This is a genomic window from Brevibacillus fluminis (assembly GCF_003710825.1).
GTDB lineage: Bacteria > Bacillota > Bacilli > Brevibacillales > Brevibacillaceae > Brevibacillus_D > Brevibacillus_D fluminis.
In genome coordinates this window covers 1-115,343 of the sequence record NZ_RHHQ01000013.1, presented here as the reverse complement: position 1 = coordinate 115,343, position 115,343 = coordinate 1, and the positions used below count along the sequence as shown (strand labels likewise).

Here is a 115,343-nt window from a genome sequence, read left to right as displayed (position 1 = left end):
CTGTTCCAGCCTTGGTCAAAAGAAGGTCCCTCTAATAGAAGTGCGACGCGAAATTGGGGATGAGGGGTTATTTTATTTAGCTGGCTCATGTTGTTGGAAAAACGCCAAGTGATGGATACCAGCAGGATGACGACCACGACGACAAACAGAAAAGGAAACCATTGCAGGTGCCTATTCATGACATTGGCTCCTTTCGTAAATAAAGAAAACACAAAAAGCCACTATTCGACAACGAGGGGCGTAATTCCTGCTGAAATCGGGCGAATATTTTTTCTTTCTGTTTAAAAACAACTATTCACATTTTCTCTCTGTTATAATACAATATGAGTAACAAAACAAAGAACAAGGGGAGAAACGACATGATTCCAGTGTCTGAATTTTACCGCAATTGCCACATCAAAATTTGTGCCGAGTGCGGCCACAAAATCGAGGAGCAGCATGAATCCTATCTGTACGAATGCGAACGGTGCATGAATGAAAAAGATGAATAAGAAAACGTAAAAGGTCAGCCAGATGACATTCTGGATGACCTTTTGTTTTTATTATGAAAGCCGCTTGGCCATGCACAAGACTTTGCCCAGAGCGGGCGTTTCCCGCCATTCATACGACTCGTAACCGCAGGATTGATAAAAAGGAACGACTCGCTGATTCTGTTCTAATACAGCGAGGTGAAGAGTGGTGTGTTCATTCTCGCGAAGCCAGTCGTGCAAGACGCTCAGAGCTTCCCGGGCAAAACCATGCTGCTGCTTTTCACGGTGAATCATCAGCAGGCCGAGCCAAGGGTTTTTGTCGCTTGGATTTTGCAAGGTGAAATGCATCAAGCCGACAAGCCGATCGCCAGCTTGCTCCCAGATTCCGATGCAATGGCTGAAGGGAAGCGAACGGGTTTCCAAGTCGTCTTTTTCCACTGTTTCGATGGTGACGGTGCGGGAGCCTTCCGACATTTCCATGAAGTCTGGGTTCGAGTTATAAATCTTCAGCAACGCAGGAAAATCAGATTCGTGAAGAGGGGAATATCGTAGACGTGCGCTTTGGGTAGGAAAAGGAGTGGACATAAGGGATACACCTCAATCAATAAATTTTATAATCATCTAATTAGATAATAATCAAATTTATTGTTCTGTCAAGAGAAGCTTGCGCTACAAGCCGAACAGGATGCAGGCGATGACGTAGAGCAGTGCGAGGATGAAACGCTCGATCCTTTGATCCATGACACATTCTCCTTTACCAAGGTGTTTGCGATCTCCAAAAAAGTTGCCCTTGGTAAAATATATGCTTTTCTGGAAGCTTTGCTTATGTGCAAATGAAAAAAAGCCGTCCTTTCGCCAAAGCAAAAAGTACGGCCAAACAATTGAGCGATTCCCACTATTCATGTAAAAAGCGGTGCAGGGGTATGATCGGTTACGAGTGGCGCTTTGATCCCGCCAGGATCGCGCCAGCCAAAAAAGCGGCACCAAGAATGAAGCCTACGATTTGCGCGGAGGAGAAGCTTTTTTGCAGCGCGGTCCCAAGCCCACTCGCCACAATGCTCAGCAAAATCAAAATTAGTACAAGCGTCTTGTTTTTCATTCCATTTTCAGTCCTTTTCCACATAAAGCTTGTCCTTCCTACGATACCAAATTATGAAAGGACTCGCCAGTTGAAACGAAAAGCCCATGTCCCACAAATGAAGGGGCATGGGCTGACGGATTTGGACTAAAACTTGTGGCCGCGCTGCATGGACGCTTGATTTTCATTCGCATGCGCCATATGGTTGGACAGATGTACATGCGGCGCTGCAGCGTTTTGATTGGAGTATTGGTTTTGGTATTGATTGATCGATTGCATGGATTGCGGAGACACGTTGCCATGGAAAACGAGCGCAGCCGGCGAAACTTGATTGTTATAGGCTGTCATCATCGGATTCGTGGTCGTGTATTGGCCTTCATCCATTCCTTGTGTGTGGCTCATCGCTTGGTGATGATGGAATTGAGCTTGTTGCTGATGGTAGTGCGCTTGTTGGTGAAGTGCATTCGCATGTGTCTGATGAGCGTGTGCCCATTCGTGGTGCTGCTGGATCAAATGCTGTCTGTTGTGCATGAAAACGCCTCCTGAGAAGTGATTGGTTTCGTGAAGCTGGCATTGCGATATGCCTCTTATCAGTATTCCCGAAAATGCATAGCTTACCACCTGCTGACAAATCCTATTTGCGAGGGGAAGCATTTCCCCATTTTCAATGATAAGGAGGTAGAATGGCTGATGGTATTGGAAAAGCAGGTGACAGAAGCACCGCAGGTGGATATTCCCGATGAGGTAACACATACCAACCAACCGGAGATCATCGAAACGACGCCACACCCACAAACTCCTGACCCGCAAGCGCGGGCTTTTTTTATTTAGGTACGATGAACCATCCATGGTCGACATCCTGTCGAATTTTCTGGTTTTTTTTTACTAGAGAAAAGGCTCTACATCAGCTAATATCGAATGTGCATACTGGTTTATAAAATAGAGTAACTAACGTTTTTATTAGTGCGAATTATTGGGGGAGTCATGTTGGCGCGCATATTAATTGTTGATGATGCGGCGTTCATGCGGCAGATGCTGGTGCAGATGCTGGAGGACAAATATGAGGTGTGCGGTGTAGCTTGCAACGGGGTAGAAGCGGTGCGCAAATATAGGGAGCTACAGCCAGACATCGTCACGATGGATGTGACGATGCCTGAGATGCAAGGAATTGATGCGGTGAAGGAGATCATAGGAATCGACCCTGAGGCGACGATCTTGATGTGCTCGGCGATGGGGCAGCGACAGCTTGTAATTGAGGCAATCAGGGCGGGCGCGAAAGATTTTATCGTGAAGCCGTTCCAGAAAGAAAAGCTGCTGGAGGCACTGTCACGCTGGGCGTAACATTCATACATAATCGACATGGGAAAAAACTGCGTGCGCGCAGTTTTTTTTGTATCTTTGAAAGCGTGATCAACCCCTTCATTTTGAATGAGATGAGGAAAGCAGTTTTGCTGCTTTCGCGTTATAATAAAAGAAGCGAAAGAGGCTCCGGAATGGATGGGAGCAGTGTTTTTCTTAAAAAGAAGGTGAGAAGATGGCGGAAAGCCCAGATTACTTCAATCAGTTTCAGCAGGCTGATATCGACGAATTGGCTGATGCGATCGCGGAACTGGTGCAGAACCCGATTACAATCGAAGACTCCGATCATAAGCTGATCGCCTACAGCTCGCACGGTGACAGTACCGACCAGGCACGCTGGTCCACTATTATGGGGCGGCGCGTACCGGAAAAAGTACTGACGCGCTTATGGAAGGATGGCGTTTTCGCCCAACTGCTCACGTGTGATGAACCTGTACATATTCCGGCCAAAGATGAAGTAGGCCTGGGGAACCGCGTAGCGATCGCGATTCGTAAGGGGACAGAGGTGTTGGGGTACATTTGGGCACAGGAAGTCGTGCGTCCGATTACACCTCACGACGATGAGATTTTGAAGCAGGCGGCTCGTGCTGCAGTACCCCGACTTGTTCAGCGCCAGGGAAAGCGCAAAGCGGAGGAGCAGCGGCGCAAGGAATTTTTCTGGGAGCTTCTGCTTGGAAACCACGTCAGCGAGTCGGCGATCCGGAAAAAGGCGGAATCGTTGACGCTTGTGCTGCCGTCTCCCTATTTAATCTGTATGATTGACGCGAGCGGCGTGCATCTGGAGCAATTTTTGTATCCGCTGTTGATGCGCGACAAGCTCTTGTGGGTATTGGATGGGACGCAGCTGATCCTGTTCATCGGCCTGCCGGCGGTTGCCTCGAAGGAAGGGACTACGATCACGCAATATGTCGAGCAATTTTTGCACGAAGCGCTGTCCCGGGTGGGAGAGCAGATGATCGCAGGCTATGGGCAGTCGTACCAAGGCTACACCGACATTGTGAAAAGCTATCGGGAAGCACAGCAGGTGCTGCAGGTGAAACGGATTTTTCCGCAAGAGACGAGCACCATTCAAGGCTTCCAGCAGTTGGGTATCTATCGATTTTTGCTCCAGTTGAAGAGATGGGGCGATGCCGAGGGGTATGTCAGCCAACGGTTGGCAAAGCTGAAGCGGTATGACCGCGAAAATCAGGCGAATCTGCTGGAAACGCTGGAGACGTTCCTGGATTTGGCCGGACGGGTGAATCTGACCTCCAAACGCCTTCACATCCACATCAATACGTTAAGCTACCGGTTGCGCCGGATCGAAGAGATTTTGGAGCTTGATCTCGATGACCAAAATCAGCGCACCTCCCTGTATTTGGATCTGAAAATGGATAAACTGGAAAAGGAGCGGTAGAGGGCGTCTGACGCCGTGTCGCGGACTGTGTTTGTGAAAATCCACAAACAGCTTGCTGGTAAGATCAAGAGAATCGCCAAAGAGAATCTGGGGAAAAGACTGTACAATGAAGATATGAGTTAGAACCGAACAATTAACGTTGCCATAAAGGGAGGCTTTTATCATGATTGTAGGTATTCCCAAAGAGATTAAAAACAACGAAAATCGCGTAGCGATTACTCCAGCAGGCGTTACCGCATTGGTGCAAAACGGACACAAAGTCTTGGTCGAAACTAATGCCGGACTGGGAAGCGGTTTCACAGACGAAAACTACGCAGCAGTTGGCGCTCAAATCGTAGCGACCGCAGCTGAAGCATGGTCCGCAGACATGGTAATGAAAGTAAAAGAACCTTTGGCGCCTGAGTATGAGTTTTTCCGCGAAGGCTTGATCCTGTTCACATATCTGCACCTGGCTCCAGAACCTGAATTGACTCGTGCTTTGATGGAGAAAAAAGTCGTGGCGATTGCTTACGAAACCATCCAGCTCGACAACGGTTCCTTGCCGCTGTTGACCCCAATGAGCGAAGTAGCGGGCCGCATGTCCGTACAAATCGGCGCGCAGTTCCTGGAAAAACCATATGGCGGCAAAGGCGTGCTGCTGGCTGGCGTACCAGGCGTACCAAAAGGTGAGGTCGTCATCGTGGGCGGCGGTATCGTTGGTACGAACGCAGCGAAAATGGCGCTTGGCCTCGGTGCGAACGTAACGATCCTCGACATCAGTGCAGACCGTCTGCGTCAGTTGGATGACATGTTCCAAGGTCAAGTACAAACCTTGATGTCCAACAGCTTCAACATTGCAAATGCTGTGAAAAAAGCAGACCTGCTCGTAGGCGCGGTATTGATTCCAGGCGCACGCGCTCCTCGCTTGGTAACAGAAGACATGGTGAAGGAAATGGCTCCTGGCTCCGTTATCGTTGACGTAGCGATCGACCAAGGCGGTTCCATCGAAACGGTTGACCGTATTTCCACACACGATAACCCAACATATGAGCGCTTTGGTGTTATCCACTATTCCGTAGCCAACATGCCTGGTGCAGTAGCACGCACATCCACACTGGCACTGACCAACGTGACAGTTCCATACGCGCTGCAAATCGCCAACAAAGGCTATGCGGAAGCGATCACCTCGAACAAAGCGCTGGCGCGCGGCGTGAACGTGATCGACGGCAAAATCACCTACAAAGGTGTAGCTGATGCGCACAACCTGCCACACCACTCAATCAATGAACTCGTTTTGGTGAAAAACTAAACATTGTCAATAAATGTTACAGGAGGAGGCGTAAAGCCTTCTCCTGTTTCGTTTAGAATGGAGGTGAGTCCGCTGACTCTGGACAAACCCGAACATTTTCGCCATGTGGCCACCGAAAAACCATGTATACCCGAATGATTTAGCAATGCGTTTTTGGAGTGGATGTGGTATGCTCTAAGGCAGACAAAATGAGCCGAGGAGTGGACAAGGTGTACCAACTGGTAAGACCCCTGCTATTTGCAATAGACCCCGAAACAACGCATGAACGAACGGTAGAAGCATTGCGCCTGGCCGAGCGTATGCCAGGCGGCAAATCGGTGCTGCGGGCCATGTATGATTTTCAGGATGAACGGCTGCAAGTGAAGCTGTGGGGACTCACATTTCCCAACCCAGTAGGCTTGGCGGCCGGGTTTGATAAAAATGCGGAGATTTATCGAGGGTTTGCTGCACTCGGCTTCGGCTGTGTAGAGGTCGGGACGATCACACCGCTCCCGCAAAGCGGCAACGACAAGCCGCGCTTGTTCCGGCTTCCGGAGCATCAAGCGATCATCAACCGGATGGGCTTCAATAACCACGGGATGGGGGCAGCAGCAGGTCATCTCCGCAGTTATCAAGAAGCGGGCATTCCGGTCGGGATCAATATCGGAAAAAACAAAGTGACACCGAATGAAGAGGCGGCGAGCGATTACCAAAAGTGTCTGGAAGCGCTGTACAGCTACGGTCATTATTTCGTCATCAACATCAGCTCGCCGAACACGCCGAACCTCCGTGATCTGCAGGAAACGGAAAGCCTGCGTCAATTGCTGCGCGCGATCAAAGCCAAAGCGCAGGAGCTGGAAGCAAACGGGGCTGCCGCAAAGCCGATTTTGCTCAAGGTAGCGCCGGATATGGCTTCCGAACAGATGCATGACGTGGTCAAAGCGGCAGTAGAGGAAGGGGCGGCTGGCATCATCGCCACCAACACGACCCTCTCCCGCGATCCGGTGAAAAACCATGAGCATGCGGGACAAGCAGGCGGCTTGAGCGGAAAGCCGCTGACGGAGCGGTCGACAGCCTGGGTAAAGGAAATTTACCAAACCGTGGGCAAGGAAGTACCGATCATCGGCGTGGGCGGGATATTCACGGGAGATGACGCGTATGCCAAAATTAGGGCGGGGGCCAGCCTGATCCAGGTGTATACCGGGATGGCATACCAAGGACCTGGCATCGCCAAACAGATTAATCAGCGCCTGCTTCAGCTGCTGGCACGCGATGGCTTCACCCACATCCAGCAAGCGGTGGGTGTCGACGCAAAGTAATGAGAAAGAGGAAAAGACCGAGGGCATTGCCATGTATGCCTCCTCGGTCTTTTTTTTACATCACGGGCTTAGCCGCGACCCGTCTTCATGCGATTTTGTAATTTTGCCATGCTATCATGAAACGAATGATAGGCAACCAGTGCCAAGAGAAGGGAACGTTGATGATGAAGGAAATCAAACAAGTAGCCGTTATCGGAGCAGGCATCATGGGGCACGGCATCGCTCAAATCTTCGCTGCTGCCGGATTTTCCGTTCGCCTGTACGACATTCATGAGCATATGCTGCAAAAGGCAAAGGAAGCCATTGAGGCAAGCCTTTCGCTGTTCGTCACCCACGGGATGATCAGCGCGGAACAAAAAGAGCAGGCATTGGGCAATATCCGCTTGACCATCTCGCTTGCAGAGGCGGTAGCGGACGCCGATTTTATCACTGAGGCGATTCCGGAAAAGGTTGAGCTGAAATGGGAGATTTACCGGCAGATCGAGGAGCTGGCACGTGAGGATACGGTTGTGGCGTCCAACACATCGACGATTCCGATTACACAGCTTGCCCGCTATGCGAAATACCCGGAGCGGATGATTATCACGCATTATTTCAATCCAGCGTATTTGGTGCCGCTGGTGGAAGTGGTCAAGCATGAAAAGACGGCGACTTCCGTCGTGGAGCTCACGCTCGAGACGATGAAGCGGATCGGCAAGGTACCGGTGCTGCTGCAGAAAGAGATTGCAGGATTCATCGCCAATCGGCTACAGGCGGCAGTCGTACGGGAAGCCTTTCACCTGCTTGAAGAGGGGGTGGCAGGCGCTGCCCAGATCGATGCGGCAATGAAAGCGGGTCCTGGGTTCCGCTGGGCATTCATCGGACCGTTTGAAACGCTCGATTTCGGCGGGTTGGATACGTGGCAAAGCGCGATGAACAATGTGGCGCCGGAGCTTTGCAATGCAACGCAAGCGCCAGCGATGATCAACCAACTGGTAGAGCGAGGAGAGCTAGGGGTGAAGACCGGCAGCGGGATTTACGCCCATACGCCGGAAACGGTGGCTGCGGCCATTGAGCTGCGCGACCAACGTTTCTTAAGCTTGCTGCATAGCAAGCAAAATGAAACGGCAGGACATTGATCGAGTAAAAGACAAAAGCCGCCTGCTTTCCTGGAAGAGAGGAAGAGAGGGCGGCGTTTTTATATGAAAATGTCGACAAGGCTAATCGAGAAAAGTCCGGTTTGCGCGCGTGAGCAGTTCACCGAATAGCTTGCGTTCTTCCTCAGTCCAATCCTTCAACCACAAGTCGTAACGCTCAACCCGAGCTTGCTTGGTTTCTTCCAATTGACGCTTTCCTTCTTCCGTCAACACAAACGAGCTGGCTCGTCCGTCTACAGGATCGGGAATGCGCTTGACCAGCCCTTTTGCCTCGAGCCCGGCTGTCTGCCTGCTTACAGTAGATATGTCGAGGCGGAACTCATCGGCCAATGCTTTCACGCCGACGGGGCCTGATTCATCCAACTGGCGCAATAAGAGATAGGCGGAACGCTCCAGATTGCCAATCCGTTTTTCAGAGTTACTGATCGAGATGGAGCGCCGCACTAGAAGGGACACCTCGTATTCGATCACGCCAATTGCATTTTTGTCTTCGCTCACTCCATATTCTCCCTTCGCATGCACATCCTCTATACTGTAATGTACCTCATTCCGGTAGCCGATTTCAAACGGATCCGGGCAAGGCGCAATACCGACAACAAGATATTTTTGCAGCGGTTTGCAACCTTTATGGCGAAGGCCCCGTCTGTAACGATGAACGGAACGAAACTACCCCCATTTTTTTGATAGCCATTCGCGAAAAGCGAATGGCTATTTGTTTGTTTTGCAGCAGGAAGCAGGATGAAAGTGTAAGACTTTTGTATGAAGCTTTGTACATATCTTTTGACTTATGAAGTGAACAAAACGGCCTGTGCAAAGCGTATGAGGGAATGGGAGGGCTTGGTTTTTTTGTATGAAAATGAATCGAAATAATTGGAAAACTTGCCTTTTGCTCTAATTTTGGTACGATTGACAAACGGGAAAACATCATTTATGCTAAATTATGACAAAATAATACAAAATTCTACATTTCATTGGAATTCGAAAATGGCAAACTTATCGAAAGGTAAGGACGCAAAGCTACGGGTCTAAGGTCGTGTACTATGATCGCCGGGCTGCCGAATCAGTATAAGTTTGATTCAAAAAGACTATTCGGGCTGCCAAATAGTTTTTTTATTGTTTTCATGACAGAAAGAACAGGAGGATATGAAGCAGTAAAGGATGGTCAACATGCAGCAACATTCGCTACATAGAGATAGCAGTGGGAGGACGAGATGGGCCTGAAGAGTTTAAAGATCAGAATGCTTCTCTTATTTGTCATCATTTTGGTATTCCAAATAGGGTTATCCGGTTTTGCTACTTTCTATACGAAAGGAAAAATTCAGCAAGAGGAAATCAACAAAACGAAGCGGCTGATCGACAGCAATATCGAGCTGGTGCAAGAGGAGTTTAACAAAATCGAATTGGTGAGCAAGCTCGCCAACGCGGCATATGAGAAGAAAATGGACGAACTGGCTACATACCCAGATGAAACAATCAACCAAATGTTCGACCAGAAGTATCTCATGGACAATGGTTTGTATTCCTTGGATCAATATGTGGAAAAAACCAAAGCGGATATCGGGAATGCGCGCATCGAGAAAGGTGCTCGCACGGTCGCGGAAAAACGGGCGATCATGGCGGCGGAAAGCTATGATGGGCTTTTTGCAACAATCAAAAAAACCATTCCAGAATCGCAATGGTACTACTTCACCTCAACGAATAAATTCCAGAAAATCTATCCTTTCGTAGCAAACAAGGAAGGGAAATATACAACGGAAAAATCGATGGGCGGCGAGTTTTTCACCATCGCCTCACCAGAGAAAAACCCGAATCGGGAGCTCGTGTGGACCAAGCCGTACAAGGATGACCTGGGAACAGGGATGATGGTTACAGTATCCAATCCAGTTTATGTTCATGACCAGTTCCAGGGCGTGTTTTCGATTGACGTAACGTTGCAGAGCGTGGAGGCGATCGCGAATTCGTTTGCCTCGGAAGACGGTACGCACGCGATGGTCGTCGACTCGTTCCAAAACGTGCTGACAGGCGCAGCTACCAAAAAGACTGAGGACAAAACCAAACCGGACACGATCGACACTGAGATTCCCGATGCAGACATCAAAGGCTGGATGCAAAATGTTGTCAGCACGAATAAAGATTCAGATGAACTGATCGCCAATGACAAAATCATCTTCGCGAGCCCGATCAAAATTACGGGTTGGTATCTGTTCCTGGAAATGCCGCTTAGCAGCGTGCAAAAAATCTCCAATCAGCAAATGATCCTTGTTAGCGCGCTTATTGCCGTTCTGATCGTCGGGATGATCGTCATCTTTGCCTACCTGTCCAAACGTCTGACCGCATTGACCGTCGTGCGTGACCGCCTGGTAGCGATCGCGTCCGGCGGAGGGGATTTGACCGGACGGATCAAGATATCCGGTTCCGATGAAATTCGCCAACTGGCCGATGCGTTTAACGAGTATTTGAACAAGCTGGAGAAGATGATAGGCGATATCAAAAAATCCGCGTTCTTTGTGGTCAACCATTCCAATCATTTGGAAAAGAACATGGAGATCAGCACGGATTACATCGAGGGCATCAATCAGAAGAGCGCCGAGCTGAGCAGCGAATCCACCAACATTTCGGCCGTGGCACAAGAGTTGAGCGCAGCGGTGGAAGAGATTGCAGCGACAACTCGCGACAACTTGTCTACATTGGGCAACTTGGTTACAGAAATCACCCAGATTAGCACCTTGTCGGCGAATTCCGAGACGGTTGCCAATCGGGCTCTACATGGCATGGAGAACATCGAGTTGGAAGTGAACAAGTCGGTGGGTATCGTCAAGCAGCTCGAAGAGAGCATGGGCCGCATCAGCGACATTGTGACCACCATGACAGGCATCAGCACGCAGACGAATTTGCTGGCGCTGAATGCTTCGATCGAAGCTGCACGAGCTGGGGAAGCTGGCAAAGGGTTCTCCGTCGTCGCAGAGGAAGTGCGCAAATTGGCAGAGGAATCCAAGCGGAGCTCTGACAACATTTACGGCATTATCGGCGAATTGCAAAACTCCCTGACGGAGACGATCAAAACGCTGAACAATCAAGGCGATATTATTTTGGTGGAAAAACAAAACGTCATGTCGTTGATCGAGCACATGTCGGAGATTAAATCTTCGATTGAAAGTTCGTCGGAACAGATCAAGACGTTTGAAATGAATGTTGATGCCCAAGCAGACGGAACAGACGCATCATCGCAAAATCTCGGCCAAGTATCCGAAAGTATCTCGGAAATGACCACGGCGCTCATCACGATCAATGAAAACCTGAAAAATCAAGCTGATATCCAGCTGGAAATCAATCAGATCGCGGTCGAAATGAAACAAACTTCCGAGAATCTGAATGGTTTGGTTGAGATGTTCGTAATCAGCGACGATGTACGCGTCGAGGAGGATGAAAAGCAATGATGATGATTTTGGACAAACCTTATGTATCGCAACTGCTGTCGCAGACGTTGATCAACCTGAATATCCCTGCGGTAAAATCCGGTGAGATTCGCATTCCGCTGGACAAATCGATCACGTTTCTGACGGAGCAAGAAGTGATTGAGCAATTGCGAGATCCGAATGTGGCTATCCTGTGCAACTCGGAATATTCGGTTGCGTCCATATATCCATACTTGAAAGAAACTTCGATTATCAAGCTGATCGACTTGTTTAAAAACAAGGTGAGATTTCGCCAGCAGCTGCAAAAGCTGTTCCCGTCATTTTTCTTCCGGGAGTGCACCTATGAAGAGATTTTCAGCCTGCCGGTCGAATCGCTGACTTTCCCGTTGGTAATCAAGCCTGCACGCGGTTTCCGCAGCGTAGGGGTGTATCTCGTCGAGGGACCAGCAGAATGGAAAACAATGCTGGCACAGCTGAAGCAGGACATGAGAGCGGCGAAGGAAATCTATCCGGAAGCGGTCGTGAGCGCCAACAGCTTCATTTTGGAAGAATGGATTCAAGGTGAAGAATATGCGATCGACGCGTATTACAACGAGGCGGGGGAGCCAGTCGTCCTCAATGTGTTCAAGCGGATGTTCGCACACGAAGCGGATACGTCGGACCGCATTTACTACACGGGGAAAAGCGTTTTGACAGAGGCGCTGGACAAAGTGGAAGCATTCATGCGGAGCATGGGGGAAGAGCTGCCGCTTAAAAACTTCCCGATGCACTTTGAAGTTCGCATCTCGAAAAACGGACAGCTGATCCCGATCGAAGTAAACCCGCTCCGGTTTGCGGGACTGTGCACGACTGATCTGGGGGCACATGCATGCGGGGTCAACGTGTACGAGTTTTTCTTCGAACAGAAAAAGCCTAACTGGCCAGCCATCATCAAATCGATGGATGACTCGATTTTCAGCTTTCTCTGCGCGGAATTGCCGCTCAGCATTGAAGGCAAATCGATCGAATCGGTTCATGACCGCAAGTTCGAGAAAAATTTCTCCAATCTGCTGGACTATCGCCTGATTCCGTATGAAGAGTATCCGACTTTCTCGGTCGTGTTTTACCAAAGCCCTTCGTTGAAAGAGAACGAACATTTACTGCAGCTTGACCTGGAACAATATTTGGTGATGAAGTGATGAGTGTGTGCTTAATGCGCTGAATGGAATCACAACAGAAGCATCCTGTTTTCACGTTCGCGCGTGGATACAGGATGCTTTTTGTTGTTCTGGCAATTGGTGATGCACAGCCTCACTCGATCAATCCCAGCGCTTCATAGACTTTGACAGAAACGACGCCATTGCGGGCCAAATGATGGTCGGCCTGATATTTTTTCAGGGCGGCGGTTGTGCCCGGGCCAAACTTTCCGTCACACGTCCCGTTAAAATAGCCGGCACTTTTTAACCGGGATTGAATCAGCTGTACATCGCCGCCGACATCACCTTGGGCTAAACTCCGTGGATGACGTCCCGGTTCTCCTAATACATGCCCATAAATCGTGACTTTCGTGCCGATCGGGATCATATCGAACAGTTCTTTGACATCCTTGTTTCGCATACGGATGCAGCCATGGCTCAAATGCTGCCCGATTGAATGTGGCTGATTCGTTCCGTGAATGCCGTATATTCCCCAAGGGACGTTTAAACCCAGCCATCTCGGGCCAAATGAAGGGCCCCAATTTTTCCCTTTATAGATAACTTTGTACTCTCCCACTGGCGTAGGGGTGGACGGGTTGCCGACAGCAATCGGATAAACCTTTATTCTCAACCCCTGCTTTCGCACGATCAGCTGGTGCTTCAAGGGGCGAACTTCGATGGAATAAAGACCCTGATCAGCAACAATCGGCAGCGATGGTTCCGCATGGGCAGCGGGGAACCCGATCGTAAAATACGCGAGGGAAACAAGCAGACCGATCACGAAGGCTCTCGGTAGTAGAGAATGGTTCGTACTCATCAAGTATCACTACTTTATCCAATAGTTTGTTCCGTAAAGGACCTCTTATATTGTTCCAGATGATTTCGGTTTTTATGAGGATAAAGCAGAAACTGGCGATCTCAAAACGAGTAGGATATTTTTTCGTTTCCTTCGGGTATGATTGGATTGAGGTGATCGTGATGTGCGGACGTTTTACATTGGTAACCGACCCATTGCAGGTGTTGGAAAGATTCGTGATCGATGAAATGAAAATTGACCTGCAGCCGCGATACAACGTGGCGCCGGGGCAGTTGATACCGGCTATTATTGCGACGGGCGGAAAGCGGAGAATCGGCCAACTGCGATGGGGGTTGGTGCCAGCTTGGGCGGAGGATGAAAAAGTCGGCTATAAGCTGATCAACGCCAGGGCTGAAACGGTGGGAGACAAGCCAGCGTTTCAAAGGCTACTGGAGCGGAAGCGCTGCATCATCCCGGCAGATGGATTTTATGAATGGCGGCAGCTTGAAGGGAAGAAAAAGCAGCCGATGCGGATCATGATGAAATCGCAAGCGCTGTTTGCGTTTGCCGGTCTATACGATACGTGGACAAGTCCGCGTGGCGAAAAGCTCCACAGCTGCACGATCATCACGACGAAGCCGAACGATGTGGTGCGCGATATCCATGAACGCATGCCGGTGATTTTGCGTCGGCAAGACGAGGCGATTTGGCTTGATCGGGAGCGGTGCGATGCCGAATTGCTCCGATCGCTGCTGGTGCCATATGATGCGGCTGAGATGCGTTCCTATCCAGTCCCGGTTATGGTGGGGAATGTCAGGAATGATTCGCCGGAATGTATTGAAGAGTTGGTGTGACTACTGAATGCAAACCACCAAAAAGAAAAACCCTTCTCGATTGAGAAGGGTTTTGTAGTTTCAAGCGCTTTATCTCTTACAGATCATAATAAAGCTCATACTCTTTCGGCGAAACCGTTCGTTCCACTTGTTGAATTTCACCGCGCTTCAGGCTGATCCAGTTTTCGATCATGTCTTTGGTGAAGACTCCGCCTTCAAGCAGGAATTCGTGATCGACAGCCAGAGCGTTCAAGGCATCGCCCAAAGAAGCAGGTGCGCTCTTAATCGATTCTTTCTCAGTGTCGGACAAGTCGTAAATGTTTTTGTCGTAAGGACCAAAGCCCATTACACGAGGGTCGAGCTTTCGCTTGATGCCGTCGAGACCAGCCATCAGCATGGCTGCAAACGCGAGGTACGGGTTTGCGGTGGAATCCGGCGTACGGAACTCGACGCGGGATGCTTTAGGCGTCATGGCAGCCACAGGGATGCGGATCGCAGCGGAGCGGTTTCCTTTCGAGAACACCAGGTTAACCGGCGCTTCGTAGCCTGGTACAAGGCGTTTGAACGAGTTGGTGCTCGGGTTGGTCAATGCGATCAGGGCAGGTGCATGGTGCAGCAAGCCGCCGATGTAATAAAGCGCCATTTCGCTCAGATGGGCATAGCCTTCTTTGTCAAAGAACAGCGGAGTGTCACCGTTGAACAAGCTTTGGTGTACGTGCATGCCGCTTCCGTTGTCGCCGACGATTGGCTTTGGCATGAAGGTTGCTGTTTTGCCGTGCTTGGCTGCGACATTGCGGACGATGTATTTGAACAACTGCAGATTGTCTGCTGTTTTGGTCAACGTATCGAAGCGGAAGTTGATTTCGCCTTGGCCGGCTGTCGCCACTTCATGGTGATGGCGCTCTACCTTGATTCCGGCTTCGCTCAGCAGAGTGCACATTTCATTGCGCAGGTCCACTTGGGTGTCAGTCGGCTGAACAGGCACGTAGCCGCCTTTGTTGCGCACTTTGTAGCCCAGGTTTTGGCCTTCTGCGCCCGTATTCCAGCAAGCTTCACTGGACTCGATATGATAAAAGGAACCGGACATGCCAGAAGCGTAACGCACATTGTCAAAAATAAAGAACTCGGATTCAGGTCCGAAATAAGCGGCTGTAGCCAAACCGATGTCTTGCAAATGCTTCTCCGCTTTTTTAGCCACGCTGCGCGGGTCGCGGTCATAGGGAGTGCCGTCCGGGTTATAAATGTCGCAAACGATATTGAGGGTAACCCTTTCTGTGAAAGGATCGATATAGGCGCTGGATGTATCCGGCATCATGACCATGTCGCTCTCTTCGATGCTTTTGTATCCGACCAGGCTGGAACTGTCAAATGCAACGCCGTTCTCAAATGTGCTCTCATCAACTGCATAGCCAGGAACGGTGATGTGATGCTCACGCCCGAGCATATCTACGATGCGGAAATCAACGTACTCCACATTCTTTTCTTGAATCAATGTCAAAATGTCGCTAACTCCCATGATGATCCCACTCTCCATCTTTCGTATTTTCACGGTTTCGATAATGGTATTATAGTAAGCGATGTCGAAATGTGTCAATAATATTTACGTGTAAATGTTAGAAAAGTTAACGTGAAAACGTAACCAATTTTCGACTTCACCCAAAAACGGCTGGATGTCTCTTACGCTTGGCGTCAGTCGGGTTTTCCACTACAATGAAGGAGCAGAATTCGTTCGTAACAAATAGTAAAGAGAGCGGGGGGAGTTCAATCCATGAAAGTGTTGGTACTGGGAGCGGGGGCGGTTGGCGGTTATTTCGGCGGACGGCTTGTGGAAAAAGGGGCAGATGTTACGTTTCTTGTCCGGGAGCGGCGGAAGCAACAGCTGGAAGAACACGGGCTAATCATCAAAAGCATTCATGGCGACTTTTCATTTGCGCCCAAGCTGTTGGTGGCTGGAGAAGCTTCAGAGCCGTTTGATTTGGTGATTTTGACAACGAAGGCGTATCATTTTGCCGATGGTGTGGAATCGATTCGCCCATACGTTGGAGAAGACACAATGGTTCTTCCGTTATTGAACGGAATGGCGCATGTGGCCGCTTTACAGGAAGCGTTCGGCAGAGAGCGGGTCATCGGCGGGCTGTGCTTCATCGAGTCTACGCTTAACGCGGAAGGCGATGTCATTCAAACGAGCCCGGTGCACGAAATGCTGTACGGCGAGTGGACCGGAGGAAGCTCGTCGCGAATGGAACAGCTTGCCCAGCTTTTTGCCGGGGCAAACGCTTCGTACCGTGCGAGCGATAACATCCAGCGTGAGATGTGGCACAAATATTTGTTCATCACGACGCTGTCCGGCATGACCACACTGATGAATTCGGCAGTGGGGCCGATCCGCGATGCAGCCGATGGCGTGGCCTTGACACAGCAGCTCTTTGGGGAAGTGGCGGATATCATGCGCAAGTCAGGCGCATCGCTTGCCGATGACATCGTGGAGCGTCATATGAAAGTATTTAACAAGCAAGGCTATGCGGTCAAATCCTCCATGCTGCGCGATATGGAAAAAGGCCAGCCGGTGGAAGCAGACCATTTACAAGGATATTTGCTGGATCTGGCCAAGCAAAACAACGTGGAAGCGCCGCTTTTGCGAACGATCTACAACAAGCTGAAGGTGTACGAAATCAATCGTTCCCTTTTATAAGGAAGAAGAGGTGGAAACCATGGAGGTCATTAAAATCTCCCCGCGCGGCTACTGCTACGGCGTCGTGGACGCGATGGTTCTTGCGCTGAAAACGGCGCAAAATTCTGATCTGCCCCGGCCGATTCACATTTTGGGCATGATCGTGCACAATGCACACGTGGTGGATTCTTTTGAACAGCAAGGAATCATTACGCTGGACGGAGAAGACAGGCTGGCACTGCTCGATAAAATCAATGAAGGTACAGTCATCTTCACCGCACACGGCGTTTCGCCAGAGGTGCGTAAAAAAGCGCGGGACAAAGGGTTGACGGTCGTCGACGCGACCTGCCCGGATGTTACGAAAACGCACGATCTGATCCGTGAAAAGAAAGAAGAAGGCTATCATGTAATCTACATCGGGAAAAAAGGTCACCCAGAGCCGGAGGGTGCAATTGGCATCGCGCCTGACCACGTGCATTTGGTGCAGACGCTTGCCGAGGTGGAAGCTCTCTCGCTGCCATCGGATAAGCTGATTGTGACCAATCAGACGACGATGAGCCAATGGGACGTGAAGCATCTGATGGACGCGATCATCAAAAAGTTCCCGACCGTAGAAGTGCACAACGAGATTTGCCTGGCAACACAGGTTCGTCAGGAGGCGGTTGCGGAGCAGGCGGGCGATGCGCAGCTGTGCATTGTCGTCGGCGATCCGCGCAGCAACAACAGCAACCGACTGGCACAGGTTGCCGAAGAAATCGCGGACGTTCCGTCTCACCGCATCTCCGACCTGTCTGAATTGGACATCGAATGGCTGAAAGGGAAGACCAAAGTGGCAGTGACCTCGGGAGCTTCGACTCCGACGCCATTGACGAAAGAAGTCATCGCATTCCTGGAGCAGTTTGATGAGCAAAATCCGGCCACATGGGAAAAGGCTCGGACGGTTAACATGAAGAAAATTTTGCCCACGGTAAAATAGCGGGAGGTAATTTTTTATGCCCAGTTTAGCAACGGGCGAGATACGTACGGAGGCTAAGCGATCGTACATGTCTATCATTGGCCTGTACCTGTTCATTTACTATGGAACAGGCTCATTTTTTCCGCTCATGGCTCAGTATTACCAATCGATTGGGCTAAGCGGCACGCAAATCGGGACGATCAGCTCGATCACGCCGATCATCTCGATTTTTGCGCAGCCGATTTGGGGGATGCTTTGCGACAAGCTACGCGTGCGAAGGCCGATTTTGATGCTGGCGTTGCTGGCATCCTCCGCTATTTCACTGCTGTTCACTCAGATCTCCACATTTGCTTGGGTCGTGGTGGTGTTTTCCCTCTTTTCCTTGTTTCAATGCGCGGTCATCCCGATCAACGACAGCATCGCTCTCAATTTCGCGAAACAGCAAAACATGCAATTCGGCAACCTGCGTCTGTGGGGATCGGTGGGCTATGCGATCGCTACGTTGATTACGGGGTACGCGATCCGCTCTTGGGGGCCGCACGCCATCTTTTTCTTTTTTGCGGCTGCGACCGTGCTAGCGATCGTATTTTTGCGCGGATTGAGCGATGAAGGCGACAATGTGAAGGTGAACGGCAACATTTTCAACGGAATCGGGGAATTGGTACGGATGCCTCGGTTCGTCTTGTTTTTGATGGGGGCCTTTTTCATTTTCGGGCCGATCAATGCGAACAATACATGGTTCTCGCTCTATTACGAGCACATCGGCGGAACGGTGGTCGGTATCGGCGTCGCTTTCCTGCTTTTTGCCGGAAGCGAGGCGCCTTTTATGAAAGTGGCAGGTTATTTTGCGAGACGCTGGGGATTGGAGACGACGATTTTGATCGCGGCTGTTGCGTCGGGTATTCGCTGGTTCTGGTACAGCACGGCGCCGACTACAACGATGGTGATCGCGATGTTTTTCATCCAGGGCTTGTCGGTCGGCTTCTATTTGGCGACTGCGGCACAGTTCGTCCGCGAAAACACGCCTTCCAGCTTGCAGGTGACAGCGCTTACGTTGTATAGCTCGATGGGGCTTGGATTGGGTTCGATGTTTTGTAATCTGGTCGGCGGCGTCATTAAAGATACTTACGGCATTCTTCACACATACACGTTTTTTGGGATTGCCACGATGATCGGACTGGTGCCGCTCCTGTTGATCAAGCTGAGGACAAAAGCCAAAATCACTGAAATGCAATGAATGAAGCCCAAGCCCCCTCCCATAGAATGAAACAGGGAGGTGCAGGCATGGAACCGGATTATCAAGATATTCAGGCGAACAAAGTAGTCGCGGCTTTGGCTTATGTGGTCTTTTTCATCCCGATGCTGGTCGCGCGTGAATCCAGATTTGCGATGTATCATGCCAACCAAGGACTTGTTTTATTTCTCGGCGCCCTCGTTGTTAATTTCGTCGGCACGCTGATCCCGATCATCGGGTGGTTTATCATTGTGCCGATCGGCAATCTACTGATATTAGTCCTCGCAATCATCGGCATTATCAATGCGATTCAGGGCTTGGCCAAACCGCTTCCTTTGATAGGCAGCATCCAGCTTTTTAATAAGTGGTAGGGCGGGGAAATTGCTGTTTGTTTTTTTCACGAAAGGGCTTGCAATTACGAATGGAACCAGCTAGAGTGAGAAATGGAAAAAACGATACGAAAGACAGGGGTGAGTGTATGAGCGGCAAAGCGAAGCAAATGGCGAAAAAACTCGTATACTCTTTCCTTCCAAAACACTGAAGCGTTCGCTGCTTCGGTGTTTCTTTTTTTGTTGAGGATGCCAAGTCAAGCTTGCAAGGGGGTTCGGAGGATGAACAGGTACAAGAGAGTGTTGATCAAACTAAGCGGCGGTGCCGTTGCGGGGCATAGTGAGTTTGGCTTTGAACCGGAGCGTCTCGAGCATATTGCCAAGGAAATCATGTCGGTCGCGGAGATGGGGATCGAGGTATGCGTCGTGATTGGCGGCGGCAATATTTTTCGCGGCAATATGGCGGAAAACTGGGGCATCGAGCGGGCTGAAGCCGATAATATTGGGACGTTGGCCACGGTCATCAACAGCCTGATGCTGCGCGGCGTTCTGAAGGCGAAAACAGAGCAGGAAGTCCGCGTCATGACGGCCATTCCGCTCGCATCGGTCGCGGAGCCGTACATCAGGCTGCGGGCGATCCATCATCTGGAAAAAGGATATATCGTCATTTTTGCCGGGGGAAATGGACAACCCTACGTGACGACCGATTATCCGTCTGTACAGCGTGCAATCGAGGTCGGCTGCCAGGCGCTGCTGGTCGCGAAGCAAGGTGTCGACGGGGTATTGAGCGCAGATCCGAAATACGATGCCGACGCGCGCAAATACAAATCGCTTCATTACAATGATGTCCTGCAGCATGATTTGAAAGTTATGGACCAGTCTGCGTTCATTTTGGCCCGCGATTACAGTTTGCCGATTCATGTCTTCAATTTTGACCAGCCAGGCTCGATGAAGGCGATTTGTGAAGGAGAAAATATCGGAACACTGATTAGCCAAGAATCGTGCCTGGAGCTGGCGTGAAAATATCGAAAGCAGCTAACGCACAGGTTAGCTGCTTTCTCTCATTCCGTAAGTGACGAGAGATCGAAGCGCAAAAATGCCCCATTTGGAATCGGGGCTATTTTGCATATGTGTGCTGGCTACCCGCGGTACGGGAATTGTGACGAGTACCCGTTAAATTGCTGATAGGCCTGCTGCAGCTTTTGCTGTTCAACTGCCTCGAGCTTGTACCAGCCTTTTTGGAACATGGTATTGTACAGCTCGCGAGCGCATTGCTGCGTTTCGTTTAGCATTTGAAGGTAATCGGCGTGTAGCTGCTGGTGGCTGGATTCCCATGCCGCGATGTTGAGCCCTTCTGCAAGGTATTTGCATGTTGAAAGGCCGTCGTTGATGAAGTCGCGGTCGTTCATCTCCGGTCCTTTTACTTGCGGCTCACCAGGAGGCTTTGGATTTTGAATGATGTTTTGGTTTTGCTGCTGCTGTTGCTGTCCGTTCGGATTGAGCAGTTGATTGATCATAGTTGGCGCCCTCCTTATTGCATCGTCTGCGGTTTTGGGATTTTGGCCATGGCGCTGTTGTTATCCACTTGCAGATGGGTGAGCAATTTTTGGTAGTGGCGCTGATGCATTTGCCCCGCTTTATCGAGCTGCTGCTTTACTTGCGGGTCTTTGACTTGCTTCGCATAATAAGCGAATTTTTTAAATGCCATCAGCTCCCAGGAGAGAGCATCCTTCAAATAGGCAAGATCTTTGCCCGTAATCACGCGCGGCGGTGTGGGAATCGGCACATTGGCTGCTTGCTGAACTGGGGGGATCAGTGTTGCTGGCATAATCATTCATCCTCCTTCACAGGCATAGATGGCGTACAAGGGATAGGGTCTGCAAAGGAGGAAGGATTATGCTCTCGCTACGGTGCCAACTCTAGGGAAACGATGTGGACATCGATGCTGGCAGGGGAGATATTAAGGCAATAGCTCGTTTCGTCGTACAGCGCTTGCTGCAACTGCTCAACGATCAACAGCAGATCTTCACCCAGCGTTGTGCCAAGCGAGAGCTGTACGGTGAGCCGCGGTAGATCGTGGAACGTGTAGGTTGTTTTATGAATGCGTTTCACTTGTTCAAAGCGTTGGCACGTGATTTGGACGATTTTGCGCAGCACCTGCTCGTGAATCTGAATGCGTCCTCCTGAGAAGGAAGGATGGACCACGGTCGTTTCGCCGAGCACCTCTTTCTTCGGCGAGAGGATTTGCTGGGCATGGGAAATGATTTTTTGGAAAAAATCTTTCTCGATCTCGACTCGGGGCACAGGGATGACATGTCTGCCTTGTGTCTCTCGCATATAGCGGGCCGCATCCATTTCGGCTGGCGTTTTCAAGTCTTCAATCGGAATGAACTCGATCGGGCCGGTCAGCTGCAGAGCTCGGGTGATCCGGTCGATCATCCGCTGCGAGGTGCCAAGTATAAGCAGCGTCTCATACGCATGGTCCTGCAGTGCTTTTCTGACCTCGTCCGCATGCTCCTGGTAGTAAAAAATCGCGCGTTTGACGGCCTGGATTTTTGTTTTCTCATACTTGGCGGATACGCCTGCCACTTTGCAGCCTTGGCTGATCAAAATGCCGTCATCGATGATGGCATCGACATTCAACTGATGGGCCAGCCGGAGGGCGATCGTGCTTTTGCCGGTGCCGCTTGTTCCGTACAATGCATACAGCTTCATGGCTTGCACCCTCCTTGAATTAAAATTGACTAGCCTCAGTATACTACAGGTTTAGTTGAATTGCGCGCCAAGCTCCCGTGAGCGTTCGGTTGCCCGGAGCACGGCGGAAACGACGGCTTCTTGGAACGAAAACGAATCCAGTACCTCGATGCCGGCTTGGGTTGTTCCGTTAGGACTGGTGATCTTTTTACGCAGCAGAGCAGGCTCTGCATTGGTGGTAAGAAGCATTTGGGCCGCACCGAGCACAGTTTCAACGGTCAGACGGCGGGCAATTTCCGGTTTCAGCCCGGCTTCTACGCCTGCCTTTTCCATTGCCTCGATCATGTAATAAATGTAGGCAGGGCCGCTGCCCGACAAGCCGGTGATGATGTCGAGCTCTTCCTCTGGCAGGGCATAAACGCTTCCGATCGCTTCGAACAGGTGCTTCGCTGTCGCGAGGTCCTCCTCATCCGCGAAACGGCCGCGGGACATACCCGTTGTCGAGAGCCCGATGGCGGAGGAGGTGTTTGGCATGGTGCGAATAATCGCGCACTCGACGCCGAGCCATTCGCGCAAAAAGTCGGTGGACACGCCGGCGATGACCGAGATGACCAATTGGTCTTTGCGCACCAAGCCGCGCAGGCTTTGGCACGCTTCAGCCACGTCTTTTGGCTTGATCGCCAAAACCAGGATGTCCGCTTTTTCGATCAGAGCTTTTTTGTCGCGTTCGATTTGAACGCCGAACGTATTCGAGAGTGTCTGGAGCCGTTCTTGATCGCTGCGATTGGTGATGTAGATTTGCGAGGCAGGGACGAGCTCGTTACGTAGTACGCCGCCGATGATTGCCTCTACGACCGAGCCTGCCCCGAGAAAGCTGATTGTTTTCGTATGGAACGCTTGCGCAAGCGAAAGCATTGTTTTTTTCGATTCCATAATAATCCCTCCTTTTGATGCGTATCGATCTTGGGTTAGCGGATTTGTCCGTTTCCGCGAATGACATATTTGGATGTGGTCAGCGCCGTCAGGCCCATCGGACCTCTTGCATGCAGCTTTTGCGTGCTGATGCCGATTTCGGCGCCAAATCCGAATTCTCCACCATCAGTAAAGCGGGTAGAAGCGTTATGGTAAACAGCCGCAGCATCGACTTCGCGGAGGAAGCGGGCTGCATTCGCTTGGTTTTCGGTCAGGATTGCCTCAGAGTGAGCGGTACCGTGCAGCGCGATATGTTCGATCGCTTCGCTGCAATCTTTGACAGTGCGGACCGCGATGATCAGATCGAGAAACTCTGCATCGAAATCGGCTTCATCTGCTGTTTTCAAAATGGAGGCCAGTTCCGGGTGCAGGCTGCGCGTCCGTTCACACGCGCGAAGCTCAACGCCAGCTTCATGAAACTCTTTGAGCAGCGACTGCTGGTGTGCATGCAGCCAGTTTTCATGGAGCAGCAGCGTCTCGGCGGAATTGCAGACTGCAGGGCGGCTCGTTTTTGCATTGATGGCGATCGCTTCCGCCATTGGATAGGCTGCGCTTTCGTCCACAAAAATATGGCAGTTGCCGACGCCCGTTTCCAATACCGCGACGGTGGAAGTCCGGATGACGCGCTTGATCAGCTCGGCACCCCCGCGCGGAATGATCACATCGATCAAGCCGTTCAACGTGCAGAGCGCATCTACCGATTCGTGGGCGGTGATCGCCAAATACTGGACGGCATCAGCAGGGAGATTCAGCGATTCGAGAGCCTGGCGGATGCTAGCGACAAGCGCCTGGTTGGAAGCGAGAGCGGTACGGCTACCTCGCAGCACGATGGCGTTGCCGGTTTTCAGTGCGATTGCTGCCGAGTCTACGGTAACGTTCGGGCGAGCTTCATACACCATGCCGATCACGCCGAGCGGTACGCGCACTTGCTCGATCTCGATGCCGTTTGGTCGCGTCCAGGCATCGATTGTCTCGCCGACCGGATCGGTCAATGCAACCATTTCCTCCAGGCTAGAGATCAGCCCATCAATCCGTTTATCATCGAGCCGCAGACGATCAAGGTAGCTGTCCGGCTGACCGGCAGCCCGCACTTGCTCCACGTCCTTCGCATTCGCTGCAAGAATCGTTTGGCGATCTTCATCAAGCTTGCGGGCGATCGCGAGCAGTGCAGCGTCCTTTTCCTCACGCGATAGCTGGGCGAGCCGTCGTGAAGCCTGTTTGGCCAAGCGTGCCTGTGCCTCTACCTGGTTTCGAATCTCACTCATTTCTCTCTTCTCCCTTCAATGCTCTTTTTTTGTCTAGTATGAAAAAACGGTCATGACCGCTTTGTTGCAGATATGGTATGGGCACAAGCCCATTGATCCCGATGGATGACGGTTCCGTTGCGACGCAATGTGCCCTCCGGCGAGAGCACCGAACGCAGCGCACTAGCGTCAAAGCGACTGATGCCGCGGCCGATGAGCGTTTCGTCCTCCGTAAAAACCTCTACGACATCCCCTTGCAAAAAGTCTCCGCCCACGTTTTTGATGCCGGCAATGAGCAAGCTGCGCTGGTTTTGCAAAATCGCATCTGCCGCTCCGGAATCGACGTAAATTTGGCCGCTGGTTGGGGAGTGAAGGGCGATCCATTGCTTGCGGGTTGGCAGAGCCGGCAATGACTCCATGTCCTCAAGATAGCCGATATACGTGCCGTTTCCTTCGCCAGCGACGATAGAGAGCAGATCGGTTTCATCCGTCATGCATCCGATAAAGCTCGGCAGGCCCAAGCTTTGCGCCGTCTTGGCAGCGATCAGTTTGGAGCGCATGCCACCGGTACCGAGGCTGCCAGCATCTCCGGCGAGTGCCTCAATGTCTGGCGTAATGCTATCGAGATACGGAATGCGGCTTGCATTCTCGTGCTTGCGCGGGTCTTTGTCGTACAATCCGTTCGTATCGGTCAGGATGATATACAAGTCTGCGTGGACCAAACCGGCGACTAATGCGCCCAGCATGTCATTATCGCCGAAGGTCAACTCTGCCACAGATACCGTATCGTTTTCGTTGATGATCGGGACGACTTTTTTGCTGAGCAAGAGCGAAAGCGTTTCGAATGCGTGCTGATACCGCTCGCGATCAGAAAAGTCGCCGCGCGTCAGCAAAATCTGCGCGATGGTGCAGTCGTGCTCTGCAAACAGGTCGGTGTATTTTTGCATCAGCATGCTTTGGCCGATTGCGGCTGCTGCCTGTTTGGCAACGAGAGTCCGCGGTCGCTGCTGATAGCCGAGCATCCGGTAGCCGCTCGCTACCGCGCCCGAGGAGACGAGGACGATCTCGTGTCCTTGCTTACGCAGTAGGGAAATGGCCGCTACAAGTCGGGACATTTTGACCGGATCGCAGCCACCTTGTGCTGCTGCCAATGAACTGCTGCCTACTTTAACGACGATACGCTGCTTTGCCTTCTTCATGACACATACCTCCATATTTCACCGCACAGATCAAATAAAAAAACCCTTCCGTCCTCATGTATAAGGACGAAAGGGTTTGACTTTCGCGGTACCACCTTACTTGACGGCATGCCAAATAAGCAGCCATCCAGCTTTTCGCTCCGTTGCAATCAAGAGCGCTTTCCTTGGTAACAGGGGAAAGAATCCTGTCTAGGTTATCCCTAGCCCTCAGGGATGGGTTCAAACCGGTTCGTGGGCGAAATCTCACAGCCGACGGATTTCACTTTCTGGACCAGAAGGACGGTTCTACTATTTCCCTTCAACGCGTTCAGTTATATTTAGTTAGTAATTATGCCGAAGGATGCATCTTTATGTCAAGGGATCATGAAACATTTATCATTCAAAAATTTCTTTTTTGTACACGCCCGACCGTTTGCTGATCTCGTATTTGTGCGTTTTTTTATCTTTTACGAGCCGGTACGTGACGGTCCGATCGCTTGCAAATTGCGGAAGTGTCGCATCGGTAACGACCGCGAGCACGTCCTTGCCTTCGTTTTTGATCGTCGTGTTTTTGCCGGAGATGACCATGGGGAAGTCAGGGTAGGGGATGGCGATGTAAACCTTGTCCTTCACCACGGTCGTGTGTAGATGATTGTATATTTTTTCGGCGAGCGGTTTGGACCAATAGCGGGAAATATGTTTGATGATAGCTTCCTTCGTTTCCAAATGCTTGGGCATCTGCCGATAGGTGACGCCATCCTCCTTGACCGTCTTGGCGTCAGGCAGGGAGGCGGCCGCGAAATGCAGGTCCTCCACAACCCGTTCCGCACGATTCAAAAACAACAGCATATCTTGCTTGTGATACGTCGGGTTATCAATGGCTGAAACCTTTTCCTTTTTCTTTTTCTCGTGCAGGTTTTTCGGATTCGTGATGCTTTTTATCTTGATTTCTCCGTGTTCACCCGTGCATCCCACGAGCAGAAGAAATGAGAGCAGCGCAATGACCCGTTTCATCAACAGACCTCCTCACACCGAATGGTAGTATTTCCTATGGTGTGAAAGAGTGGCGCAAACTAACCGAGTTAATCATTTCCTCTTATATAGACTTGTTTGTTGATAAAATGTCCTCTATCATGGAATAGGAAAGAATGAGAATCCTTAGTAGAGGTGGAAATCATGTTCGGATTGGGCAAAAAGGCCAAGAAATTGGATTCACACGACATGCTGATCATCAAGACGGAAGAAGGAAAGCGCCATTTCTACCAAGTGACGTTTCCTAGCGTGGTCGGCAACGATATCGTAAGCATGCTGGAAAAACTGCAAAAATCGAAGTACAACAAGCCGGAATTTCTTGGGGAAATCGGCGGATTCCATATCATTACCTATATTGAAGGCCTAATGTCCGTAGAGGTGAAGGACGAGAACGACCTTGAAGCGCACCCGCTGCAAATCCAAGACTTCGCGAACGTGCTCTTGCGTCGCCTGGAAGCGCTTGAGGAGAGCGGCAAGCTGGATGAATCCGATGACACGGCCTTTTTCATGGGCGAGCTGACGATGCTTCGCGACGGCAGCTTTGTGCCGCAGCAGTAGGGAAAAGACGATTGCAGCAGTATCTGTTTTGGTTTACAATATTTTTGTAAAGGTAAACTCAACGGGAAAAAAATCAAACATTCCACGAATTTCCGCAAAAGAATCTTTTTGAATGATCTCTTGGATAGTGAGTGGAATGTTTTTTTACCCAAAAATAATGAATGACTATTCATTCAGGATGCGAAAAGGGAGGGTATTACTCGATGGAACGCAAAATTCGCAAAGCTGCCGTAATCGGCTCCGGTGTGATGGGTGCAGGCATCGCCGCGCATCTGGCAAACGTGGGGATTCCAACGTATCTGCTGGACATCGTGCCGACAGAGCTGACTCCAGACGAAACCAAGATTGGCTTGACGCTGGCGAGTCCGGCCGTTCGCAACCGCATCGCCCAGACGGGTAAGGAGCGGTTGCTCAAGGAGAAGCCGGCCCCGCTTGCGGTTAAAGAAAACTTGCAGCTGATCACAGTGGGCAATCTGGAAGACCATCTATCATATTTGGGAGAAGCCGACTGGATCATTGAGGTTGTGGTTGAAAAGCTTGATGTGAAGAAGCATGTTTTTGCCTTGGTCGAGGCGCATCGCAAGCCAGGTTCCATCGTTTCCTCCAATACATCCGGGATATCCGTCAATGCGATGGTGGAGGGGCGTTCCGCGGAGTTCGCATCGCATTTTCTCGGGACGCACTTTTTTAATCCCCCTCGTTATCTGAAACTTCTGGAGATTATTCCAAGTGATGCGACATCGCCCGAGATTGTTTCCTTCATGATGCAATTCGGGGAAAACGTGCTGGGTAAAGGCACGGTGCTGTGTAAGGATACAGTCAACTTCATCGCCAACCGGATCGGTACATACGGCATGCAGGTCACGCTGCATGAAATGCTCCGGCTGGGGCTTACGGTGGATGAAGTAGATGCACTGACAGGCCCGGTGATCGGCCGCCCGAAAAGCGCGACGTTCCGTACGTTTGATGTGGTCGGCCTCGACACGTACGCACACGTGGCCACAAATGTCCGCCAAAACAGCAAGGAGCCCGAGGATCAGAAGATGTTCGAGCTGCCGGCGTTTCTGCAACAGCTGGTGGCAAACCGTTGGCTAGGACAAAAGACGGGACAAGGCTTTTACAAACAGGTGAAAACCGCGCAAGGCAAGGAAATCTTGACGCTTGATACAAATACACTAGAATATCGCCCACGCGAAAAGGCGTCGTTCCCGTCATTGGACGCTGCCAAAACCGCAAAAGGGCTTCCAGAAAAACTGAAAACGCTCGTGTACGGAAAAGACCGCGGCAGCGAGTTTTTGTGGAATTCGTTTAAAAAAGTGCTTCTCTACGCTGCGGCTCGTGTACCTGAAATCGCTGACGATATCGTCTCCGTCGACCGTGCGATCAAGTGGGGCTTTGGCTGGGAGCTTGGCCCGTTTGAAACATGGGATGCCATTGGGGTGGAGAAGTCGGTGGCCCGGATGCGCGAGGAAGGGGAAACCATTCCGCCGTTGGTGGAAAAGCTGCTTACAAGCGGCAAAACGTCGTTTTACGAAAAAGCGGCGGGAGATATCCACGCTTTCACTGTCGGCGGACGCTATGAAAAAGTGGAGGAATCAGACAAAAAGATCAATTTGGCAGCCCTGAAGGAACAGGGGAAGCTGATCAAAAAAAATGCGGGTGCCGCGCTGATCGATCTCGGCGATGGGGTCGCCTGCCTGGAATTCACCTCTCCCAATAACGCGCTCGGCATGGATATTTTGCAGCTGGCCAATTACGCGGCAGATGAAGTGGAGCGCAATTTTACCGGGCTTGTCATCGGTAATCAGGGCAAAAACTTTTGTGTCGGGATGAATTTGGCGATGGCGCTGCTTGAAGTGCAGGATGACAATCTCCTTGAGCTTGATCTGCTTGTTCGAAATTTTCATAAGCTTCAGGCCCGATATCGTTCGATGCATCGGCCAGTTGTCGCAGCGCCGTTCGGCATGACATTGGGTGGCGGAGTTGAGGTTTGCTATCTGGCGGATCGCATCCAGGCATCGCCAGAGACGTACATGGGCTTGGTCGAGGTCGGCGTCGGGCTGCTTCCGGCCGGCGGCGGTACGAAGGAGCTGTTGTTCCGCGCGATGGAGCATGTACCGGAGGGCGGAACGGTCCCGGTTGATCCATTCCCATTCGTCGCGCGCGCCTTTGAAAATATCGCGATGGCAAAAGTGTCGACAAGCGGCGAGGAGGCAAAACAGCTGGGTTACATGCGTGCAAACGACCAAGTCAGCGTCAACCCGGATCATCTGCTCTACGATGCGAAACAGCTGGTGCTGGCGATGGATCAGGAAGGCTACAAGCCTCAAGCCTCACGCAAAATCCGCGTGATCGGCGAGTCGGGTTATGCCAACCTGCGGGCCAGCATTCGCGGGATGAAGCTTTCCGGTTATATCAGCGATCATGACGAGCTGGTCGCGTCGAAAGTGGCGTACGTCATGTCAGGTGGCAGCGTACCGGCGGGCACTGAGGTGACGGAGAGCTACATTCTCGAGTTGGAGCGGAAAGCGTTCTTGGAGCTGCTGCAGCAGCCCAAATCACAGCAACGGATGCAGCACATGCTGGCAAAAGGCAAGCCATTGCGCAACTAAAGGAGGAGAGAGGATATGAGAGAGGCAGTCATTGTAGCCGGCGCGCGCACCGCTGTCGGCAAAGCGAAGCGGGGGAGCTTGAAAGATTCGCATCCGGTCGATTACGGGGCAGCTGTCATTCAGGAATTGCTCCGTCGCACTCCACAGCTGGACCCTTCACAGGTGGAAGATGTGATCATCGGCAACGCGGTGCCGGAAGCGGAGCAAGGGATGAATTTTGCCAGGCTGATTGCGATGCGCTCCGGGCTGCCGACTAGCGTGGCAGGCATTACGATCAATCGTTTCTGCTCGTCTGGCCTGCAGTCGATCGCGTACGCGGCGCATCAGATTTTGGCCGGCTCCTCCGACGTGGTCATCGCCGGCGGCGTGGAAAGCATGAGCTTGCTGCCGATGGCAGGACATAAGCTCGCATTTAATCCGACGCTAATGGAGACGATGCCGGATTTGTACAATAGCATGGGCCATACGGCGGAAGCGGTGGCGAATCGTTACGGGGTAACTCGGGAGGACCAGGACGCTTTTGCGGTCGAAAGCCATCGTAAGGCGGCGGCAGCGATTGCATCAGGTAAATTTAAAGACGAAATCGTGCCGTTTCCGGTCAAAAACGTGCAGGTGGATGAACAAGGAAATGTGCAGGTGAAGGAATACCTGTTTGATACAGATGAGGGTGTGCGGCCCGATACATCGATGGAAGGACTCGCCAAGCTGAAGCCGGCTTTCCATGTGAAAGGCTCGGTGACCGCAGGCAACTCCTCGCAAACGAGCGATGGCGGGGCTGGGGTGATCGTGATGGAGGCCAGCAGGGCGGCGGAGCTCGGAATCAAGCCGATTGCCAAATTCCGCTCCTTTGCAACAGGCGGCGTCGACCCCGATGTGATGGGGATCGGCCCTGTGGTGGCAATTCCGAAAGCGCTCAAGATCGCCGGTCTGACGCAGGATGATATCGATTTGATTGAGCTGAACGAAGCGTTCGCTTCCCAGGCCGTCGCTGTCATCCGCGAGCTGGGGCTCAATCAGGACATCGTCAACGTCAACGGCGGCGCGATCGCGCTTGGTCATCCGCTCGGCTGCTCGGGTGCCAAATTGACCGTGACGATGCTAGGCGAGCTGAAACGACGCGGCGGCAAATACGGTCTGGTGACGATGTGCGTTGGCGGCGGCATGGGAGCGGCAGGCGTTTTTGAAATGATCGATTAAGCTAGAAAGGGAGAGAAGAACGATGGCAGAGACAACCAAAAACGTAATTCGCGGCGGTAGCTTTTTGCTTGATTCCGGCACGTATGACGATGTATTTACCCCTGAGGAGTTTACGGAAGAGCACAGAATGTTTGCCAAGACGACGGAAGATTTCATCGTGAATGAAGTGGTGCCCCATTTGGAACAGATCGAACACCATCAGTTTGACATCACGGTTCGTCTCCTGAAAGAAGCGGGGGAGCTCGGCCTACTGGGCGTCGATGTTCCGGAAAAATACGATGGGCTGAACCTCGACAAGCTCAGCTCGGCATTGATTACGGAAAAATTCGCGCGCGGCCGTGGCTTTGCGATCAGCTTTGGCGCTCACGTGGGGATCGGGTCTCTGCCGATCGTTTATTTCGGCAATGAGGACCAGCGAAGCCGCTATCTGCCCGATCTGGCGACAGGACGCCGTCTGGCAGCTTATTGCTTGACGGAACCAGGCTCCGGCTCGGACGCATTGGGCGCAAAAACAACGGCAAAGCTGTCCGCTGACGGCAGGCACTACGTGCTGAACGGCGAGAAGCAATGGATCACCAATGCCGGATTTGCGGATGTGTTCGTGGTGTACGCCAAAATCGACGGGGAGCACTTCACCGCTTTCATCGTGGAGCGCGACTTCCCAGGCGTTTCCTTCGGTGCAGAAGAGAAAAAGATGGGGATCAAAGGATCGTCTACGCGCACGGTGATTTTGCAGGACGTACCGGTTCCGGTGGAGAACTTGCTGGGTGAACCGGGCAAGGGTCATCATATCGCGTTCAACATTTTAAATATCGGCCGTTACAAGCTGGCGGTGGGCGCGGTCGGTTCCGCCAAACGCGCGCTTGAGCTGGCGACCACCTATGCAAAGGGGCGCAAGCAGTTCAAAACGCCGATCTCCAACTTCTCGTTGATTCAAAACAAGCTGGCGAATATGGCGATCAAGGTTTATGCAGCGGAAAGCTCGGTTTACCGGACCGTGGGCATGTTCGAGACGGCGCTTTCGGCCTTGGGGGAAAAAGTGGAGGACGGGAAAGAGACGCTGAAAGCGATCGCGGATTATGCGATCGAATGCTCGATTAACAAAGTATTTTGCTCTGAAGTGCTTGATTATTGCGTCGACGAAGGTGTGCAAATTCACGGCGGCTACGGCTTCATGTCCGAGTACGAAATCGAGGGGCTGTACCGCGATTCGCGGATCAATCGAATTTTTGAGGGAACCAATGAGATCAACCGCTTGCTGATCCCCGACATGCTGGTGAAAAAGGCGATGAAGGGCGAATTACCATTGATGAAGGCCGCGATGGGGCTGCAGGAGGAGCTGATGAGCTACTATCCGTCCGAAATCGAAGATGCGCCATTGGCTTTGGAAAAGCATCTGATCGACATGACCAAAAAAATCATCCTGATGGTCGCGGGCTCTGCCATGATGAAATATCAGCAGGCGCTTTCCAATGAACAGGAGCTTTTAGCGTTGTCTGCCGACATGCTGTCAGAGCTGTACGCGATGGACAGCGTCGTGAAGCGGACAGAAAAGGCAATTGCCCAAAATGGTGTGACGGCTGCACAGGCGAAGCTGGATTTGACCGTCGCGTTTGTCAGCGATTCGTTCGATAAGGTCGAAGCGATGGCGAAGGAGGCGTTGGCTGCAATGGAAGAGGGCGACAACCTGCGCATGCGCCTCGGTATTTTGAAGAAGCTGACAAGGAGAAATCCCGTCAATACCATTCAGCTGAAACGCCAAATCGCTGCTCGCGTGATCGAAGCGGATGGGTATGTGCTGTAAAGGAGCGGAAGTTGTGGTATTGGTCACGACGTTCTGAAGGTAAAAAGAGACGTCCGTCGATAGCGGAACGTCTCTTTTTTGCTCATGCGTAATAGGCGCACGTAGCCAGCTTTCTGCCCATGGCTCAGTAATAGGGGGATGAATAATAGGGGCTTTCGTAATAATCCGGGTAGTCGTACGGATAGTATGGATAGAAGCCGCCAAAGAAAAAGGGGCTGTGGCGCTCAAAGAACGGTGATTCCCGGAATCCTCGGCGGAATCCGTCTCGAAACCCATCGCGAAAGCCCCGTCCGCTTTCGAATCCTCCATGAGAACCGCCGTGGAAATCACCGTGTCCGCCATGCCCGCCATGACGTACCTGCTGGATTTTTTTCGATGATGCATGTATGTTCGATTCGCGATGTGGCCTGCAATATGAGGAGCATTGATCATAGCATTTTCTCCGCTTTCTGGACAAATCGAATCCCTCCTTGCTACGTATACTGTAAGGATATGAGCGGAGGGGCATTTGTGACTGGACGAATTGCCTGGGTAAAAAGCGGAGTAACGTGCACATAACAAAAAGGCTGTCAACCTTTGCAGGTCACAGCCTTTTTATTGTTGGGGAAAAGGGATTAGTAGATAGCTTCCCAGCCTGCAGGAGTCACGAACAGGCGGATCGCTTTGATTTTGCGGTCATCCATCAATTTGAAGTAGTGACGATAGTAGGACGGTACGGAGATCAGGTCGCCCGGTTCCATTTCAACATCGAAATAACGATCGTCCTTGCCTTTGATGGCAAAAATACCGTGCCCGTCTACGCAGAAGCGGCACTCATCGTCCGTATGGTGATGTTCGCCTTTGAATTTTTCCAACAACGCGTCCAGGTTCGGGGTTTTGTCGGAAAGCACGATGATGTCAGCTGTTTTGTAATCGCGGCGTGCGCTGATGTCGGCGATCTCAGCTTTGAAGGCGTCGAGGATTTGTTGTTTTTCTACCTCAGTTGGGCTGTAGTTGTCGCGCAGGTTGTTGTCCAAACGGTCAACGCCCCAGTGTTCATAAATGACTTCCTGTGTCGCGAGGAAATCGACGACTGCTTGACCTGTCAAATACTCGTTGTTGTCATGAAAACGTACTTTTGCCATGGTTGAAGACCTCCTTTTATTTTACAGATAAGAATGTTTGAAAAATTCTTATCCGGGTTAAGCGTGACTGTGGCTGTGGCTCCGCCTTGGTGTGGCGGAACCAAGTCTTACTAAAATGTAGCCGGGACCGTCTGCTTTTGTACGGCCTGGCTGAGCTGCAGCCAGCGCAGGTGGTACTCAAACAGGAATTCAAAGGCTTCCAGATGGCGTTTCGCCTCGAAATCGTTGCCGCCCCACGTGTAAATCCCGTGATTGCGGATCAGAACACCAGGGATTTCAGGTGTAATCACTTTTTCAATTGCTTGGGCAAGCTTTGGAATGTCAGCGAAGTTTTCTACGATCGGAACCGTGATTTGCGCGTTTTCTTCCCAGATGCCGAGTCCTTTGATCAACTCTTGGCCTTGGATGCTGAAGGCGCGTTGACCAAAATACAGCTCGGAGACAAGGTTGTTACCCAAGGTATGAACGTGGAAGCAAGCTCCAGCATTGGGGATGTTTTTGTAGACGACCGCATGGATCAGTGTCTCGGCGGACGGCTTGAGCGTAGTTGCTTCAACCGGCTTGGCATCGCCGTCGACCAGAAGGTAGTCTTCAGGAGAAAGCTTGGTTTTGTCTTTGCCGCTGGCGGTAACCGCGAAGGTCAGGGGCGAATCGGACAGCTTGATGGACAAGTTGCCGCTCGTTCCAGGGAACCAGTCGCGCTTGGCGAAAGTCAGCTTGGCTTCATCAAGGCGTCTGAATGCATCGATTTTGCTTTCCAAAGTGATGGACATGTGTTCACACCTCTATTTCTTTAATTGAGTGATGTCTTGTAGTATTTGAATCACGTCGTGGAACGTGGTGAATGGACGGTAAGGCAGTCCCAGCTCTTCGCATTTTTTCTCCAGGAACGAGCGGGCAATGACGAAATCAGCGATTTTAGCTCCAGCCAAATCGGTGATGGAGTCGCCAATCACGACGCGGTAATAGTCATCGGCCGAATAGCGGCGGATGATCGTCGTTTTGCACATGCCGCATTCATTCGAGCAGTGTTCGTCGCAAGCGTGCGGCCACGTGATCGTGATGGTTTCACCGGAAAAATCGCTGCCATTGCAGTAGATCGGGTTTTTCAGCTGGAAAGGCGCCAAGATCGGATGAACGAAAAAGTCGATGCCGCCGCTGGTGATTAATAGCTCGATGCCAGCGTCCTCGCAAAAACGGACGAACTCGGCAAAGCCGGGGCGGATCTTGGCTTCCGCTACGATATAGTCGACGATTTCCTGGCGGAGCGAGGAAGGAAGCAGCGTAAATAGTTTGCCTACCCCCGCGCGAACGCTGATCTCCTGACCCAGGATGCGCTGTGTCAGCTCCTCCCATTCCGGCGGAGCAAAGCGGCGCATGATCGCCACGATATTATCTTTTTCGGTGATGGTGCCGTCAAAGTCACAAAACAGAACGAGTTTTTTGCTCATGGATTATTTCCCTCCCCATTTGGCCAATGCGAGGGAAAGCTCCTCGGAATCTTGTGCGGCTTCCGCCAGCGTGCGGCCTTGGACCGACGCGGCGATCGCGTCGACAAATGCTTTCGCGCCTGCTGTCGCACCGCCCGGGTGACCGTGGATTCCGCCCCCGGCATTCACCACCTGATCGACGCCGAAATCTGCAAAAAGCTGCGGTACCAGTCCCGGATGAATGCCTGCGGAAGGCACGGGGAACGGCCGCTTTAGCGTTACTGATGGATCGAGCAGATTTTGCGAGAGCTGCAGCGCTTCTGTTTTGTCTAACGCGACATTGCCATATGGCGACGGGAACAAGACGAGGTCAGCGCCAGCCAATCGCATCAGTTTACCCAAAAGCAACGGCGTCGCGATGCCGTAGTCGGGAGACGGGTAAAAAGCGCCAGCAAGCGCGGGATGCGCCATAATCGGCACGGTCACATCAGGATCGGCTGCCAAACGGTGCAGGACATCGAAGCCAAACGCCAGAACATTGAACAGCAGGCAATCGGCGCCTGCTTCAACGGCTTGCTTGGCGCGGTCGATCAGCTGGTGAACAGGGCCGGTCAAGTTCGCCGCATACAGCACTCTTTTGCCGGTGGACTGCTCCACGTCACGGGCGATCTCGCCAAAAGCCTGAATGCGCGTCAGGAAAGGCGCTTTATCATCGGCGAAAAAGATTTCGTCATCCTTCACCAGATCGAGTCCACCCAGCGCTTGAGCGCGGAATTGTGTTTTCAAGTCATCAAATGGCATGCCGAGGCACGATTTGAAAATGCTCATCAAGAGCGGTCGGTCATAGCCGCGCGTCGCTTCACGGATACCTTCAATCCCGTATTTCGGACCCGGAAAGAGAGAAGAGAAGCTGTCGGGGAACTGAATATCGACCAGTTTGATTTTGCCATCCATCGACAATTTCCCAAATATTCCGGTCAGTAAAGACGGAATATCGGGCGTAAAATTGCGCGTCGGATAGCTGATGGTCACGAAACCGCGAGTTTCGCCCGACTCCAGCATGGAAAGTGGAGTCACATCGACCGCCTCGCCCAAATACGGGCGAAGCTCCTCTTGCTTGGCAGCCGGAACATCTGTCCAGGAACCGACCGTCATTCCTACGGCGATCCCTTCAGCTTTTTTGCGCAGGTCTTTCGCTTGGGTCAAATATGTGACAAGGATGCGATCTTGATTCATCCAGGCAATCCTCCTTCAAAACGGAAAGTCAACTCGAGTATCATTTGCTTGGGTGAGCGGGAATAAGCGTTTTTGGCAGAAAAAAAACCTCCCGATGACAGAGGGGAGGCGACTTTTGTTCCGTCTACTCCTCTCATCACTCAGGGACGAAATACACATGTCTCTGCAGGAATTAGCACCGTTGCGCAGCCTGTTTGAAAAGGCATGCACATGGTTGCCGGGCGTCAAAGGGCCAGTCCCTCAGCCAGCTCACGATAAGAGTGTACAATATATCGCATAAAACAACCACTTTCAAACGTGTTTTATGCCAACCGAAAGCGGTCGAATTAGTGTCCAGAAAAAACGCTTTTTCGAAAAAAAGCATACTGATTCTCACATCATATGATGTGTAAGCGAGGGAGTCAATATACAATTTAGGGATTGACACCAATTTATGCACAGAGTATGATTCGACGTATATGCAAGCGTACAACCCAACTGAATAACAATGGATACCTTATCCAGAGGTGGTGGAGGGACTGGCCCGATGAAACCCAGCAACCGACATGACGGAGCGATCCGCATGCACGGTGCTAATTCCTGCAGAAATACGTTCATTCTGGAAGATAAGGGGGAGCATAATCATGGTTACCACTTCGACAAGCGACCTCTTTTCCTCGGAAAAGAGGTCTTTTTTGCAATCTTTATCCCGCGCATGGTGTGAGCAAGTATGGGCGGAGCATAAGTATTTGGTGATGGCGAAATCGTACCGCTGTTACCAGGACATTTCGAATGCGTTCAAAGCGCAGACCGAGCGTGAGAAAACATCAGGGAATCGATGTTGGTCGGTTTTTACGGAGGAGCTATCGGCGTTTTTGACGCAGGTACGCGCATTACCTGAAGACGAGGGCAATACCCGCAATGCGCTGTTGCATGCCTTTGGCCATCTGAGCAGCAAGCTGACCGATGAAGAGCGAGAAGAATGGCTCCGATTGGTGGAGACGGATTTGAAGCTGGCCAATGAGCGATTGTTCTTGTTCGCGATGGAGCATGGGGATGAATATTTACAGCAATCGCGGCTGTTTGCACCGGATGTTCCTTTGGCGAATGTGTGGGTGCGATGTAAAGGCGAAAGCTGGTTCATTCACCAAAAGGAATCCGGTTGGGAAGTCCTTTCACCGCAGGAGGTGGGGGCCGAGCTGGGCAGCCATCGCGTCGATCGTCTGGCGCACTTCCGCCTTGCCGCGCAACTGGGCAATCTGGTCCAGGTGCTGACGTTATATCAAGAAGTTGTAAATGAAACCGAGCCGTTGGTGACGGTCGATCAAGATAAACGATAATTTCAAGTGACTGCGAGGAGGACATTACAAATGGCATACCGTGCATTAACCGAACAAGAGGCAGTTGAATATGTTCGCAATCTCCCGAATCTTTTTGCTACTGGCGCAACGCTCGCCAGCCATGAAATCGGGGACGGCAATTTGAATCTGGTTTTTCACATTCGTGATGAGGAAGGCGGCAAAAGCGTAATCGTCAAACAGGCCTTGCCGTACGCCCGCGTCGTCGGGGAATCGTGGCCGCTTACACTGGATCGGGCCCGTATCGAGGCGGAAGCCCTGCAAATTCAGTATAAACTTGTACCGGAACTTGTCCCGCACGTGTATCATTATGATGCGGAGCTTGCGCTGACTGTTATGGAAGATTTGAGCGACCATATCATCATGCGCAAAGGCTTGATCGCCAAAAATCGCTATCCGCTCTTTGCTAAGCACATCGGCCGATTCCTGGCCCACACGCTCTTTTACACATCCGATATCGGTGCACATCCGTATGAGAAGAAAGCGCTCGTCGGTTCGTTCATCAATCCGGAGCTGTGCAAAATTACAGAGGATTTGGTATTCACCGATCCATACGAGGATGCGTCGACAAACAACTTCAATCCGCTGATCCGTCCAGAGGTCGAAGACATTTGGCACAATGCGCCGCTGAAGCGCGAAATCGCTAAATTGAAATACGGTTTCCTCACACGCGCAGAAGCGCTGTTGCATGGCGACCTGCATACAGGTAGTATTTTTGTAACGGAAACTAGCACAAAGGTCATCGATCCGGAGTTTGCTTACTACGGTCCGCTCGGCTTTGACATCGGTGCCGTGTTTGCCAACTTGCTACTCAATTACGCAGCGCAGCACGGTTTGGCCAAGAATGATGAGGAACGCGAAAGCTATCGTGCTTATTTGCTCGAAACCGTTGAGGACGTTTGGAGCGAATTCGTTTCGCAATTCGTTCAATTGTGGCACAAGCAGGCGAAGGAACGAAGCGCGCACGTGGAAGGCTTTTGGCAAGACTATGTCAAAAATGTACTGCAGGATGCAGTCGGCTATGCGGGCTGCAAAATGCTCCGCCGCGTGATCGGGCTGGCTGGCGTCGCCGATCTGAACACAATCGAATCGGATGAGGTGCGTGCGGAAGCAGAACGACTGGCGTTGGCGATTGGGCAAGCGCTGATTTTGGAGCGCACCCAAGTGGCAGAAGCGACAGACATCACGGCGATCGTAAACAAGACGGTGGGCTTGGTGCATAGCTAACCGACAACAAGAATCAATCAGGAGGCTGTAAACATGACGTTATCGGAACAGTTGGTCCCGCTGAAGTGGGCTGACGATCGTTTATATCTGCTCGACCAGACACGGTTGCCAGTGGAGACGATCTATCTGGAACTGACCAAAATCAAGGAAGTATGGGATGCAATTCGCCATCTGCAAGTTCGCGGCGCGCCTGCAATCGGCATGGCAGCGGCATACGGCGTGTACCTGGGCATTCGCGGCAGCGAAGCGGCAAGCTATGAAGCAATCCAGGCGGAAGCGACCGAGCATGCCGATTATTTGGCGACGTCCCGTCCGACAGCGGTCAATCTTTTCTGGGCGCTCGATCGGATCAAAGAACGTGTAGCGCGCGAAGCGGGAAAAGCGCCGGAGGAAGTAAAAGCGGCAGTTCTGGAAGAAGCGTTGGAAATCCAGCGTGAAGACGAAGCGGTGTGCAAGCAGATCGGGGAAAACCTGTTGACGCTACTCGAGGACGGCATCGGCGTTTTGACCCACTGCAATCCGGGCGCATTGGCTACGGCAGCGTACGGAACCGCAACGGCACCGTTTTACTTGGCAAAGCAGCGCGGCTGGAATTTGAAAGTGTATGCGGATGAAACCCGTCCGGTGTTGCAAGGGGCGCGCCTGACCGCGCTTGAGCTGCAAAAGGCTGGCGTGGATGTAACGCTGATCTGCGACAACATGGCTGGCATGGTCATGTCGCAAGGGAAAGTGCAGGCCGTGATCGTGGGAACAGACCGCGTGGCTGCCAACGGCGATGTCGCGAACAAAATCGGTACCTATAGCGTAGCGGTTTTGGCAAAAGCACATAACATCCCGTTTTATGTCGCGGCGCCGCTGTCTTCGATCGACTTGAATACGCCGACTGGCGCAGAGATTCCGATCGAGGAGCGTCCGGCTGAAGAGATCACCCACGGCTTGGGCAAACAAGTTGCACCAACCGGGATCAAGGTTTACAACCCTGCATTCGATATCACTCCTGCAAGCTATATCACGGCGATTGTAACGGAGAATGGTATTTACAAGCCGGAAGAGATCGGCAACAGCAAAAAATAAGAGTAGCAAGTCAAACACGAACCGCCTTCATCCATAACGGAAAAAGGCGGTTTTTTCCATCCGAAATAAAGAGGGTGTGCACACAGTGAGAGAAATACCTTTGTTTGAGCATGCTTGTCTCAAGCCATTGTTGGTGGAGGATGCGGTCGAGATGTTTACGGCGATCGACAGCAATCGCATACACCTGCGCGAGTGGTTGCCATGGGTGAATGACACCAAAGCTGTCGAGGACACGGTCGAGTTCATCACGCTTATGTTGGAACAAAAAGCGCGGAATCAAGGGATTCATTTTGGTATATGGTATAAAGGAAGGCTGGCTGGCACGTTGGGCGTCCATCGCATCGATTGGCATAATGGCAAGACGACGATGGGCTATTGGCTTGCCGAATCTTTTCAAGGCAAAGGATTGATGACGTCCGCCGTCATTGCTTATATGAGAGAATACATTTTCGGTGTCTGGCAGCTCAACAAGCTGGAGATTCATGCGGCAACGGAAAATACGAGGAGCAGGGCGATTCCTGAGCGGCTGGGCTTCCATCAGGATGGTATCTTGCGTCAAAACGAATACTTGAACGGACGTTACGTCGACCATGTCGTATATAGCTTGGTGGCGGAGGAATGGCAGCAAAATTATGCGAAAAATTTGGATTGACAGGAAAATTTCGTTAACTTACGATAGAAAAGTCAGCGAACCGAACGTACGTACTCAAAAAGGGCTGCGGATAGAAACGCAACCCTTTTCTATTCGGCAACCGATTGGGATGGAGTGATGTGGTTGCCGAGTCGGAATGGTTCGGATAAACGAATGAGACGTTAAGTGGCAAGGAGAGGGTAATTTGCAAACGTTGCAGCGGTTGGCCTGGTTTTTTCGCCGTCATGCCAAACGGTATGTGATCGGCGTTCTTTTAATTTTAGGGGTAGATGTATTGATGCTGTGGCCACCGCGCTTGATCGGCGAGGTGGTTGACTCGATCCGCAATGAAACGCTAACCTCGAGCTCATTGACACAGGTGATCTTGCTGTTGATCGGGATCGGGCTCATGCTGTATTTGATGCGCATCGGCTGGCGCCACTTTTTGTACGGCGGGTCGCTGCTTTTGGAAAGGACGCTGCGTGATCGGCTGTTTGGCCACTTGACGCGGATGACACCGTCGTTTTTTCACCGCAGACGGACCGGTGATCTGATGGCGATCGCCACGAATGACATCCCGGCGATCGAGGTGACTGCTGGGATGGGCGTTTTGACGCTGGTCGATTCGCTGATGATGACACTGCTGACGCTCGGCGTCATGATTTTCACGATTGATTGGAAGCTGACGCTCGCGTCGCTTTTGCCGATGCCATTTTTGGCTTGGTCGACCGCTTATTATGGCAGGCTCTTGCACGAGCGCTTTTACTTGTCGCAAGAAGCTTTCGGCAAAATGAACGACCATGTGCAGGAATCGGTGTCCGGCGTCCGTGTACTGCGCTCCTTTGTGCAGGAGCAGGCTGACGTAGAAGCGTTTCAGCGTGTGAGCGAGGACACCTTGAAGAAAAACATCAATGTGGCGCGGATCGATGCGCTGTTTGAGCCGACCATCAACATCATCATCGGCTTCAGCTTCCTCATCGGACTTGGTTTCGGCTCGCTCCTGGTCATCTACAGCCAAATTTCATTGGGCGATTTGGTTGCATTCAATTTATATTTGGGGCTTTTGATTTGGCCGATGTTTGCGTTTGGCTGGCTGATGAACATTTTGCAGCGGGGGAGCGCTTCGCTCAGTCGTCTGGAGGAGCTGTTTGCGCAGCAGCCAGACGTAGCGGAAGCAAAAGATGCCGTCGCACACGTGCCACCGGGGGAAATCCGCCTCGACGGACTGACTTTTGCCTATCCCGACATGGAAAAAGCGGCATTGACCGACATCAGCTTCCGGTTGGCAAAGGGAGACACGCTCGGCATCGTAGGGCGCACAGGCAGCGGGAAATCCACGCTGTGTCGCGTTCTCCTACACCAATTCCCGCTTAAGGAAAACGCCGTTTTTATGAGCGGGATGCCGGTTGAAGAGATTTCATTTGAGGCGCTCCGCCAAAAGATTGCCTATGTTCCGCAGGAGCACCTGCTTTTTTCGCGGACGATCAAAGAAAACGTGGCTTTCGGCAAACCGGAGGCGACAGAGGATGAAATCAAACATGCGTTGAGTCAGGCTGAGATGCTGCGAGACATCGAGCGGTTTCCGTCCGGCCTGCAAACGATGGTGGGCGAGAAGGGCGTGATGCTCTCTGGCGGACAAAAGCAACGGATTTCGATCGCCCGTGCGCTTTTGCCGGATGCGGAAGTATTGATTTTGGACGATTCGCTCTCTGCGGTGGATGCGCGTACGGAAGAAAAAATTCTCGATCATCTGCGCGCTGAGCGAGCCGGAAAAACGACAATCATCACCGCGCATCGGCTGTCTGCCGTACAGCATGCACAAGAAATTATCGTGCTGGATGAAGGGCGGATCGTGGAGAGAGGCACGCATGAACAGCTGATGGCCCAAGACGGCTGGTATGCTGAGCAATATCGCCGCCAGCAAATGGAGGAGCAGGTGGAAGGAGAGGAGAGCGCATGACAGGTCAAAGCGTATGGCGCAGGCTCGTGAGCTATGCCGTTCCGTTCCGCAAGCGGATCATGATTGCGCTGGTACTGCTGCTGCTGGGGACGAGCGCCGATTTGGTAGGCCCTTTTATCGCAAAAATCGCGATCGATAGCCACATCTTGAGCATCCAGAAAAATTGGTACCAGTTCGAGCAACTCCCCGCGGGAGAAGCGCTGCAAAGCGTGAAGGTGCAAAATCATATTTTGGTTCGCGAAGATTGGGTCGACCCGCAAAAAGCCATCAAGTTGGGCGGGAAGCCGGTGCAGATCATTACGGAGAAAACGGCCTATTATTTGCTCGACGGACCACAGCCTGATGGGGGAGCGCCGAAGATTCTCCCGCTGGCAGGAAGCGGCGCGTACCGCGTAATCTTTACCAAGCCGGGCGGGGCTGCGACGAAGATGGCGGCAGTTCGCCTGAACGCAGATGATGTCAAGGCATTGTATGGTCACGATATCGGACCGCTGATTTACTTGACGGTCGGCTATGGCTTGCTGATCCTGTTTTCAGCAGGGTTGAACTACATTCAGCTGCTGTCACTGCAAACAACGGCACAGCGCATTATCCAGCGTCTTAGGATCGATATTTTTTCGCATCTGCAGAAGCTGCCGGTCTCTTATTTCGATAAAACACCGACGGGGTCGCTCGTTTCCCGTGTCACCAACGATACGGAAGCGATACGCGAGCTGTATGTGAGCGTGCTCGCCACCTTTGTGCAAAATACCGTATTTTTGCTGGGAATTTTGGTGGCACTCTATATCATGCAGCCGATGCTGGCGTTGTTCTGCACATTGCTGTTGCCGGTTGTAGCTGTACTGGTGCTGACGTATCGACGCATCAGCACGCGTTACTACACGGTGATTCGCGCACGCCTGGCTGACATGAATGCGACGATCAATGAAATGATTCAAAACATGGGCGTCGTTCAGGCGTTCCGCCGCGAAAAGGATGTGGCGAAGGAATTCGCCGAGGTCAACGAAACGTATTACCGAACAAAATTGAAGGAGATGCGGCTTGAATCGTTCATGCTGCGTCCGGCGGTCGACTTTTTATGGAAGCTCTCCTTGGTCATCATTATCTGGTATTTCGGCTCACAGTCGTTTACAGACGTGATCTCATTCGGGGTTCTCTACGCGTTTGTTGATTATATGGGCCGCTTTTTCGAGCCGATCAATATGGTGATGGATCGATTGTCACAGCTGCAGCAGGCTGTTATTTCCGCCAAGCGCGTGTTTGATGTCATGGATACGCCGACGGAGACGGAGGAGAAGCGGGAGCGGATGGAGCGCCCGCGCGGAAAAGTCGTCTTTGACAACGTCTCATTCGCCTACAACGATCAGGATTATGTGCTGAAAAATGTTTCGTTCACGGCTGAACCGGGCCAAACAATCGCACTTGTCGGGCATACGGGCTCGGGAAAAAGCTCGCTGATGAATCTCTTGCTGGGCTTTTATCCAATCAACAAAGGTTGCATTGAAATCGACGGGCAAAATATTGCAGAGCAGGACCCGAAATCATTGCGTGAGCACATCGGCTTGGTACTGCAGGACCCGTTCTTGTTCACGGGAAGCGTCGGATTCAATATCAGGCTGTACAATCAGGGCATCGGGGACGAAAAGCTGCGCGAGGTCGCCAAGGCAGTAAAAGCCGACGCCTTCATCGAAAAGCTTGCAGCAGGTTATGACGAGCAAGTCGTCGAAAAAGGCGCGACACTGTCAGCCGGCCAGCGTCAGCTTATCTCCTTTGCTCGCGCATTGGCCGCCGATCCGGCTATTCTGATATTGGATGAGGCCACGGCTAGCATCGACAGCGAGACGGAAGCGGTCATCCAAGAGGCACTGCACGTGCTTTCCAGCGGACGGACGACGTTTATCATCGCGCATCGACTCTCGACGATCCAGCACGCGGACCAAATTCTGGTGCTGTCTCGCGGAGAAATCGTCGAGCGCGGCACACATGAAGAGCTGATGGAGCGAAATGGCGTCTACAATAAAATGTATCAGCTCCAGCAGGGGCAGACGGCTAACAAAGCGGTCGTCTAATCCTGGTGGGGTATCTGTTTCTAAATAACCAAATCCCTTCTTTTCTGAAAACGGATGGCATATCCGCTGTGGAAGAGAGGGGATTTTTTTGTACAGATAAGAATTTATAAAATTCTTATCCAGTATAAGTGCAACCGCGGCCCCGCCAAAAAGCTTGGCGTAGCCAGGTTTTCTAATTCTTTTTTACTGAATTGGCTTAAAAGTATACGAACGGAAACTATGTGAATAAAACATCACTACTTCCGAAAGTAAAGTTTATGTATTTATAATACTTTTGTAAGCAACACAGCAAAGGGGTAGATGCAGTTGACAAATATATTGATCATTAACGGACATCAAAAGTACGGATCGTCCGAAGGGAAGTTGAACAAAACGTTAACCGACTCGATGGTAGGATTGCTTGGCGAAAAGCACGCCGTTAAAACAACCATTGTGCAGGATGGTTACGACATTGAGGAAGAACAGCAAAAATTTTTGTGGGCGGATGTCGTCATTTATCAAACGCCAATCTATTGGTTCAGCGTCCCCGGCTTACTGAAGACATATATGGATGAAGTGTACGCTAACGGCCTATTTTTCAAAGGCGCCGCACAATATGGGACAGGTGGATTGCTGACGGGAAAACGCTATTTACTTTCAACGACGTGGAATGCTCCGGCAGGCTCCTTCGGTGATCCGGCACAGTTCTTTGAAGGGGCTGATTTGGAAGAGGCATTGGCGCATCTGCATCGCGTGCACAAATTCCTCGGGATGAAGGCGCTGAAGAGCTACGCATGCTTTGATGTGATCAAAAATCCGAGAATCAATGCGTTTGTAAACGACCTCGAAGCCCATTTGAAATTGGCGCTGCAACTGTAAGCCAAATAAACTGCAAAGGGAGAGAAAAACATGCTACAAAATCAAAAAGTCGTGATCATCGGGGGAAGCTCGGGAATTGGCTTGGAGACGGCAGAACAAGCCATCGCCAAAGGTGCGGAAGTGGTGATTGCCAGCCGTTCCGGAGAGAAATTGAGAAAAGCAGTTGAGCAGCTCGGTTCGCGGGCGTCATGGTTTACGCTCGATACGACACAGGAACTTGAGGTGCAAGCGTTCTTTGAAAAGGTGGGCGCATTCGATCATCTCGTAGTGACGGCGGCTGAAACGTCAGGCGGACCTTTTCTCCAAACGGATACAGTTCAGGTACGGAAGCTGTTCGACAACAAATTCTGGGGTCAGTATTACGCGGCAAAATACGGCGCGCCAAACATTTCCGCGAATGGCTCCATCACGTTGTTTTCAGGCGTTGTCGCCTACAAAGCGATGGTCGGTTCCTCTGCGCTAGGCGCTGTCAATGCTGCGGTTTCGAATCTGGGGCAAACGCTGGCACTGGAGCTGGCGCCAATCCGCGTCAATGTCGTTTCGCCCGGAATCATCGATACGCCATCGCGCAGCAAGATGCCGGAAGCATCGCGGAATCAATTTTATGAGACAGTTGCTGGCAAACTTCCCGTGAAACGAGTGGGTCAAGCGGAAGATGTGGCGCAAGCAGTGTTCTACCTGCTGCAAAACACGTTTGTGACGGGCACCGTGCTGCATGTCGAGGGTGGGCATATTCTTGCGTAAGTGATTGAAGCTGATTGTTCCTGTTTTCGGGGACGATCAGCTTTTCTGCTCGAAGGGGAAATCCTTCATGAAAACATGTATACTGGAATTATTACAGTATACAAGTAAAAATGAAGGAGTACCGAAATGGAGGAAATTTACAAACGCATTCGCGACTTGCGCAAGCAGCACGATTATACATTGAAGGATCTAAGTGAAAAAACGGGGCTATCCGTTAGCTTTCTTTCACAGGTGGAGCGTGGGGCGACATCGCTTGCGATCACATCGCTGAAAAAAATCGCCGATGCCTTGGAAGTCCCGATCACCGATTTTTTTGAGAATACTAGCAATCAAACGTATGTGGTGAAAGTGGAGGAGCAAAAGCCGTTTCGGATCGAGGGCAACACGGCGGAGTATCGCCGCCTGGCTGGTGATTTTTCCGGCCGTATGCTGGAGCCGATGATCGTGACCCTTGATCCTAATACCGTGCAGGGGAGTGTCTTCAATCATCCGGGTGAAGAGTTTTTCTACGTGCTCGAAGGCGCTGTCATTTTTGAAGTGGATGGTAAGGAGTATTTGCTTAAATCAGGAGATTCGATTCATTATCCGTCCAACCTTCCACACGTTTGGTCCAATCCACTTAACCAGACGACGAAAATTTTAAGCGTGCTGACTCCGGTGATTTTTTAGATTTACGGTCGACAGCCTCGATTATTTTGCATGATTAACCACCTTGACTATCTTGTTACTATAGAGTGTATGATGAGGGGATGGAAAGGAGCAATTTGCTATGCCATCTTTGCGTCTCATGCAAACGACATTTATTGTTTTGGTTGGATTTGCCGGTGTCAGCCAAGGCTTGACGCTGCCGCTGCTGGCGATTTTGCTGGAACAGCAAGGCGTATCCTCAATCGCCAACGGTGTCAATGCTGCGGCCATGTACATCGGTGTCATGCTGGTGTCGCCGTTTTTGGAACGGCTTCTGCAGCGCCTCGGTTATCGCGGCGCCATTATTCTCGGACTGATCTTGCTCATCAGCACTACAGTACTCATACCGCTGTCCAGCGGGCTTGTCGTCTGGTTTTTCCTACGGCTATTCATGGGATCGGGCGACTCGCTCCTGCACTACAATACGCAGCTGTGGTTAACGGCCATCGCGCCACCGGAAAAGCGCGGCCGCATGCTTTCGATTTACGGATTGGCCTATGGAGTCGGTTTCAGCATCGGGCCATTGGGTATCAACCTGCTGCCATTGGGGCTGTGGGTACCGTTTGTTTTGGTCAGCATCTTGTACACGTCGTCCTTCTTTTTGCTGTCACGGTTGAAAAATGTTTTTCCGGAGCCGATGGGGCAGCAGCAAGAAGGTCAAAATCGTTTTGCCTACGTATTCCGCTATGGCTGGTTGGCTTTGATTCCGTCGTTTTTGTACGGCTACATGGAATCGTCGCTGAACGGCAGCTTCCCGATCTTCGGCCTGCGCATCGGACTGTCCATGGAGACCGTATCGATTTTGCTGCCTTCCTTCGTGTTGGGCGCGTTGATTTTGCAGATGCCGCTTGGTGCGTGGAGCGATAAGGTCGGCCGCAAAAAAATCATGATGAGCTGCGCAGTCATCGGCGGGATCGCCTTCATTTTGTTCCCACTCGCACAAGGATCGCTTTGGATGATGCTGATGCTCTTGGTCATCGCAGGTGCAGTCGTCGGCTCATTCTATTCGCTCGGCATGGCCTATGCCGCCGACATTTTGCCAAGCTACATGGTACCGGCAGTAGGAGTCATCGTCGGTGTCAATTTCAGCGCAGGCAGCATCATCGCCCCCAATCTGAACGGCGTGCTGCTCGGTGTCTCCCCAGGACTGATGTTCACCGTCATGGGCCTACTCCTGCTAGCCTTCGCCATCGCAGGCATTTTCTTCCGCGTGGCTGCGCCACATGCCACAAGGAAAAAAGAAGAACAAGCAGCACAAACACAATCCATATAAAAAGGATGTCCTCGAAGAGAGGGCATCCTTTTTTTTCATCATTTTTATCCCCATAAAGAAAGAGCGGAGAACGACTGCAGCGAAGGGATTTTTGCAAAAAACGGCACGCAGCCTTTACAATGCCAGCCAGGCTTGCGGGAAAAAAAGGAACGTCTTTCGCGTCACATGTCATCCTCGAGATACACCCGCCGCGCAGCGTGTGGCTTTGGGGCGCGGTTCCCATTTTTTCCCGCAAGCCGTTCCCCCCAACCCCCAGTAGGCATTGTAAGAGCGGAGAGCAGTTTTTTGCAAAAATCCCCGACCGACCACCTCAGCCAGCCTCTCCGTTTTTTCACTCAAAGCTTCCTCAACTTCACACTGCTCGTGGTATGATCCGCCTGCTTCTCCAAAATCAACTGCGCCCGACTACGCGTCGGCAAAATGTTTTCCACCAGGTTGATGCTGTTGATCTCTTTCCAGATCGATAAAGCGGTTTCAACGGCCTCCGTATCGGAGAGGGTCGCATAGCGGCGGAAATAGGAATCCGGTTTTTGGAAAGCCGTATTGCGCAGCATTTTGAACCGCTCGACATACCAGCGCTGGACGTCTTCCTCGGAAGCGTCCACATAAATCGAGAAGTCAAAGAAATCGGAGACGAACACTTGCGGGATCGCTCGCGAATTGTTGGTATCACGCGTGATTTGCAACACATTTAAGCCTTCGACGATGAGGATATCCGGCTGGCGAATGACTTGGTGCTCATTCGGCAAAATATCGTAGGCCAAATGCGAATAAATCGGCGCCTTCACCTCAGGAAGCCCCGATTTCACATCGGCCATGAATTGAATGAAGCGACGGATGTCGTAACTTTCGGGAAATCCTTTTCGCTTCATAATGCCGCGCTTCTCCAGCGTCCGGTTCGGATACAGGAAGCCATCGGTGGTGATGAGATCGACTTTTGGCGTATTGGGCCAACGTGCTAAAAGCGCTTGCAAAATACGCGATGTCGTACTTTTTCCGACAGCGACACTGCCGGCGACGCCGATGATATACGGCACTTTTTTGCTGCGGTTGCCAAGAAAAGTACTGGTGGCGTTGTATAGCTCTTGCGTCGCTTCCACGTACAGGTTGAGCAGACGGGAAAGCGGTAGATAGATGTCAGATACTTCCTGCATGGAGACGTGCTCATTGAGCCCTTGCAGTTTTTTCAGCTCGTCCTCGGCCAGCGTGAGCGGAGTCGAAGCGCGCAGCTCCCTCCATTCTTCGCGGGAAAACGTGATATATGGAGAATAGTTGGTATCAACCACATCATAAGGTTTTTGGAACATGGGCGGATTGCTTCCTTTCCAGAAAGGGATTATGCACGGTACGTCTCGCCAACGAAGCGTTAAGTCGTAATGGTATTCTCTCAAACAAAGACGTTTTTTTCAACGCAAAAGAATACCCAAAGTGCTGCAATGCGAAAGAAGCTGTCGATCCTACAAAGCGGATCAACAGCCTGTTTGATTTTCACCGTGCATGTCGCTTTGTCAAAATGCGTGGTGCCACCGTTTTTTGCAACCCGCTCGCTATTTCGAGTTGATGATGATCGTTTTGGTTTTTCCATCCCACCTCACATGGGCACCGACGGCTTCGCAAAGCGTGCGCAGCCCGATTTGACCATGCTGTTCAAGCGAAAGGGTAGCGCTTTTGCTGCCTAGCTTCACCGTCACGCTGTCACCTTTCGCATTCCAGGTGGCGGTAGCGCCCAGCTTTTGTACAAGCTCTTTCGCGGAGACTGTGACTTTGCCATGCATGTTCATCGGAGCTTGCTGGAAGCTTTGTTTTTGGCCGTTGATCATGACTATGATGCCATGAGCAGCGGCAGGACCATGGTTCATTTGTCCATGATTCATGTCGCCGCTCATCTTCATCTCGCTTCTTTTTTGCGCCACTTTGTCGACAAAAGTCCAGTCGGTCTTCATTGCCTCCAGCTTATTGTTATTTTTTACGAAGGAATCGGCATCTGCAGCAGTCTGGAAGTAAGCGAAACCGTACTGCATCGGTGTTTTGATGTTGGCGGATACGACATTCGCTTTTCCGTACTCGACCCATGCCAGCGTGTTGTAATCGCGAACCCACATCATCTGCGGCTCTGCGGCAAGCGTGCGCTTGTAGTTCAGCATGCAACCTGCATCGTCAAAAAACAGCGTTTTTCCATCAGCGGTCAACATTTGGGCGGTGAATTTGCCCATTTCCTCTTCTTTTAGATACACCTTCATCATGCAGTATGCGCATTTTGTGTCTTTGTCCGGTTCATGGGGGGCGGCCGTGTGCCCTTCGTGTGCGCTGACCAGCGAAAGGGCGCCGGAGCAGAGGACAAGCGTGAGCAGCATCAGCATCATTTTTTTCCAATTCATGAGTGCGGTAACCTCCTTCAAATTCAACCTCTGCGATTAACGGTACCGAATCAGGCGACCGGTTTGGTATAGCCCGATCGGGTTATTTTCAGCTGGGAAAATATGAACGTTAGGTGAATGATTGGAAAAATGGCCCAGGTGGGCTATTCCCAATTTGGTTGTTTTGCGAAGACCATAGGGTGGTATCACTCGAATCTCGCGTGTAAGACACAGTGAGGAGTATGAATTATGCGTGTAGGGCGAATTATGGCCGTGCTTCTTATCTTGTTCTGCTGCTCGATGAATGCTGCTGCGGCCAAGGAATCGTTACAATCGATGATCGATCGGGCGGAAGCGGGCAGCATGATTGTTTTGCCGGATGGGGCCTATGAAGGACCGCTTCTAGTAGGGAAGCCACTTACAATCAAAGGGACGTCCAACACGCTGATCGTCGGGGGAGGTAAGGGTCCGGTCATCACAATCGAAGGGTCCGGCGTAACCTTGGACGGATTTTCTGTCGAACAACCGGACGGTACTGATCGTTCCGTCGCGATTGCAGTAAAAGGGACGCATCATCTGCTGCGGTCGCTCTCGATTCGCACGGCAGGCGGTGGCGTCGGTCTGGTGGATGCAGTGGAAAACAAGCTGGAATCCCTCCAAATCAGCGGACAGAAGCAAGCTGGCAAGTCCCTTCATAATGGGAACGGGATTGATCTCTTTGCCTCTCATCGCAACCGGATCGTCCAATGTACGATCCAAGATTTGCAGGACGGGGTATACGTGGAGAAAAGCGACGGAAATGAGCTGATCGGCAACACGGTTTCGGGCTGCCGGTACGGCCTGCATGCAATGTACGCGAAAGCAAGCGTGCTTGTCAGCAATACGCTGCATCATAACACGACTGGTGCAATGGTGATGGAAGCGCAGGCGACCCGCATTGAAGACAACACGTTTGTTGATCAGCAAAAGCATGTATTTTCCCAGGGGCTGCTCTTGTATGCCGCAAATGGCGGGACCGTTGTGGGGAACCGATTTGAGCGAAATCGAGTCGGCGCCTATTTGGAACGATCAAAAGACAATGACTTGCATTCCAATCGGTTTGCCGCCAATTTCATCGGGATGCAGGTGCGGCAGTCAGCTGACAATGCAGTGGTACAAAACGATTTCATCGGAAACGTCGTTCATGCGCAGGCGACCGAGAGCGAAGGCAACCGGCTGCAGCACAATTATTGGGACGATCATCAGGGAGTGGAAGGAGCCGACCATAAAACGAGCAGCTTGCCGTATGAAATCGATCCGTTTTTCTTGACGGTGATTAAAGCGCATCCCGGGTACCAGCTGATGTTCCAGTCGCCAGGCATGAATTTGCTGGGGCAGCTGCTGAAGGCGGACAGCTCGATGCTTTTGGTCGATGCGGCGCCAGCGCTCGGTCCCCAATCGGCCGGGCGCGGCAGTGGGGTGGAAGCCGGTTGGCCGATAGGTATGTTGGCAGGAATGCTGCTTGTCGGAAGCATCACAATTTTTGTACGGGGGAGAAAATCATGAGAAAAACGATCGCGTTGCTTGTAGGAATCGGAATAATCGGCGCGTTGGCGGGGTGCGGCACGGAAAGCGTCCAGCCGGTCCCGATTGATGAGGGCGTAGATATATGCGAGGTGTGCAACATGAGCGTGCCGAACAGCGCCTTTGCGACGGAGCTGATCGTGGATAGCGGGCGTGTCTACAAGTTCGACGACATCGGCTGTATGCAGGAGTGGCTCAACGAGCACAGCGATGAAAAAATAAAAGCCGAATTCGTCCGCGATCACCAATCGGCAGAATGGCTCGACCAAGATAAAGCGGTTTATGCGTTCGACCCGTCATTTCGCACGCCGATGGGCTATGGTGTTCTCAGCTTTAAAGACAAGGCAGGAGCTGAAGCGCTGATCAAACAGGAGCAGAAAGGCAAGCTCCTGACAGCAGAAGAATTGAAGACCCATCAATGGGAACGACATGACGACGCCGTGCAGGATATGAAGAAACAGCTGCTGCAAGAACAAGACAAAAAACAAGAGCAGCCTGCAAAATAAGGATGGAGAATCGGTATGGTTGATACATGGGTGATGTTTCGCAAAGAGCTGCGCTCCTCGCTCAGGCAGCGTTCCTTTTATTTGTTCGGCATTCTGTTTTTGTTGATGATGGGGCTCATTTTATTGATTCAGCGCAATATTCCCGATGTCGGGGCCTATAACAATATGACTGGGACCTTGCTCAACGTCATGCTGTATCTGCTCCCGCTCATCGTGCTTTTGCTTGGGTCGTTTTCGATTACTCAGGAAAAGGAGGAAGGCGGGTATGCCCTGCTGCTGACGTATCCGCTCTCCTCTGGGAGCTATGTCATCGGCAAATATTTGGGCCAGTTCGTGTCGCAGTGGGTTGTCGCCAGCTTTTCGTTCGGGGTGGCCGGCGTAATTTGCATGGCGCTGTCCATTCCGGTTGGGTTCGCGTGGATGGCTTTGCTCTATCTGTTTTCCGTCATGCTTCTCTTCACGTTTTTGGCAGTCGGGGTCTTAATCGGAATCGGCTCGTCGAATCGCTGGCAAGCGCTGATGCTGTCCATCCTCGTCTGGTTCGTCTGTATCATGATTTGGCCGATGCTGCTGCTGGGGATTTTGGGATTTTTGCCGTATCCGATCGTCCAAAACACCTTGATCGGCCTGTCTGCCCTCAATCCTGCAGAAGCACTGCGGATTATGCTCACCGCACAGCTGGGAGGCGGGGCCATTTTTGGGCAGCCGTACTATGTGCTGCTCGGCCATCTCGACGGAGTAGCCGGCGGCGCGTGGGCAATTGGGTATTGCGCTGTTTTCAGCAGCGTCCAAATCGTTCTCGGGAAAATCTGGATGGAGAGGAAGCGCAAGCATGGATAACCAACCGTTTCGGACAGACATGATTTCCGTAAGCGACGTGAGCAAAAGGTATGGAGGACATACGGCACTTGCGCCCGTCACGCTCGAATTCGCCCAAGGGCAAATCGTTGCGTTATGTGGGGGAAATGGCGCGGGAAAGAGCACGCTGATCAAAATGATCGCGGGCATGATCCCCCCTTCCACGGGAGAGGTAACGATCGATGGCATTGGCTGGAGGCGACATCGCACCGCGTATGCAAAAAAAATCGGCTATATGCCGGATGATTTCCAGTTTCCCGGAGGAGTCACGGTTCGCGAATGGCTGGGCTTTTATGCCGCATTACGTCACGTTCATCCGGAATGGATCGATGAAATGCTCGGCAAAGTAGGTTTGCAGGAGCACGCGCACAAGCTGTGCACCAGCTTGTCAAAAGGCATGCGCCAACGTCTCATGCTGGCACAAGCCGCTGTGGCAAAGCCTGCGGTCCTGCTTTTGGACGAACCGACAAACGGTCTCGACCTTCATTGGATCAGCTGGTTTGTCGCCATGATGAAGGAGTTTCGGCAATCCGGGCAAACCATCGTGTTTTCCACCCATCAGCTTGAGGTGGCAACGGAATTGGCCGACGAATTGATTTACATCCACGATGGGAAACTGTTGAAAACGTTCATTTGCAAGCAGGCTGACAGGCAGCATATGCAGGAAGAGATCCAAGACCTGCTATTCGCGGCCGCCATGCCAAGCGCCTGATCATGACGAAAAAGCACCTCAAGCGGGTGCTTTTTTATTTTTTTACTTTTCCGTTGTCCAGGAGTTGGCTTACCGTGACGAATTTGTAGCCTTTTTGCCGCAAGTCGATGATGAGCTCACGGAGCGCCTTCAGCGTCTGTTTTTGATTCAGGCCACCATCGTGGAACAGGATGATGTCGCCAAAAGTGACGTGTTTTTTCACGCTGTTGGCAATCACGGAAGCGGTGCGGCGCAAGGACCAGTCGCGCGGATCCACGGACCAATGAATAATGTCGTAGCCAGACGTTTGCACGGCGTTCATCACATTCGGGCTCATCACGCCGCCGGGCGGCCGGTAATACTGGGTGAGTAGTCCGGTGGTGCGCAGGATGCTTTGCTCGGAGCGTTTGATGTCATCGTAAATCTCCTGCTCGGTTAGCTTATTCAAGTCATGATGGAAGTAGCCATGATTCCCGATCTCATGTCCAGCCTTCTTGATCCACTGGATGACTTTGGGGTACTTGTCGACTTGCGAGCCCAACACAAAAAAGGTTGCGGGCACGCCATACTGATGCAAGGTCTCTAAAATTAATGGCGTATAGACGGGATCAGGGCCATCGTCAAAGGTAAGAGCAACTATTTTGCGCTGCGTGTCGATCCGGTGAATAGGTTCATAGTTGGCCCGAGGCATACCGGAAGCCTGCAGCGGAACCAGCGCGATCACAAGCAAAAGAAACAGCAATACAAGGCGTTTGATAGCAAGCAGCTCCTTTCTGGTAGTCATGCCGTATCCGGCTGATCATAAGTTTTTGTGGTACAATTGAGGGAGTTGCAAGCAAAGGGGAGAGCTGTGTTGGAGAAAAACGGACTGCTGCGCGGGCTTGTCCATACCTATCATGGAAAAGACCAGCCTGTAGACTATTATTTGCATTTAGACGACGAGAAAATCCCACTTAATGATTTGCTCGGATCGGATATTACCATAACCTACCTGGGGCAAAAAAATTGCATTTCCTGTGGCCGCAAGACAAACAAGACGTTTAACAGCGGATATTGTTATCCGTGTTTCACCAATCTGGCAGAGAATGACCTCTGCATCGTCAAGCCGCATGAATGCCATTTCGACAATGGGACATGCCGTGATGAAAGCTTTGGCGAAACGTACTGCATGATCCCGCACTACGTGTACCTAGCATTGTCCAGTGATGTGAAGGTCGGGCTGACACGCAAGCACAATCAGCTGAAACGCTGGGTCGACCAAGGGGCGATTCGTGCGATCCCGATTGCAGAGCTGCCGACGAGGCGGATGGCTGGCAAACTGGAGTTTCATCTCAGCCAATATTTGCCGGACAAGACCAACTGGCGCAAAATGCTGAAGGGCGATGTGACGGACAAAGATTTGCTTGCGGTTCGCGACGAGGTGTATCAACACTTCCCAGAACAATTCAATCCGTTCAAGTTGAATGAAAACGAATGGGTGGACATCACGTATCCGATTTTGGAGACACTCGACAAAATCAACTCCATGTCGTTGGACAAGACCGAAACAATTCAAGGGAAGCTGCTCGGGGCAAAGGCGCAATACCTGATTTTAAGCACAGGCGTGTTCCAAACACGGAAGCACGCAGGTTATCATGTAGCCTTCCGAGGATAAATGAAACAGCCCCGGTCCCTTTACAAGAGGGAACGGGGCTTGTTATGAAAAACGGGCTTATTTTTTGGTCGGAGCAGGAACTGGTGTTGTAACTTTTGCCACTGGTTTCGTGGTTGTTTTGGAGGCTGAAGCTTTTTTCAAGGTAGCTGCTTTCTTGACGGCGGTGCTGGTTTTGGCTTTCGCGGCTGTTTTGGAAGCGGCAGCTTTTTTCGCGGTAGCCGCTTTCTTGGCAGCGGTGCCGGTACCAGTTTTGGTTTTAGTAGCTGTTTTGGAAGCAGTTGCTTTTTTCAGCGTAGCAGCTTTCTTGGTCGTGGTGCCGGCTTTGGCAGTGGCGGCTGTTTTGGAAGCAGCAGCTTTTTTCACCGTAGCCGCTTTCTTGGTGGTGGTGCCGGCTTTGGCTGTCGCGGTTGTTTTGGAAGCAGCAGCTTTTTTCACCGTAGCCGCTTTCTTGGCTGTGGAGCCGGTCTTGGCTGTTGCGTTCGTCTTGGAAGTAGCTGTTTTCTTCACAGTAGCCGCTTTTTTTGCTGTTGTCCCTGTTTTTGAAGCTGCGGTTCTACCGGTTGCTGAAGTAGTCTTCTTGGAGATGCTCGGTGCAGGTTTGGCAGTCGCAAGCGTACTGGCATGTGCGAGTGGTGTTTTGGCTGCGGGGGTTGGGGTTGCCTCCGCTGCGAATGCTCCTGCCGGCATTGTCAAAGACAGTGCCACCAGAGTTGGGATCATTTTGTTTCTCAAGGTAATCATGATCAAATCATCTCCAATTCAAGGAATAGGCACAGTATAGAGAGAAGTTATGGAAAAGCGATGTGAAACTGTGGAAAACCAGAGGCAATTTATTTGAAAAAATAAAGAAAAATGTTATGTTACCTTCGAGGAAATTCTTGCAAAGAGGTGAAGGGAAATGAGCCAAACGACGCAAACGCTCCGTTTTTACGGATATGACAAGTGCGGCACATGCAGCAAAGCAAAAAAATGGCTGGAACAGGCAGGCACCAGCTATGAATCGATTCCGATTGTGGATCGTCCGCCGAGTAAGGATGAGCTGCGTGACATGTGGAGAAAAAGCGGACTAGACCTGCGCAAGTTTTTCAATACGAGCGGCCAGTTTTATAAAGAAATGAATCTAAAGGATAAGCTTCCGACCATGATGGAAGAAGAGATGCTCGAATTGCTCGCATCCAACGGCAAGCTGATCAAGCGCCCGCTGGCAACCGACCAGCAAACGGTGACGGTCGGGTTCAAAGAAGATGAGTATGCAAAAACATGGGGGAAGCACGAATGAGCGGACGTCAACCTTCCAAACGGCTGAACCAGTTGACCTCGGCAATTTTTACGGAAATGGCGGAGCGGAAGCGCAAGGTCGCCCAGCGTATGCAGGTGATCGATCTGGGGATCGGCAGCCCGGATAAGCCGCCGGCTCCTCACTTGATACAGGCATTGGTTGACGCGGTGCAAAATCCGGATAACTATGGCTACCCAGGCTCGCAAGGATCGGTTGCGTTTCGCCAGGAAGTGGCGGCATGGTATCGCCATCGTTTCAATGTTGACCTGAGCCCGGATACTGAGATTCATGCGCTGATGGGTTCGCAGGACGGCTTGGCGCATCTCGCGTTGGCATGGGCCGACCCGGGCGATATCGTGCTCGTTCCGGATCCCGGCTATCCGATTTATGCGGGAAGCGTCCATCTGGCGGGAGCCGAGCTTTACCCGATGCCGCTTCGTGCGGAAAACGGCTTTCTGCCGGAATTGGCTGCGATCCCTGCGGACGTGCGCAAACGCGCCAAGCTCATGATCCTTAATTACCCGAACAATCCGGTATCAGCTGTGGCGCCGCTGTCCTTTTTTGAAGAAGTTGTTCGTTTCGCCAGGGAAAACGACATCATCGTCGCTCACGATTTGGCATATTCGGAAATGGCCTTTGACGGGTATCGTCCACCGAGCTTTTTGGAAGCGCCGGGTGCAAAAGAAGTAGGGATTGAGCTGAACTCGTTCTCCAAAAGCTTCAATATGGCGGGCTGCCGGATCGCTTACGTGGTCGGCAATGCCGAACTGATCAAGCCGCTTGCGATCGTGAAATCAAACATCGATTACGGTGTGTTTGACGCCGTGCAGCAGATGGCGGTGGCAGCACTTGTACATGACAGAACGTGTGGCGAGGCGAATCCGGTCGGCGAGTTGTATCAGGAACGCCGCGATGTTTTGCTCAGCTCGCTTGCTGAGGCTGGCTGGGTAATCGAGCCCCCGAAGGCAACTATGTTCATTTGGGCGAGAGTACCGAATGGTTTCACGTCCCGCTCATTCGCTTTCGAGCTGCTGGAAAAGACGGGTGTGGTCGTCATTCCGGGTGATGCATTCGGTCAAGAGGGCGAGGGCTATGTGCGGATCGCCTTGGTGAAAGAGCCGGATGTGCTGCGCGAAGTTGCGCACAGAATCAAAGAGAGCGGTCTATTGCGTTGATTGTAAAAACTGTAAACATTCCTTAAAATAATTCCTACATTGTATTGACTATAATTTAGACTATTGTTATCATAGGTTGTGTTGTACCGCGTACAACAAATCACGATAAAAATTTGAGGAGGCACTACATAATGGCACAACGTCTTATTGGTCTACCAGCTCCTGATTTCAACATGAAAACCGCTCTGGGCAACGGTCAAGAATTCGGTCACGCTTCCCTGTCCGACTATAAAGGAAAATGGCTCGTTCTGTTCTTCTATCCATTAGACTTCACTTTCGTGTGCCCAACGGAAATCATCGCGTTGAGCGATGCAATCGAAGATTTCAAAGATCTGGATGCTGAAGTTCTCGGCGTGTCCACTGACTCCGTCCATTCCCACAAAGCGTGGATCAACACATCCCGCGAACAAAATGGTTTGGGCGGCCTGCACTACCCGCTCGCTTCCGACAACCTGCAAACTGTAGCGAAAGCTTACGGTGTTCTGGATGAGAACGAAGGTATCGCATTCCGCGGTCTGTTCATCATCGATCCAGAAGGCGTTCTGAAATACCAAGTTGTAACTGACCTGAACGTAGGCCGTTCCGTAGACGAAACGCTGCGCGTTCTGCAAGCTCTGCAATCCGGCGGTCTGTGCGCAGCTAACTGGCGCCCAGGACAAGCTAACCTGTAATTCACTTCTTTTTGAAATGAAGGGTCTAACTTACTTTGTTAGGCCCTTTTTTACAGATAGAGCTACGCTAACTGTCATCGAAAGCAAGTGACTTCAATTCGCATGAATAAGAATGGGGAGGAGCGGTTATAATGCGTTTGCGTGAAGAACTGCCTGATTTTCCTGGAGTTACGGAATGGATAAACGGTCAAGTGACGAAAGCGGAATTGGCAGGCAAGCCTGTCTTGGTCCATTTTTGGTCGGTCAGCTGCTACATGTGTAAGGAATCGCTGCCGCAGATCAACGAATGGCGCGAGAATTATGCGGAAAACGGACTCAAGGTGATCGGCATCCATATGCCCCGCTCGGAAGCGGATACCAACCTTGAGACGATCAAGCAAACGATCGCACAGTATGAGCTGACCCATCCGATCGCGGTCGACAATGAAATGAAGACGACGGATGCGTTCGCGAACGAATACGTTCCTGCCTATTACTTGTTTGACGAAAACCTGCAGCTTCGCCACTTCCAGGCCGGTGAAAAGGGTCTGAACATGGTGAAAAAACGGTTGCATCGAATTTTGGGGATTGAAGAGGAATCTTGATCGCTTTGTCCAATTATGTATAGGTATTTATTGAACAGCGATTGACAGGAGGCTAAATCAAATGGAATTTCCTAAGAATCTGCGCTACAGCGAAGAACATGAGTGGGTACGCGTCGAAGGCAACAAAGCGTACATCGGTATCACTGAATTCGCTCAATCCGAGCTGGGTGACATCGTGTTTGTCGAGCTGCCAGAAGTAGGTGCAACGATCAAGCAAGATGAGCCATTCGGAAGCGTTGAATCCGTGAAAACCGTATCTGAGCTGTATGCACCGGTCACCGGAACTGTTATTGAGGTGAATGGTGAACTGGAAGATGCGCCTGAGCTCGTGAACTCTTCTTCCTACGACAAGGCGTGGATGATCGTTGTTGAGTTGGCCGACGCCAGCGAACTGGACAAATTGATGGATGCCGACAAGTACGAAGCAATGGTGAAAGAATAAGATTGTTTTAAGGGAAAATCCCCTGTTTGCCTATGATGGTGAGCAGGGGAATTTTTTTGCGCATCCGGATTTACAATAAATGCCATTATGGTAATCTAGGAAAGGAACCAAAAATACCGCCATTCGTATTTCACACTGGTGGGAAAATTTCGAGTGGGAGAGGGGATTTGCGCGATGTTTGGCAAATTGGCAGCAGACGCTCTTGGATTAAGCGACTTGGGTACAATCATCAAACCAAAGGATTTTGACAAGACTGACTCCGATGATTATGTGATGCATGAAGACGGCGAGAACATTTATTTTCTGATTAAGTCCAAGACAGATGAATACTGCTTCACAAACCAGGCACTCATTCATTTGGATGGAACCAGTGCGATCAGCAAGAAGCGAATGCTCCGCCGTTTCCCTTACTCCACACACAAAATTACCGGAGTCGCATTAGAGACTGCTGGAACGGTCGACTTGGACATTGAGATCAAATTCTCGATTGGTCCCCACCAATATTCCATCGACGTATATAAAAAACATTTGGAAGAAGTTAAAGATTTGTACAAAGCACTGCAAAAAATGGCCGAAATCATGCATGAAAACGAAGTTGCGCTGGAGTATGCGCGGCAAAGCCTTGAATCGGCACAAAATACGCTCGGCCGCGTGGCGGGGATCCAAGCGGATGTGGCAAATCAGTTTAAGGAGATCAACCAATACACCTTTACCTGGTTAACCGAGTCAAAAGAGAAGTACGTCGTAAAAGATTTTGGCAAAGTTTTTGAGAAATTCATCAATAACTAATGATAAAGATGGAAAACCCCTAGTTTCTAAATAGGGGTTTTTACCTGTCCAAAATTTATCACTTTTCAACGTCAAAGCGTAGCTGTATGATAGGAAATAGAAGTAAGTTTAGTGAGGGTGCATTTTTTTACACAAGGCATATGTTAGATAATTTAGAAGATTTAAAATTAAATATAGTTTTGTAAAGTGTGCTATAATACCAACCAAGTTGAGTTTAGCATAGCTTAGAAGAGGAGAGAGTTTAGATGAGAAAAAGTAACAAAGCACTGGGAGTTTTTCTGTCCGTTTCCATGATGTTGACATTGGCTGCGTGTGGGGCAAAGCCTGCTGAACAGCCGCAAACGAAGCCGGAAACGACAACGTCTGAGGCCAAGCCTGCGGACAAAACCTACTCCATCGGCATTTCACAGTTCGTGGAGCATCCGGCACTCGATGCCATTGAAAAAGGGATCGTCGACGGTTTGGCGGGTGCAGGTTACGAAGACGGGAAAAACGTGAAGGTTGAATTGCAAAATGCACACGCAGACATGAGCAATACCGTGTCAATCGCGCAGAAATTTGCAGGTGATAACAAGGATATGGTCATCGCGATCGCGACTCCGACCGCTCAGGCAGCGGCCAAAGCGATTGCAGACAAGCCGGTCATTTTTAGCGCAGTAACCGATCCTATAGCGGCAGGCCTGGTTGGGTCCTTGGACAAACCAGATAAAAACGTGACGGGAACTTCCGATAAGCTTTCGATGAAAAAGCAGCTCGAGCTGGTTAAAGGCTTCCTGCCAAACTTGAAAAAGTTGGGCGTGCTCTACACAACCTCCGAGGTAAACTCCGGAGTCCAGGTGCAAGAGCTGGAAGACGCAGCGAAAGAGATGGGCGTCGAAATCGTCAAAGCGGGTGTCAGCACAGGGTCAGAAGTGCAGCTTGCCACGCAATCGCTAGTCGGCAAAGCAGATGCAGTGTTGATTCCGGTCGACAACACGGTAGTTTCCGCAGTTGAAGGTGTGCTGATGGCGGCAGAGGCCGCGAAGCTGCCTGTGTTTGCTTCTGATACGGATACGGTGAAACGCGGCGCCATTGCCACTTACGGAATCGACTACTACAAGATGGGCAAACAAACTGGCGAAATGGCAGCACGAATCCTTGGCGGTCAACAAATAACCCAAACCCCAGTGGAAGTATCCAAAGAAGCAGACCTTTATATTAATGAGCAGGCGGCAGCAAAATTTGGGTTAACCATACCTGAAGATTTGAAGAAGGCAGCGAAAGAGATCGTGAAATAACGCTCATTGATGAGAAAAGGAGCCTGTATTCGAATACGAGCTCCTTTTCTTTGTTTTCTGGGCGATTTCTAAATTAAATGAAGTGGGGGAGTTAAGATGTTCAAACAGAGAAAGAGCAAGCTAACCGTCTCATCCGTTTTGTGTACGTTGTCGCTTTTGTTTGTTACAGCGTGTGGGCAGCAAAGTGCTGCACCAGCAGAGAACAAGCCGGCAGAGGCACCGAAGCAGGAAAGCGCGCAGCCAGCTGCGGGTAAACAAGTGAAAATCGGTATCGTGCAAATCGTAGAGCATCCTGCGCTGGACGCGGCTCGCGACGGATTCATCGCTGAAATGGCGAAACAAGGCTACACCGATGGGAAAGAAGTTGTATTTGATAAACAATCCGCGCAAGGCAGCATGGATACCGCTACTTCGATCGTGCAAAAATTCCAGGGCGATAAAGTGGACATGATTTTTGCTATCGCGACCCCAACTGCTCAAGCAGCAGCACAAAACATCAAGGACATCCCGGTTGTATTTACCGCAGTTACTGACCCAGTTGTCGTTGGTCTGGTGAAATCGATGGACAAACCGGAAGGCAACCTGACCGGTACTACCGACATGAACCCGGTTGAAGATCAGCTGGCATTGGTAAAAGATTTGAAAGCGGATGCGAAAAAAGTAGGGATTATTTACAACGCAGGGGAAGCGAACTCCAAAGTTCAAGTTGACCTGGCGAAATCCGTTGCTAGCAAATTGGGTCTGGAAATCGTAGAAGCTTCCATCAGCAGCCCGACAGAAGTGAAGCAAGCTGCTGAATCGTTGGTAGGAAAAGTTGATGCGATCTACGTGCCAACCGATAACATGGTAGTTTCGTCCATCGCAGCGGTCATTGGCGTAGCGGAAGCGAACAAAATTCCAGTTGTCGCTGGTGAAGAAAACTCCGTCAAAAGCGGTGCTATCGCAACATACGGTATCCAATACGACAAATTGGGTGCGCAAACAGCTGACATGGCTGTGAAAATTCTCAAAGGCGAAGCGAAACCTGCTGACATGCCTGTAGAGAAGCAAGCGGAAATGAAACTGATCGTCAACAAGAAAGCAGCTGAGAAAATGGGTGTGACCCTGCCGCAATCCTTGCTTGACAAAGCGAATGAAGTAATCGACCAGTAATGGAATGAGGCCGATGAAGCCTTGCAAATGAGGAGGAAGCTATGAGTGTCGCAATTAATGGAGCCTTAGAACAGGGGTTGTTATTCGCGCTGCTAGCGCTTGGCGTTTATTTAACCTTTCGTATTCTTAACTTTCCTGATCTGACGGTGGATGGGAGCTTTGCCTTGGGTGGAGCGATCGCTGCCAAAATGATCATCGACGGCTACAGCCCTTTTCTTGCCACGTTGATCGCCTTGATAGGCGGCGCGCTAGCGGGGATCGTTACGGGACTGTTGACCACCAAAGGAAAAATAAATGGTCTGTTGGCAGGGATTTTGACGATGATCGGGCTGTATTCGATCAACTTGAGGATTATGGAGGGCCGTGCCAATCTGCCGCTCTTGCGCGAAGAGACGATCTACACCATGCTGAAGGACTTGAATTTTCCTGACCTGACCATTGGTGGAACTACCTGGATCACGGGTGTTGCGATACTCTTCCTCCTGTTTGTTGTGATTATCAAGCTGATTATCGACTGGTTTTTACGTACTGATTTGGGGCTTGACTTGCGGGCGACCGGCGACAATTCAACGATGATCCGCAGTTTCGGTGCGAATACCGATACCACCACGATTATCGGTCTGGCGCTTTCCAACGCGCTCGTAGCGGTGGCTGGTGCAATGATCGCGCAATACCAAGGGTTTGCTGACGTCGGGATGGGGACAGGGATGATCGTCATCGGTCTGGCCTCCGTAATCGTCGGGGAAGTGTTGTTCGGCCATATGACGATTTTCCGTGCCACAATCGCGGTAATCGGCGGATCTGTGGTATATCGTCTGGTAATTGCGCTCGCATTGCGTGCCGGTTTGCAGCCGTCGGACATGAAGCTGATCACGGCGCTGATCGTCATCATCGCATTGGTGTTCCCGGCCGTATTCAAAAACGTTTTGAAAAAAACCGCCAAAACCGCGAAGGAGGGAAAATAAATGCTTACGATCTCCAAAGCAGGCAAGGTGTTTAACGCAGGCACAATCAATGAAAAAGTTGCATTGAAGAAGATCGATCTGCATCTGGCTCCCGGTGATTTCGTTACGGTGATCGGCGGTAACGGTGCGGGGAAATCGACCTTGATGAACCTGATCTCGGGCGGATTACTTCCTGACAGCGGCAAGATTACGATCGACGGCCAAGATGTTACGCGCAAGAAAGAGCATCAGCGTGCGTCGCTGATCGGCCGGGTTTTCCAAGACCCGATGGCGGGTACAGCACCGAACATGTCCATCGAAGAAAACTTGGCGATCGCCTATGGACGCGGAAAAAGCCGGACTCTTTCGTTCGGCGTGTCGGCGGCGAAGCGGGAGCTGTTCCGCGAGCAGCTGAAAGTTTTGGATCAAGGGTTGGAAAATCGGCTGAAAGCAAAGGTGGGCCTTCTGTCCGGCGGACAACGTCAGGCGCTCAGCTTGCTGATGGCGACCTTCACTAAACCGAAAATTTTGCTGCTTGACGAGCATACAGCGGCGCTCGATCCGAAACGCGCTGCACTCATCGTGGATTTGACCCGCAAAATCGTGGAGCAGAATAAGCTGACCACCTTGATGGTCACGCACAACATGGAGCAGGCGCTGCACATGGGGAACCGGTTGCTGATGCTGCATGAAGGGAATATCATCCTCGATATTCCGCAAGAGAAAAAACAGCAGATGACAACGAAAGACTTGCTGAGCGCCTTTGAAGAGGCGAGAGGCGAGGCTTTCACAGAAGACCGCTATATTTTGGGCTAGAACTCCTGCTCACCATCGCTACGGCCGCGTCAAAAGCTTGATGCAGCCGTAGTTTTATCACAAATTTATTTAGTGGAAAATTAAAGTTTTTACCAAGATTCAAATTTGTTGTACAATAGGTCGTGTACGTTCCATTTGGACATTTGTCTATAAACGAAAGAGGGGGTTTTCTACATGAAAAAACAGACAAAAATTGCATTACTTTCAACTATGTTCGCCGTTACAGCAGCGCTGTCCGGTTGCGGCCAAGCTGCGAAGGCCCCGGAAGGCAATGCTAGCACAGGCGGCGGAGAAGCTGCTGCTGGTGACCAAAAAATCGTCATTGGTTCCGTAGGACCGCTGTCCGGTTCTGCTTCAGACTACGGCTCTACTGCCCTGCAAGGTGAAGAGTACGCACTCGCTCAAAAGGCAGAAGAATTTAAAAAGTTAGGCTTCACTGTTGAAGTGTCCAAACAGGATGACCAAGCAGATCCGAAGCAAGGCGTAGCCAGCGCAGAGATGCTGATCTCCGATCCGAATGTATTGGCTGTCGTGGGCCACGTAACGACCGGTTCCTCGATTCCGGCAGCTGCTAAATATGATGAAGCGGGCCTCGTCATGGTATCTCCTTCCTCCACAGGTTCCAACCTGACGGATGCAGGCAAAAAAGTCGTACACCGTATTTGTGCGCGTGACGATCAGCAAGGTACCAAAGCTGCGATTTATGCGAAAAACCAACTGGGTGTAAAAACCGCGTTCTTGATCCATGACAAAGGTGCTTATGGACAAGGCTTGGCAGAGCAAGTGAAAAAGCAATTCGAAAAAGACGGCGTACAAGTTGTTGCATTCGAAGGTGTAACCGCTGGCGAAAAAGATTACAGTGCGATCGTAAACCAAGTGGTTGCAAAAAATCCTGACATGATCTACTTTGGCGGCTACTATGCGGAAGCAGGCATCATTGTGAAGCAAGCGCGTGAAAAAGGCTTCAAAGGTCCATTCATGGGTGGCGACGGTCTCGACTCCGCTGACATGCTGAAAATTGCCGGCGATGCGGCAAACAACGTTGTATTCACGTCCACAGTCGGCGACCTGACTGGTACTGACGAAGGCAAAAAGTGGATTGCAGATTTCGAAAAAGCGACTGGCAAAAAAGTCGGTATCTTCACTTCTTTCGGCTATGATGCGATGAGCGTAACCTTGAACGGTTTGATGGAAGCAATCAAAGCAAACGGCGGCAAAAAACCGTCCCGTGAGCAAGTATTGGATGCGATCCACAAAACAAGCGATTTCCAAGGTCAATTCGTAAAAGTCGGCTTCGACGAAAAAGGCGACAACAAATTTGCGCAAGTATTTGCGTACAAATATGACAACAACAACAAAGTATTCATCGGCGAAGTAAAAGAGTAAGAAAGCGAAAGCCGGCACCGTGCCTTCCGAAAGGAAGCGAGCGGTGCCGGCTTTTTTTTGTACAGAATAGAAATAATTTTATCCAGTGGCGCTGTCGGGTTTTCTCAGGCACAATGGTAGTTACAGCAACATCTTCTTGAAGGAGTAACAGAAGCGCTCATATCCCATCTTGGTTTCATAAAAGCGGTGGGCGTCCGTGCGGTGAAGACCGGATTCGAGTGCGACGATTTCGCAGCCTTCCTGTTTGGCAAGCTCATGGACATGGCCGAGCAGCAATTCGCCATATCCTTTGGAACGGTCTTGGGCACGTGTGATCAGATCGTAGACGAAGAGGTGCTTCTTATAATAGAAATTAGTCCGGATCGCTACGCCAGCCAATGCGGTGATCTGTTCATCGGCATATAGAGCGTAAAGGCGGTAACCGTCACGCTTCATCGTGTCGAGCAGCTCCAGATAAGAGTCTTCGGTCAAATGGGTACGCAGCTCTTTCATAACAGGGAATGCTTCGCGTAACTCTTGCTGTTCAGTAAGCAGTTTGATATACATGTGAAAGACTCCTTTTTGTTTGTATGAGTGGATAACGTTTATGATATGAAAGAATTGTTCTTCTCGGAAGATACAAATGATGTGGTTTTGACAGGTACAGATAAAGAAAGGAATAATATGAATGGACTTTAGCCCATTACTTGATGAAAAGCTCGATGAAGCCATGTACATGCAGCTTTATCGTTATTTTAAAGAAGAGATTCAATCTGCCCGGATCCCAGCGGCCACGCGCCTCCCATCCATTCGACAGCTGTCCATCCATTTACAGGTCAGCAAGACGACCGTACTGATGGCGTATCAGCAATTGCTCGCGGAAGGGTATATTGAAAGCAGGGAACGGAGTGGCTATTATGTCGTGCAGCTGGAAGCGGACTCGCTAGCTACGTCTGATTCCGCTGAAAAGCAAAAAGACAGTCAACAGGAGCAAGAGGGGAATCGTATCCTGTATGATTTTTTCATGTCTGGAATTGATCTGGACCATTTTCCGTTCGATGTGTGGCGGAAATGCTACCAGCAAAGCATGCAGCTTGAGGAGAAGGATTTGCTTTTTTACGGGGATAACCAAGGGGAAACGGGACTGCGCGAGGCCATTTGCCAGTACCTGTACCAATCAAGGGGTGTGAATTGCACGGCGGAGCAGATTGTCATCGGACCTTCCACCTATGCGCTCGTGCAAAGCTTATGCCAGCTTCTTGAATTGGAACGCAAAGACGTTGCGGTAGAAGATCCGTGCTATCCGCGGGTGCGGGACGTATTTAATCGGCTTGGATTCCAGCTGGTGCCAATTCCGCTCGAATCGGACGGCATTAGCTTGGAACGGTTGCAAGAGAGCAACGCGGAGGTGGTATACATCACGCCTTCCCACCAATATCCGTTAGGAATGGTCATGCCCGTTGCTAAACGGCTCAAGCTGCTGACTTGGGCAGCAGAGCGGGATGCACTCGTGATCGAGGATGATTATGATGGGGAATTCCGCTATCGAGGTAAGCCGATTCCATCTTTACAAGGATTGGACCGGAACGGAAACGTCATCTATGTCGGAACATTTTCCAAATCGCTGATGCCGGCGATTCGGATCAGCTATATGGTGGTGCCGCAGCGTCTGCTTGGCCGCTATCGCAGCGGGCTGATCACCTATGACCAAACCGCCTCGAGGCTGCATCAAAGAGCGTTGGAGCTGTTTATGCAATCGGGAGAATGGGAGCGCCATATCCGCAGAATGAGGACGCTTTACCATAAAAAGCATGCCGCGATGCTGCAGGCGATTAAGACGCACATGGGTGAGCGAGTGAGCATCACCGGACAAGACGCCGGTCTTCATCTCGTGCTGGAAGTCAAAAGCAAAGAGTCGACCGATACGCTTGTAAACGTTGCGGAAGCGCATGGCGTGAAGGTGTACAGCACCGAGCCGATGTGGCATGAGCGCAAGGAAGGAATGCGTCCGCTGCTGCTCCTTGGGTTTGGCGGATTGCCGCTCGCGCACATCGAGCCGGGAATTGAACTTCTGAATCGGGCGTGGACACCATATTATTAGAAAACCTGGCTACGCCAAGCTTTTGGCGGAGCCGCGGTTGCCCTTATCTGTATGAAAGATAAACAAACCTGATCAAGGGCCAGGTTTGTCAAAACAGCGGAATCTTTAATTCGTGGAGCGGCCGTCCGTCTTCTGCGCTCGCTTCAAAGAGCGTGATGGCAAGCGGTTGGCTATACGCAGTCAGCATAGTCGTATCCAGCTCGATTTGAAAGGCGCCCCAGTCGGGGCCGCTCTTGCTTGCAGTCGTGTATCCGCTGGTTACATGCGACTGTCCGCTCGTTACAACATAGTTGACGGTCGCCTCGAATACGCGAGCTTCCCCGCTGATCGCATAATGGCCGAACGCGGTCTTCTCTACGGTAACATCGCGGAATGCTTCGTTTTGATACACCTTTCCTTGATCGCTTGCAGGCGCATTGAAGGCAAGCATGTCCTCATAAGGCACGAATCCGACGGAAACGCCGAATGTCAGCGCTGTGAAGAGCAGCGATTCTCCCATCTTCATTTGCATGGCTGTCCTCCCCTCCAGATGTTGGTCCAAAGCTCTTCCTAGTATGGGCATTTTCACGCCGCAAAAACCTGACGCACAAGCGCTGGAAGCGGTAACCAGACGAATAGGATTTTACTGGCTGGCATCAATTTGGTTCTAGCGTGCATGACACAAGTAGGATAGAATCTATAGGACAGGGCTTTTTTTAAGGAGGAGAAACTATGGGATTTTGTTGTGGTGCTGGAATGATCGGATCATTTGGAAGTGTACGCCATTACAAAACAATGGTTCATCATGTTCCGATTATGTACTGCCCAGTTTGTGACCGGATTGAGGTTCTCCCGGCAATTGCAGGAGAATACGAAATCCTCGTAGAATACGCACAAGGGGATAACGCTCCTGAAGTCGATTTCCGTGAGTTCGTCAATGTTGATCATATAGCAAACATTTTCGAGAATTGTGTTATGATAGATGCAGGAAATAATTTTGGTGATATTTTAAAGCAGCAAATCGATTTATCGCTTGATTTACTGGGTGCCGCTAAAATGTTGGAAGACGATAGCTGGAGAAAGATGCTGAACGATCGTTTGGTCAAATTGACAGAGCGTTTGCAGCAGTTCAACAAACGGAAGCAAACGTCAAACCGTAGCGCATAATAAAGAAGAAGCATAGAAAGATTGTCGCCGCTTGGGAGGAAAGGTCCATGTTTCAAATCAAAGGCGTTCATCACATTGCGTTGAATTGCCGTGATGCGATGAAGGTTGCACTCTTTTTTAAAGATATTCTGGAGATACCGATTTCGCTGGAAAACCGGGCAGAAAGCGACCCGATTTACTTTCAATTTGGCGATATGACAAGAATCGGATTGCACCAGGCAACCAATGATGGGCGAAATGGTTTTGGACAGGTAGATCATATCGCATTCACCGTCGCATCGCATGATGAACTTGACTATCTTGTCGATAAGCTGGAAACCCGCAATATTTGTTATCGTGGACCGATCGAACGTCCGACCAGCTTTAATCTCTATTTTGAAACCCCGGACGGACATCATCTGGAAGTTCGTTTGGATAAGGATGAGGCTGATGACACCTAGACCAGGTGTCTTTTTTTGTATAAGAGCGGCGTGGAAAATGTTACCGTATAAATGGAGGGGATGACGATGAACACTTTTGTACTGCCGGTAAATGGCACATATGCACAGGATCAATCCGTGACGGTGTTTACGAGCTGTTTGTGGCAAACGACATCGACGGTGGTGGAAACGCCTGAGCGCGTGTTCGTGTTTGATCCAGCTTATTTTCCGCACGAGATTGAAGCGGTCGCTACATTTGTGAGCTCGATTCGCAAAGGACGGCCGGTCGTGCTCGTGCTGACACATGGCGATTGGGACCATATAGCCGGATTCAGCGCTTTTGCCGATGCGACGGTTGTGGCACAGGAACAGATCCTTGCCGATGGAAGGCTGCAAGAACAGCTGGGGAAAGTATTGTCGTTTGACGAGCAATACTATGTCGAGCGCAAGCAAGCGTGTCTGCTTCCGCGTATCGATCGCACCATTGATGCGGATGAGCATGACGATCTGTGGGGCGTCCGCTTTTTATCGGTGCCCGGCCATACGGGAGACATGATGGCGACGCTCTTCGTAGAGCAGAAGCTGCTGGTTATGGGCGACATGCTGTCGAATCTGGAATTTCCATTCATTAACGATAGCATTGGCTATACGGACAGTTTGGCAAAAATCGAGCGACTGGTGGAGGGTGGCGACATTCAATTGCTCATCCCCGGCCATGGCGCGCCAGCAGGAGCTGACGAAACCCTGGATCGCATTCGCCATGATCAAGCATACATCGAAGAAGGAAGGCAGATCGTCCGCGAAGGCCGTCAAAGTGGATGGAGCAAGGAAGAGACGAAAGCGAAGTTTCTTTACATGACCTACCGAGAACAGCCGATTGCAAAAGGGATATCTAGTATGCACGAAGGGAATTTCGAAGTGTTTTGGGATGAGGATGTTTTGTCGAAATAATAGCGTTTTGCGAAAATTGCCACTATTTTGTTCAGACCATCGACAAAGGTAGTCATCCGCCCCAATCCCTCGTCAAAGGATTCGACGCTGCCAAAAACGAAAACGTTTGGCAAACGAACGAAGCGGGGGATGGGAATGGCGGACGGACTGGCGCGGTTGCTGGATGGGTTTTGTGAACGACTTGAGAAAAAGGCGTTTTTGAAACGGTTGACGCGCGATTGGGACAGCCGCGTCCGCATTAGTCCGGCTGAAGGGGAAGGCGGCGTGACACTCATTTTTGCACGGGACCGCATTCCGATGGTGGCATGGGGAGACACCGATCCTGTCAATCTCGTGATCACCGGGGGCGAGCGGGACTTGGTACAGCTTTTAAGCGGGAATGAGTGGGACTTGCTGCATGCCCAACAAAAGGTGGCTGCGCGGGGCGCGATCCGCGATCAGCTCAAATGGGAAGCGTTGCTTCGCTTGACTTGTGCAACGAATTAGCAGCCGAGGAGAAAGTATGTTATAATAGGTGCTGGAAGTGGTCAGACCAATTTTGGGAACGGTCTTCCGGCATTCGCAAGCTTGGCTCGGCGATGTGCCGAGTTTTTTTGTTTGCTTTTGCTCAAAAGCTTGGCGCTATGCGTGTAAGTCCTACAGAATCAGGAATGACACGGCAGGGCACAGTATGCATAAGGTGTAATACCTGAATGGCGGATGCAAGAGGCAGTCTACACCTTTCCCGAGAAAGACAGGCCCTTCACATTTTATTCACACCTAAATTTAAAATTATGTAGCTTATTTCGGCAAATGTGATATACTAATTACAAATTCAACGAGAGATAGAATCACATTAACGATTTGTGATTAATGGAAGGGAGATCGTTCACAAATGGAAACGAAGACGGTAAATCAACTTACTGACGTACTCGCTGCGGCAAATACACATTACAATCTTTCGGTAGCTCAACTGGTCGAGATTGCTGTTAAGCGGGGAGAAGGTGTGCTCACAGACAAGGGTGCACTTAACGCGTTAACAGGCAAGTTCACCGGTCGTTCCCCGAAAGACAAATTCGTTGTGGACGAAGCATCCGTTCATGACAAAATCAACTGGGGACCTGTGAACCAACCGATTTCCCGTGAAAAATTCGACATTCTCTACGCGGATGTGATGGAACACCTGCAAGGCAAAGACCTGTTCGTGTTCGATGGTTTTGCTGGTGCAGAGGAGACATTCCGTCTGCCGATCCGTGTAGTAAATGAATATGCATGGCACAACCTGTTTGCTCGCCAATTGTTCGTTCGCCCATCTGAGGCAGAATTGGCTGATCATAAAGCGGAATTCACCGTCGTATATGCACCTAGCTACAAAGCAAACCCTGCGGTTCACGGCACTAATTCCGAGACGTTCATCGTTATGAGCTTTGAGAAAAAAGTGGTGCTGATCGGCGGAACCGAGTACGCTGGCGAAATGAAAAAATCGATCTTCAGCGTGATGAACCTGCTCTTGCCTGAGCAAAATGTCTTGTCGATGCACTGCTCGGCAAACGTCGGCAAAGATGGCGATGTTGCCCTGTTCTTCGGTCTTTCCGGTACGGGTAAAACGACGCTGTCGGCTGACCCTGACCGCAATCTGATCGGTGACGACGAGCACGGCTGGTCTGACAATGGCGTTTTCAACATCGAAGGCGGATGCTACGCAAAATGTATCAATCTTTCCGAAAAAGGCGAGCCGCAAATCTGGAATGCCATCAATTTCGGTACGGTATTAGAAAACGTAGTCGTGGATGAAAATACGCGCAAAGCGGACTACGACAGCGCGCAATACACAGAAAACACACGTGCGGCTTATCCTGTGGAAATGATCCCAGGTGCGGTTATTCCGGGTGTTGCCGGTCAACCAGGCGTTATCATCTTCTTGACCGCCGATTCCTCCGGTGTCATCCCGCCGATCTCCAAATTGAGCAAAGAGCAAGCGATGTACCACTTCCTGTCCGGATATACCAGCAAAATGGCGGGTACAGAGCGTGGCGTAACAAAACCGCAAGCCGAGTTCTCCACTTGCTTCGGTTCTCCATTCCTGCCATTGCGTCCGGTTGTTTATGCGGAAATGCTCGGTAAAAAGATCGATGAGCACAATGCGCGCGTTTACCTGGTCAACACGGGCTGGACGGGTGGCCCTGTCGGCGTGGGAAGCCGCATGAAGCTGGCGTACACTCGCGCAATGGTAACCGCTGCTTTGAACGGTGAACTGGAGAAAGCGGAGTTCGTTGCAGATCCAACGTTTGGCGTACAAGTGCCTACTTCTTGCCCAGAAGTTCCTGCAGAAGTCCTCTTGCCGCGCAACACATGGGAAGACAAGGCAGCTTACGACAACCAAGCGAAAGAACTGGCTAAGCTGTTCGTAGAAAACTTCAGCAAAAAGTTCCCAGGCGCAGAAGAAATCGCTGAAGCGGGACCAAAAGCATAACCATATACCACCAAAAACCAACCGTGCAGAACCGTATCTGCACGGTTCTTTTGTAAGAGAAGCGTGAATGGGGGGCAAGCATGAGCGAGGTTGTCGCGTTGGGCGAATTGCTGATCGATTTCACGCCGGCAGGCAAATCGGAAAAAGGCAATCAGCTGTTTGAAACAAATCCAGGGGGAGCTCCCGCCAATGTGCTGGCAGCTGTCGCGCGGCTCGGGGGAAAAACGGGCTTCATCGGCAAAGTGGGGGCGGATCAATTCGGCCATTTTTTGCAAGAAGTGCTACAGGGCTTAGGAATCGATACGTCCGGCCTGCTCGTGACGAATGAGGCGCAGACGACGTTGGCATTTGTGCATCTGACAGCGGATGGCGACCGTTCCTTCAGCTTTTATCGCGATCCTGGCGCTGATGTGCTGCTGTGCGCGGATGAGCTTCGGGCAGAATGGTTTGGGCACACTCGATTTTTCCATTTCAGCTCGAATTCGTTGACGGCGGAGCCTGCGCGCTCTGCAACGCACAAGGCGATCCAGCTGGCAAAAGCGCAAAAAGCGTTGATTTCGTTCGACCCCAATATCCGGCTCCCGCTTTGGAAAGAGCCGCACCGGATCAAGGAGCAGATTGAGGCTTGTCTTCCGCATGTGGACTTTTTGAAAGTGTCGCGTGAGGAGCTGGAATTTGTGACTGGATGCAGCGACCTTTCCGAAGGAACGCTTTGGCTGCATGATAAGTTTGGCATCCGGGTTATTTTTGTCACGCTTGGTGTAGAGGGCTGCTATTTCCGGGTAGGGGAACAGACAGGGATGCAGGCAGGCTACACGGTGAAGACGGTCGATACGACAGGTGCTGGGGATGCTTTTTGTGGAGCGGTGCTCTATCGACTGCTCCAAATCTCCGACCCGGCGGCATGCGAGGTTGAACAATTGGCCGAGATCGTCGATTTCGCCAATGCGGCTGGCGCGCTGTCGACTGCAAAGATGGGGGCGATACCCGCGATGCCGACTTTTGCCCAAATCGAGCAGCTGCGCAAAACAGTGACAAGCCCATGACGATTGCTCTCAGAGCTTTGCACCCGTGGGCAATTCTGCTACACTAGAGCCAACATGTAATCGACGGAAAGGGGCGAGTGCGATGCCGACAACTGTACAACAACCGGTCTCCACCTTGTCATTGAAGGAATGGGCGGTAGCCGTCAAGGCATTGGGCGAGGGAAAACAGATCATCACGGTCCGCAAAGGCGGATTATATGAGGAAACGAGAGAATTTAAGCTTGAAAACAACACGTTTTATCTCTATCCTACATATGAGCACCAAAATGCGGAGATGGTTAAGCCGCAGTATCACGAGCTGCTGAATGCTACGCTGGAAGGATGGAGCATCGAAAAGCCGACGGTAGAGATCGAATACTTTGCCGAAATCACGGACGATGTAGAGCTGATGGACGAGCAAAAGCTGCGTGCCTTGGCGCCATTCCATATCTGGAACGACAATTTTGCAGACGTACGCCTGCACTGGAAGAAGAAACAGCCGCTGCATATTTTGTTCGCACGCGTATACAAGCTGGCAAAACCGTTTGAACTGCCGATCGACGAGTCCTACAAAGGCTGCAAGTCGTGGCACAATCTGCTCCAAGAAGTCTCGCAAGAAGGCTACTCGCCGGTACTGTCTGATGAGGAGTATGAACAGCAACGAGCTGCCGTGATGCAAATCTTGAACAGCTAACAATAGCACAAACAAACCCAGGGAGTTTTTTGACACTCCCCGGGTTTTCTGTTTGAATGGGGCAAAAGAGAATCGTTCTCAGTTGTTTGATAGCTTTTGCACCAGCTGTGGCAGCCAATCGTTCAAGTCGTTAAAGGTAAAGCCGGCTTGTTTCGCTTTTGCTGTGCTCATGTGCCAGGAGTCGGGGACGCCGAATGGCGAGTGGTCTGCAGCATCGGTTTTTGTTGCGGTCACTGCGCGTTTGCCCAAAGCTTCTTCTATTAGATGCAAGAGGGAGCCAACGGTGATGCTTCCGTTCGAGCAAGCATTGACGGGGCCAGTCAGGTCGCTTTTCGCTAACCAGGAGAGAAAGCGTGCCGCTTCATCTGACAAAATGAAGGAAACTAGGGCATCGGGATTGGGCACTCCGATCAGCTTGCCTGTGGATACGCGTTCGATCTGGTCGTGGAGCCGTTTGGTATAATCATCCTCGCCCAATACGATCGGGAAGCGGACAGCTGCAACAGGGAAGGACGCTTTCTGGAAAAAGACGGCTTCCGCTTGGCGCTTGCCTTCCTGGTAGGTGACATCGGCGCGTGTTCCCGGGACGATCGGGTACGTCTCTGGAGCGAAATCGGCTTCTTCCAGAGGTTTTGGCCCAAAGTCGTAAACCGACAGCGTCGAGGTCAACAAATAGCGCCCGACCCGCCCGTCGAAAGCAACGTTTGCGTCCAAAGCATTTTGAGCAGAATAGCAAATGTTGTCGTAGACGATGTCCCAATCTTGTGTCTGCGCGGCAGCTTGAAGGGAGCGCGCGTCGTCCCGGTCGATGACCAGCCGCTTGACGTTCTGGCCGAACGGATCGGGTGTGAGACCTCTGGTCGCGACGGTTACATCCGCGCCGGATTCAAGCAGTTTATGGACCAATCGTTTGCCGAAAAAACGTGTGCCACCCAACACTAAAATTTTTTCCATTTGGATCCACCTCCAGCTTCATCATACCATTCACAGCGTTTGCAGCGTGAATCGAAATGTGCTGGAGAACGCAAGTGGCTGTAGCCTTTTTCGCATCCATTCCTCACGTCTAACCTCAAGTTTGCTACTATATACTAAACATAAATATTTAAAAAATACAGATATAGTTCCAACCTTGCTTTATAATTATTCTTATTATAAAATGGTAATTGAGAATGGAATGAGAATGTAATAAGAACGAAAACGGAGGGAAATGTTCGATGAGTGTACCACATCTGCAAATAAACAATCTGCGTGCGAAAATTGAGGACAAGGAAATTTTGAAAGGTCTTTCGCTGGAAATCAAAGGTGGCGAGGTTCATGCCATCATGGGTCCAAACGGTACGGGTAAATCCACTTTGGCTTCCACGCTGATGGGACATCCGAAATACGAAGTGACTGACGGTTCCGTTTCACTGAACGGCGAAGACGTTTTGGAAATGGCAGTTGATGAGCGTGCGCGCGCAGGTCTGTTCCTGGCGATGCAATACCCATCCGAAATCAGCGGTGTGACCAACTCCGACTTCCTGCGCTCCGCAATCAATGCGCGCCGTGAAGAAGGCAACGAAATCTCCCTGATGAAATTCATCCGTGAAGTCGACAAAAAGATGGGTACTTTGGAAATGGATCAATCTTTCTCCCATCGTTACCTGAACGAAGGCTTCTCCGGCGGTGAGAAAAAGCGCAATGAGATCCTGCAAATGATGATGATCGAGCCAAGCATCTGTATTTTGGATGAGATCGACTCCGGTCTCGATATCGACGCGCTCAAAATCGTAGCGAACGGCGTGAATGAAATGCGCTCGCCTGACCGTGGCTTCTTGATCATCACTCACTACCAACGCCTGCTCAACTACGTGAAGCCTGATTTCGTACACGTTATGATGCAAGGCCGTATCGTGAAATCCGGCGGACCTGAGCTTGCTGAGCGTTTGGAAGCTGAAGGCTATGACTGGGTAAAAGAAGAGCTCGGAATCGTAGACGAAACTGTAAACGCTGGCGCGTAAGAGAAGGGAGGAGCAAAACGATGACTGTAGATGTACAGCTCCGCTTCGGGCGTGAAGCGATTACCGCTTACTCAAAAGCAAACAATGAACCCGAATGGGCATTGAATAAACGACTGGCAGCCTTTGATGCTTCTGGCACACTGGCACTGCCGCACCTCGAAAAAACCAAGATCGACAAATGGAACATCGATCAGTTCAACCCTTTTGTCACGGAAGCGAAAGTCGCTGCTGCGGATCAGCTTGATTCCGTGGTAGTTGAGCAAATCGACGCTGCAAACGTGAAAAACCTGCTGGTGCAAAAAAATGCGTCCACCGTATTTTTTGCGGCAACAGAAGAGCTTTCCGCACAAGGTGTCATTTTCACTGACCTCGCTACGGCATTGGTGAAACACGGCGACCTGGTGGAAAAATATTTGTTCACGGCGATTCCTGCCGACGAGCACAAAGTTGCTGCGCTCCATGCAGCTGTGATGAATGGCGGGGTATTCCTCTACGTTCCACGGAATGTAGAGCTTGCTGTTCCGGTACAGGCTGTCTATGAAGTGGCAGGGGATCATTCCCTGGTTGCTCCGCACGTGCTCATCGTGGCGGAAGCAAACAGCAAAGTGACGTATGTCGATTCTTTCGTATCTGGAACAGGCACGCAAATGGTAGCAAACAGCGTCGTAGAAGTATTCGTCGGCGCAGGCGCAACCGTGCAGGTCGCATCCGTTCGTTCGCTGTGCGACGGCGTGCATGACTATTCCTTCCGCCGCGCGGTTGTTGATCGTGATGGTAAAATGGAATGGATTCTGGGCGAAATGAACGACGGCAACACCGTGACCAACAACACCACGTTGCTGAAAGGCAACGGGTCTAATGCGGACACGAAATGCGTTTCCGTCGGCCGCGGCGCGCAGCGTCAAAACATCACCTCGATGGTTCAGCACTACGGCCTCAACTCCGAGTCCGAAATGGTGAGTAAAGCGGTGATGACCGACGAAGCGGTTACGATCCTCAATGGGATCACCAAGATTGAAAAAGGCGCTACCAAAGCAAACGGTGAGCAGGCAAACAACATCCTGATGCTTTCCGAAAAAGCTCGCGGCGACGCCAACCCGATTCTGTTGATTGACGAAGATGACGTGAAAGCAGGCCACGCTGCATCGGTTGGACGCGTCAGCGAAGAGAGCATCTACTACCTGATGTCGCGTGGTATTACGCGCAGAGCAGCGGAACGGTTGATCATCATCGGCTTCCTGGATGCGGTTATTTCCCAAATTCCAGTGGAAGAAGTGAGAAACCGCGTTCGCCAAGCGCTCGAAAGGAAGCTGGGCTAAATGAACGCCAAGGAAATCCGCGAGCTTTTTCCAATCTTGAAGGAGCAGGTAAATGGGCATCCGCTCGTTTATCTGGATAGCGCGGCCTCTTCTCAAAAACCGATTCAAGTAATCGACGTGTTAAACACATACTATAAAACGCAGAACGCGAACGTGCATCGCGGTGTTCATACGCTCGGCAACAAGGCAACGGATGAGTTCGAAGGCGCGCGGGAAAAAATCCGTGCGTTCATCAACGCCCGTGAGACCGCTGAGATCATCTACACCCGCGGCACGACCACGGCCCTGAATCTGGTGGCATCGAGCTATGCTCGTGCCAACCTGAAGCCGGGTGACGAGATCGTCACGACGGTGGTGGAGCATCACAGCAATTTCATTCCTTGGCAGCAAGCAGCGAAAGCGACGGGTGCAACGTTCAAGTTCATCCCGCTGACCGAGGATGGAACGGTGACGATCGAAGCGGTCAAGGCGACTGTGACTGACAAGACCAAGATCGTAGCGATTCACCATATCTCCAATGTTCTGGGCGATACGACCCCGATCAAGGAAATCGCGCAAATCGTGCACCAGCACGGCGGCATTCTCGTCGTCGACGGCGCCCAAAGCGCACCGCACCAAAAGGTCGATGTGCAAGATTTGGATTGCGATTTCTACGCGTTCTCCGGTCACAAAATGTGCGGACCAACAGGAATCGGTGTCCTGTACGGAAAGCGCGAGCTCTTGGAAAACATGGAGCCGATCGAATTCGGCGGTGAAATGATCGATTTCGTCTATCTGGAAGACTCCACGTGGAAAGAGCTGCCGTATAAATTCGAAGGCGGTACGCCGATTATCGCAGGCGCCGTCGGACTCGGGGCAGCGATCGACTTTTTGGAGCAGATCGGCCTGGAAACTATCGAGCGTCATGAAAAACAACTGGTGAAATACGCGCTGGAGCAAATGCAAGCGATCGGCGGCGTTTCGATTTACGGACCGACCGTTGACCGTTCCAGCCTCATTACTTTCAACGTGGAGAACGTGCATCCGCATGACTTGGCAACGGTGCTTGACAGCTACGGAATTGCCGTTCGTGCCGGCCATCACTGCGCGCAGCCATTGATGCGCCACCTGCAAGTGACGGCATCCGCACGTGCCAGCTTCTACCTGTACAACACGGAAGAAGACGTGGATGCGCTTGTCGCCGGGTTGAAAAAGGCGAAGGAGTATTTTAGCAATGTCTTCTCTTGATGATCTCTATCGTCGTGTCATAATGGACCATTACCAAAAGCCACGCAACAAAGGCAAGCTGGATGAAGCGGAAGGCTTGACCATCAACCTGAACAATCCGACCTGTGGTGACAGCATCTCGCTGTCACTTAAGTTGGAGAACGGGAAGGTCACCGACGCCAAGTTCCTCGGGGAAGGCTGTTCGATCAGCATGTCGTCCGCATCGATGATGACCGAGGTCGTCAAAGGCAGGACGGCAGAAGAAGCCCTCCACCTGGTACAGGTGTTTTCGGATATGATGCAGGGCAAGTCGGTTGACGATTCACTCGATCTGGGTGATATCGAAGCGTTGTCCGGTGTAGCCAAGTTTCCTGCGCGCATCAAATGCGCAACGCTGGCTTGGAAAGCGTTGGAGCAAGGAATCAAGCAAGGCGAGCAATCATAGCGTACGGTTTTCTTTTTAGATCAACAAGAAAAAGGAGTGAGTACCATGGCGAAAAAAGCCCCTGAATTACAGGATTACCAATACGGGTTCCATGATAAGGACGTATCGATTTTCCGTACGAAAAAGGGTTTGACCCCTGAAATCGTGCAAGAGATCTCCAAAATCAAGGAAGAGCCAGAATGGATGCTGGAGTTCCGTCTGAAAGCGCTGGAGACGTTCTACAAAATGCCGATGCCAAAATGGGGCGGCGATTTGGACGATCTGAACTTCGACGACATCACATACTACGTGAAGCCGTCTGAAAAAGCGGGACGCAGCTGGGATGAAGTACCTGACGAGATCAAGGCGACTTTTGACAAGTTGGGTATTCCTGAAGCGGAGCAAAAATTCCTTGCGGGTGTATCGGCTCAATATGAGTCCGAGGTTGTATACCACAACATGCAGGAAGATTTGGAAAAACTCGGCGTGTTGTTCTGTGATATGGATTCCGCAGTGAAGCTGTATCCAGACATCGTGAAAGAATATTTTGCGACCATCATTCCGCCATCTGATAACAAATTCGCAGCGCTCAATTCTGCGGTATGGTCCGGTGGATCGTTCATCTACGTGCCAAAAGGCGTGAAGGTGGAAACGCCGCTGCAAGCCTACTTCCGCATCAACTCGGAAAACATGGGCCAATTCGAGCGTACGCTGATCATCTGTGACGACGATTCGTTCGTGCACTATGTAGAAGGATGTACAGCTCCGATCTACAGCACAGACTCGCTGCACTCTGCGGTTGTGGAAATCATCGTAAAAGAGCGCGCGCGCTGCCGTTATACGACGATCCAAAACTGGTCTGCGAACGTGTACAACCTGGTGACCAAGCGTGCGGTTGCTTATGCGGATGCCAACATGGAATGGATCGATGGCAACATCGGTTCCAAGCTGACGATGAAATATCCTGCGGTCATCATGAAAGGACCACGCGCGAAAGGGACTGTATTGTCCATCGCGGTAGCAGGAAAAGGACAGCATCAGGATGCAGGTGCGAAAATGATTCACCTGGCGCCAGATTGCACGTCCACCATCATCTCCAAATCGCTGTCTCGTGACGGCGGTAAAGTAACATACCGTGGTCTCGCGCAGTTCGGTCGTAAATCGGAAGGATCCAAGTCCAACATCAAGTGCGATACATTGATTCTGGATAACAAATCCACGTCCGATACGATTCCGTACAACGAGATCATGAACGACAACATCACGCTGGAGCATGAAGCGACGGTTTCCAAAGTATCCGAGGATCAGCTGTTCTACCTGATGAGCCGCGGCCTGACCGAAGCGCAAGCGACAGAAATGATCGTCATGGGCTTTATCGAGCCGTTCACAAAAGAACTGCCGATGGAGTATGCGGTTGAGATGAACCGTTTGATCAAGTTTGAAATGGAAGGTTCGATTGGATAATCCTTGCGAGGCGAGGGTTTCTGGGGAGCAAATACGGGGAAAACCCGTTATTTGCTCCCTTTTTATTTTTGGGGGGATGGAGGATATGAGAGTCTATCGCAAATAATGCGATAGACTCTTTTCGTTTCTTCAAAATATTTAACTAATCTTACTTGGTCTTCATGCGTTGCCAACCGAAATTTGCTTTCGCCCAAACATGTTCAGATCTTGTTCAAATCGGTTTGATAGACTACTTGAGGAATTATACAGAATTTTTCACGAGGAGAGGACCGAATGCACACGCGGAAAAAAATAGTGCCATATACATTGCTGGCCACGAGTTTGGCGCTTCAAGTATGGTTGCCTGGTCAGATGGTATTTGCCACTGGTACGCTTGCGGGTGAGGGAACCGAGGCAGCACCTTTTGTCATCAACTCACGCGCTGATCTGGAGCAGGTTGGCAACGACCTTCAAGCATGGTACAAGCTCGGAGACAATATCGATTTGTCAGGGAGCAACTGGGTGCCGATCGGGACCTACGGCAATCCGTTTAACGGGCATTTTGATGGGAATCACCACAAGATTACGGGCTTGACCATTAAGACGGCTGGACAAGGTGGTTCAGACGGTTTTGGGTTGTTCGGAACATTGGGCAACAACGGGAAGCTTGAGAATTTTTTGTTGGAAAATGTAGATGTGGAAGTAACCAATGGACAAAATGTTGGCGGCCTTGTCGGGATCAATCAGGGGGAAGTCAGCAATAGCCAGATTGCAGGAAGCGTCAAAGGGGCAGGATTTGTCGGCGGCTTGGTCGGACTACTGGTTGGAGGACAAGTATCTGACGGCGCCTCGCAAGCGACTGTAGATGGGGGTGACGGGATCGGTGGGCTTGTCGGTTCAGTCATTAATCACACCAATCAACCAAGCTACGTCAAGAACAGCCATTCGAGTGGTACGATCACAGGCCAGATGTTTGTCGGCGGACTGTTGGGGAAAACATTCACCACTAGGGAAGGGACTGAAATAACAAACAGCTATTCGACTGCGAGTGTGACCGGATCAACGATGGTTGGCGGTTTGCTCGGAGCAAATGCTGCGGGCACGATTAGCCAAAGCTTCGCTTCCGGAACGGTGGCGGGTAATTTCTATGTCGGTGGACTGCTTGGAACAAATGAGGGGAACAGCGATGTGAGTGACAGCTTTGCGACCGGGGAAGTGAAAGGCGTCACCGATGCCCACGTCCATGGCGGTCTTGTCGGCAAGAACAGCGCATCGATCAACACCAGCTTTGCAGAAGTAACAATGCAACCAGTACCTGTGTCTGATGTTGGTGGTCTGATTGGGTTAAGTGAAGGCGCGGGCGTTGTATACTCCAGTTATTTTAACAAAGAGATCGCGCAAAACAATGCGCAGGGACAATCAGAGAAATTGGGTACGCCTGTAAGCGCAGTGGACCTAAGGAAAAAAGACACCTTTGAAGATTGGGATTTTGATACGGTTTGGGCGATGAGGAAAAATAATTTGCCGGACCTTCGCTTCAACTTCGAAAATTTCGTTCCGACTGTTAAGAACAGCACGATAACCGGAGCGCAAAATACAGTCTACCATTTCACGGCGGGTGATTTCACCGACCAATTTACCGATGGAGATGGAGATGCGCTCGAGGCAGTCAGGATTACATCGCTCCCGGCAAAAGGTACGCTTAAACTCGACGGATCGGCTGTCACACAGCAGCAGGTTATTCCGAGCGGTGATCTCGCGACGCTCACCTATACCCCAGCTGACAATGACACGAGCGACTCTACGTTTACATGGAATGGGACGGACGGTTTTGCGTACGCCGCTTCTGATGCGACTGTCACGATCAAGCTCACAGCCCTGAACGTTGCTCCTATTGCAAACAATGCGAATATCAGTACCAAACAGAATACGCCAGTAAATGGTACCTTGACTGCTACTGATGAAGACGGCGATGAGCTGACATACTCTATCGTTACGAATGGGACAAAAGGCAGCGCAGCTTTGAATGGCACGACAAAGGAATTTATCTATACACCAAATCAGGGGCAAACGGGAACCGATACATTCACTTTCAAAGCCAATGACGGAAAGGCTGATTCCAACGTCGCGACCGTAACGGTCACGATCAATGTAGGATCGAAAGCACCGGTTGCGGTCAATGGCTCTTATACGACAAAACAAAATGCTGCGGTAAATGGTGTTTTGACTGCCACGGATGAAGACGGGGATGTGCTGACGTATGCTATCGTAACGAACGGTACCAAAGGCAGCGGCGCTTTGAATGGTACGACAAAGGAATTTACGTACACGCCGAATCCGGGGGCAAGCGGAACGGATGCGTTCACATTCAAGGCTAACGATGGAACGACTGACTCCAACATCGCAACAGTAACCATCCAGATTCAATCGGCAGTACAGCCTCCTGCGTATTATCCGGTTCAATCGGTAACGGTCAACAAGAGCAGCCTCGCTTTCCAAGTCGGGGATGCGCCGCATCGTTTGAAGGCCGAGATTTATCCTTCCTATGCGACAAATCAGCAGGTGAGCTGGAAGAGCAGTGATCCGGCAGTGGCAACCGTCGATGAAACCGGTCTGGTGACGCCACGGGCAGCAGGCGAGGCAAACATTACAGTCACAACCAATGATGGCGGAAAAAGCGCGACCAGTCGTGTAACCGTCGAAGCAGCGCAAAAAGAAATCGACCATTTGAGCGTTTCCGAACGTAACCTGTGGATGCAGCCGAATGAAACGCGTAATATTCGCGTGTACGCGGTGTATCAGGATGGAAGCCGCGAAGACATTACGAAAAATGATGAAACGACTTACCGGAGCAGTCTGAAAAGCAAGGTGGATGTAGCCGAGGGCAAGGTGACGACGAATAGCGGCACTGGAGTTGCGACCCTTACCGTAATCTTTCAAGAAAAACGTCTACGTATTCCAGTGACGATTTCGAAAACGAAAGTAGAAAAACTTACGTTTGAAAAGACGGATATCGCATTGGAACCAGAAGAAAGCGTAGAGTTGAAAGTCAATGCGCTGCTGTTTGATGGAAGCAAGAAGGATGTCAGCGAGCTGGCCACTTGGAGTACGGAAGATGACGATATCATCACGTTGGATGAGAACGGCAAGGTTACCGCGATTGCATCCGGAACGGCAACGATCCAGGCAGTTTATGGCGGAGTGACGGCTGAGCTAGCGGTAGAGGTCACGGGCGAAAAACAAGTGAAAAGACTAAAGGTCAACAAACAGACAGTGACGCTAGCGGCCAAAGAAGAGCAGCAGTTGAGGGTCACTGCCTACATGACGGATGGCAGCAAGCGTGATGTAACAGCCGATTCGATCTGGACAAGCAGCGATGAGCAGGTGGCTACCGTGAAGGACGGCGTGATTACAGCCATTGCACCAGGTGAAACCTCGATCAGAGGAAGATACCAGGACAGGTTGATTACAGTGAAAGTTACGGTAACGGAGTAGGTGAATATCGATTGAAGGAGAGAGACCATGCAGAAATACAAAAAGCGATACTACCATTTGATCGTGGCGAGTTGTCTGGCCCTTCAGGCTTGGCTGCCGGGAACTGCCGTTCATGCGGAGCCAACCATGTCAGGGGATGGCTCGAAAGAAAATCCGTTCATGATTATGACGGCAGACGACATGGATCAAATGCGCAACAATTTGACAGCTGCCTACAAGCTCGGAGCAGATATTGATCTGTCTGGCTTTGACAATTGGGAGCCGATCGGTGTCAATCAAAGTCGTTTTAACGGGAGTCTGGATGGAAATGGAAAGCAGATCACTGGACTAAAAATATCCCGAAATGACATTCCTGCGGGGTTGTTCGGATATACAGGATCAAATGCCGTAATCGACAATGTTACTTTGAAAGATGCGGATGTAGCAGGGTACCAAATGTTAGGCGGGATTGCTGGATTAAACGCTGGACTTATTCGTAACAGTTCGGTAAGCGGTACCGTTAAAGGGAATCTAAATGTTGGGATGCTTGCCGGTATCAACATGAACAAGATTGAAAACAGCCATTCCAGCGGGACGGTTGGGAAGCCAGGGGACACGTCATCACAAGTCGGCGGATTGGTTGGTGTCAATAACTCATCTGTTGTTCATAGCAGCTCCGATGCGAATGTGTATGGAGCCTCAACCGTTGGGGGATTGGCTGGGGCGACTGGCAATGGGACGACCGTTCAATTCAGCTCTGCGAGCGGAAATGTCACAGGGAAATCTTGGGTAGGCGGTCTTGTGGGAGAAAGTGCCTCTGGAAATATTCTCGACTCTTACGCAACAGGGGACGTTACGGCAAACACGAAACAAGCAGGTGGATTGGTTGGTTTCGCCCAAAACTACGCGAGGATACAAAACAGCTATTCGACCGGACGGGTCACGGGTCCGACTTTGACTGGGGGCATGGTTGGTGATGTTTTTCAAGGGATCAATGTGACAAACAGCTACTACAACTCGGAAACCTCAGGACAATCCGACGATGCTGGTAAAGGAAAGCCGCGCACAACGGCTCAAATGCAGGATCAGGCCAATTACCAGGGGTGGGATTTCACCAATGCTTGGATGATGGAGTCTGGCAGCTATCCAAAATTTTACCCGCTCAATTCCCCGCCAACGGTAAAAAACAGTACAAAGACGGTGGCGAAAAATAAGGTGCTATCCTTTGCTGCAGCTGACTTTACCGGAAATTACAGCGATGCCGAAGGGCAGCCCCTGGATTCGATCACCATTATCGGTTTGCCTTTGCACGGGTCACTTATGCTTGACAGTCAGCCAGTAACCCAAGGGCAGAACATCAAGGCAACAGAGCTCGATAAGCTTTCGTACACACCTGAAAGCGGTTATGCAGGGACAGATTCTTTTGCATACAAGGCAAGCGATGGTAAAGCCAATTCGGAAGCGGCGACGGTCACGATCCATGTAGAATCGAAAGCGCCGATTGCGGTCAACGGTTCCGTCACGACAAAACAAAACATTACGGTGAACGGTGTTTTGACAGCTACGGATGAAGACGGTGATGAACTGACGTATGCTATCGTTACGAACGGGACCAAAGGAAGCACAGCACTGAATGGCACGACAAAGGAATTTACCTATACACCGAATCAGGGGGAAACAGGAACCGATACATTCACATTCAAGGCCAATGACGGAACGACTGATTCCAACATCGCGACTGTAACGGTTACGATCAATCTGGAATCGAAAGCGCCGGTTGCGATCAACGGGTCCTATACGACAAAACAAAATACTGCGGTGAACGGTGTGCTGACTGCTACAGATGAAGACGGGGATGAGCTGACATTCCATATCGTAACGAATGGGACAAAAGGCAGCACAGCTCTGATTGGGGAGACAAAGGAATTTACTTACATGCCGAATCCTGGGGCAACCGGTACAGATACATTCACGTTCATGGCAAACGATGGAACATCGAACTCCAACGTCGCAACCGTAACGATCGAGATTCAACCGGTCGTGAAGCCTCCATCGTATTATCCGGTTCAATCGGTAACGATCGACAAGAGTAGCCTCGCTTTCCAGGTCGGGGATGCGCCGCAGCGATTGAAGGCCGAGATTTATCCTTCCTATGCGACGAATCAGCAGTTGAGCTGGAAGAGCAGTGATCAAGCAGTGGCGACTGTCGATGCAACCGGCCTGGTGACACCGCGGGCAGCAGGCGAGGCAACCATTACAGTCTCCACCAATGACGGTGGAAAAAACGCGACCAGTCGCATAACCGTTGTAGCTGCGCCAAAAGAAATCGACCATTTGAGCGTTTCCGAACGCAATCTGTGGATGCAGCCGAATGAAACGCGTAACATCCGCGTGTACGTGGTGTATCAGGATGGAAGCCACGAAGACATTACGAAAAATGATGAAACGACCTACAGAAGCAGCCTGAAAAGCAAGGTAGAGGTTTCCGAGGGCGAGGTAACGACGCAAAGCGGCACCGGAGCTGTAACAATTACGGTGACCTATCAAGAAAAGCGTCTACGTATTCCAGTGACGATTTCAAAAGTGAAAGTGGAGAAGCTTACGTTTGAAAAGACGGATATTGAATTGGCTCCAGAAGACAGCGTGGAGTTGAAAGTCACCGCGCTACTGTCCGATGGCAGTGTGAAGGACGTCAGTGAGCTGGCAACTTGGAGTACGGACGATGACGAAATCATCACGTTGGATGAAAACGGCAAGGTCACAGCGATTGCTGCCGGAAGCGCAAAGATCCGAGTGATTTACGGTGGAACAGAAGCCAAACTGGCCATCGAGGTTGCCGGAGAAAAAGAAGCAAAGCAACTGAAAGTGAACAAACGGAAACTGACGCTGGAATTGAAGGAAGAGGCAGAGGTGACCGTTACGGCTTACATGGCGGATGGTAGCAAGCGCGATGTAACGGCCAAGACGCAATGGTCGAGCCGTAATGAACAAGTGGCGACTGTAAAGGATGGCGTGATTACAGCAGTTGGGCCGGGGGAAACCGTAATCAGAGGAAAGTACCAGGACCGGGTGGTAACGGTCAGGGTCACGGTTACGGAATAAATAAGAGTACGTAAAGAAAGCAAAAAACTTGTTGAACTTGCCGGTCTGGCGGCATCGTCAGCTCATTAGAGGGTAAGAAACACGTCGGCTTATGTAGCGGCGTGTTCTTTTTTGTTCGATAGCAACCGGTATGTGTAATGTTTTACAGACATTTACAAATTATTTTTATTGTTCAGAATTTGTTTAGTGGTGATTTGCTACACTTCTTCCTGGGGAAATAAGCGAGTCTGGAAAACAGGAGGATTGAGATTCAACGGCTGATGGAACGCCGTGTGCGCTGAAAGGCGCCTGCACGGTGTAGGCTCGTGATAATCCGGAAGGGATAAGGCGAGAATAGCGGTGTAAACAGTTTGACCAGAATTAATACGGAAGCATCCACAAATTTATGGACGGCGGATGAAACGGTATTTGCTGATGCCGGTATTACGGGAGTGACGGAAGATAATCTGGATGAGGTCGAGCAGGAGGTAGCTACCGAATACCGAGAAAAAGGCGGACCGTTGACCAGCCAGGAAATCCAGAATGGTGTAAATAAAGTCGTCGCTATTATGGCAGTTGATGCAGCAACGGGGCACAGCAACACGATAACGGTTGCCCAGTTGAACGAAGCGACGGGGCTGACGACAGCGATCTCGCAAAATGAGGCGTTGTACCGCAGTGCGATTGAGGATGCTGGCGGTGGGATGTTCACGTTTAATACAGCGGACGATATCGCTGCGATGATCGACGTGGTCAATGCTGTGGCATTGTTGACGGACGGGTCTGTAACTTCTGATAATCCAGCTGACTTGAATCCACAATTACATGCGCCTGCAGACACTTCAGACATAACCTATACTTTTGCCGGCTACGCCCCATCCGCAAATGTGAATATTGCAATCGGCACGCCGGAAAACACCGCGACCATTACCAACCGAAATCCTGGAATAGGTGGCACAAGCACGCTTTCTTTGATGATCACATCTGTCACAGGGTATTTCCAGGTTGTTGATTACATGATCACGATTCCTCCTACCGGCGCGATTACGATTGCCAAGAACGTAGCGAACTAAGTTTTATACGCAATTCCGCTCCATCTTTTAACCCCACCAATCCGGTGGGGTTTTTTCTTGCAATGATCTCCAGTGATTCCGGGTAAGCTATAAAACGTGCAATCCTTATGCAAAGCAGCAGGATTTTAACATCCATTCCTCGAATCATCCAATAGAATATTTTTTACTGAAGTGCAAAGTGACATCGACATAAACATCACATGATAGCACAACAAAAAACGTACAAAGGAGGAAGCAGGTATGAATTCATTCGAAACAATGCTTGACCGTTATGCCGAATTGGTTGTCAAAGTAGGGGTGAACATCCAACCGGGACAGACGCTCGTCGTGAGCGCAGCGATCGACTCCGCGGAGCTTGTGCGCAAAATTGCTCGTAAAGCGTATGAAGCGGGAGCGAAGCATGTGCATTTTGAGTGGAATGATGATGAGCTGACGCGTTTGCGGTACGATCTGGCACCGGACGAAGCGTTTGAGGAGTTCCCGATGTGGCGTGCCAAAGGCTTTGAGGAGATGGCGGAGAATGGTGCAGCGTTTTTGTCCATTGTCGCCTCCAACCCCAATCTGCTGAAGGGCGTTGATTCCAAACGGATCGCGACGGCTAATCGGGTAGCAGGGAAGGCAATGGCGAAATACCGTAATTACACCATGTCGGATCAGGTGAGCTGGACAGTGATTTCTGCGCCATCTGCTGCCTGGGCGGCCCTTGTTTTCCCAGACTTGCCGGAAGCTGAGCGCATCCCTGCTTTGTGGAATGCGATTTTCAAAGCGACCCGCTGCGATTTGGACAATCCGATTGCAGCTTGGAAGGAGCATAAGGCGACATTGCATGCCAAGGTCACCCATTTGAACGAAAAAAAATACCGCGCCCTGCATTACAAAGCGCCGGGAACCGAACTGACCATTCAGCTGCCAGAAGGGCACCTGTGGATCGGTGGCGGCAGCGTGAATAAAGATGGCGTGAATTTCACGGCAAACATGCCGACTGAGGAAGTGTTTACGGCTCCGTTCCGAGAAGGGGTCAACGGTGTCGTCCAAAGCACGAAGCCGCTTAGCTATCAGGGCAATCTGATCGAGAACTTCAGCATCACCTTTGAAAAAGGCCGGATCGTTTCCTTTACGGCGAAAGCGGGTCAAGAGGCGTTGCAGCGATTGGTCGATATGGATGAGGGCTCCCATTATTTAGGGGAGGTAGCGCTAGTACCGCACCAATCGCCGATTTCGCAGTCCAACACGATTTTTTACAACACCTTGTTTGATGAAAACGCGTCGAATCATTTGGCGATCGGTCGGGCGTACCCGATTTGCCTGGAAGGCGGCGCTGACATGAGCGAAGAGGAGCTGCAAAAGCGCGGTCTAAACGAAAGCTTGAGCCATGTTGATTTCATGATCGGATCGGCAGAAATGGACATCGATGGCGAAACGGCCGACGGGAAGCTGGAGCCGATCTTCCGCGGTGGAAACTGGGCGTTTTAATCGGAACAACTGTAAAAGCAATACCGAGAGCGTTTGAACAGCGCATGCGGTATTGCTTTTTTGTGATCCGGCCCGCGACAAGGCGTGGCGATGGCAGCGATGCAGCACATTCCCTAGCAGCAGCGATCATCCTGCGGTGTGTTGGGGAAAGCAGCGGACGCCAGGTTATGGTATGATGAAAAGAAATGGTCGAACAACGTGGAGGTTTTTGATTTTGACTGCGGCACATATTGTCATCATGATTTTGTTTGCGATTGCGATGATTTACTACACAATAAAATGGCAAAAGCGGAGAAATGACGCATCCGCTCCGGGCGAGCACACCCACATACAGCACAAGGACATCGATGTGCCAGAAGCCCATCAGAAAGAGGGGGAGCAGCGTAGCGAAGGAGCAGTGCGAGAGTGGGCTGAGCACGAGGAAAAGGCAACGGTCGTAACCCAACCGGAGCAGGAACGGTCGATTCCGGAAGAGATTGTGACCCATTACATGAGCTATTTCCATACTGAAGCGCAGATCGCGGTGGAGGAAGAGTTAAAGGAGGGCAAATTCGCGGTGCTGCAGTTCCCGCCTGTCGGCAACCGGGCATTTTGGGTGAGCGCTACCTGCGGGCTATCGATGAGCGGCGGCGTGGAATTGATTCTGTATTCCGCTGAGCGGGAATCGGGGCTAGCCGTCCATCTGGCTGACGTCGCGACGCAAGCAAGCAGCCAGTTTGCCCAAACAGGTCGAAGCCCACAGTCAGGACTCGCGTTTGCTTTGCAAAGCCCGATTGTGCCAGACTCTGCCCTCACTTATTTGTACGTCAGCCATCCGCTGTTTGAAGATGAGAGCTTCAGCCATTTTACCGATGGGCAAAAGGTGGTCCGCTTTTTGATGCTGCATGCCATTTCGCCAAGCGAACACGAGTTTTTGCAGTCACATGGTCCGGACGCGCTGGAGACGCTGTTCGTCCATCGTGAGGTGAATTCCATCGATTTTTTCCGCGCACCTGCCATCGAGGCGGATTCCAACATGAGCGAAAAGGACTGATCACGCGTGCAGCCCTCCATTTCCGAGCAAGAACGAATCTATTCCCTTGATGTGATACGCGGTGTGGCATTACTCGGTATCCTGCTGGCGAACATGCCGGAATATGCGTACATGCCATCCCGTTTTACAGGCGCAAACGCGTATGTGCGCCTGTTTTTTGACCTGTTTGTGCAAACCAAATTTTATACGATCTTCAGCTTTTTGTTCGGGGTCGGCTTTTGGGTATTCATGGATCGAGCGGGAAAACGCGGAGAACAGGTAAACCTGCTGTTCTCGCGTCGGCTGCTGGTCCTGTTTTTGTTTGGTGTTGTCCATCTACTGTTTTTTCGCGGGGATATTTTGCATTTGTATGCGGCGATCGGATTCTTTCTGCTATCGTTTTACAGAAAGCACGAAGGCAACGTGCTGGGGATGGCGATCGGCTTGCTGGCATTCTCTATGCTGCCGGTGGTCGTTCTCGCGATGATGAATCTGGATGTCGGGGGAACGAGCGGATTGCCGTCGAACGAAGCAGGATTTTGGCAAAATGGACTGGATACGATCTGGTATGTATTCGGGAGCGAAATAAGTGCGGCACCACAGCTGTTTCCCGAAATTCTTGGGCTGTTCCTGTTAGGCTTATACTGCGGAAAAAAACAAGTGTTCACGCAAATCGATCGCTTTCGCCGCCCGTTGCGCGTGCTGCAAATAGGCAGTCTCATCGCCACACTTCCTTCCTGGTTTCTAATTCTCCTCGCATTTTTCAAAAACGAATCGTACGGCACGAATTCGGCCTTTGCGTGGGTGTTTTTCAGCGGGAAAACATTGGCGCTATTCTATGTAACCAGCCTCATGCTTCTGCTTGAACACCCGATCTGGCAAAAGCGCTTTGTAATGTTTGCAAGGATCGGCAAGCTGGCCATCACCACATATTTAACGCAGACGCTAGTCTGGACGGCGCTTGTGGCATGCTTACAGGCAACTGGCGCAGAGCTAACACTAGTAACCGGGACGATTCTATGTCTCATCTTGTTCGCTGTGCAGCTATGGTGTGCCCGACTATGGCTTACACATTACCGGTTTGGCCCCGTAGAGTGGCTGTGGCGCACCGGGACGTACGGCAAGCGGCAGCAGCTGAAGCGCTTGTAAGCAAAAGGTGTCCTTCCCCCAGCAGCGAAGGGATTTTTGAAAAAAACGGTACGCAGCCTTTACAATGCCTGCCAGGCTTGTGCGAAAAAAAGGGAACGCCTTTGCGCCACATCTACTTCCTTGAGATACACCCGCCGCGCAGCGTGTGGCTTTGGGGCGCGGTTCCCTTTTTTTCGTGCAAGCCGTTCCCCCCGACCCCCAGTAGGCATTGTAACAGCGGAGTGCGGTTTTTTTCAAAAATCCCCGCCCGACAACCGAAGCCCACCAACCGCCCACAAAATAGGAAAAATGTCGAAACTTTTCCCACCCCCGAGTCGTATTACTTAATGGAAATAACTAACTGGAAAGGAGGCTGTTGGATGGTCTGGCAGGAATGGTTGTTTCTCGGCTGTTTGGGATTCGGACTGATTTATTCCCTCTTTGTGCTGTTTGCCGCGGACATCTCCCTGCACGGTTTCGGCCATGTCGAGATACCTCTGCTACACCCGCTCATGTGGGTAAGCGGAACCGCAGCGTTCGGCGGGTTAGGTTTTCTTCTGTGGCGTTTCAGCAGTTTTTCACCGGGGATTGTGTATTTGCTGGCCGGTTTGGGCGGCGTGGCGGTGGCGATCGCCTCGTATTTCCTGTGGATTCAGCCGATGAAGAATGCGGAGGCATCGACCGGATACTCCATGAATGATCTACAGGGCAAAATCGGCGATGTGCTGGTGACCGTTCCGGCGACAGGCTATGGGGAAGTATTGATCCCGATGGTGAATGGAGTGACGAATCACATCGCAGCGAGCTTCGAGCAGGAAACGATTGTCGAAGGCGTGCGAATCGTCGTGGTCGAGGTAAAAGAAAATGTGCTGTATGTAGTGCCTTATCAATAAAAAAATGAGGTGGTTGCATGAATTTTGAGCCAGTAACGCTAGTCGTTTTAGTCGCAATCGTTGCAATATTCGTTGTTATTGGGATCGCCTTCTGGGCACGATACAAAACCGTCGGAGCCGATGAGGCGATGATCGTCACAGGAAGCTATCTTGGGACAAAAAATGTGCTTTCCGACGAATCGGGCCGCAAGATGAAGATCGTGCGCGGCGGCGGTACGTTTATTCTCCCGATTTTCCAGCAGGCCAATTTCTTAAGCCTCCTGTCGCACAAGCTGGACGTGTCGACGCCGGAAGTGTATACCGAACAAGGTGTGCCGGTGATGGCGGACGGGACGGCGATCATCAAGGTTGGCGGCTCGATCGAAGACATCGCGACCGCAGCTGAGCAGTTCATGGGCAAATCCAATGACGCGTTAAAGGCAGAAGCGCAGGAAGTGCTTGAAGGCTACTTGCGTGCGATCCTGGGTAGCATGACTGTCGAGGAAATCTACAAAAATCGCGAGCGCTTTGCCCAAGAGGTGCAGGGCGTTGCCGCAAAAGACTTGAAGAAGATGGGTTTGACCGTCGTCAGCTTCACCATCAAAGATGTCCGCGATAAAAATGGCTATCTCTCGGCATTAGGTATTCCGCAAATCGCCGCTGTGAAGCGCGATGCGACGATTTCGCAAGCAGAAGCGGACAAGGAAGCGCGAATCAAGCAGGCAAAAGCGGAGGAAGAGGCGAAAAAGGCGGAGCTGTTGAAGGAGACGAACATCGCCGAAGCGGAAAAGGACAAAGAGTTGAAGGTGGCGGAGTTCAAGCAAGAGCAGGATCGGGCGAAAGCGACAGCGGATCAGGCTTACAAGCTGCAGGAGGCCGTCTCCAAGCAGCAGGTAACCGAGGAAGAAATGAAGATCGACATCGTGCGCAAACAAAAGCAGATCGAACTGGAAGAGCGAGAAATTTTGCGTCGCGAGCGCCAATTCGATGCGGAAGTGAAAAAGAAAGCGGATGCGGAACGCTATGCGGTCGAACAGGCGGCAGAAGCGGATAAAGCGAGAAAAATGCGGGAAGCGGACGCATTGAAATATAGCATTGAAGCGGAAGCGAAAGCAATGGCAGAGCAAAAACGGCTGGAAGGTTTGGCGATCGCCGAAGCCGAAAAAGCCAAAGGTACAGCTGAGGCTGAGGTAACGCGGCTCAAGCTGGAGGCAGAAGCGGAAGGGAAAGAGAAGCTGGCCGAAGCGTTCGAGAAATTCGGGCAGGCGGCGGTCCTCGATATCGTGGCGAAGATGATGCCAGAGTTGGCTGCGAAAGTGGCGGAACCGATGAAGGCGATCGACAAGGTGACGATCATCGACACGGGCAACGGGCAGGGCGATGGCGTCAATCGTTTGAGCACCAATGTGACGAAGTTGATGTCCCAGCTACCGGAAATGCTCAAAGATGTTTCAGGCTTGGACATGAACGAGATGATCGGGCGTTTCATGAAACAGCCGAACGCGCCGGAAGCGGCCGCACAGGCGAAACAGCCGGAGGAGCCTACATTACAGCCAAAGGAAGTAAAGAGCGCTGTTCCTCCTCAATCAGACGTTGAGCAACCCCGCAAGGAAGAGTAAACTGGAGAAAAAGGGTTGAGGGTGAGGACATGGAGGAACATCGTTTTCAACTGAAGGCAACATGGGAAGGCGGCCTGTCCGGTACGGGCACATTGAGTGGAAAAGGGCTGAAAACCGCGATTTCCGTTCCGAGCGAAATGAATGGGCCAGGAGTTGGCACCAATCCGGAGGAGCTCTTGATCGGTGCGGCGATGAACTGCTACCTGATCACGCTCGCCGCCATTTTGCAGAGGCGCACGCTCACAGTGAAATCGCTCACGCTTCAGTCGGAAGGGCTCGTCGTCGTGGAAGGCGGCAAGCAAAGCTTCCAGCAAATCATCCATCGCCCGCATTTGTTGCTCGCTGATGCGGATGAGGAGCAAGTGAAGCAAGCAGAGCAAGCGACACATCGCGCCGAGCAAGCGTGTATGATTACCAAAGCGCTGCGCGGCAATGTGGCTGTAACTGTGGAGCCGAGCATCGAGGTCGTGTAAAAGCAAAGAATGTGCTGCAAAGTATGGGAGTGGTTTTCCCGACGTTGTCAGCACATTCTTTTTTTTACAGATAAGAATCTATAACGATTCTTATCCAGTATAAGTTCAACTAAGGCTGCACCAAAAGCTGGCGCAGCAAAGTTTTCTAACGTTACGCCTGTTCGATGATACGATCCGCTTCCGGAATCGAAGGTGACTTGCGTCGGAAGCCTCGCGTTTTAAAAGCCAGATAAACCAGGCCGATCACGAACCAGACGGCGCCGAGCAGCTTGGAGTAGCCGTCTAGGTTGATCAGCATCCAAATATCCAATCCCGCGCCGATCGCCGGGACAAGCAGATGAGAGAGAAAGCTTTTAAACGAGCGGGCCGTCTCTTGCTTTCTGTCGATGAAATAATGTTTAATCACGGCGATATTTACGCAGGTGAAGGCGAAAAAGGCGCCGAAGTTGATAAAGGAAGCAACCAGATCAAGACTGAGGAACAAGGCCAGCAAGGAAAACGCGCTGATCAGCAAAATGTTGTTGACAGGCGTCTGGAATTTGGGGTGAAGCGTGCCGAAAAAACTCCGTGGCAGCTGCCCGTCACGCCCCATCGAGTACAGTACCCGCGAAGTACTCGCCTGCGAGGCAACAGCAGAAGCGAAGAAGCCGACCGCTTTCACCGCCAGGAAAAACGCTGCGAGCACATTTCCACCCACCAGCTTGATGATGTCGAGTGAGACGGAAGACGGGTCTTTGAAGGTGGTGTAGTCCGGCCAAACACAGTAGGTCACATACGCGACGAAAATAAAGATAAGGCCCCCGATCAAAGTACTGATAAAAATCGCTTTCGGGATCGTTTTTTCGGGATTGATCGTTTCTTCCGAGAGGGTGGAAACCGAATCAAATCCAAGGAAAGAGAAACAGAGTATAGCCGCTCCTGCGACCAGCAGCGAAAACGATTCTTGCGGGTTGAAAACAGGTGTGCTAGTCGCCAGAGTAGCGGTGCCTGTCCCATTGAGAACCGTATGAATGGAAAGAATGCAAAAGATGAGAAGGAATAGCACGACGGACGATATGATGATCCGATTCACGATGGAGGCGAGCGTTATGCCTTTGATATTGACAAAGCCGACCGTGACGATCATGAGCAAAACCCAGACATATTCAGGTACCGAAGGGAACGAAGCGGCGAAATAAATACGGAAAAGCAAGAAGTTCACCATCGGCGTAAACAAATAATCCATCAAGATGGACCAGCCGACCATAAAGCCCAGATGGGGATGAATCGACCGCTGCACGTACGAATAAGCGGCGCCGGAAATAGGGTACGCTTTTGCCATTTGTCCGTAGCTGTAGGCGGTGAACAGCATCACAACCAAGGCGAGGATGTAGGAGCCGACGATCATCCCGTGGGATTCGACGGAGGCGATGCCGAATGTGCTAAACACAGTGCCCAACGACATGAAGGCGAGCCCGAACAAAACAGCCGGGAGCAAGGTGAGAGAGCGCTGCAATTTGATTTCGGAATTCACAGTAACACACCTTTCGCGAATGGTAAATAATAATAATTTGAATTTTCGAACGATATAGTGCAGGAGGGGACAACACACTGTGTCCCCATCATTCACGCAAGCACAAGCGATCAGTAACCGATCGCACATCCGTCTTTCCGTGGGTCCGAGCCGCCTTGCAGCATACCGGTCTTCGGATCGATTAGGATGCCTTGAAAGCCGCCGAAGCAGTCTACCAACGATACGACCTTATGTCCTTTTTCGATCAAGCCGTACCGGACGCTTCCGGCAAACTCGCTTTCAAGCGCAAGCTCATGGTCAAGGTAGCGCATGCGCGGCGCTTCGCCCGCTTCCTGGATGTTCATACCGTACTCAAGCAGATTCAAAAGCACTTGTACCTGCCCTTGGGTCTGCATATCGCCGCCCATGACGCCGTAGGACAAAAACGGTTGGTCATCCTTTGTTACCATCGCCGGAATGATGGTGTGGAGCGGCCGCTTGCCAGGCTCCAATTGGTTGAGATGCCCTTCTTCGAGCGAGAAGCCGGAACCGCGGTTTTGCAGGGCTATCCCGGTGTCCCCAGCCACAATGCCAGAGCCAAAGCCGTCAAAGACGCTGTTGATGAAGGAAATCGCGTTGCGGTCCTTGTCCACGACTGTGAAATAGACGGTATCGGATTTCATCTCCAGCCCAGGACCAGCCTCCTTGATGACGCTGTCCATGGAGATGAGCTGGCTGCGCGCTGTGGCGTATTCCTTGCTGAGGAGTTGATCCAGCGGAATGGTGGAAAACGCCGGATCGCAGATGAAATGGTCGCGGTCAGCGAGGGCCAGCTTTGTCGCTTCCGCCAGCACATGCACATAGTCAGCGGAATTGTGCAGCATGGATGACAGGTCGAACTGCTCCATGATGTTCAAAATGTTGAGCATGACCACGCCTTGCCCGTTTGGCGGGAGCTGGTAAACGCGATGGCCTTTGTATGTCACGCTGACCGGCTCGACCCATGTGGAGGAATGGCTTGCCAAGTCGTCATACGTGAGCAATCCGCCGTGCTCCTCCATATAAGCAGCGATTTTGCGGGCGATTTCTCCTTTATAAAAAGCATCGCGGCCACCAGCGGAGATCGCTTTCAATGTCGCTGCCAGGCGCGGATTCACAAACAGCTCGCCTTCTCGCGGCGCCCGTCCATCGAGCAAAAACGTTTCGCTTGCAGCCAATGTAGCGCGCAGCAATTCTTCTTCGCGTTTCCACTGGTTGCTGATGATTTCGGAAACCGGAAACCCTTTTTCGGCATACTCGATTGCAGGCGCCAAAACTTGTGCGAACGTCATGGTCCCGTGTTTCTCGAGAATTTCGGCCCAGCCATCGACGGTTCCGGGCGTCGTGATGGAAAGGATGCCTCTCTCAGGCATTGATGAGAATCCTTTAGAGCGATAAAAATCCCGGGTGGCTTTTTGCGGCGCACGACCGCTGCCGTTTAAGGCCTCCACCTTTTTATTTTTTTGGTTATAAAGAAGCGCGAACATATCTCCGCCAAGACCGGTTTGCATCGGTTCCACCACCGTCAAGGCAGCGGCGGTCGCAACAGCGGCGTCAAAAGCATTTCCTCCTTGCAGTAGGATGCGCAGGCCTGCCGCAGATGCCAATGGCTGGCTTGACGCCACCATTCCGTTTGGGGCGTGCACAACAGAGCGTGTCGCTCGCGGATTTCTTGCCGGACGATCAGCCATACGAGAAGTCCCCCTTTTCAATTTTTCTGTAAATGGGTAATGAAGTGTGATCAGATTCATCATAAAATTTCGCATATTTCTTTTGTTAAGTCAATATCGATTTATTTGTTGAATGCGAAATTATTTTGGGATATATTTATACATAACGTAATTGATTATTAAAAAGTGGTTTCGTAATGTCTTGTAGAATGTCGAGGGGAGAGGGCGAGATGGGAGTTGCTCCATATAGAGAGATCGTCATCGCCATGGTACGGACCGGTATAATCGGGTACGGTGGCGGGCCGTCTGTCATGCCGTTGATCCGCCATGAAGCGGTGAACAAATACAAATGGGTTAGCGAAGAGGAATTCGGGGAGATTTTGGCGCTGGCTAATGCGCTGCCCGGGCCGATCGCAACCAAAATGGCTGCCTATCTTGGCTATCAGCAGAAAAAAGGGCTCGGTGCGATCGTCGCAGTTCTGGCCCACATTTTGCCGACGAACTTGGCTATGGTTGCTTTGCTCGGGATTTTGTATGCCTTGAAAGATTCGGCTGTCATCGCCGGCATGATCGAGGGGGTGCGACCCGTCATCGCCGTGATGCTGGCCCAGATGGCGTATGAGTTTTTCATGAAGGCGTGGAAGGGATTGGGGAAAGCGGCCAGCGTGTGCTTTGCCGCGCTTGCGTTCTTGTTGTTGTCGATTATTGACCTGCATCCGGCCATCGTCGTTGCCGCGTTTCTTTTATACGGCGCCTTTCATCTGCGCGTGATGAACCGGATCAAGCGGCGAAGGGAAGAAGAGCAACCGGAACAAACGACGAAGTCGAACGAAGGGGTGCCGCTATGAGCTTTCTTCTTTTGATAAATCTTTTTTGGGGATTTTTTATGGCCAATATCCTTGGCTATGGTGGAGGTCCTGCGTCGATTCCGCTCATGCAGGAGGAGATCGTGAACCATTATCATTGGCTCACCAATGAGCAGTTCGGCGACATGCTCGCGGTTGCCAATGCATTACCTGGTCCGATCGCAACCAAAATTGCTGCTTTTGTCGGTTACCAGCAGGCGGGGTGGATCGGCATGCTTGTCGCGACGGTAGCCACGGTCGTGCCTTCCATACTCGCGTTGATCTTCCTGCTGCGGCTATTGAATCGCTACCGTAGCTCGGATGCGGTGAAAGGGATGACATTGCTGGTACAGCCTGTTATCGCAATCATGATGCTTTTGCTCACGTGGGAGATGGGGTTGGTGTCTTTTCATTCAATCGGGTGGGGGCAATTTCTCGGTATCGCCGCGGTCAGCTTTTTGATGATGACCAAATGGAAAATCCACCCTGCGGTCGTGATTGTGATCGCATTCGTTTATGGCGGGCTCGTGCTGTCCCATTCAGTGGCGTGAGCATAACGATCATTCGTGGGACACTGACGTCCCCTTCTGTACGGTCTGTCGGGCGTATTCGCCCCGCTGGCTTGCGCGGAAGGGGACTTTTTCATAGGTTTAAGCTACAGCTTCATACCCATTCTGCTCTTGTATCGCTTCAGCAGCAGCTGGGATTCGACGCGCATAATCCCCGGCAAGGTGTAAAGCCGGTTCAGCAAAAAGCTTTCCATCTCTTGCATGTTTTTAAATATTCCGTGCATATGCAAGGTGCTCGGTCCAGTCATGTGGTAAAGGCTCGTCACGGCGGGCTCGCGCGACAGCTTTTCGGCTACTTCATCCAGGTGCTTCGGTTCGATATCGACATTGAAAAAGGCGGAAACTTGAATGCCGACTTTGGTGGGGTTGATGACGACGGTGAAGCGTTCGATGACCCCGGATTCGGCCAATGCGCTGATGCGCGCCTGAATGGCAACGCGGGAAATGCCGATCTGCTTTGCCAGATCCGTGTATGAGATGCGGCTGTTATCATGCAGCTCTTTGAGAATTTGTTTATCGATGTCGTCTAGCTCCATCTCTGGAATGCCATTCGCTTCTGAGTATTCGTAGATCATGCGCGAGCCTCCTGTATAAGAAGATTTCTTGGCAAAAGGTAAGCGAAAGCCGATGTTCACTTTCGATACGAAAAACTATAGCGGAATGCGGTTGCAAAAGCAATGACTACGGTAGTTGAGCCGCTCAGTCGACCAGCATAAAGGACCGCGGCTGGAACACGCCTTCCGTCAACTGGTACGCACGCAGCTCCGGCTCCCGTCCCGCAAGCGAAAGAATCCAGTAGCTGAGTGCGGGATAATGCCAACCGGCATGGTCAGCAGAAGAAGGGAGCGGTGCGGTCAGCGGATGCGTATGAAAGACGCCGAGCCATTGCAGCTGACTCTGACCAATCTCTCGCAATGCGGAGAGAAGCGTAGGCCCGTCCCAGTGAAATGAAGTGCGGTCTGTTGCCAGCTGCGAAGGGGAGAAGCTGGCAGTGATGTGCGCGCCCGTCCCTCCCAGCAAGGCGGCGAATTCTTTTGGGCGTGCAGTTTGGCCTGCATCGAGCAAGCGCTCGTAGACTTTTCGATCCATCCAGAGTCTGGTATGCTTATTGGTAAAGGGCTCGCCCATAATGGAAGAAAGCATGATTTCGATCTCCTTTTGAAAAAGGATGTAACGTGATGGAAACTAGCAAACTGATCGTAGGCGTCTGCGGCTGGGGCGATCATCATGAGCTGTACACGCAGGGCGTGCGCAGCCAAGACAAGCTGTCGGTATACGCAGGCCATTTCCCTATCGTGGAAGTGGACAGTTCGTTCTACGCCATTTTACCACAAAAAAATTATGAGAAATGGGCGCGCGACACGCCTAGCTCATTCGGGTTCATCGTAAAACCGCACCAAGGCATGACCGGTCATCAGCGCGGTGAGCAGACGGTCGGACGAAAAGAATTGTTCGCACAGTTCGAGGAGAGCATTCAGCCGCTCGTTTGGGCCAATAAGCTGAAGATGCTCTTGTTTCAGTTCCCGCCGTGGTTCGATTGCAAGCGCGAGCATGTCCAGTATGTGCAAGGCTGTGTGTCTGCGTTTCAGCAGTACAGCGTCGCAGTCGAGTTTCGCCATCAAAGCTGGTTCGCGCCGGCCTATCGGGACAAGACGCTTTCGTTCTTGCGCGAGCTTGGTGCGATCCATGTTGTTTGCGATGAGCCCCAGGTAGGGAATGGCTGCGTGCCGATCGTTCCCGCTGTCACAAACGAAGCGCTGTCGCTCGTCCGGTTTCACGGGCGGAACAACTCCGGCTGGCGAGAAGCGGGGGAGGGACAAAACTGGCGGGATGTGCGGTATTTGTATCGCTATGATGAAGCGGAGCTGCAGGAATGGGCGCCGCGAATTCGGACGCTTGGGGAGGAGGCGCAGGAAGTCTGCATCCTGTTCAACAACAACTCGGGCGGGGATGCCGTCGCGAATGCCAAGCGGTTTATGGAGATACTACACATTGAGCCGGAAGGGTTGAACCCTCGGCAAATGGAGCTGTTCTAAAGGACGTGGACGTGTCATCATGATTACCATCGTGGTTTTGTTTTTGCTGATTGGCTTGCTGGCCGGCATCATCGGCAGTCTGGTCGGCATGGGTGGGGGCATGTTTTTCGTACCTGCCCTGCTTTATGTTGTGAACCATTTTTACCCCGGTGAGATGACGCCGCAGCTGGCTGCCGGCACTTCGCTGTTTGTCATCGTGGTTACGGCGCTGTCGTCATCGGTTACGTATCTCAAACAGAAAAAAGTGGACATACAAAGTGCCTTGCTGTTCTTTATCGGAAGCGCCCCTGGGGCGATCACCGGTGTCTATTTGAACAAGCTGTTCGACTCCCATACGTTTTCGCTCGTATTCGGTCTGTTCCAGCTCGCCATGTTCGTCTTGATGATGGTGAAGGACAAGCTGAAGCCGCGCCATGTGGAATGGGAAGTCAAACGAACGTATGTGGACGAGAGCGGAACAACCCACACGTACGGCTACAGCCGATGGCTCTCCATTTTACTTGCGTTTCTGGTCGGCAATGTTTCCTCCCTGTTCGGTGTGGGGGGCGGCATTCTCATGGTGCCGGTCATGCTGATTCTGTTTCGTTTTCCTCCGCATATGGCTACAGCAACCTCGATGTGCGTCATTTTTCTATCTTCCCTGGTCGGCAGCATCACCAATATCATGCACCATCAAGTGGCATGGCTTTATGTGTTCGCCTTGGCGCCGGGGGCTTTGGTAGGAGGCGTGCTCGGGGCAAAAATTGCTTCGCGGCTGAAAGGGCGCACGCTTGTATTTTTACTGCGCATTTTGATTCTCGCAATTGCTGTGCAAATGATAACGGAATATTTTATATACAGATAAGTATTTTGTATAAAATTCTTATCCAGTATAAGTGCAACCGCGACTCCGCCAAAAAGCATGGCGCAGCCAGGTTTTCTAAAGCAAATAGGGGAAAAAAGCAGCATGTAAAATGACGACACGACCCCATTTTCCATGAATAGGATAAAAGTGAAGGGAGGGAGCCGTGTGACGAGTACCTGTACCTTACATATTCTGCATACGAACGATTTACACAGCCACTTTGAACAAATGCCGCACATTGCCGCGTTGCTGAAGGAAAAGCGAAGCCGGTGGGAAGCGCAAGGGGAGCATGTGCTGACGGTTGATATCGGCGATCATCTAGACCGGATGAGCGAGCCGACCGAGGCGACGTGGGGAAAAGCGAATACGCAAATCTTGAATCGGAGCGGCTATCAGTATGCCACCATCGGCAACAATGAAGGGCTGACCTTGACCAAGGCACAGTTGAATCAGCTATACCAGCAAGCCGATTTTACGGTCGTCCTCAGTAACTTGCGTGAGCCCGAGACGGGAGAGATTCCTCCTTGGGCGGTATCGTATGCGATTCATCGCTTTGGCGACGTGCAGGTGGCCATCCTCGCCGTGACGGCTCCTTTTACTCCCGCTTATCAACAGCTTGGCTGGGACGCACTGGCGCCGAGAGCCATTTTGCTTGAGCAAGTCTCGGCGCTGCGCCCGCATGTTGATGCAGTCGTGCTGCTTTCTCATTTGGGTTATCAGCTGGATGTGGAGCTTGCCGAGCAAATCGAGGGAATCGATGTGATTCTCGGCGCCCACACGCATCATTTGCTGGAGCACGGCCAGCAGGTCGGCTCGACTTTGATTGCCCAGACCGGCAAATTCGGCCAGCGGGTCGGGCATATTACACTGTCAATCGATCATCAGAGCAGTAAGGTAACCGCAGCCGATGCGGAAGTGCTCGATCCGCTCGATTATCCCGAGGATTCGGGGGTCCGCGCTTTTCTCGCGCAGGAGTTCCGGCAAGCGGAGGAGCTGCTCATAACTACCGTGGCACAGCTGCCCGTCGATTTTCAGCTGGATTGGGAAAAGGAAAGTCCGTTTGCTACATTTCTTGCGGCGAGCATCCGCGATTGGACTAAGGCGGACGTGGGGATGGCAAACAGCGGGTTGTTGCTGACGGAATTGCCGGCCGGTCCCGTAACCAAGCTGGAGCTGCTTCGCTGCCTGCCGCACCCAATCAATCCGTGCGTGGTCACCTTGACTGGCGCTCAGCTCGCCAAAGTGATGGAACGGGCGATACAGCCCGAATTTGTCCATAAGGAGCTGCGTGGCTTCGGCTTTCGCGGCAAAGTGGCAGGTTGGATGGGCATCGATGGCATGACGGTCGAATATGGGGATACACCTGACAGTACAATCAAACAAATCAAAATAGATGGTCATCCCCTTGAACCCGCTCGAGCTTACCGAGTCGCGACAGTCGATATGTTCATGTACAACCGGCGCTTGCTGCCGGAGCTCTTGGACGGGAAGGATATTCGTTTTTTTCTGCCAGAGGTATTAAGGGAAGTGCTTGCTGCTACACTGGGCAATGAGGCGATCGTTCAATCAAGCTTCACGCCGCGCTATACTCGTTGCTAACTTTTCTAGGATTTGGGGAAAGCTAAGTGTCGAGGTGGTAGTTCGATGCGCTTTGTTGACCAATTGTATGAAATGTACCGGGGCCATTTTAACGGGGCGGAAGAAGACATTATCGCCATCGTCGTCGGTACGCTGCAGGAACAGTCGGCTGATGACTTGAACCAGCTGATTGATGAGATGGAGGAGGAAGAGGTCTTCCACATGGTGGCGAACTATTTCATCGAGGTGCTGAAGCGCAAAGTCGCGATGGAGGATGAGCGCCCCCGTGATGTCCTGCATTAACCAGCGATCACTTCCCTGCGTATCCTGCAATAGACGCGCAAGAGCGCGCAGCTGGAGGAGGGAATAAGAATGATTGAGGTAAAACCCATTCGCTTTGAAGAAGGAACGGCGACAGCCGTAACCGTCTATTTGCCCAAAACAACACTGCTATCGGTTTCAACCGATCACGGGTACATTATGTGCGGGGCTTTGGACGTAGGCTTGTTGAACACCCGTCTGGCAAGCCGGGAAATTCTCGCGGGTCGCGCTGTCGGGGTGAAAACGATCGACGAGCTGCTCGACGCTCCGCTGGAATCTGTAACGGCGACAGCCGAATCACGGGGAATTACGGCTGGAATGACCGGACGCGATGCGATCCGCAAGATGTTTTAATCCAAAAATCGACAGCTCTTTCCACAAACCGCTCTGAACCAAAATCAGGAGCGGTTTATTTTTTTTTCGTACAGATAAGAATTTATAAAATTCTTATCCAGTATAAGTGCAACCGCGGCCCCGCCAAAAAGCTTGGCGTAGCCAGGTTTTCTAAGTACAAATCCTCACAAATGGTTCACGAAATGAACTCCTAGCACTATTTTCTATGGTAGATATTTCTATATAATTAAGATTATCTCATGGGGAAAGGTGTCGATGTGATGCGGTTGATTACACTCCGAGAATGTCAACCAGGGGCCAAATTGGCTCGAACCATCTACGCGGACAACGGCGCCGTCCTATTGGCACAAGGTGCCGTCATCACAGAGGCGATGCTAGAACGACTTGTTCGTTTACATATCGAATTGATTTACATAGAGGATGAGTGGACCGACAAGCTCAATGTAGATGAGATTGTCAGCGAGGAAACGCGGATCAAGACGCTGGCCTTCATCGAACGGACGTTTCGCCAGGTGGCCGAAGAGCCGCAGCAGTGGCAAACGCTCTTTTCCGAGGATGAGCTGGGGGCCAAACTGCAGCAGGTGATGAACGAGATCATCGGTGAGCTGAGTCAAAACCAGGCAGCACTCAATTTGTTCGGAACGAGCTGCGCGGTGGATCATTATCTTTTTTCCCACTCTTTTCACGTGACCTTGTACACGATTGCGGTTGCATGGAAAATGGGATTGCGCGATCAGGAGCTGGTGAAAATCGGCATGGGGGCCATGCTGCACGATGTCGGCAAAATGATGATACCCGCAAGCATCGCACAAAAGCCGGGGAGCTTGACCGAGGAAGAGTATCAGATCATGAAGCAGCATGCGAAGCTAGGCTACGAGCTGATGAAAAACGGCGACAGCATGATGCAGTTTGCCGCACAGTGCGCATTGATGCACCATGAGCGCCTGGACGGAAGCGGATATCCGCACCAGAAAAAAGGGGACGAAATCCATTCGTACGTGCGGATCTTGACCGTTTGCGACGTGTTCGATGCGCTTTCGTCCCATCGGGTCTACCGGCAGGCGCTGCTGCCGCATGTGGCTATGGAGCTGCTGTATGCTGGCGTGGACAAACATTTTGATCACAAGGTCGTCGAGGCGTTTCGGAATACGATTGCGTTGTACCCGCTCGGCCTGTCCGTTACACTCGATACGGGGGAGAGCGGCGTTGTCACTGGATACAATCAGGGGCTGCCCAGCAGGCCGATTATCCGGCTGTTGCATGACGCTGAAAAGCGGGTGTTGGATCACCCGATGGAAGTCGATTTGAGCAAGCAACTTCATCTGATGATCGCCGAATCCCATCCGATCGCTACCGTTATAGCCAGTCCTTCTTTTTAAAAAAGAGGTACATGCCGAGCGCCAGGAAAAACATGAAGCCAAGGACGATAAAATAGCCGTAGCGGGTATGCAGCTCGGGCATGTTCGTGAAGTTCATGCCGTAGATGCCGGTTACGATGGTAAGCGGCATGAAAATGGTGGTCAGTGCGGTGAAAATCCGTGCGATGTCATTGGCGCGACCCGACAAGGCAGACTGGTACGCTTCACGCAAGTTGGCGATCAAGTCGCGGAACGTTTCGAAGCTCTCCGCCACTTTTACCGCGTTTTCGTGAATGTCGCCGAAATACTTTTGCAGCTTGTCATCAATCAGCACAAGCTCCTTTTTGTTGAGCGCGGCGATCAAGTCTCGCTGCGGCCCGATCATCTTCTTCGCATATAAAATCTCCCGACGAAGCCCAATGATTTGGTTCAATTGGGATTTTTGTGTGTTTAAAAGGATTTGTTCCTCCAAATTTTCCAGCATGATCTCGATTTGGTCAATAACATCGAAATACGATTCCACGATCTGGTCAACCAGATGGTAGAGAAAGAGGTCGGCAGCATTCACTTCCTCTTCCCGCAAGAGGGCTGGCATGCGCTGCATCTCATCAATTGGGTACTTGGTGATCGTGATGATGTAGTGCTCACCGAGGAACAGGTTCACCTCACGCAAAAAGATTTCGTGATTCGTAAATTGGATGCTGTTGATGACGATAAAATAATGATCGTGGTATTGCTCCAGCTTGGGTCGCTGCTCTTCTTCATCGATGCAGTCCTCAATCGCCAGATCATGCAGACCAAAAAGCTGCTGGAGCACGTCTAAATCAAACAGGCCGGCCTCGATCCAGTAAAAGCCGTTGTAGGGCGGTGAAGTCGTTTCCTCGATATCATCGATTTCGGTTATCAGTCCGTTTTGGACCAGTCGAATTTTCATCTCAGGCAGCATCCTTCCGTGGACAATCCCTTGTTCAGTAATCAGTATACCATTTGTTGTAAGGAGAGATGTCCTGAGCGACGACCTCGTTCGAATTCGACAAATGATGAACAAAATGTGAATTAGGATTGTTGGTAATTGCTACTAATAATATGCACTGCTACAATAATGAAATAAGTTTGCATGAGCTAAACCCAATTACATAATGGAATGCTATGAGAAACCGCCTTAATTCTGGGCACTTGGGCGGTTTGGAGCTAGTAGTGCAACCGGCCGACGATCTTGTTAGGCTGGTTTTTTTGACGTTATTACCAATTGGACAGTGGAAATGGTATTTAATGCTACTAAAATGTGCGGGGTGTATCAAACTTATGAGCAAGTGTCCTTTTCATCGATTATTTCCATTTATGGGAAAGAAACAGCCGGAAAATCACATTACATTGGTTGTGGATGAGCTGAAAAAGAAGCATGCTGTCGAAATTGAGCTTGATGACGATGAGCATGTCCAGCAGATGAAAATGATCGATCTCACCAAAGAGGAACTGCTGATCTCCAAAGCGCTCCAACCCTTCATCATGGCGAATATCGAAGAGATTGTCGAGGCATTTTATCATTCTGTGCTGGAGGTTCCGCTGCTGCATGAACTGATCCGGAAACACAGCACGATCGACCGATTGAAAAAGACGCTGCAAGCCCACCTGATTGAAATGTTCAGCGGCAAAATCGACCGTGACTTTTTGGACAAGCGCATCCGAGTGGCAGACCGCCATGTGCAAATCGGCCTTGAGCCCAAATGGTATATGGGCGCGTTTCAAAATTTGCAAGCGGCACTGATTGATACCGCCCATCAACATCTGGCGTTGGAAGAGTACGTGCGCGTAAGCAAGGTGATCACCAAAATTCTCAATTTCGAACAGCAAATCGTACTTGAAGCGTATGAAAAGGAAAACATCCGCCTGCGCACGAAGCAATATGAAATCGTCAAAGCCGAACTGAAAGACAAGATCGGCTCCATCAGCGAAGAATTGGCTGCGTTGACCGAACAGACGACGGCATCGATCGAGGAACTGATGGCCAACAGCTCGGAAGTCAGCCGGATCGTGACATACAGCACGGAAAAGTCAAAAGAAACGCAAAATTACGCCTATCGTGGGCAAGAGCAGGTCAAAGAGCTGGAAGAGCGCATCAGCACGATCCATCAAAGTACGGTAGAGATGGAGGAGACGGTGACCAAGCTGAATGGGTCCGCGGAGCAAATCAAGAACGTCATCCAGATCGTACAGCAGATCGCGCAGCAAACCAATCTGCTGGCGCTCAATTCCGCGATTGAGGCAGCGCGGGCAGGGGAGCACGGCAAAGGCTTCTCGGTCGTAGCAGGCGAGGTGCGCAAGTTGTCGGAGCAGACGCAGGTTTCCGTCAAGCAAATTTCCAGTTTGATCGGAGAAACCAGCCTGTATACCCAGTCTGTCGTCCAGTCGATCAACAACGTGCAATCGCTGGTGAGCAACGGGTTAAAAGAGTCTGAAGCGACGCGGCGGGCGTTTGATCAGATCGCTAGCTCCATGCAGGAGAGCATCACGCAGATCGACCGCGTGGAAGCGGAGATGAAGATTTTGGTCCGGAGCATCGATGAAATCGGCATGGCCTCTGACAAGGTCGCGATGTCAGCTGATACCCTGAATACGACAGCACAACATTTATAAACAAAAGAAAAGAACCCAAGCGGTTCTTTTTTGCACAGATAAGAATTTGTTTTCTACGTGCGTGTGTTAGGAGATGCTACCGTTTAATTTGAGCAGGGAGTGCGACCATGATTTTGCCGGCGTCCACATCGTGCATGACGACAGCACCTGTGCCGATGTGGGCTTTGGTGCCGACCCGAATTCCCGGAAACAGCGTCGCGTTTGCGCCGATCTGGACATCGTCTGCCAGCGTGATTCCTTCCGAAAGATGCGCGCCGGATTGAATGGTGACACGCTGTCCGATGGAGGTTTTTCCTTCGATGGTGACGGCACGGCCAATCCGTGTATGGGCGCCGATTGTGACGGAATCACCGACGACAGATAAATCGTCGATCCAGACGCCTTCCTCGATATGGCTGCCGGCATGGAGAATGACGCCGGCCCCGATCATGACGTCATGGTCGAGTTGAAGCGGAGGCAGTGCAGGAGTGGCGGTGAAAGGGGGCTTGCCGAGCACGCAGCTGGGGCCGATGTGGCATCTCGCACCGATTTTGGTTTTGGCTAATACGATTGCCGTGTCAGCAATTGAGACCTGATCACCGATGACAACGTCGCTGTGGATGATGACGTGGTATCCGATCTGACAATGGGCCCCCAGTTTGGCTGTGTGATCCATCACATATCTGCTCAAAGCCCCCGACCTCCTTTGGATGTTAGAAAACCTGGCTGCGCCATGCCTCTTGGCGGAGCCGCGGTTGCCTTTATACTGGATAGGAATTTTATAAATTCCTATCTGTATAAAAAAGATTGCCCGCCGAAAGCGAAAGAGGGGCAATCCTTGCTCATTATTCCAATGTATGCACGATCGTTTTTAATATTTTGATGCGCGCATATTTTTTGTTTTCGGCCTCGATCAAGTGCCACGGAGCAAACGGCGAATGGGTTTTGCGGATCATCTCTTCCACGGCTTCCTCGTACTCCGGGCGTTTTTCACGGTTGCGCCAGTCTTCCTTGGTGATTTTCCAGTTTTTCAGCGGATTGTTTTCCCGTTCCTTGAATCGTTTCAGCTGCTCTTCCGCAGAGATGTGCAGCCAAAATTTGAGGATGTAGGCGCCGTCGTCGTTCAGCATTTTTTCCGTGTGGTTGATTTCGTCATAGGCGCGCTGCCATTCTTCCGGATTGGCGAACCCTTCGACGCGCTCTACAAGCACACGGCCATACCAGGAACGGTCGAAAATGCCAATCGCGCCTTTTTTGGGGAACTGCGTCCAGAAACGCCACATATAATGATGCTTCAGCTCATCCTCGGAAGGGGCTGCAATCGGATGGACCTGGAAGCCGCGGGGATCAAGCGATTCGGTGACGCGCTTGATCGCGCCGCCTTTTCCGGACGCATCCCACCCCTCGAAGACCAAGATCAGGGGAATTTCCTTTTCATATAATTTGCGCTGTAGGCGCAGAAGTTTTAATTGATACTCTTCCAACTGTTCATTGTATTCTTTTGTATCCAGCTTTTGCGTGAGATCAAGGGATGACAAAATCATGACAAATCTCCTTTTCTTCTCTGTTTTATATAAATTCTACCATACAGCGAAGATAGCAAATGAATACGCGCGAGTAAAGAGAATCTGCTACAATAGGCAAATAACCAAAATCCGAATCTACTAAAGAAGGGCAAGGAAAATGAGCAAAGTACAAGTGAGTAACGAACAAACCACAAGTGTCCAGGTGCAGGACGTCATCATCGCCAATCAAGCTTTGAAGGAAGTATTGAACAAAACGCCGTTGCAGTACAACGAAGTCCTCTCCAACCGTTATGAATGCAACGTGTATCTGAAGCGTGAGGATTTGCAAATTGTCAGATCATTCAAAATCAGAGGCGCCTACAATCTGATTCAAGGATTGACACAAGTAGAGCGGGAACGAGGAGTCGTGTGTGCCAGCGCGGGAAATCATGCGCAAGGCGTGGCTCTTTCCTGCAAACTGCTGAAAATATACGGGAAGATTTTCATGCCGACGACGACCCCACGCCAAAAAATTACGCAGGTGAATCGATATGGCGGGCCGTTTGTCGAGGTGATTTTGACAGGAGATACTTTCGACGACTCGTTTAAGCGGGCAAAAAGCTACTGCGACGAGCATGAGATGTCGTTCATTCATCCGTTTGACGACTATCGCACGGTTGTCGGACAAGCGACGCTCGGATTGGAAATCATGAACGAGATGGACGAGCCGATCGACTACGTATTCGCTGGAATCGGCGGAGGCGGCCTGATTTCGGGCGTAGGGTCCTATCTGAAAAGCATCAGCCCTGCAACCAAAATCATCGGTGTCGAGCCTACCGGCGCACCGGGCATGAAAGAGTCGCTGGCCCGGGATCAGGTAGTCGTGCTTGATACCATCGATACATTCGTCGACGGAGCGGCTGTGAAAAAAGTTGGACAGCTCAATTTTGAGATTTGCAAAGAAGTGCTGGATGACGTCGTGCTTGTGCCGGAAGGGAAAGCGTGCACGACAATTCTTGAGCTGTACAACGAAAATGCGATTGTCGTCGAACCGGCCGGGTCTTTGGCAGTGGCAGCACTCGATCTGTATCGGGATCAGATCAAAGGAAAGACGGTCGTCTGCATCATCAGCGGCGGAAACAACGACATCGAGCGGATGCAGGAAATCAAAGAGCGTTCGATGATTTACGAAGGGCTCAAACATTATTTTATCGTGAATTTCCCGCAGCGTGCCGGCGCATTGCGTGAGTTCCTGGACGATGTGCTCGGGCCGAATGACGATATCACCCGCTTTGAATACACGAAGAAAAACAACAAGGAAAACGGTCCGGCACTAGTCGGAATCGAATTGAAGTACAAAGAAGATTACGAACCGCTTGTGGAGCGGTTGAGCAAAAAAGGATTCCACTATGTCGAGATCAACAAAGATCCAGATTTGTTCAATTTGCTGATTTGATAGAAAATTCCTAAATCGATAAAGATTATTTTATTGAATGATGCTACAATAATGGCAGAAGACGGAAGGGGGTACTGTTATGCGTACGATTCGTGAATTAGGTCCGGCAGAGGCGGATGCCTTTGTCGGGTTGGGGGTTAACGCTTATCCAGGCATGAATTCATTCTCCGAGCAAGCCCGAGGTGATCTGAAAAAACGGATTGTGACTTCAATGGAGGAGGACGCGATTTGCCGGTTTTATGGGCTGTTTGAAGACGATAGAATGATTGGCGGCATGAAGTTTTTTGACTTTGATCTGACGCTGCTGACGGTTCCTGTCCAGGCGGGCGGAATCGGCTTCGTTTGTGTAGACTTGCTGCATAAGAAGGAAAAAGTGGCGAAGGAGATGCTTACCTATTATTTGCAGCATTACTTGGATCGAGGGGTCAACATGGCCATGCTCTACCCGTTCCGAGTTGATTTTTACAAGCAGATGGGATTTGGACCAGGGACGAAAATGCATCAGTACCGCTTCCTTCCGACGAGCTTGCCAAAAATCGGAGACAAATCGCGGTGTTCCTTCCTTAAGGCAGATGACCTGCCGGAGATGGTCGATCTGTACAATCGGCAGGCCGCCAAGACAAATGGGATGATCCAGCGTACAACGTATGAGCAGCGGGGAACCTTTGCTTCGCCGGAAACCATCGCAGTGGGCTATCGTGAAGACGGTAAGCTCACGGGGTATCTGACGTTTACGTTCAAACGTGGGCATGAAGAGAATTTCATCTTCAACCATTTGGTGGTGAAGGAGCTCTTTGCCGAAACAACGGAGGCTTATACCGGGCTGATAGCCTTTTTGCGCAGCCAAGCCGACCAGGTGCAGCGGATCATTTACAACACGCAGGACGAAACGTTCCATCAGCTGCTGACGGACCCGCGCAATGAAAGCGGGCGGATGCTGCCTTCCGTCTATCATGAAAGCCACGTTTCCGGTGTCGGTATCATGTATCGGGTGCTAGACGTCAAGGGAATATTCCGCGATTTGGCCGGACACGATTTCGGCGGTCAAACCTGCACGGTCAAAATTACGGTGCAGGACAGCTTTTTGCCAGACAATCACGGAAGCACGGTCATTGCGTTCGATAACGGCACAGCGGCATTGAGCGAACAGGAAGCGCATGACGTCGAGATCGAGCTGGATATTTCCGATTTTTCTTCCTTGATCGTCGGTGCTGTGCCCTTTCGTCAGCTCGTGCGCTATGGCTTGGTACGAGTGTCGGACAGCGCTTATGTCGAGACGCTGGGCAAGCTGTTCGGCGCATGTGAAAAACCGCTGTGCACGACCCCGTTTTAAACGAAATGAGTGGGACGGTTGAACCCTCGGGCAGATGAGCCTGGGGGTTTTTTGTACAGGCGAAAGGATTTTTCCAAAGCAGAAGGAAAAACCGCATTCGATTGCAAACGATTAAGAGACGATGGAAAAAATGATAGAAGGAATTGCGACAGGTAGAGAGGGCGTGGGCAAGAATGCTAGTAGAAGTGATTTCGACGACATTGACCGATGCGAGGCTTGCGATTGAGGGCGGAGCGGATCGGCTTGAGCTGGTCACAGGTATTTTGGAAGGAGGACTTACGCCAAGCTACGGGCTGATCGAGGAGACGGTACGGGCCGTTGACATCCCGGTTATGGTGATGGTTCGGCCGCATAGCCAATCGTTTCATTATGACCGCGACGACATTCAAACGATGTGCAACGACATTGCGCGCATCCGCGAAATCGGGGCGGCGGGTATCGTTATCGGGGCGCTAACGGCTGAGCGAAAAGTGGATACGGCTGCACTTGAGCGGTTGCTGGAGGCAGCAAAAGGCGAACTGACGGTGACGTTTCATCGGGCGTTTGATGATGCAGCTGATTTGGATGAAGCACTGGAAACGCTGCTGGCGTATCCGCAGGTGACACGGATTCTCACCTCCGGCGGTCAAAAAAGCGCATTGGATGCGGTCGAGCGGATGGCCAGACTCGTGGAACGGACGCGAGGGACTCATCTGACGATCTTGGCGGGAAGCGGCTTGACGCTTGATACCGTACAAGGTTTTGTCGGGGCGACGGGTGTTACGGAGTTGCACTTTGGCAGCGGTGTGCGCGTGGATGGCAAGTCGCTTTTGCCGATTGAGCCGGGGAGGATTCGGGAGTTGAAGGAACTGCTGGGGTAAAGGAAGGGCGCAAAACGCCGGAGGAGAGCAGTCAGAGCGATGTCTACTGACTGCTCTTTTGCATGTATCGAAAAAGAACGCATTGTTCGCTGTCATTCTAGCGATATCAGGATTCTCTATCGAAAAAGCCAGGAAATGCGAGGGCGAAAACACTTTTCTTGCAAAAATGGTCAAGCGTTGAAAGCCACTTTTTCGCTCATTCATAGTATGCAATATGCTTGTGTAAAGGAGGTAAGATTGTGTCAAATTATTTTGGTTTTGGTAATGGAGCGACAGGTCCGACTGGGCCAATAGGTCCAACCGGTCCGACAGGCCCATTAGGTCCAACCGGTCCGACAGGCGCGGCTAGCACGGTGACAGGTCCAACCGGGGCAACCGGCCCGACGGGGGCAACCGGTCCGACGGGAGCCGCTAGCACAGTGACAGGTCCTACCGGGTCTACAGGTCCAACAGGTCCAACGGGAGCAACAGGTCCTACTGGTTCAGCCAGCACAGTGACAGGTCCTACCGGAGCAACCGGTCCTACAGGGGCAACTGGTCCGACAGGGGCAGCGAGTACAGTAACAGGTCCGACGGGTCCAACG

Annotated in this window: 111 protein-coding genes, 1 pseudogene and 4 riboswitches (1 of these 116 running past the window's edge); of the genes and pseudogenes, 80 read left to right on the top strand and 32 right to left on the bottom strand. The window is 51.3% G+C overall.

From position 1 onward, the window contains the following. Nucleotides 1-179, bottom strand: partial view of a BMP family ABC transporter substrate-binding protein gene (locus EDM56_RS18185; RefSeq protein WP_122919340.1) — the 5' portion only. The gene continues 835 nt to the left of window position 1, outside the view; only the first 179 of its 1,014 coding nucleotides appear in the window; it begins with the start codon at nt 177-179; its stop codon lies beyond the left edge, outside the window. Nucleotides 180-359: 180 nt separating this feature from the next. Between EDM56_RS18185 and yhfH the strand changes: the two genes are divergently transcribed. Then, complete coding sequence (gene yhfH / locus EDM56_RS18180; protein ID WP_183192507.1) at nt 360-491, top strand: protein YhfH; 132 nt, start codon at nt 360-362, stop codon at nt 489-491. A 51-nt stretch (nt 492-542) separates the two neighbouring features. Here the strand turns inward: yhfH and EDM56_RS18175 are convergent, their stop codons facing one another. From EDM56_RS18175 to EDM56_RS18160, 3 genes are all read right to left on the bottom strand, one after another. After that, nucleotides 543-1,055 (bottom strand): GNAT family N-acetyltransferase, encoded by a 513-nt coding sequence (locus EDM56_RS18175; RefSeq protein ID WP_122919339.1) that lies wholly within the window; start codon nt 1,053-1,055, stop codon nt 543-545. A 346-nt stretch (nt 1,056-1,401) separates the two neighbouring features. Beyond that, entirely contained in the window at nt 1,402-1,593 is a 192-nt protein-coding gene (locus tag EDM56_RS18165) for a hypothetical protein (RefSeq protein WP_122919337.1), read from the bottom strand. A 102-nt stretch (nt 1,594-1,695) separates the two neighbouring features. Continuing rightward, nucleotides 1,696-2,079 (bottom strand): hypothetical protein, encoded by a 384-nt coding sequence (locus EDM56_RS18160; RefSeq protein ID WP_122919336.1) that lies wholly within the window; start codon nt 2,077-2,079, stop codon nt 1,696-1,698. A 159-nt stretch (nt 2,080-2,238) separates the two neighbouring features. On the opposite strand from EDM56_RS18160, the gene EDM56_RS31540 reads away from it, so the two are divergent. The 6 genes from EDM56_RS31540 (at nt 2,239) to EDM56_RS18135 (ending at nt 8,007) form a co-directional block, all read left to right on the top strand. Continuing rightward, entirely contained in the window at nt 2,239-2,379 is a 141-nt protein-coding gene (locus tag EDM56_RS31540) for a hypothetical protein (protein WP_183192506.1), read from the top strand. A gap of 153 nt (nt 2,380-2,532) precedes the next feature. Continuing rightward, a complete protein-coding gene (locus tag EDM56_RS18155) occupies nt 2,533-2,889 on the top strand; it encodes a response regulator (protein WP_183192505.1) in 357 nt (118 codons plus the stop codon). Nucleotides 2,890-3,082: 193 nt separating this feature from the next. Then, on the top strand, nt 3,083-4,303 hold the full coding sequence (locus EDM56_RS18150; RefSeq protein WP_122919335.1) for a PucR family transcriptional regulator: 1,221 nt from the start codon (nt 3,083-3,085) through the stop codon (nt 4,301-4,303). A 163-nt stretch (nt 4,304-4,466) separates the two neighbouring features. Then, complete coding sequence (gene ald / locus EDM56_RS18145; RefSeq protein WP_122919334.1) at nt 4,467-5,591, top strand: alanine dehydrogenase; 1,125 nt, start codon at nt 4,467-4,469, stop codon at nt 5,589-5,591. A gap of 209 nt (nt 5,592-5,800) precedes the next feature. After that, on the top strand, nt 5,801-6,889 hold the full coding sequence (locus EDM56_RS18140; RefSeq protein ID WP_122919333.1) for a quinone-dependent dihydroorotate dehydrogenase: 1,089 nt from the start codon (nt 5,801-5,803) through the stop codon (nt 6,887-6,889). 161 nt (nt 6,890-7,050) lie between these two features. Beyond that, nucleotides 7,051-8,007 carry a 3-hydroxyacyl-CoA dehydrogenase family protein gene (locus EDM56_RS18135; RefSeq protein WP_246009436.1) on the top strand — a complete coding sequence of 319 codons (957 nt, stop codon included), beginning with the start codon at nt 7,051-7,053 and terminating at the stop codon, nt 8,005-8,007. 81 nt (nt 8,008-8,088) lie between these two features. Here the strand turns inward: EDM56_RS18135 and EDM56_RS18130 are convergent, their stop codons facing one another. Next, the gene (locus tag EDM56_RS18130; RefSeq protein ID WP_122919332.1) at nt 8,089-8,523 is read right to left on the bottom strand and encodes a MarR family winged helix-turn-helix transcriptional regulator; all 435 of its coding nucleotides are present in this window, start codon (nt 8,521-8,523) and stop codon (nt 8,089-8,091) included. A gap of 478 nt (nt 8,524-9,001) precedes the next feature. After that, nucleotides 9,002-9,085: riboswitch (cyclic di-GMP riboswitch) on the top strand. A gap of 151 nt (nt 9,086-9,236) precedes the next feature. Here EDM56_RS18130 and EDM56_RS18125 point away from each other — a divergent pair. Together EDM56_RS18125 and EDM56_RS18120 are read left to right on the top strand one after the other, a co-directional pair. Beyond that, complete coding sequence (locus EDM56_RS18125; protein WP_122919331.1) at nt 9,237-11,462, top strand: methyl-accepting chemotaxis protein; 2,226 nt, start codon at nt 9,237-9,239, stop codon at nt 11,460-11,462. Then, nucleotides 11,459-12,619, top strand: a complete 1,161-nt coding sequence (locus EDM56_RS18120) for an ATP-grasp domain-containing protein (protein WP_122919330.1) — start codon at nt 11,459-11,461, stop codon at nt 12,617-12,619. The genes EDM56_RS18125 and EDM56_RS18120 overlap by 4 nt, the downstream gene beginning before the upstream one ends. Nucleotides 12,620-12,731: 112 nt before the next feature. Here the strand turns inward: EDM56_RS18120 and EDM56_RS18115 are convergent, their stop codons facing one another. Further along, nucleotides 12,732-13,433 carry a L,D-transpeptidase family protein gene (locus EDM56_RS18115; protein ID WP_122919329.1) on the bottom strand — a complete coding sequence of 234 codons (702 nt, stop codon included), beginning with the start codon at nt 13,431-13,433 and terminating at the stop codon, nt 12,732-12,734. 161 nt (nt 13,434-13,594) lie between these two features. On the opposite strand from EDM56_RS18115, the gene EDM56_RS18110 reads away from it, so the two are divergent. Then, the gene (locus tag EDM56_RS18110; protein ID WP_122919397.1) at nt 13,595-14,266 is read left to right on the top strand and encodes an SOS response-associated peptidase; all 672 of its coding nucleotides are present in this window, start codon (nt 13,595-13,597) and stop codon (nt 14,264-14,266) included. A 76-nt stretch (nt 14,267-14,342) separates the two neighbouring features. Here EDM56_RS18110 and glnA read toward each other — a convergent pair whose 3' ends face one another. Beyond that, on the bottom strand, nt 14,343-15,761 hold the full coding sequence (glnA, locus tag EDM56_RS18105; RefSeq protein ID WP_122919328.1) for a type I glutamate--ammonia ligase: 1,419 nt from the start codon (nt 15,759-15,761) through the stop codon (nt 14,343-14,345). Between the two features lie 252 nt (nt 15,762-16,013). Between glnA and panE the strand changes: the two genes are divergently transcribed. The 5 genes from panE to pyrH all read left to right on the top strand — a co-directional run bounded on the left by panE (nt 16,014) and on the right by pyrH (nt 20,454). Next, entirely contained in the window at nt 16,014-16,937 is a 924-nt protein-coding gene (gene panE, locus EDM56_RS18100) for a 2-dehydropantoate 2-reductase (protein ID WP_122919327.1), read from the top strand. Between the two features lie 19 nt (nt 16,938-16,956). Beyond that, a complete protein-coding gene (locus EDM56_RS18095) occupies nt 16,957-17,892 on the top strand; it encodes a 4-hydroxy-3-methylbut-2-enyl diphosphate reductase (protein WP_122919326.1) in 936 nt (311 codons plus the stop codon). A 16-nt stretch (nt 17,893-17,908) separates the two neighbouring features. Next, complete coding sequence (locus tag EDM56_RS18090) at nt 17,909-19,108, top strand: MFS transporter (protein ID WP_122919325.1); 1,200 nt, start codon at nt 17,909-17,911, stop codon at nt 19,106-19,108. 47 nt (nt 19,109-19,155) lie between these two features. Then, complete coding sequence (locus EDM56_RS18085) at nt 19,156-19,476, top strand: DUF4870 domain-containing protein (RefSeq protein ID WP_122919324.1); 321 nt, start codon at nt 19,156-19,158, stop codon at nt 19,474-19,476. Nucleotides 19,477-19,716: 240 nt separating this feature from the next. Further along, nucleotides 19,717-20,454 (top strand): UMP kinase, encoded by a 738-nt coding sequence (pyrH, locus tag EDM56_RS18080; RefSeq protein WP_122919323.1) that lies wholly within the window; start codon nt 19,717-19,719, stop codon nt 20,452-20,454. A 119-nt stretch (nt 20,455-20,573) separates the two neighbouring features. Here pyrH and EDM56_RS18075 read toward each other — a convergent pair whose 3' ends face one another. From EDM56_RS18075 to EDM56_RS18045, 7 genes are all read right to left on the bottom strand, one after another. After that, nucleotides 20,574-20,951, bottom strand: a complete 378-nt coding sequence (locus tag EDM56_RS18075; protein WP_122919322.1) for a spore coat protein — start codon at nt 20,949-20,951, stop codon at nt 20,574-20,576. A 14-nt stretch (nt 20,952-20,965) separates the two neighbouring features. Then, a complete protein-coding gene (locus EDM56_RS18070) occupies nt 20,966-21,262 on the bottom strand; it encodes a ferritin-like domain-containing protein (protein WP_122919321.1) in 297 nt (98 codons plus the stop codon). Nucleotides 21,263-21,339: 77 nt separating this feature from the next. Then, nucleotides 21,340-22,149: a P-loop nucleotide/nucleoside kinase family protein gene (locus EDM56_RS18065; RefSeq protein ID WP_122919320.1), complete on the bottom strand. Its 810-nt coding sequence runs from the start codon at nt 22,147-22,149 to the stop codon at nt 21,340-21,342. A 51-nt stretch (nt 22,150-22,200) separates the two neighbouring features. Continuing rightward, entirely contained in the window at nt 22,201-23,061 is an 861-nt protein-coding gene (proC, locus tag EDM56_RS18060; RefSeq protein ID WP_122919319.1) for a pyrroline-5-carboxylate reductase, read from the bottom strand. Between the two features lie 35 nt (nt 23,062-23,096). After that, nucleotides 23,097-24,365, bottom strand: a complete 1,269-nt coding sequence (locus EDM56_RS18055; protein WP_122919318.1) for a glutamate-5-semialdehyde dehydrogenase — start codon at nt 24,363-24,365, stop codon at nt 23,097-23,099. 50 nt (nt 24,366-24,415) lie between these two features. After that, nucleotides 24,416-25,543, bottom strand: coding sequence for a glutamate 5-kinase (gene proB, locus EDM56_RS18050; protein ID WP_122919317.1), 1,128 nt, complete (start codon nt 25,541-25,543; stop codon nt 24,416-24,418). 375 nt (nt 25,544-25,918) lie between these two features. After that, nucleotides 25,919-26,536, bottom strand: coding sequence for a DL-endopeptidase inhibitor IseA family protein (locus tag EDM56_RS18045; RefSeq protein WP_122919316.1), 618 nt, complete (start codon nt 26,534-26,536; stop codon nt 25,919-25,921). A 162-nt stretch (nt 26,537-26,698) separates the two neighbouring features. Here EDM56_RS18045 and EDM56_RS18040 point away from each other — a divergent pair, with 162 nt between their 5' ends. From EDM56_RS18040 to EDM56_RS18025, 4 genes are all read left to right on the top strand, one after another. Beyond that, nucleotides 26,699-27,112 (top strand): hypothetical protein, encoded by a 414-nt coding sequence (locus EDM56_RS18040; protein ID WP_122919315.1) that lies wholly within the window; start codon nt 26,699-26,701, stop codon nt 27,110-27,112. 203 nt (nt 27,113-27,315) lie between these two features. Beyond that, nucleotides 27,316-29,724 (top strand): 3-hydroxyacyl-CoA dehydrogenase/enoyl-CoA hydratase family protein, encoded by a 2,409-nt coding sequence (locus EDM56_RS18035; protein ID WP_122919314.1) that lies wholly within the window; start codon nt 27,316-27,318, stop codon nt 29,722-29,724. A 15-nt stretch (nt 29,725-29,739) separates the two neighbouring features. Next, complete coding sequence (locus EDM56_RS18030) at nt 29,740-30,921, top strand: acetyl-CoA C-acyltransferase (RefSeq protein WP_122919313.1); 1,182 nt, start codon at nt 29,740-29,742, stop codon at nt 30,919-30,921. A gap of 22 nt (nt 30,922-30,943) precedes the next feature. After that, entirely contained in the window at nt 30,944-32,725 is a 1,782-nt protein-coding gene (locus EDM56_RS18025) for an acyl-CoA dehydrogenase family protein (RefSeq protein WP_122919312.1), read from the top strand. Between the two features lie 614 nt (nt 32,726-33,339). Here the strand turns inward: EDM56_RS18025 and EDM56_RS18020 are convergent. The 4 genes from EDM56_RS18020 to EDM56_RS18005 form a co-directional block, all read right to left on the bottom strand. Beyond that, the gene (locus tag EDM56_RS18020) at nt 33,340-33,849 is read right to left on the bottom strand and encodes a cupin domain-containing protein (protein WP_122919311.1); all 510 of its coding nucleotides are present in this window, start codon (nt 33,847-33,849) and stop codon (nt 33,340-33,342) included. A 110-nt stretch (nt 33,850-33,959) separates the two neighbouring features. Next, nucleotides 33,960-34,622, bottom strand: coding sequence for a methylthioribulose 1-phosphate dehydratase (locus EDM56_RS18015; RefSeq protein ID WP_122919310.1), 663 nt, complete (start codon nt 34,620-34,622; stop codon nt 33,960-33,962). Nucleotides 34,623-34,634: 12 nt separating this feature from the next. Then, entirely contained in the window at nt 34,635-35,300 is a 666-nt protein-coding gene (locus tag EDM56_RS18010) for a 2-hydroxy-3-keto-5-methylthiopentenyl-1-phosphate phosphatase (protein WP_122919309.1), read from the bottom strand. 3 nt (nt 35,301-35,303) lie between these two features. Continuing rightward, nucleotides 35,304-36,515, bottom strand: a complete 1,212-nt coding sequence (locus tag EDM56_RS18005; protein ID WP_122919308.1) for a 2,3-diketo-5-methylthiopentyl-1-phosphate enolase — start codon at nt 36,513-36,515, stop codon at nt 35,304-35,306. A 130-nt stretch (nt 36,516-36,645) separates the two neighbouring features. After that, nucleotides 36,646-36,776, bottom strand: a riboswitch (SAM riboswitch). A gap of 232 nt (nt 36,777-37,008) precedes the next feature. Then, nucleotides 37,009-37,127: riboswitch (SAM riboswitch) on the top strand. An 11-nt stretch (nt 37,128-37,138) separates the two neighbouring features. Between EDM56_RS18005 and EDM56_RS18000 the strand changes: the two genes are divergently transcribed. The 10 genes from EDM56_RS18000 to EDM56_RS17955 all read left to right on the top strand — a co-directional run bounded on the left by EDM56_RS18000 (nt 37,139) and on the right by EDM56_RS17955 (nt 48,375). Then, on the top strand, nt 37,139-37,834 hold the full coding sequence (locus EDM56_RS18000) for a DUF1722 domain-containing protein (protein WP_122919307.1): 696 nt from the start codon (nt 37,139-37,141) through the stop codon (nt 37,832-37,834). A gap of 30 nt (nt 37,835-37,864) precedes the next feature. Continuing rightward, nucleotides 37,865-39,079: an S-methyl-5-thioribose kinase gene (mtnK, locus tag EDM56_RS17995; RefSeq protein ID WP_122919306.1), complete on the top strand. Its 1,215-nt coding sequence runs from the start codon at nt 37,865-37,867 to the stop codon at nt 39,077-39,079. Between the two features lie 33 nt (nt 39,080-39,112). Further along, a complete protein-coding gene (gene mtnA, locus EDM56_RS17990; RefSeq protein ID WP_122919305.1) occupies nt 39,113-40,153 on the top strand; it encodes an S-methyl-5-thioribose-1-phosphate isomerase in 1,041 nt (346 codons plus the stop codon). Nucleotides 40,154-40,238: 85 nt separating this feature from the next. Next, nucleotides 40,239-40,805 carry a GNAT family N-acetyltransferase gene (locus EDM56_RS17985; RefSeq protein ID WP_122919304.1) on the top strand — a complete coding sequence of 189 codons (567 nt, stop codon included), beginning with the start codon at nt 40,239-40,241 and terminating at the stop codon, nt 40,803-40,805. Between the two features lie 184 nt (nt 40,806-40,989). After that, nucleotides 40,990-42,744 (top strand): ABC transporter ATP-binding protein, encoded by a 1,755-nt coding sequence (locus EDM56_RS17980; RefSeq protein WP_122919303.1) that lies wholly within the window; start codon nt 40,990-40,992, stop codon nt 42,742-42,744. Next, nucleotides 42,741-44,813, top strand: a complete 2,073-nt coding sequence (locus EDM56_RS17975) for an ABC transporter ATP-binding protein (protein WP_122919302.1) — start codon at nt 42,741-42,743, stop codon at nt 44,811-44,813. Before EDM56_RS17980 ends, EDM56_RS17975 begins: the two co-directional genes overlap by 4 nt. Before the next feature lie 306 nt (nt 44,814-45,119). Further along, complete coding sequence (locus EDM56_RS17970) at nt 45,120-45,671, top strand: NAD(P)H-dependent oxidoreductase (RefSeq protein WP_122919301.1); 552 nt, start codon at nt 45,120-45,122, stop codon at nt 45,669-45,671. 30 nt (nt 45,672-45,701) lie between these two features. Continuing rightward, nucleotides 45,702-46,415 carry an SDR family oxidoreductase gene (locus tag EDM56_RS17965; protein WP_122919300.1) on the top strand — a complete coding sequence of 238 codons (714 nt, stop codon included), beginning with the start codon at nt 45,702-45,704 and terminating at the stop codon, nt 46,413-46,415. A 126-nt stretch (nt 46,416-46,541) separates the two neighbouring features. Beyond that, nucleotides 46,542-47,084 carry a helix-turn-helix domain-containing protein gene (locus EDM56_RS17960; RefSeq protein WP_122919299.1) on the top strand — a complete coding sequence of 181 codons (543 nt, stop codon included), beginning with the start codon at nt 46,542-46,544 and terminating at the stop codon, nt 47,082-47,084. A gap of 100 nt (nt 47,085-47,184) precedes the next feature. After that, nucleotides 47,185-48,375 carry an MFS transporter gene (locus EDM56_RS17955; protein WP_122919298.1) on the top strand — a complete coding sequence of 397 codons (1,191 nt, stop codon included), beginning with the start codon at nt 47,185-47,187 and terminating at the stop codon, nt 48,373-48,375. A 335-nt stretch (nt 48,376-48,710) separates the two neighbouring features. Here EDM56_RS17955 and coaA read toward each other — a convergent pair whose 3' ends face one another. Beyond that, nucleotides 48,711-49,682, bottom strand: a complete 972-nt coding sequence (gene coaA / locus EDM56_RS17950; RefSeq protein WP_122919297.1) for a type I pantothenate kinase — start codon at nt 49,680-49,682, stop codon at nt 48,711-48,713. A gap of 240 nt (nt 49,683-49,922) precedes the next feature. Next, nucleotides 49,923-50,753: a stalk domain-containing protein gene (locus EDM56_RS17945; RefSeq protein WP_122919296.1), complete on the bottom strand. Its 831-nt coding sequence runs from the start codon at nt 50,751-50,753 to the stop codon at nt 49,923-49,925. Between the two features lie 228 nt (nt 50,754-50,981). Between EDM56_RS17945 and EDM56_RS17940 the strand changes: the two genes are divergently transcribed. The 4 genes from EDM56_RS17940 to EDM56_RS17925 are packed head-to-tail and all read left to right on the top strand — an operon-like array spanning nt 50,982 to nt 54,371. Further along, nucleotides 50,982-52,277, top strand: a complete 1,296-nt coding sequence (locus EDM56_RS17940; protein WP_122919295.1) for a right-handed parallel beta-helix repeat-containing protein — start codon at nt 50,982-50,984, stop codon at nt 52,275-52,277. Next, on the top strand, nt 52,274-52,801 hold the full coding sequence (locus EDM56_RS17935) for a nitrous oxide reductase accessory protein NosL (protein WP_122919294.1): 528 nt from the start codon (nt 52,274-52,276) through the stop codon (nt 52,799-52,801). The genes EDM56_RS17940 and EDM56_RS17935 overlap by 4 nt, the downstream gene beginning before the upstream one ends. Before the next feature lie 15 nt (nt 52,802-52,816). Beyond that, nucleotides 52,817-53,641, top strand: a complete 825-nt coding sequence (locus tag EDM56_RS17930; protein WP_122919293.1) for an ABC transporter permease — start codon at nt 52,817-52,819, stop codon at nt 53,639-53,641. Next, entirely contained in the window at nt 53,634-54,371 is a 738-nt protein-coding gene (locus EDM56_RS17925) for an ABC transporter ATP-binding protein (RefSeq protein WP_122919292.1), read from the top strand. The genes EDM56_RS17930 and EDM56_RS17925 overlap by 8 nt, the downstream gene beginning before the upstream one ends. Nucleotides 54,372-54,405: 34 nt before the next feature. Here the strand turns inward: EDM56_RS17925 and EDM56_RS17920 are convergent, their stop codons facing one another. Continuing rightward, complete coding sequence (locus EDM56_RS17920; RefSeq protein ID WP_183192503.1) at nt 54,406-55,134, bottom strand: polysaccharide deacetylase family protein; 729 nt, start codon at nt 55,132-55,134, stop codon at nt 54,406-54,408. A gap of 69 nt (nt 55,135-55,203) precedes the next feature. On the opposite strand from EDM56_RS17920, the gene EDM56_RS17915 reads away from it, so the two are divergent. Then, a complete protein-coding gene (locus tag EDM56_RS17915) occupies nt 55,204-56,004 on the top strand; it encodes a DUF2797 domain-containing protein (protein ID WP_122919291.1) in 801 nt (266 codons plus the stop codon). A gap of 57 nt (nt 56,005-56,061) precedes the next feature. On the opposite strand, the gene EDM56_RS31200 is transcribed toward EDM56_RS17915, so the two are convergent. Further along, nucleotides 56,062-56,745 carry a histone gene (locus tag EDM56_RS31200; protein WP_148040395.1) on the bottom strand — a complete coding sequence of 228 codons (684 nt, stop codon included), beginning with the start codon at nt 56,743-56,745 and terminating at the stop codon, nt 56,062-56,064. A 157-nt stretch (nt 56,746-56,902) separates the two neighbouring features. Between EDM56_RS31200 and EDM56_RS17905 the strand changes: the two genes are divergently transcribed. From EDM56_RS17905 to EDM56_RS17855, 11 genes are all read left to right on the top strand, one after another. Next, on the top strand, nt 56,903-57,283 hold the full coding sequence (locus EDM56_RS17905) for an arsenate reductase family protein (protein ID WP_122919289.1): 381 nt from the start codon (nt 56,903-56,905) through the stop codon (nt 57,281-57,283). Beyond that, on the top strand, nt 57,280-58,458 hold the full coding sequence (locus EDM56_RS17900) for an aminotransferase class I/II-fold pyridoxal phosphate-dependent enzyme (protein ID WP_122919288.1): 1,179 nt from the start codon (nt 57,280-57,282) through the stop codon (nt 58,456-58,458). The genes EDM56_RS17905 and EDM56_RS17900 overlap by 4 nt, the downstream gene beginning before the upstream one ends. Nucleotides 58,459-58,589: 131 nt before the next feature. Next, nucleotides 58,590-59,129, top strand: a complete 540-nt coding sequence (locus tag EDM56_RS17895) for a peroxiredoxin (protein ID WP_122919287.1) — start codon at nt 58,590-58,592, stop codon at nt 59,127-59,129. A gap of 131 nt (nt 59,130-59,260) precedes the next feature. Beyond that, complete coding sequence (locus EDM56_RS17890; RefSeq protein WP_122919286.1) at nt 59,261-59,713, top strand: redoxin domain-containing protein; 453 nt, start codon at nt 59,261-59,263, stop codon at nt 59,711-59,713. Nucleotides 59,714-59,774: 61 nt separating this feature from the next. Continuing rightward, a complete protein-coding gene (gene gcvH, locus EDM56_RS17885) occupies nt 59,775-60,155 on the top strand; it encodes a glycine cleavage system protein GcvH (RefSeq protein ID WP_122919285.1) in 381 nt (126 codons plus the stop codon). A gap of 174 nt (nt 60,156-60,329) precedes the next feature. Next, the gene (locus tag EDM56_RS17880; RefSeq protein ID WP_122919284.1) at nt 60,330-60,944 is read left to right on the top strand and encodes a PH domain-containing protein; all 615 of its coding nucleotides are present in this window, start codon (nt 60,330-60,332) and stop codon (nt 60,942-60,944) included. A gap of 245 nt (nt 60,945-61,189) precedes the next feature. Beyond that, on the top strand, nt 61,190-62,221 hold the full coding sequence (locus EDM56_RS17875) for an ABC transporter substrate-binding protein (RefSeq protein ID WP_122919283.1): 1,032 nt from the start codon (nt 61,190-61,192) through the stop codon (nt 62,219-62,221). A gap of 96 nt (nt 62,222-62,317) precedes the next feature. After that, complete coding sequence (locus EDM56_RS17870; RefSeq protein ID WP_122919282.1) at nt 62,318-63,373, top strand: ABC transporter substrate-binding protein; 1,056 nt, start codon at nt 62,318-62,320, stop codon at nt 63,371-63,373. Nucleotides 63,374-63,414: 41 nt separating this feature from the next. Continuing rightward, complete coding sequence (locus EDM56_RS17865; protein WP_122919281.1) at nt 63,415-64,338, top strand: ABC transporter permease; 924 nt, start codon at nt 63,415-63,417, stop codon at nt 64,336-64,338. After that, a complete protein-coding gene (locus EDM56_RS17860) occupies nt 64,339-65,133 on the top strand; it encodes an ABC transporter ATP-binding protein (RefSeq protein WP_122919280.1) in 795 nt (264 codons plus the stop codon). It begins immediately after the preceding gene. Between the two features lie 174 nt (nt 65,134-65,307). Further along, nucleotides 65,308-66,519 (top strand): branched-chain amino acid ABC transporter substrate-binding protein, encoded by a 1,212-nt coding sequence (locus EDM56_RS17855; protein WP_122919279.1) that lies wholly within the window; start codon nt 65,308-65,310, stop codon nt 66,517-66,519. Between the two features lie 120 nt (nt 66,520-66,639). On the opposite strand, the gene EDM56_RS17850 is transcribed toward EDM56_RS17855, so the two are convergent. Continuing rightward, complete coding sequence (locus tag EDM56_RS17850) at nt 66,640-67,065, bottom strand: GNAT family N-acetyltransferase (protein WP_122919278.1); 426 nt, start codon at nt 67,063-67,065, stop codon at nt 66,640-66,642. 121 nt (nt 67,066-67,186) lie between these two features. Here EDM56_RS17850 and pdxR point away from each other — a divergent pair, with 121 nt between their 5' ends. Further along, on the top strand, nt 67,187-68,599 hold the full coding sequence (gene pdxR / locus EDM56_RS17845) for a MocR-like pyridoxine biosynthesis transcription factor PdxR (RefSeq protein ID WP_122919277.1): 1,413 nt from the start codon (nt 67,187-67,189) through the stop codon (nt 68,597-68,599). 88 nt (nt 68,600-68,687) lie between these two features. Here pdxR and EDM56_RS17840 read toward each other — a convergent pair whose 3' ends face one another. Further along, entirely contained in the window at nt 68,688-69,110 is a 423-nt protein-coding gene (locus EDM56_RS17840; RefSeq protein WP_183192502.1) for a Gmad2 immunoglobulin-like domain-containing protein, read from the bottom strand. A 200-nt stretch (nt 69,111-69,310) separates the two neighbouring features. Here EDM56_RS17840 and EDM56_RS17835 point away from each other — a divergent pair, with 200 nt between their 5' ends. The 7 genes from EDM56_RS17835 to EDM56_RS17805 all read left to right on the top strand — a co-directional run bounded on the left by EDM56_RS17835 (nt 69,311) and on the right by EDM56_RS17805 (nt 75,286). Then, a complete protein-coding gene (locus EDM56_RS17835; protein WP_122919275.1) occupies nt 69,311-69,745 on the top strand; it encodes a hypothetical protein in 435 nt (144 codons plus the stop codon). A gap of 47 nt (nt 69,746-69,792) precedes the next feature. Beyond that, nucleotides 69,793-70,185, top strand: a complete 393-nt coding sequence (locus tag EDM56_RS17830) for a VOC family protein (RefSeq protein WP_122919274.1) — start codon at nt 69,793-69,795, stop codon at nt 70,183-70,185. Between the two features lie 66 nt (nt 70,186-70,251). Continuing rightward, nucleotides 70,252-71,115, top strand: coding sequence for an MBL fold metallo-hydrolase (locus EDM56_RS17825; RefSeq protein ID WP_122919273.1), 864 nt, complete (start codon nt 70,252-70,254; stop codon nt 71,113-71,115). Between the two features lie 135 nt (nt 71,116-71,250). After that, entirely contained in the window at nt 71,251-71,601 is a 351-nt protein-coding gene (locus tag EDM56_RS17820; protein ID WP_122919272.1) for a hypothetical protein, read from the top strand. A 388-nt stretch (nt 71,602-71,989) separates the two neighbouring features. Then, nucleotides 71,990-73,567, top strand: coding sequence for a phosphoenolpyruvate carboxykinase (ATP) (gene pckA / locus EDM56_RS17815; protein WP_122919271.1), 1,578 nt, complete (start codon nt 71,990-71,992; stop codon nt 73,565-73,567). 80 nt (nt 73,568-73,647) lie between these two features. Beyond that, entirely contained in the window at nt 73,648-74,613 is a 966-nt protein-coding gene (locus EDM56_RS17810) for a carbohydrate kinase family protein (RefSeq protein ID WP_122919270.1), read from the top strand. Nucleotides 74,614-74,695: 82 nt separating this feature from the next. Continuing rightward, nucleotides 74,696-75,286 carry a DUF1802 family protein gene (locus tag EDM56_RS17805; protein ID WP_122919269.1) on the top strand — a complete coding sequence of 197 codons (591 nt, stop codon included), beginning with the start codon at nt 74,696-74,698 and terminating at the stop codon, nt 75,284-75,286. 78 nt (nt 75,287-75,364) lie between these two features. Here the strand turns inward: EDM56_RS17805 and EDM56_RS17800 are convergent, their stop codons facing one another. Further along, entirely contained in the window at nt 75,365-76,240 is an 876-nt protein-coding gene (locus tag EDM56_RS17800) for an NAD-dependent epimerase/dehydratase family protein (RefSeq protein WP_122919268.1), read from the bottom strand. 260 nt (nt 76,241-76,500) lie between these two features. On the opposite strand from EDM56_RS17800, the gene sufC reads away from it, so the two are divergent. The 14 genes from sufC (at nt 76,501) to EDM56_RS17730 (ending at nt 95,883) form a co-directional block, all read left to right on the top strand. Then, nucleotides 76,501-77,286 (top strand): Fe-S cluster assembly ATPase SufC, encoded by a 786-nt coding sequence (sufC, locus tag EDM56_RS17795; protein WP_122919267.1) that lies wholly within the window; start codon nt 76,501-76,503, stop codon nt 77,284-77,286. 20 nt (nt 77,287-77,306) lie between these two features. After that, nucleotides 77,307-78,605: a Fe-S cluster assembly protein SufD gene (gene sufD / locus EDM56_RS17790; RefSeq protein ID WP_122919266.1), complete on the top strand. Its 1,299-nt coding sequence runs from the start codon at nt 77,307-77,309 to the stop codon at nt 78,603-78,605. Beyond that, nucleotides 78,606-79,832 carry a cysteine desulfurase gene (locus EDM56_RS17785; protein WP_122919265.1) on the top strand — a complete coding sequence of 409 codons (1,227 nt, stop codon included), beginning with the start codon at nt 78,606-78,608 and terminating at the stop codon, nt 79,830-79,832. After that, complete coding sequence (sufU, locus tag EDM56_RS17780) at nt 79,819-80,256, top strand: Fe-S cluster assembly sulfur transfer protein SufU (RefSeq protein WP_122919264.1); 438 nt, start codon at nt 79,819-79,821, stop codon at nt 80,254-80,256. The genes EDM56_RS17785 and sufU overlap by 14 nt, the downstream gene beginning before the upstream one ends. Nucleotides 80,257-80,301: 45 nt before the next feature. Next, a complete protein-coding gene (gene sufB / locus EDM56_RS17775; protein WP_122919263.1) occupies nt 80,302-81,699 on the top strand; it encodes a Fe-S cluster assembly protein SufB in 1,398 nt (465 codons plus the stop codon). Nucleotides 81,700-81,972: 273 nt separating this feature from the next. Further along, complete coding sequence (locus EDM56_RS17770; RefSeq protein WP_122919262.1) at nt 81,973-85,173, top strand: Ig-like domain-containing protein; 3,201 nt, start codon at nt 81,973-81,975, stop codon at nt 85,171-85,173. A 27-nt stretch (nt 85,174-85,200) separates the two neighbouring features. Continuing rightward, nucleotides 85,201-88,254: an Ig-like domain-containing protein gene (locus EDM56_RS17765; protein WP_122919261.1), complete on the top strand. Its 3,054-nt coding sequence runs from the start codon at nt 85,201-85,203 to the stop codon at nt 88,252-88,254. A gap of 350 nt (nt 88,255-88,604) precedes the next feature. Then, entirely contained in the window at nt 88,605-89,306 is a 702-nt protein-coding gene (locus EDM56_RS17760) for a hypothetical protein (protein ID WP_122919260.1), read from the top strand. A gap of 240 nt (nt 89,307-89,546) precedes the next feature. Continuing rightward, entirely contained in the window at nt 89,547-90,779 is a 1,233-nt protein-coding gene (locus EDM56_RS17755) for an aminopeptidase (RefSeq protein WP_122919259.1), read from the top strand. Between the two features lie 214 nt (nt 90,780-90,993). Beyond that, complete coding sequence (locus EDM56_RS17750; RefSeq protein WP_183192501.1) at nt 90,994-91,812, top strand: suppressor of fused domain protein; 819 nt, start codon at nt 90,994-90,996, stop codon at nt 91,810-91,812. Between the two features lie 6 nt (nt 91,813-91,818). Next, nucleotides 91,819-92,940: a DUF418 domain-containing protein gene (locus tag EDM56_RS17745; RefSeq protein ID WP_122919257.1), complete on the top strand. Its 1,122-nt coding sequence runs from the start codon at nt 91,819-91,821 to the stop codon at nt 92,938-92,940. 359 nt (nt 92,941-93,299) lie between these two features. Further along, nucleotides 93,300-93,812: an NfeD family membrane protein gene (locus EDM56_RS17740; RefSeq protein WP_122919256.1), complete on the top strand. Its 513-nt coding sequence runs from the start codon at nt 93,300-93,302 to the stop codon at nt 93,810-93,812. A 17-nt stretch (nt 93,813-93,829) separates the two neighbouring features. After that, the gene (locus tag EDM56_RS17735) at nt 93,830-95,410 is read left to right on the top strand and encodes a flotillin lipid rafts scaffold protein FloT (RefSeq protein ID WP_122919255.1); all 1,581 of its coding nucleotides are present in this window, start codon (nt 93,830-93,832) and stop codon (nt 95,408-95,410) included. A gap of 29 nt (nt 95,411-95,439) precedes the next feature. Next, nucleotides 95,440-95,883 (top strand): OsmC family protein, encoded by a 444-nt coding sequence (locus EDM56_RS17730; protein WP_122919254.1) that lies wholly within the window; start codon nt 95,440-95,442, stop codon nt 95,881-95,883. A gap of 151 nt (nt 95,884-96,034) precedes the next feature. Here the strand turns inward: EDM56_RS17730 and EDM56_RS17725 are convergent, their stop codons facing one another. Then, the gene (locus EDM56_RS17725) at nt 96,035-97,396 is read right to left on the bottom strand and encodes an APC family permease (protein ID WP_246009435.1); all 1,362 of its coding nucleotides are present in this window, start codon (nt 97,394-97,396) and stop codon (nt 96,035-96,037) included. 110 nt (nt 97,397-97,506) lie between these two features. Beyond that, nucleotides 97,507-99,105, bottom strand: a complete 1,599-nt coding sequence (gene ggt / locus EDM56_RS17720) for a gamma-glutamyltransferase (protein WP_122919252.1) — start codon at nt 99,103-99,105, stop codon at nt 97,507-97,509. A 209-nt stretch (nt 99,106-99,314) separates the two neighbouring features. Here ggt and chrB point away from each other — a divergent pair, with 209 nt between their 5' ends. Continuing rightward, complete coding sequence (gene chrB / locus EDM56_RS17715) at nt 99,315-99,932, top strand: chromate efflux transporter ChrB (protein ID WP_122919251.1); 618 nt, start codon at nt 99,315-99,317, stop codon at nt 99,930-99,932. Continuing rightward, nucleotides 99,929-100,480, top strand: a complete 552-nt coding sequence (gene chrA / locus EDM56_RS17710) for a chromate efflux transporter ChrA (protein ID WP_122919250.1) — start codon at nt 99,929-99,931, stop codon at nt 100,478-100,480. Before chrB ends, chrA begins: the two co-directional genes overlap by 4 nt. Before the next feature lie 104 nt (nt 100,481-100,584). On the opposite strand, the gene chrS is transcribed toward chrA, so the two are convergent. Together chrS and EDM56_RS17700 are read right to left on the bottom strand one after the other, a co-directional pair. Continuing rightward, nucleotides 100,585-101,073 (bottom strand): chromate efflux transcriptional regulator ChrS, encoded by a 489-nt coding sequence (gene chrS / locus EDM56_RS17705; protein ID WP_122919249.1) that lies wholly within the window; start codon nt 101,071-101,073, stop codon nt 100,585-100,587. Nucleotides 101,074-101,197: 124 nt separating this feature from the next. Further along, a complete protein-coding gene (locus tag EDM56_RS17700; protein WP_122919248.1) occupies nt 101,198-101,641 on the bottom strand; it encodes a M67 family metallopeptidase in 444 nt (147 codons plus the stop codon). Nucleotides 101,642-101,676: 35 nt separating this feature from the next. Here EDM56_RS17700 and EDM56_RS17695 point away from each other — a divergent pair, with 35 nt between their 5' ends. From EDM56_RS17695 to EDM56_RS17670, 6 genes are all read left to right on the top strand, one after another. Then, nucleotides 101,677-102,534 carry a DUF72 domain-containing protein gene (locus EDM56_RS17695; protein WP_122919247.1) on the top strand — a complete coding sequence of 286 codons (858 nt, stop codon included), beginning with the start codon at nt 101,677-101,679 and terminating at the stop codon, nt 102,532-102,534. A gap of 19 nt (nt 102,535-102,553) precedes the next feature. Further along, nucleotides 102,554-103,378, top strand: coding sequence for a sulfite exporter TauE/SafE family protein (locus tag EDM56_RS17690; RefSeq protein WP_425456326.1), 825 nt, complete (start codon nt 102,554-102,556; stop codon nt 103,376-103,378). Nucleotides 103,379-103,543: 165 nt separating this feature from the next. After that, entirely contained in the window at nt 103,544-104,977 is a 1,434-nt protein-coding gene (locus tag EDM56_RS17685; protein WP_122919245.1) for a bifunctional metallophosphatase/5'-nucleotidase, read from the top strand. Nucleotides 104,978-105,022: 45 nt separating this feature from the next. After that, nucleotides 105,023-105,259: a DUF6154 family protein gene (locus EDM56_RS17680; protein ID WP_122919244.1), complete on the top strand. Its 237-nt coding sequence runs from the start codon at nt 105,023-105,025 to the stop codon at nt 105,257-105,259. A gap of 69 nt (nt 105,260-105,328) precedes the next feature. Beyond that, nucleotides 105,329-105,631, top strand: coding sequence for a YunC family protein (locus EDM56_RS17675; protein ID WP_122919243.1), 303 nt, complete (start codon nt 105,329-105,331; stop codon nt 105,629-105,631). 302 nt (nt 105,632-105,933) lie between these two features. Further along, on the top strand, nt 105,934-107,010 hold the full coding sequence (locus tag EDM56_RS17670) for an HD-GYP domain-containing protein (protein WP_246009434.1): 1,077 nt from the start codon (nt 105,934-105,936) through the stop codon (nt 107,008-107,010). Here the strand turns inward: EDM56_RS17670 and corA are convergent. Next, complete coding sequence (gene corA, locus EDM56_RS17665) at nt 106,988-107,923, bottom strand: magnesium/cobalt transporter CorA (protein ID WP_122919241.1); 936 nt, start codon at nt 107,921-107,923, stop codon at nt 106,988-106,990. The two genes, EDM56_RS17670 and corA, sit on opposite strands and share 23 nt — an antisense overlap. Before the next feature lie 199 nt (nt 107,924-108,122). Then, nucleotides 108,123-108,207, top strand: a riboswitch (cyclic di-GMP riboswitch). A gap of 87 nt (nt 108,208-108,294) precedes the next feature. On the opposite strand from corA, the gene EDM56_RS31195 reads away from it, so the two are divergent. Then, entirely contained in the window at nt 108,295-109,626 is a 1,332-nt protein-coding gene (locus EDM56_RS31195; RefSeq protein WP_183192500.1) for a globin-coupled sensor protein, read from the top strand. A gap of 76 nt (nt 109,627-109,702) precedes the next feature. On the opposite strand, the gene EDM56_RS17650 is transcribed toward EDM56_RS31195, so the two are convergent. Next, nucleotides 109,703-110,296, bottom strand: a complete 594-nt coding sequence (locus tag EDM56_RS17650; protein ID WP_122919240.1) for a DapH/DapD/GlmU-related protein — start codon at nt 110,294-110,296, stop codon at nt 109,703-109,705. A 154-nt stretch (nt 110,297-110,450) separates the two neighbouring features. Then, nucleotides 110,451-111,149, bottom strand: coding sequence for a polyphosphate kinase 2 family protein (locus EDM56_RS17645; RefSeq protein ID WP_122919239.1), 699 nt, complete (start codon nt 111,147-111,149; stop codon nt 110,451-110,453). 139 nt (nt 111,150-111,288) lie between these two features. On the opposite strand from EDM56_RS17645, the gene ilvA reads away from it, so the two are divergent. The 4 genes and pseudogenes from ilvA to EDM56_RS32265 form a co-directional block, all read left to right on the top strand. Then, nucleotides 111,289-112,566, top strand: a complete 1,278-nt coding sequence (ilvA, locus tag EDM56_RS17640) for a threonine ammonia-lyase IlvA (RefSeq protein WP_122919238.1) — start codon at nt 111,289-111,291, stop codon at nt 112,564-112,566. A 79-nt stretch (nt 112,567-112,645) separates the two neighbouring features. Then, complete coding sequence (locus EDM56_RS17635; RefSeq protein WP_122919237.1) at nt 112,646-113,899, top strand: GNAT family N-acetyltransferase; 1,254 nt, start codon at nt 112,646-112,648, stop codon at nt 113,897-113,899. Nucleotides 113,900-114,072: 173 nt separating this feature from the next. Beyond that, a complete protein-coding gene (locus EDM56_RS17630) occupies nt 114,073-114,759 on the top strand; it encodes a copper homeostasis protein CutC (RefSeq protein WP_122919236.1) in 687 nt (228 codons plus the stop codon). A gap of 239 nt (nt 114,760-114,998) precedes the next feature. Beyond that, a pseudogene (locus EDM56_RS32265) lies at nt 114,999-115,343 on the top strand (hypothetical protein); the annotation flags it as partial.

Coding starts and splice junctions, on each gene's coding strand:
- ilvA (WP_122919238.1), top strand. CDS start 111,289: ATGAGCAAAGTACAAGTGAGTAACGAACAAACCACAAGTGTCCAGGTG.
- EDM56_RS17805 (WP_122919269.1), top strand. CDS start 74,696: ATGCCGACAACTGTACAACAACCGGTCTCCACCTTGTCATTGAAGGAA.
- proB (WP_122919317.1), bottom strand. CDS start 25,543: ATGAAGAAGGCAAAGCAGCGTATCGTCGTTAAAGTAGGCAGCAGTTCA.
- EDM56_RS17700 (WP_122919248.1), bottom strand. CDS start 101,641: ATGCTTTCTTCCATTATGGGCGAGCCCTTTACCAATAAGCATACCAGA.
- EDM56_RS17680 (WP_122919244.1), top strand. CDS start 105,023: ATGCGCTTTGTTGACCAATTGTATGAAATGTACCGGGGCCATTTTAAC.
- EDM56_RS31195 (WP_183192500.1), top strand. CDS start 108,295: ATGAGCAAGTGTCCTTTTCATCGATTATTTCCATTTATGGGAAAGAAA.
- EDM56_RS17870 (WP_122919282.1), top strand. CDS start 62,318: ATGTTCAAACAGAGAAAGAGCAAGCTAACCGTCTCATCCGTTTTGTGT.
- EDM56_RS18000 (WP_122919307.1), top strand. CDS start 37,139: ATGGTTACCACTTCGACAAGCGACCTCTTTTCCTCGGAAAAGAGGTCT.
- EDM56_RS18155 (WP_183192505.1), top strand. CDS start 2,533: ATGTTGGCGCGCATATTAATTGTTGATGATGCGGCGTTCATGCGGCAG.
- EDM56_RS17880 (WP_122919284.1), top strand. CDS start 60,330: ATGTTTGGCAAATTGGCAGCAGACGCTCTTGGATTAAGCGACTTGGGT.
- EDM56_RS17695 (WP_122919247.1), top strand. CDS start 101,677: ATGGAAACTAGCAAACTGATCGTAGGCGTCTGCGGCTGGGGCGATCAT.
- EDM56_RS18035 (WP_122919314.1), top strand. CDS start 27,316: ATGGAACGCAAAATTCGCAAAGCTGCCGTAATCGGCTCCGGTGTGATG.
- EDM56_RS18025 (WP_122919312.1), top strand. CDS start 30,944: ATGGCAGAGACAACCAAAAACGTAATTCGCGGCGGTAGCTTTTTGCTT.
- EDM56_RS18150 (WP_122919335.1), top strand. CDS start 3,083: ATGGCGGAAAGCCCAGATTACTTCAATCAGTTTCAGCAGGCTGATATC.
- panE (WP_122919327.1), top strand. CDS start 16,014: ATGAAAGTGTTGGTACTGGGAGCGGGGGCGGTTGGCGGTTATTTCGGC.
- coaA (WP_122919297.1), bottom strand. CDS start 49,682: ATGTTCCAAAAACCTTATGATGTGGTTGATACCAACTATTCTCCATAT.
- pckA (WP_122919271.1), top strand. CDS start 71,990: ATGGAAACGAAGACGGTAAATCAACTTACTGACGTACTCGCTGCGGCA.
- EDM56_RS17955 (WP_122919298.1), top strand. CDS start 47,185: ATGCCATCTTTGCGTCTCATGCAAACGACATTTATTGTTTTGGTTGGA.
- sufD (WP_122919266.1), top strand. CDS start 77,307: ATGACTGTAGATGTACAGCTCCGCTTCGGGCGTGAAGCGATTACCGCT.
- pyrH (WP_122919323.1), top strand. CDS start 19,717: ATGAACAGGTACAAGAGAGTGTTGATCAAACTAAGCGGCGGTGCCGTT.
- EDM56_RS18070 (WP_122919321.1), bottom strand. CDS start 21,262: ATGCCAGCAACACTGATCCCCCCAGTTCAGCAAGCAGCCAATGTGCCG.
- EDM56_RS17740 (WP_122919256.1), top strand. CDS start 93,300: ATGGTCTGGCAGGAATGGTTGTTTCTCGGCTGTTTGGGATTCGGACTG.
- EDM56_RS17690 (WP_425456326.1), top strand. CDS start 102,554: ATGATTACCATCGTGGTTTTGTTTTTGCTGATTGGCTTGCTGGCCGGC.
- EDM56_RS17785 (WP_122919265.1), top strand. CDS start 78,606: ATGAACGCCAAGGAAATCCGCGAGCTTTTTCCAATCTTGAAGGAGCAG.
- EDM56_RS17675 (WP_122919243.1), top strand. CDS start 105,329: ATGATTGAGGTAAAACCCATTCGCTTTGAAGAAGGAACGGCGACAGCC.
- EDM56_RS17730 (WP_122919254.1), top strand. CDS start 95,440: ATGGAGGAACATCGTTTTCAACTGAAGGCAACATGGGAAGGCGGCCTG.
- EDM56_RS18005 (WP_122919308.1), bottom strand. CDS start 36,515: ATGAATCAAGATCGCATCCTTGTCACATATTTGACCCAAGCGAAAGAC.
- EDM56_RS17875 (WP_122919283.1), top strand. CDS start 61,190: ATGAGAAAAAGTAACAAAGCACTGGGAGTTTTTCTGTCCGTTTCCATG.
- EDM56_RS17900 (WP_122919288.1), top strand. CDS start 57,280: ATGAGCGGACGTCAACCTTCCAAACGGCTGAACCAGTTGACCTCGGCA.
- ggt (WP_122919252.1), bottom strand. CDS start 99,105: ATGGCTGATCGTCCGGCAAGAAATCCGCGAGCGACACGCTCTGTTGTG.
- mtnA (WP_122919305.1), top strand. CDS start 39,113: ATGACGTTATCGGAACAGTTGGTCCCGCTGAAGTGGGCTGACGATCGT.
- sufU (WP_122919264.1), top strand. CDS start 79,819: ATGTCTTCTCTTGATGATCTCTATCGTCGTGTCATAATGGACCATTAC.
- EDM56_RS17645 (WP_122919239.1), bottom strand. CDS start 111,149: ATGATTTTGTCATCCCTTGATCTCACGCAAAAGCTGGATACAAAAGAA.
- EDM56_RS18120 (WP_122919330.1), top strand. CDS start 11,459: ATGATGATGATTTTGGACAAACCTTATGTATCGCAACTGCTGTCGCAG.
- EDM56_RS17810 (WP_122919270.1), top strand. CDS start 73,648: ATGAGCGAGGTTGTCGCGTTGGGCGAATTGCTGATCGATTTCACGCCG.
- EDM56_RS17975 (WP_122919302.1), top strand. CDS start 42,741: ATGACAGGTCAAAGCGTATGGCGCAGGCTCGTGAGCTATGCCGTTCCG.
- EDM56_RS18090 (WP_122919325.1), top strand. CDS start 17,909: ATGCCCAGTTTAGCAACGGGCGAGATACGTACGGAGGCTAAGCGATCG.
- gcvH (WP_122919285.1), top strand. CDS start 59,775: ATGGAATTTCCTAAGAATCTGCGCTACAGCGAAGAACATGAGTGGGTA.
- EDM56_RS18020 (WP_122919311.1), bottom strand. CDS start 33,849: ATGGCAAAAGTACGTTTTCATGACAACAACGAGTATTTGACAGGTCAA.
- EDM56_RS17840 (WP_183192502.1), bottom strand. CDS start 69,110: ATGCAAATGAAGATGGGAGAATCGCTGCTCTTCACAGCGCTGACATTC.
- EDM56_RS18075 (WP_122919322.1), bottom strand. CDS start 20,951: ATGATCAATCAACTGCTCAATCCGAACGGACAGCAACAGCAGCAGCAA.
- EDM56_RS17960 (WP_122919299.1), top strand. CDS start 46,542: ATGGAGGAAATTTACAAACGCATTCGCGACTTGCGCAAGCAGCACGAT.
- EDM56_RS31540 (WP_183192506.1), top strand. CDS start 2,239: ATGGTATTGGAAAAGCAGGTGACAGAAGCACCGCAGGTGGATATTCCC.
- EDM56_RS17930 (WP_122919293.1), top strand. CDS start 52,817: ATGGTTGATACATGGGTGATGTTTCGCAAAGAGCTGCGCTCCTCGCTC.
- EDM56_RS18065 (WP_122919320.1), bottom strand. CDS start 22,149: ATGAAGCTGTATGCATTGTACGGAACAAGCGGCACCGGCAAAAGCACG.
- mtnK (WP_122919306.1), top strand. CDS start 37,865: ATGGCATACCGTGCATTAACCGAACAAGAGGCAGTTGAATATGTTCGC.
- EDM56_RS17965 (WP_122919300.1), top strand. CDS start 45,702: ATGCTACAAAATCAAAAAGTCGTGATCATCGGGGGAAGCTCGGGAATT.
- EDM56_RS17940 (WP_122919295.1), top strand. CDS start 50,982: ATGCGTGTAGGGCGAATTATGGCCGTGCTTCTTATCTTGTTCTGCTGC.
- EDM56_RS18115 (WP_122919329.1), bottom strand. CDS start 13,433: ATGAGTACGAACCATTCTCTACTACCGAGAGCCTTCGTGATCGGTCTG.
- EDM56_RS17635 (WP_122919237.1), top strand. CDS start 112,646: ATGCGTACGATTCGTGAATTAGGTCCGGCAGAGGCGGATGCCTTTGTC.
- EDM56_RS17825 (WP_122919273.1), top strand. CDS start 70,252: ATGAACACTTTTGTACTGCCGGTAAATGGCACATATGCACAGGATCAA.
- EDM56_RS17925 (WP_122919292.1), top strand. CDS start 53,634: ATGGATAACCAACCGTTTCGGACAGACATGATTTCCGTAAGCGACGTG.
- EDM56_RS17945 (WP_122919296.1), bottom strand. CDS start 50,753: ATGAATTGGAAAAAAATGATGCTGATGCTGCTCACGCTTGTCCTCTGC.
- sufC (WP_122919267.1), top strand. CDS start 76,501: ATGAGTGTACCACATCTGCAAATAAACAATCTGCGTGCGAAAATTGAG.
- EDM56_RS17895 (WP_122919287.1), top strand. CDS start 58,590: ATGGCACAACGTCTTATTGGTCTACCAGCTCCTGATTTCAACATGAAA.
- pdxR (WP_122919277.1), top strand. CDS start 67,187: ATGGACTTTAGCCCATTACTTGATGAAAAGCTCGATGAAGCCATGTAC.
- EDM56_RS18110 (WP_122919397.1), top strand. CDS start 13,595: ATGTGCGGACGTTTTACATTGGTAACCGACCCATTGCAGGTGTTGGAA.
- EDM56_RS17800 (WP_122919268.1), bottom strand. CDS start 76,240: ATGGAAAAAATTTTAGTGTTGGGTGGCACACGTTTTTTCGGCAAACGA.
- EDM56_RS17735 (WP_122919255.1), top strand. CDS start 93,830: ATGAATTTTGAGCCAGTAACGCTAGTCGTTTTAGTCGCAATCGTTGCA.
- EDM56_RS18055 (WP_122919318.1), bottom strand. CDS start 24,365: ATGAGTGAGATTCGAAACCAGGTAGAGGCACAGGCACGCTTGGCCAAA.
- EDM56_RS17630 (WP_122919236.1), top strand. CDS start 114,073: ATGCTAGTAGAAGTGATTTCGACGACATTGACCGATGCGAGGCTTGCG.
- EDM56_RS17830 (WP_122919274.1), top strand. CDS start 69,793: ATGTTTCAAATCAAAGGCGTTCATCACATTGCGTTGAATTGCCGTGAT.
- EDM56_RS18160 (WP_122919336.1), bottom strand. CDS start 2,079: ATGCACAACAGACAGCATTTGATCCAGCAGCACCACGAATGGGCACAC.
- EDM56_RS17835 (WP_122919275.1), top strand. CDS start 69,311: ATGGGATTTTGTTGTGGTGCTGGAATGATCGGATCATTTGGAAGTGTA.
- corA (WP_122919241.1), bottom strand. CDS start 107,923: ATGAAAATTCGACTGGTCCAAAACGGACTGATAACCGAAATCGATGAT.
- EDM56_RS17850 (WP_122919278.1), bottom strand. CDS start 67,065: ATGTATATCAAACTGCTTACTGAACAGCAAGAGTTACGCGAAGCATTC.
- yhfH (WP_183192507.1), top strand. CDS start 360: ATGATTCCAGTGTCTGAATTTTACCGCAATTGCCACATCAAAATTTGT.
- EDM56_RS18045 (WP_122919316.1), bottom strand. CDS start 26,536: ATGAAACGGGTCATTGCGCTGCTCTCATTTCTTCTGCTCGTGGGATGC.
- EDM56_RS17860 (WP_122919280.1), top strand. CDS start 64,339: ATGCTTACGATCTCCAAAGCAGGCAAGGTGTTTAACGCAGGCACAATC.
- EDM56_RS18135 (WP_246009436.1), top strand. CDS start 7,051: ATGATGAAGGAAATCAAACAAGTAGCCGTTATCGGAGCAGGCATCATG.
- EDM56_RS17935 (WP_122919294.1), top strand. CDS start 52,274: ATGAGAAAAACGATCGCGTTGCTTGTAGGAATCGGAATAATCGGCGCG.
- EDM56_RS17765 (WP_122919261.1), top strand. CDS start 85,201: ATGCAGAAATACAAAAAGCGATACTACCATTTGATCGTGGCGAGTTGT.
- EDM56_RS18095 (WP_122919326.1), top strand. CDS start 16,957: ATGGAGGTCATTAAAATCTCCCCGCGCGGCTACTGCTACGGCGTCGTG.
- sufB (WP_122919263.1), top strand. CDS start 80,302: ATGGCGAAAAAAGCCCCTGAATTACAGGATTACCAATACGGGTTCCAT.
- EDM56_RS18040 (WP_122919315.1), top strand. CDS start 26,699: ATGTTCGGATTGGGCAAAAAGGCCAAGAAATTGGATTCACACGACATG.
- EDM56_RS18015 (WP_122919310.1), bottom strand. CDS start 34,622: ATGTCCATCACTTTGGAAAGCAAAATCGATGCATTCAGACGCCTTGAT.
- EDM56_RS18165 (WP_122919337.1), bottom strand. CDS start 1,593: ATGTGGAAAAGGACTGAAAATGGAATGAAAAACAAGACGCTTGTACTA.
- chrA (WP_122919250.1), top strand. CDS start 99,929: ATGAGCTTTCTTCTTTTGATAAATCTTTTTTGGGGATTTTTTATGGCC.
- EDM56_RS17865 (WP_122919281.1), top strand. CDS start 63,415: ATGAGTGTCGCAATTAATGGAGCCTTAGAACAGGGGTTGTTATTCGCG.
- EDM56_RS18085 (WP_122919324.1), top strand. CDS start 19,156: ATGGAACCGGATTATCAAGATATTCAGGCGAACAAAGTAGTCGCGGCT.
- EDM56_RS17890 (WP_122919286.1), top strand. CDS start 59,261: ATGCGTTTGCGTGAAGAACTGCCTGATTTTCCTGGAGTTACGGAATGG.
- EDM56_RS17855 (WP_122919279.1), top strand. CDS start 65,308: ATGAAAAAACAGACAAAAATTGCATTACTTTCAACTATGTTCGCCGTT.
- EDM56_RS31200 (WP_148040395.1), bottom strand. CDS start 56,745: ATGATTACCTTGAGAAACAAAATGATCCCAACTCTGGTGGCACTGTCT.
- EDM56_RS18175 (WP_122919339.1), bottom strand. CDS start 1,055: ATGTCCACTCCTTTTCCTACCCAAAGCGCACGTCTACGATATTCCCCT.
- EDM56_RS18030 (WP_122919313.1), top strand. CDS start 29,740: ATGAGAGAGGCAGTCATTGTAGCCGGCGCGCGCACCGCTGTCGGCAAA.
- EDM56_RS17820 (WP_122919272.1), top strand. CDS start 71,251: ATGGCGGACGGACTGGCGCGGTTGCTGGATGGGTTTTGTGAACGACTT.
- glnA (WP_122919328.1), bottom strand. CDS start 15,761: ATGGGAGTTAGCGACATTTTGACATTGATTCAAGAAAAGAATGTGGAG.
- proC (WP_122919319.1), bottom strand. CDS start 23,061: ATGGAATCGAAAAAAACAATGCTTTCGCTTGCGCAAGCGTTCCATACG.
- EDM56_RS17920 (WP_183192503.1), bottom strand. CDS start 55,134: ATGACTACCAGAAAGGAGCTGCTTGCTATCAAACGCCTTGTATTGCTG.
- chrS (WP_122919249.1), bottom strand. CDS start 101,073: ATGATCTACGAATACTCAGAAGCGAATGGCATTCCAGAGATGGAGCTA.
- chrB (WP_122919251.1), top strand. CDS start 99,315: ATGGGAGTTGCTCCATATAGAGAGATCGTCATCGCCATGGTACGGACC.
- ald (WP_122919334.1), top strand. CDS start 4,467: ATGATTGTAGGTATTCCCAAAGAGATTAAAAACAACGAAAATCGCGTA.
- EDM56_RS18010 (WP_122919309.1), bottom strand. CDS start 35,300: ATGAGCAAAAAACTCGTTCTGTTTTGTGACTTTGACGGCACCATCACC.
- EDM56_RS18125 (WP_122919331.1), top strand. CDS start 9,237: ATGGGCCTGAAGAGTTTAAAGATCAGAATGCTTCTCTTATTTGTCATC.
- EDM56_RS17770 (WP_122919262.1), top strand. CDS start 81,973: ATGCACACGCGGAAAAAAATAGTGCCATATACATTGCTGGCCACGAGT.
- EDM56_RS17755 (WP_122919259.1), top strand. CDS start 89,547: ATGAATTCATTCGAAACAATGCTTGACCGTTATGCCGAATTGGTTGTC.
- EDM56_RS17905 (WP_122919289.1), top strand. CDS start 56,903: ATGAGCCAAACGACGCAAACGCTCCGTTTTTACGGATATGACAAGTGC.